This is a genomic window from Jiangella sp. DSM 45060 (assembly GCF_900105175.1).
Lineage (GTDB): Bacteria > Actinomycetota > Actinomycetes > Jiangellales > Jiangellaceae > Jiangella.
Window position 1 is genome coordinate 797,469 of record NZ_LT629771.1, and the last position, 110,884, is coordinate 908,352.

At 73.0% G+C, this 110,884-nt stretch carries 109 protein-coding genes, 4 tRNA genes and 2 pseudogenes (2 of these 115 only partly in view); 60 read left to right on the plus strand and 55 right to left on the minus strand.

What is annotated here, in order from left to right; all coding sequences use genetic code 11:
• The 5 genes from BLU82_RS03500 to BLU82_RS03520 all read right to left on the minus strand — a co-directional run.
• A protein-coding gene (locus BLU82_RS03500; protein ID WP_092615674.1) for a family 43 glycosylhydrolase crosses the window boundary here: on the minus strand, positions 1-41 show its start. 2,236 nt of this gene lie to the left of the window's left edge; only the first 41 of its 2,277 coding nucleotides appear in the window; it begins with the start codon at positions 39-41; the stop codon falls past the left edge of the window.
• Positions 38-844 (minus strand): carbohydrate ABC transporter permease, encoded by an 807-nt coding sequence (locus tag BLU82_RS03505; protein ID WP_092625391.1) that lies wholly within the window; start codon positions 842-844, stop codon positions 38-40. Before BLU82_RS03505 ends, BLU82_RS03500 begins: the two co-directional genes overlap by 4 nt.
• Before the next feature lie 62 nt (positions 845-906).
• The gene (locus BLU82_RS03510) at positions 907-1,866 is read right to left on the minus strand and encodes a carbohydrate ABC transporter permease (protein WP_197682720.1); all 960 of its coding nucleotides are present in this window, start codon (positions 1,864-1,866) and stop codon (positions 907-909) included.
• A 4-nt stretch (positions 1,867-1,870) separates the two neighbouring features.
• Positions 1,871-3,196, minus strand: a complete 1,326-nt coding sequence (locus BLU82_RS03515) for an ABC transporter substrate-binding protein (RefSeq protein WP_092615678.1) — start codon at positions 3,194-3,196, stop codon at positions 1,871-1,873.
• A gap of 38 nt (positions 3,197-3,234) precedes the next feature.
• Complete coding sequence (locus BLU82_RS03520) at positions 3,235-4,746, minus strand: alpha-N-arabinofuranosidase (protein WP_197682722.1); 1,512 nt, start codon at positions 4,744-4,746, stop codon at positions 3,235-3,237.
• Positions 4,747-5,254: 508 nt separating this feature from the next.
• Between BLU82_RS03520 and BLU82_RS03525 the strand changes: the two genes are divergently transcribed.
• On the plus strand, positions 5,255-6,256 hold the full coding sequence (locus BLU82_RS03525) for a LacI family DNA-binding transcriptional regulator (protein WP_092615681.1): 1,002 nt from the start codon (positions 5,255-5,257) through the stop codon (positions 6,254-6,256).
• Between the two features lie 32 nt (positions 6,257-6,288).
• Positions 6,289-7,125 carry an NAD(P)-binding domain-containing protein gene (locus tag BLU82_RS03530; RefSeq protein WP_092615684.1) on the plus strand — a complete coding sequence of 279 codons (837 nt, stop codon included), beginning with the start codon at positions 6,289-6,291 and terminating at the stop codon, positions 7,123-7,125.
• Positions 7,126-7,200: 75 nt separating this feature from the next.
• Here the strand turns inward: BLU82_RS03530 and metE are convergent, their stop codons facing one another.
• The gene (metE, locus tag BLU82_RS03535; protein WP_092615687.1) at positions 7,201-9,471 is read right to left on the minus strand and encodes a 5-methyltetrahydropteroyltriglutamate--homocysteine S-methyltransferase; all 2,271 of its coding nucleotides are present in this window, start codon (positions 9,469-9,471) and stop codon (positions 7,201-7,203) included.
• Between the two features lie 323 nt (positions 9,472-9,794).
• Between metE and BLU82_RS34945 the strand changes: the two genes are divergently transcribed.
• The 4 genes from BLU82_RS34945 (at position 9,795) to BLU82_RS03550 (ending at position 15,876) form a co-directional block, all read left to right on the plus strand.
• Positions 9,795-10,832 (plus strand): energy-coupling factor ABC transporter permease, encoded by a 1,038-nt coding sequence (locus BLU82_RS34945; protein ID WP_197682723.1) that lies wholly within the window; start codon positions 9,795-9,797, stop codon positions 10,830-10,832.
• Positions 10,829-11,590 carry a cobalt ECF transporter T component CbiQ gene (gene cbiQ, locus BLU82_RS34950; protein WP_197682724.1) on the plus strand — a complete coding sequence of 254 codons (762 nt, stop codon included), beginning with the start codon at positions 10,829-10,831 and terminating at the stop codon, positions 11,588-11,590. Before BLU82_RS34945 ends, cbiQ begins: the two co-directional genes overlap by 4 nt.
• Positions 11,587-12,354: an energy-coupling factor ABC transporter ATP-binding protein gene (locus BLU82_RS03545; protein WP_092615690.1), complete on the plus strand. Its 768-nt coding sequence runs from the start codon at positions 11,587-11,589 to the stop codon at positions 12,352-12,354. The genes cbiQ and BLU82_RS03545 overlap by 4 nt, the downstream gene beginning before the upstream one ends.
• A 1,065-nt stretch (positions 12,355-13,419) precedes the next feature.
• Positions 13,420-15,876, plus strand: a complete 2,457-nt coding sequence (locus tag BLU82_RS03550) for a hypothetical protein (RefSeq protein WP_157740539.1) — start codon at positions 13,420-13,422, stop codon at positions 15,874-15,876.
• Here BLU82_RS03550 and hrpA read toward each other — a convergent pair.
• The 8 genes from hrpA to BLU82_RS03590 all read right to left on the minus strand — a co-directional run bounded on the left by hrpA (position 15,865) and on the right by BLU82_RS03590 (position 26,750).
• On the minus strand, positions 15,865-19,794 hold the full coding sequence (gene hrpA / locus BLU82_RS03555) for an ATP-dependent RNA helicase HrpA (RefSeq protein WP_092615697.1): 3,930 nt from the start codon (positions 19,792-19,794) through the stop codon (positions 15,865-15,867). The genes BLU82_RS03550 and hrpA overlap by 12 nt on opposite strands.
• A 610-nt stretch (positions 19,795-20,404) precedes the next feature.
• Positions 20,405-22,786 carry a glycoside hydrolase family 65 protein gene (locus tag BLU82_RS03560; protein ID WP_092615700.1) on the minus strand — a complete coding sequence of 794 codons (2,382 nt, stop codon included), beginning with the start codon at positions 22,784-22,786 and terminating at the stop codon, positions 20,405-20,407.
• Positions 22,783-23,529 carry an HAD family phosphatase gene (locus tag BLU82_RS03565; protein WP_092615703.1) on the minus strand — a complete coding sequence of 249 codons (747 nt, stop codon included), beginning with the start codon at positions 23,527-23,529 and terminating at the stop codon, positions 22,783-22,785. The genes BLU82_RS03560 and BLU82_RS03565 overlap by 4 nt, the downstream gene beginning before the upstream one ends.
• A 74-nt stretch (positions 23,530-23,603) precedes the next feature.
• Positions 23,604-24,029, minus strand: coding sequence for a hypothetical protein (locus BLU82_RS03570; protein WP_092615706.1), 426 nt, complete (start codon positions 24,027-24,029; stop codon positions 23,604-23,606).
• A 25-nt stretch (positions 24,030-24,054) separates the two neighbouring features.
• Positions 24,055-24,858, minus strand: coding sequence for an NAD(P)H-binding protein (locus BLU82_RS03575; RefSeq protein ID WP_092625399.1), 804 nt, complete (start codon positions 24,856-24,858; stop codon positions 24,055-24,057).
• Positions 24,859-24,903: 45 nt separating this feature from the next.
• A complete protein-coding gene (locus BLU82_RS03580) occupies positions 24,904-25,968 on the minus strand; it encodes a GTP pyrophosphokinase family protein (protein ID WP_092615709.1) in 1,065 nt (354 codons plus the stop codon).
• 61 nt (positions 25,969-26,029) lie between these two features.
• Complete coding sequence (locus BLU82_RS03585; RefSeq protein ID WP_092615712.1) at positions 26,030-26,488, minus strand: Lrp/AsnC family transcriptional regulator; 459 nt, start codon at positions 26,486-26,488, stop codon at positions 26,030-26,032.
• Positions 26,478-26,750 (minus strand): SAV_915 family protein, encoded by a 273-nt coding sequence (locus BLU82_RS03590; RefSeq protein ID WP_092615714.1) that lies wholly within the window; start codon positions 26,748-26,750, stop codon positions 26,478-26,480. The genes BLU82_RS03585 and BLU82_RS03590 overlap by 11 nt, the downstream gene beginning before the upstream one ends.
• A gap of 137 nt (positions 26,751-26,887) precedes the next feature.
• Between BLU82_RS03590 and BLU82_RS03595 the strand changes: the two genes are divergently transcribed.
• A complete protein-coding gene (locus BLU82_RS03595; protein WP_092615717.1) occupies positions 26,888-27,550 on the plus strand; it encodes a DUF6308 family protein in 663 nt (220 codons plus the stop codon).
• Positions 27,551-27,597: 47 nt separating this feature from the next.
• On the opposite strand, the gene BLU82_RS03600 is transcribed toward BLU82_RS03595, so the two are convergent.
• The 3 genes from BLU82_RS03600 to bcp form a co-directional block, all read right to left on the minus strand.
• Positions 27,598-27,680 (minus strand) — tRNA-Leu (locus BLU82_RS03600).
• Positions 27,681-27,692: 12 nt separating this feature from the next.
• Entirely contained in the window at positions 27,693-29,459 is a 1,767-nt protein-coding gene (locus BLU82_RS03605) for a hypothetical protein (RefSeq protein WP_092615720.1), read from the minus strand.
• Positions 29,456-29,935, minus strand: coding sequence for a thioredoxin-dependent thiol peroxidase (bcp, locus tag BLU82_RS03610; protein ID WP_092625401.1), 480 nt, complete (start codon positions 29,933-29,935; stop codon positions 29,456-29,458). Before bcp ends, BLU82_RS03605 begins: the two co-directional genes overlap by 4 nt.
• A gap of 107 nt (positions 29,936-30,042) precedes the next feature.
• Between bcp and BLU82_RS03615 the strand changes: the two genes are divergently transcribed.
• From BLU82_RS03615 to BLU82_RS03625, 3 genes are all read left to right on the plus strand, one after another.
• Entirely contained in the window at positions 30,043-30,321 is a 279-nt protein-coding gene (locus BLU82_RS03615; protein WP_092615723.1) for a DUF3618 domain-containing protein, read from the plus strand.
• Between the two features lie 67 nt (positions 30,322-30,388).
• Complete coding sequence (locus BLU82_RS03620; RefSeq protein WP_069113269.1) at positions 30,389-30,685, plus strand: co-chaperone GroES; 297 nt, start codon at positions 30,389-30,391, stop codon at positions 30,683-30,685.
• A 9-nt stretch (positions 30,686-30,694) separates the two neighbouring features.
• Positions 30,695-31,861: an aromatic acid exporter family protein gene (locus tag BLU82_RS03625; RefSeq protein WP_197682725.1), complete on the plus strand. Its 1,167-nt coding sequence runs from the start codon at positions 30,695-30,697 to the stop codon at positions 31,859-31,861.
• Between the two features lie 16 nt (positions 31,862-31,877).
• On the opposite strand, the gene ligD is transcribed toward BLU82_RS03625, so the two are convergent.
• A complete protein-coding gene (ligD, locus tag BLU82_RS03630; RefSeq protein WP_092615726.1) occupies positions 31,878-32,807 on the minus strand; it encodes a non-homologous end-joining DNA ligase in 930 nt (309 codons plus the stop codon).
• Positions 32,808-32,844: 37 nt separating this feature from the next.
• On the opposite strand from ligD, the gene BLU82_RS03635 reads away from it, so the two are divergent.
• A complete protein-coding gene (locus BLU82_RS03635) occupies positions 32,845-33,690 on the plus strand; it encodes a phosphotransferase (RefSeq protein WP_092615729.1) in 846 nt (281 codons plus the stop codon).
• Between the two features lie 3 nt (positions 33,691-33,693).
• Here BLU82_RS03635 and BLU82_RS03640 read toward each other — a convergent pair whose 3' ends face one another.
• Together BLU82_RS03640 and BLU82_RS03645 are read right to left on the minus strand one after the other, a co-directional pair.
• Positions 33,694-34,449 carry a hypothetical protein gene (locus tag BLU82_RS03640; RefSeq protein WP_092615732.1) on the minus strand — a complete coding sequence of 252 codons (756 nt, stop codon included), beginning with the start codon at positions 34,447-34,449 and terminating at the stop codon, positions 33,694-33,696.
• Positions 34,450-34,799: 350 nt separating this feature from the next.
• Complete coding sequence (locus tag BLU82_RS03645) at positions 34,800-35,165, minus strand: metallopeptidase family protein (RefSeq protein ID WP_092615735.1); 366 nt, start codon at positions 35,163-35,165, stop codon at positions 34,800-34,802.
• Positions 35,166-35,228: 63 nt separating this feature from the next.
• Between BLU82_RS03645 and BLU82_RS03650 the strand changes: the two genes are divergently transcribed.
• From BLU82_RS03650 to BLU82_RS03660, 3 genes are read left to right on the plus strand one after another with little or no spacing between them, the layout of a single operon-like run.
• Entirely contained in the window at positions 35,229-36,410 is a 1,182-nt protein-coding gene (locus tag BLU82_RS03650; protein ID WP_092615739.1) for a thiolase family protein, read from the plus strand.
• The gene (locus tag BLU82_RS03655) at positions 36,407-36,862 is read left to right on the plus strand and encodes a helix-turn-helix domain-containing protein (RefSeq protein WP_092615742.1); all 456 of its coding nucleotides are present in this window, start codon (positions 36,407-36,409) and stop codon (positions 36,860-36,862) included. The genes BLU82_RS03650 and BLU82_RS03655 overlap by 4 nt, the downstream gene beginning before the upstream one ends.
• Positions 36,863-36,915: 53 nt before the next feature.
• Positions 36,916-38,598, plus strand: a complete 1,683-nt coding sequence (locus BLU82_RS03660) for a hypothetical protein (protein ID WP_092615746.1) — start codon at positions 36,916-36,918, stop codon at positions 38,596-38,598.
• Here BLU82_RS03660 and BLU82_RS03665 read toward each other — a convergent pair.
• The 3 genes from BLU82_RS03665 to BLU82_RS03675 all read right to left on the minus strand — a co-directional run bounded on the left by BLU82_RS03665 (position 38,579) and on the right by BLU82_RS03675 (position 40,463).
• Positions 38,579-38,953, minus strand: a complete 375-nt coding sequence (locus BLU82_RS03665) for a DUF2255 family protein (RefSeq protein WP_092615750.1) — start codon at positions 38,951-38,953, stop codon at positions 38,579-38,581. The two genes, BLU82_RS03660 and BLU82_RS03665, sit on opposite strands and share 20 nt — an antisense overlap.
• A 28-nt stretch (positions 38,954-38,981) precedes the next feature.
• On the minus strand, positions 38,982-39,503 hold the full coding sequence (locus BLU82_RS03670; protein ID WP_092615753.1) for an AAA family ATPase: 522 nt from the start codon (positions 39,501-39,503) through the stop codon (positions 38,982-38,984).
• Positions 39,504-39,599: 96 nt separating this feature from the next.
• Entirely contained in the window at positions 39,600-40,463 is an 864-nt protein-coding gene (locus BLU82_RS03675) for a sigma-70 family RNA polymerase sigma factor (protein ID WP_092615756.1), read from the minus strand.
• A 59-nt stretch (positions 40,464-40,522) separates the two neighbouring features.
• On the opposite strand from BLU82_RS03675, the gene BLU82_RS03680 reads away from it, so the two are divergent.
• The 3 genes from BLU82_RS03680 (at position 40,523) to BLU82_RS03690 (ending at position 41,998) form a co-directional block, all read left to right on the plus strand.
• The gene (locus BLU82_RS03680; protein ID WP_092615759.1) at positions 40,523-41,269 is read left to right on the plus strand and encodes an SDR family oxidoreductase; all 747 of its coding nucleotides are present in this window, start codon (positions 40,523-40,525) and stop codon (positions 41,267-41,269) included.
• Complete coding sequence (locus BLU82_RS03685; RefSeq protein WP_092615762.1) at positions 41,266-41,706, plus strand: nuclear transport factor 2 family protein; 441 nt, start codon at positions 41,266-41,268, stop codon at positions 41,704-41,706. The genes BLU82_RS03680 and BLU82_RS03685 overlap by 4 nt, the downstream gene beginning before the upstream one ends.
• Positions 41,707-41,788: 82 nt before the next feature.
• Positions 41,789-41,998 (plus strand): hypothetical protein, encoded by a 210-nt coding sequence (locus BLU82_RS03690; protein WP_157740543.1) that lies wholly within the window; start codon positions 41,789-41,791, stop codon positions 41,996-41,998.
• 101 nt (positions 41,999-42,099) lie between these two features.
• On the opposite strand, the gene BLU82_RS03695 is transcribed toward BLU82_RS03690, so the two are convergent.
• The 3 genes from BLU82_RS03695 to BLU82_RS03715 all read right to left on the minus strand — a co-directional run bounded on the left by BLU82_RS03695 (position 42,100) and on the right by BLU82_RS03715 (position 43,854).
• Positions 42,100-42,588, minus strand: a complete 489-nt coding sequence (locus BLU82_RS03695; RefSeq protein WP_092615768.1) for a DUF1269 domain-containing protein — start codon at positions 42,586-42,588, stop codon at positions 42,100-42,102.
• A gap of 77 nt (positions 42,589-42,665) precedes the next feature.
• Complete coding sequence (locus tag BLU82_RS03700) at positions 42,666-43,103, minus strand: STAS/SEC14 domain-containing protein (RefSeq protein WP_092615771.1); 438 nt, start codon at positions 43,101-43,103, stop codon at positions 42,666-42,668.
• 678 nt (positions 43,104-43,781) lie between these two features.
• A tRNA-Lys gene (locus BLU82_RS03715) sits at positions 43,782-43,854 on the minus strand.
• Positions 43,855-43,974: 120 nt separating this feature from the next.
• On the opposite strand from BLU82_RS03715, the gene BLU82_RS03720 reads away from it, so the two are divergent.
• Both BLU82_RS03720 and BLU82_RS03725 read left to right on the plus strand, forming a co-directional pair.
• Positions 43,975-44,289, plus strand: a complete 315-nt coding sequence (locus BLU82_RS03720) for a DUF3467 domain-containing protein (RefSeq protein WP_092615781.1) — start codon at positions 43,975-43,977, stop codon at positions 44,287-44,289.
• Positions 44,290-44,292: 3 nt separating this feature from the next.
• Positions 44,293-44,487 (plus strand): hypothetical protein, encoded by a 195-nt coding sequence (locus BLU82_RS03725; protein ID WP_092615784.1) that lies wholly within the window; start codon positions 44,293-44,295, stop codon positions 44,485-44,487.
• Positions 44,488-44,543: 56 nt separating this feature from the next.
• Here the strand turns inward: BLU82_RS03725 and BLU82_RS03730 are convergent, their stop codons facing one another.
• Together BLU82_RS03730 and BLU82_RS03735 are read right to left on the minus strand one after the other, a co-directional pair.
• Positions 44,544-44,717, minus strand: a complete 174-nt coding sequence (locus BLU82_RS03730; RefSeq protein WP_092615788.1) for a CsbD family protein — start codon at positions 44,715-44,717, stop codon at positions 44,544-44,546.
• A gap of 52 nt (positions 44,718-44,769) precedes the next feature.
• Positions 44,770-45,246 (minus strand): MarR family winged helix-turn-helix transcriptional regulator, encoded by a 477-nt coding sequence (locus BLU82_RS03735; protein ID WP_092615791.1) that lies wholly within the window; start codon positions 45,244-45,246, stop codon positions 44,770-44,772.
• A 105-nt stretch (positions 45,247-45,351) separates the two neighbouring features.
• Here BLU82_RS03735 and BLU82_RS03740 point away from each other — a divergent pair, with 105 nt between their 5' ends.
• From BLU82_RS03740 to BLU82_RS03750, 3 genes are all read left to right on the plus strand, one after another.
• A complete protein-coding gene (locus BLU82_RS03740; RefSeq protein ID WP_069113133.1) occupies positions 45,352-45,909 on the plus strand; it encodes a YceI family protein in 558 nt (185 codons plus the stop codon).
• 125 nt (positions 45,910-46,034) lie between these two features.
• Positions 46,035-47,624: a sialidase family protein gene (locus BLU82_RS03745; RefSeq protein WP_157740545.1), complete on the plus strand. Its 1,590-nt coding sequence runs from the start codon at positions 46,035-46,037 to the stop codon at positions 47,622-47,624.
• 216 nt (positions 47,625-47,840) lie between these two features.
• Positions 47,841-48,071, plus strand: coding sequence for a hypothetical protein (locus tag BLU82_RS03750; RefSeq protein ID WP_092615798.1), 231 nt, complete (start codon positions 47,841-47,843; stop codon positions 48,069-48,071).
• Positions 48,072-48,117: 46 nt separating this feature from the next.
• Here the strand turns inward: BLU82_RS03750 and BLU82_RS03755 are convergent.
• The 3 genes from BLU82_RS03755 to BLU82_RS03765 all read right to left on the minus strand — a co-directional run bounded on the left by BLU82_RS03755 (position 48,118) and on the right by BLU82_RS03765 (position 49,758).
• Positions 48,118-48,193: transfer RNA gene (locus BLU82_RS03755), tRNA-His, on the minus strand.
• A 55-nt stretch (positions 48,194-48,248) separates the two neighbouring features.
• Entirely contained in the window at positions 48,249-48,857 is a 609-nt protein-coding gene (gene orn, locus BLU82_RS03760; protein WP_092615801.1) for an oligoribonuclease, read from the minus strand.
• A gap of 40 nt (positions 48,858-48,897) precedes the next feature.
• A complete protein-coding gene (locus tag BLU82_RS03765; RefSeq protein WP_092615804.1) occupies positions 48,898-49,758 on the minus strand; it encodes a hypothetical protein in 861 nt (286 codons plus the stop codon).
• 121 nt (positions 49,759-49,879) lie between these two features.
• Between BLU82_RS03765 and aztD the strand changes: the two genes are divergently transcribed.
• The 3 genes from aztD (at position 49,880) to BLU82_RS03780 (ending at position 52,884) form a co-directional block, all read left to right on the plus strand.
• Positions 49,880-51,127, plus strand: coding sequence for a zinc metallochaperone AztD (gene aztD, locus BLU82_RS03770; protein ID WP_092615807.1), 1,248 nt, complete (start codon positions 49,880-49,882; stop codon positions 51,125-51,127).
• Positions 51,128-51,139: 12 nt separating this feature from the next.
• Positions 51,140-51,802 (plus strand): FxLYD domain-containing protein, encoded by a 663-nt coding sequence (locus BLU82_RS03775; RefSeq protein WP_092615810.1) that lies wholly within the window; start codon positions 51,140-51,142, stop codon positions 51,800-51,802.
• 236 nt (positions 51,803-52,038) lie between these two features.
• Positions 52,039-52,884 (plus strand): phosphatidylinositol-specific phospholipase C/glycerophosphodiester phosphodiesterase family protein, encoded by an 846-nt coding sequence (locus BLU82_RS03780; protein ID WP_092625405.1) that lies wholly within the window; start codon positions 52,039-52,041, stop codon positions 52,882-52,884.
• Here the strand turns inward: BLU82_RS03780 and BLU82_RS03785 are convergent.
• Positions 52,881-53,414, minus strand: coding sequence for a trans-aconitate 2-methyltransferase (locus tag BLU82_RS03785; RefSeq protein WP_092615814.1), 534 nt, complete (start codon positions 53,412-53,414; stop codon positions 52,881-52,883). The two genes, BLU82_RS03780 and BLU82_RS03785, sit on opposite strands and share 4 nt — an antisense overlap.
• 171 nt (positions 53,415-53,585) lie before the next feature.
• Here BLU82_RS03785 and BLU82_RS03790 point away from each other — a divergent pair, with 171 nt between their 5' ends.
• The 5 genes from BLU82_RS03790 (at position 53,586) to BLU82_RS03810 (ending at position 57,349) form a co-directional block, all read left to right on the plus strand.
• Positions 53,586-53,951, plus strand: a complete 366-nt coding sequence (locus BLU82_RS03790; protein WP_092615818.1) for a hypothetical protein — start codon at positions 53,586-53,588, stop codon at positions 53,949-53,951.
• Positions 53,948-54,319, plus strand: a complete 372-nt coding sequence (locus BLU82_RS03795; RefSeq protein ID WP_157740547.1) for a hypothetical protein — start codon at positions 53,948-53,950, stop codon at positions 54,317-54,319. The genes BLU82_RS03790 and BLU82_RS03795 overlap by 4 nt, the downstream gene beginning before the upstream one ends.
• 151 nt (positions 54,320-54,470) lie before the next feature.
• Complete coding sequence (locus BLU82_RS03800) at positions 54,471-55,040, plus strand: hypothetical protein (RefSeq protein WP_197682726.1); 570 nt, start codon at positions 54,471-54,473, stop codon at positions 55,038-55,040.
• A gap of 25 nt (positions 55,041-55,065) precedes the next feature.
• The gene (locus tag BLU82_RS03805) at positions 55,066-55,908 is read left to right on the plus strand and encodes a sugar nucleotide-binding protein (protein WP_092615828.1); all 843 of its coding nucleotides are present in this window, start codon (positions 55,066-55,068) and stop codon (positions 55,906-55,908) included.
• 43 nt (positions 55,909-55,951) lie between these two features.
• Positions 55,952-57,349 (plus strand): hypothetical protein, encoded by a 1,398-nt coding sequence (locus BLU82_RS03810; RefSeq protein WP_197682727.1) that lies wholly within the window; start codon positions 55,952-55,954, stop codon positions 57,347-57,349.
• Between the two features lie 22 nt (positions 57,350-57,371).
• Here the strand turns inward: BLU82_RS03810 and BLU82_RS03815 are convergent, their stop codons facing one another.
• On the minus strand, positions 57,372-58,136 hold the full coding sequence (locus BLU82_RS03815) for a hypothetical protein (RefSeq protein ID WP_092615831.1): 765 nt from the start codon (positions 58,134-58,136) through the stop codon (positions 57,372-57,374).
• Positions 58,137-58,403: 267 nt separating this feature from the next.
• Between BLU82_RS03815 and BLU82_RS03820 the strand changes: the two genes are divergently transcribed.
• Positions 58,404-58,757 carry a VOC family protein gene (locus BLU82_RS03820; RefSeq protein ID WP_092625409.1) on the plus strand — a complete coding sequence of 118 codons (354 nt, stop codon included), beginning with the start codon at positions 58,404-58,406 and terminating at the stop codon, positions 58,755-58,757.
• Between the two features lie 32 nt (positions 58,758-58,789).
• Here the strand turns inward: BLU82_RS03820 and BLU82_RS03825 are convergent.
• Both BLU82_RS03825 and BLU82_RS03830 read right to left on the minus strand, forming a co-directional pair.
• Positions 58,790-58,866: transfer RNA gene (locus BLU82_RS03825), tRNA-Arg, on the minus strand.
• A gap of 32 nt (positions 58,867-58,898) precedes the next feature.
• A complete protein-coding gene (locus tag BLU82_RS03830; protein ID WP_092625411.1) occupies positions 58,899-59,441 on the minus strand; it encodes a YbaK/EbsC family protein in 543 nt (180 codons plus the stop codon).
• A gap of 40 nt (positions 59,442-59,481) precedes the next feature.
• On the opposite strand from BLU82_RS03830, the pseudogene BLU82_RS35455 reads away from it, so the two are divergent.
• Positions 59,482-59,817: pseudogene (locus tag BLU82_RS35455) on the plus strand (NUDIX hydrolase); the annotation flags it as partial.
• A gap of 371 nt (positions 59,818-60,188) precedes the next feature.
• Here BLU82_RS35455 and BLU82_RS34955 read toward each other — a convergent pair.
• The 4 genes from BLU82_RS34955 to BLU82_RS03855 are packed head-to-tail and all read right to left on the minus strand — an operon-like array spanning position 60,189 to position 63,628.
• Entirely contained in the window at positions 60,189-61,454 is a 1,266-nt protein-coding gene (locus tag BLU82_RS34955; protein ID WP_092615837.1) for an MFS transporter, read from the minus strand.
• Positions 61,451-62,125 carry a helix-turn-helix domain-containing protein gene (locus BLU82_RS34960; protein WP_092615840.1) on the minus strand — a complete coding sequence of 225 codons (675 nt, stop codon included), beginning with the start codon at positions 62,123-62,125 and terminating at the stop codon, positions 61,451-61,453. Before BLU82_RS34960 ends, BLU82_RS34955 begins: the two co-directional genes overlap by 4 nt.
• Positions 62,126-62,184: 59 nt before the next feature.
• On the minus strand, positions 62,185-63,099 hold the full coding sequence (locus BLU82_RS03850) for a class I SAM-dependent methyltransferase (RefSeq protein ID WP_092615843.1): 915 nt from the start codon (positions 63,097-63,099) through the stop codon (positions 62,185-62,187).
• A gap of 7 nt (positions 63,100-63,106) precedes the next feature.
• Positions 63,107-63,628 carry a YbhB/YbcL family Raf kinase inhibitor-like protein gene (locus tag BLU82_RS03855; RefSeq protein WP_092625413.1) on the minus strand — a complete coding sequence of 174 codons (522 nt, stop codon included), beginning with the start codon at positions 63,626-63,628 and terminating at the stop codon, positions 63,107-63,109.
• A gap of 153 nt (positions 63,629-63,781) precedes the next feature.
• Between BLU82_RS03855 and BLU82_RS03860 the strand changes: the two genes are divergently transcribed.
• From BLU82_RS03860 to BLU82_RS03890, 7 genes are all read left to right on the plus strand, one after another.
• A complete protein-coding gene (locus tag BLU82_RS03860; protein ID WP_197682729.1) occupies positions 63,782-65,467 on the plus strand; it encodes a GTPase domain-containing protein in 1,686 nt (561 codons plus the stop codon).
• Positions 65,464-67,182, plus strand: a complete 1,719-nt coding sequence (locus BLU82_RS03865; protein ID WP_092615846.1) for a GTPase — start codon at positions 65,464-65,466, stop codon at positions 67,180-67,182. Before BLU82_RS03860 ends, BLU82_RS03865 begins: the two co-directional genes overlap by 4 nt.
• A 513-nt stretch (positions 67,183-67,695) precedes the next feature.
• The gene (gene ssb / locus BLU82_RS03870) at positions 67,696-68,514 is read left to right on the plus strand and encodes a single-stranded DNA-binding protein (RefSeq protein ID WP_092615849.1); all 819 of its coding nucleotides are present in this window, start codon (positions 67,696-67,698) and stop codon (positions 68,512-68,514) included.
• A gap of 1,011 nt (positions 68,515-69,525) precedes the next feature.
• Entirely contained in the window at positions 69,526-71,202 is a 1,677-nt protein-coding gene (ettA, locus tag BLU82_RS03875) for an energy-dependent translational throttle protein EttA (RefSeq protein WP_092615852.1), read from the plus strand.
• A gap of 9 nt (positions 71,203-71,211) precedes the next feature.
• Entirely contained in the window at positions 71,212-71,664 is a 453-nt protein-coding gene (locus BLU82_RS03880; protein WP_092615856.1) for a thioesterase family protein, read from the plus strand.
• Positions 71,661-72,065 carry a thioesterase family protein gene (locus BLU82_RS03885; protein ID WP_092615859.1) on the plus strand — a complete coding sequence of 135 codons (405 nt, stop codon included), beginning with the start codon at positions 71,661-71,663 and terminating at the stop codon, positions 72,063-72,065. The genes BLU82_RS03880 and BLU82_RS03885 overlap by 4 nt, the downstream gene beginning before the upstream one ends.
• On the plus strand, positions 72,062-72,706 hold the full coding sequence (locus BLU82_RS03890) for a hypothetical protein (RefSeq protein WP_092615862.1): 645 nt from the start codon (positions 72,062-72,064) through the stop codon (positions 72,704-72,706). Before BLU82_RS03885 ends, BLU82_RS03890 begins: the two co-directional genes overlap by 4 nt.
• A 105-nt stretch (positions 72,707-72,811) precedes the next feature.
• Here BLU82_RS03890 and BLU82_RS03895 read toward each other — a convergent pair whose 3' ends face one another.
• Together BLU82_RS03895 and BLU82_RS03900 are read right to left on the minus strand one after the other, a co-directional pair.
• Positions 72,812-73,585: a hypothetical protein gene (locus BLU82_RS03895; RefSeq protein WP_092615865.1), complete on the minus strand. Its 774-nt coding sequence runs from the start codon at positions 73,583-73,585 to the stop codon at positions 72,812-72,814.
• A gap of 124 nt (positions 73,586-73,709) precedes the next feature.
• Entirely contained in the window at positions 73,710-75,410 is a 1,701-nt protein-coding gene (locus BLU82_RS03900; protein WP_092615868.1) for a glycoside hydrolase family 13 protein, read from the minus strand.
• On the opposite strand from BLU82_RS03900, the gene BLU82_RS03905 reads away from it, so the two are divergent.
• A complete protein-coding gene (locus BLU82_RS03905; RefSeq protein WP_092615871.1) occupies positions 75,409-75,969 on the plus strand; it encodes a DUF664 domain-containing protein in 561 nt (186 codons plus the stop codon). The genes BLU82_RS03900 and BLU82_RS03905 overlap by 2 nt on opposite strands.
• A gap of 15 nt (positions 75,970-75,984) precedes the next feature.
• Here the strand turns inward: BLU82_RS03905 and BLU82_RS03910 are convergent, their stop codons facing one another.
• Complete coding sequence (locus BLU82_RS03910) at positions 75,985-76,374, minus strand: globin (RefSeq protein WP_069113159.1); 390 nt, start codon at positions 76,372-76,374, stop codon at positions 75,985-75,987.
• 117 nt (positions 76,375-76,491) lie between these two features.
• Between BLU82_RS03910 and BLU82_RS03915 the strand changes: the two genes are divergently transcribed.
• Entirely contained in the window at positions 76,492-76,923 is a 432-nt protein-coding gene (locus BLU82_RS03915) for an OsmC family protein (RefSeq protein WP_092615874.1), read from the plus strand.
• Between the two features lie 71 nt (positions 76,924-76,994).
• Here BLU82_RS03915 and BLU82_RS03920 read toward each other — a convergent pair whose 3' ends face one another.
• Genes BLU82_RS03920 through BLU82_RS03930 form a run of 3 tightly spaced genes read right to left on the minus strand, consistent with a single transcriptional unit; the run spans position 76,995 to position 80,797 of the window.
• Positions 76,995-78,062 (minus strand): mechanosensitive ion channel family protein, encoded by a 1,068-nt coding sequence (locus BLU82_RS03920; protein ID WP_231947811.1) that lies wholly within the window; start codon positions 78,060-78,062, stop codon positions 76,995-76,997.
• Positions 78,063-78,067: 5 nt separating this feature from the next.
• Positions 78,068-80,179: a prolyl oligopeptidase family protein gene (locus tag BLU82_RS03925; RefSeq protein ID WP_231947703.1), complete on the minus strand. Its 2,112-nt coding sequence runs from the start codon at positions 80,177-80,179 to the stop codon at positions 78,068-78,070.
• Positions 80,180-80,188: 9 nt separating this feature from the next.
• Complete coding sequence (locus BLU82_RS03930; protein WP_172885525.1) at positions 80,189-80,797, minus strand: GNAT family N-acetyltransferase; 609 nt, start codon at positions 80,795-80,797, stop codon at positions 80,189-80,191.
• Positions 80,798-80,873: 76 nt separating this feature from the next.
• On the opposite strand from BLU82_RS03930, the gene BLU82_RS03935 reads away from it, so the two are divergent.
• The 5 genes from BLU82_RS03935 (at position 80,874) to BLU82_RS03950 (ending at position 88,011) form a co-directional block, all read left to right on the plus strand.
• Positions 80,874-81,416, plus strand: coding sequence for a GNAT family N-acetyltransferase (locus BLU82_RS03935; protein ID WP_092615883.1), 543 nt, complete (start codon positions 80,874-80,876; stop codon positions 81,414-81,416).
• Between the two features lie 273 nt (positions 81,417-81,689).
• Entirely contained in the window at positions 81,690-82,277 is a 588-nt protein-coding gene (locus BLU82_RS33980) for a hypothetical protein (RefSeq protein WP_157740549.1), read from the plus strand.
• Between the two features lie 45 nt (positions 82,278-82,322).
• On the plus strand, positions 82,323-83,024 hold the full coding sequence (locus tag BLU82_RS03940) for a hypothetical protein (RefSeq protein ID WP_197682730.1): 702 nt from the start codon (positions 82,323-82,325) through the stop codon (positions 83,022-83,024).
• Positions 83,021-84,595: a DNA polymerase Y family protein gene (locus tag BLU82_RS03945; protein ID WP_092615886.1), complete on the plus strand. Its 1,575-nt coding sequence runs from the start codon at positions 83,021-83,023 to the stop codon at positions 84,593-84,595. The genes BLU82_RS03940 and BLU82_RS03945 overlap by 4 nt, the downstream gene beginning before the upstream one ends.
• A gap of 11 nt (positions 84,596-84,606) precedes the next feature.
• Entirely contained in the window at positions 84,607-88,011 is a 3,405-nt protein-coding gene (locus BLU82_RS03950) for an error-prone DNA polymerase (protein WP_092615889.1), read from the plus strand.
• Between the two features lie 6 nt (positions 88,012-88,017).
• On the opposite strand, the gene BLU82_RS03955 is transcribed toward BLU82_RS03950, so the two are convergent.
• A complete protein-coding gene (locus tag BLU82_RS03955) occupies positions 88,018-89,022 on the minus strand; it encodes a zinc-binding alcohol dehydrogenase (protein ID WP_092615892.1) in 1,005 nt (334 codons plus the stop codon).
• 57 nt (positions 89,023-89,079) lie between these two features.
• Here BLU82_RS03955 and BLU82_RS03960 point away from each other — a divergent pair, with 57 nt between their 5' ends.
• Positions 89,080-90,723: an alpha/beta fold hydrolase gene (locus BLU82_RS03960; RefSeq protein ID WP_172885526.1), complete on the plus strand. Its 1,644-nt coding sequence runs from the start codon at positions 89,080-89,082 to the stop codon at positions 90,721-90,723.
• A gap of 50 nt (positions 90,724-90,773) precedes the next feature.
• Entirely contained in the window at positions 90,774-91,463 is a 690-nt protein-coding gene (nucS, locus tag BLU82_RS03965) for an endonuclease NucS (protein WP_092625421.1), read from the plus strand.
• A gap of 9 nt (positions 91,464-91,472) precedes the next feature.
• Here nucS and BLU82_RS03970 read toward each other — a convergent pair whose 3' ends face one another.
• Positions 91,473-93,395 (minus strand): hypothetical protein, encoded by a 1,923-nt coding sequence (locus BLU82_RS03970; RefSeq protein WP_092615895.1) that lies wholly within the window; start codon positions 93,393-93,395, stop codon positions 91,473-91,475.
• Positions 93,392-93,646: a hypothetical protein gene (locus tag BLU82_RS03975; RefSeq protein ID WP_092615898.1), complete on the minus strand. Its 255-nt coding sequence runs from the start codon at positions 93,644-93,646 to the stop codon at positions 93,392-93,394. Before BLU82_RS03975 ends, BLU82_RS03970 begins: the two co-directional genes overlap by 4 nt.
• Positions 93,647-93,721: 75 nt before the next feature.
• On the opposite strand from BLU82_RS03975, the gene lpdA reads away from it, so the two are divergent.
• The 3 genes and pseudogenes from lpdA to BLU82_RS03990 all read left to right on the plus strand — a co-directional run bounded on the left by lpdA (position 93,722) and on the right by BLU82_RS03990 (position 96,166).
• A complete protein-coding gene (gene lpdA, locus BLU82_RS03980; protein ID WP_092615901.1) occupies positions 93,722-95,122 on the plus strand; it encodes a dihydrolipoyl dehydrogenase in 1,401 nt (466 codons plus the stop codon).
• Positions 95,123-95,156: 34 nt separating this feature from the next.
• Positions 95,157-95,510 carry a DUF2750 domain-containing protein gene (locus BLU82_RS03985; protein ID WP_092615904.1) on the plus strand — a complete coding sequence of 118 codons (354 nt, stop codon included), beginning with the start codon at positions 95,157-95,159 and terminating at the stop codon, positions 95,508-95,510.
• A gap of 66 nt (positions 95,511-95,576) precedes the next feature.
• Positions 95,577-96,166, plus strand: a pseudogene (locus BLU82_RS03990) (histidine phosphatase family protein).
• Here BLU82_RS03990 and BLU82_RS03995 read toward each other — a convergent pair.
• Positions 96,148-96,699, minus strand: coding sequence for a hypothetical protein (locus tag BLU82_RS03995; protein WP_157740551.1), 552 nt, complete (start codon positions 96,697-96,699; stop codon positions 96,148-96,150). The pseudogene BLU82_RS03990 and the gene BLU82_RS03995 sit on opposite strands and share 19 nt — an antisense overlap.
• A 113-nt stretch (positions 96,700-96,812) precedes the next feature.
• Between BLU82_RS03995 and BLU82_RS04000 the strand changes: the two genes are divergently transcribed.
• From BLU82_RS04000 to BLU82_RS04010, 3 genes are all read left to right on the plus strand, one after another.
• Positions 96,813-97,496 (plus strand): response regulator transcription factor, encoded by a 684-nt coding sequence (locus tag BLU82_RS04000; protein ID WP_092615911.1) that lies wholly within the window; start codon positions 96,813-96,815, stop codon positions 97,494-97,496.
• A gap of 4 nt (positions 97,497-97,500) precedes the next feature.
• On the plus strand, positions 97,501-98,790 hold the full coding sequence (locus BLU82_RS04005; RefSeq protein WP_092615914.1) for a HAMP domain-containing sensor histidine kinase: 1,290 nt from the start codon (positions 97,501-97,503) through the stop codon (positions 98,788-98,790).
• 73 nt (positions 98,791-98,863) lie between these two features.
• Complete coding sequence (locus BLU82_RS04010; protein ID WP_092615917.1) at positions 98,864-99,427, plus strand: PepSY domain-containing protein; 564 nt, start codon at positions 98,864-98,866, stop codon at positions 99,425-99,427.
• A 50-nt stretch (positions 99,428-99,477) separates the two neighbouring features.
• Here BLU82_RS04010 and BLU82_RS04015 read toward each other — a convergent pair whose 3' ends face one another.
• From BLU82_RS04015 to BLU82_RS35460, 5 genes are read right to left on the minus strand one after another with little or no spacing between them, the layout of a single operon-like run.
• Complete coding sequence (locus tag BLU82_RS04015; RefSeq protein WP_092615920.1) at positions 99,478-100,353, minus strand: SDR family oxidoreductase; 876 nt, start codon at positions 100,351-100,353, stop codon at positions 99,478-99,480.
• A gap of 38 nt (positions 100,354-100,391) precedes the next feature.
• Entirely contained in the window at positions 100,392-100,832 is a 441-nt protein-coding gene (locus BLU82_RS04020; protein ID WP_092615924.1) for a nitroreductase family deazaflavin-dependent oxidoreductase, read from the minus strand.
• Complete coding sequence (locus tag BLU82_RS04025; RefSeq protein ID WP_197682733.1) at positions 100,795-102,903, minus strand: iron ABC transporter permease; 2,109 nt, start codon at positions 102,901-102,903, stop codon at positions 100,795-100,797. The genes BLU82_RS04020 and BLU82_RS04025 overlap by 38 nt, the downstream gene beginning before the upstream one ends.
• A gap of 13 nt (positions 102,904-102,916) precedes the next feature.
• A complete protein-coding gene (locus BLU82_RS04030; protein ID WP_092615927.1) occupies positions 102,917-103,933 on the minus strand; it encodes an iron-siderophore ABC transporter substrate-binding protein in 1,017 nt (338 codons plus the stop codon).
• 34 nt (positions 103,934-103,967) lie between these two features.
• Complete coding sequence (locus BLU82_RS35460) at positions 103,968-104,801, minus strand: ABC transporter ATP-binding protein (RefSeq protein WP_231947704.1); 834 nt, start codon at positions 104,799-104,801, stop codon at positions 103,968-103,970.
• Positions 104,802-105,360: 559 nt separating this feature from the next.
• Here BLU82_RS35460 and BLU82_RS04040 point away from each other — a divergent pair.
• From BLU82_RS04040 to BLU82_RS04065, 6 genes are all read left to right on the plus strand, one after another.
• Positions 105,361-106,923: a 3-hydroxyacyl-CoA dehydrogenase gene (locus BLU82_RS04040; RefSeq protein WP_092615933.1), complete on the plus strand. Its 1,563-nt coding sequence runs from the start codon at positions 105,361-105,363 to the stop codon at positions 106,921-106,923.
• A gap of 102 nt (positions 106,924-107,025) precedes the next feature.
• Positions 107,026-107,646 (plus strand): HNH endonuclease family protein, encoded by a 621-nt coding sequence (locus BLU82_RS04045; RefSeq protein WP_092615936.1) that lies wholly within the window; start codon positions 107,026-107,028, stop codon positions 107,644-107,646.
• Between the two features lie 78 nt (positions 107,647-107,724).
• A complete protein-coding gene (locus tag BLU82_RS04050; RefSeq protein WP_157740553.1) occupies positions 107,725-108,399 on the plus strand; it encodes a hypothetical protein in 675 nt (224 codons plus the stop codon).
• Complete coding sequence (locus BLU82_RS04055; protein WP_092615942.1) at positions 108,389-109,174, plus strand: class F sortase; 786 nt, start codon at positions 108,389-108,391, stop codon at positions 109,172-109,174. The genes BLU82_RS04050 and BLU82_RS04055 overlap by 11 nt, the downstream gene beginning before the upstream one ends.
• 7 nt (positions 109,175-109,181) lie before the next feature.
• Positions 109,182-109,433 (plus strand): hypothetical protein, encoded by a 252-nt coding sequence (locus BLU82_RS04060; RefSeq protein WP_092615945.1) that lies wholly within the window; start codon positions 109,182-109,184, stop codon positions 109,431-109,433.
• Positions 109,434-109,485: 52 nt separating this feature from the next.
• Positions 109,486-110,217 (plus strand): alpha/beta fold hydrolase, encoded by a 732-nt coding sequence (locus tag BLU82_RS04065; protein ID WP_092615948.1) that lies wholly within the window; start codon positions 109,486-109,488, stop codon positions 110,215-110,217.
• On the opposite strand, the gene BLU82_RS04070 is transcribed toward BLU82_RS04065, so the two are convergent.
• Positions 110,207-110,884, minus strand: partial view of a carbohydrate ABC transporter permease gene (locus BLU82_RS04070; RefSeq protein ID WP_092615951.1) — the 3' portion only. Its footprint extends 255 nt past the window's final position; the window shows 678 of its 933 coding nt (coding positions 256-933); its start codon lies beyond the right edge, outside the window — the gene reads right to left on this strand; its stop codon occupies positions 110,207-110,209. The genes BLU82_RS04065 and BLU82_RS04070 overlap by 11 nt on opposite strands.

Consider the following 110,884-nt stretch of genomic DNA (forward strand, 5'->3'; position numbering starts at 1 on the left):
GCGGCGATGCCGGCGAGGAACCTACGACGCACGGGGATCATCCCTTCAGTCCGCTGCGCGACACGCCCTCGATGACGTATCGCTGCGTGAACAGGAACAGGATCAGGACGGGAACGCTGGCGACGAACGCGCCGGCCATGATGACCGGGTAGTCCGTGGTGTACGCGCCCTGCAGCAGCTTCAGCCCGGCCGGCAGCGTGAGTCGCTCCGGGCTGAACAGGACGTAGATCGGCCAGATGAAGTCGTTCCAGTTCGCCAAGAACGACAGCACCGCCAGCGTGGCCAGCGCCGGCTTGGAATTGGGCAGGACGATGCGGGTGAAGATCTGCCACTGGTTGGCGCCGTCGATCAGCGCCGCCTCCTCCAGCTCGCCGGGCAGCATCGCGAAGAACTGCCGGAGGAAGAACACCCCGAACGCGCCGGCCGCGCCGGGCACGGCCAGCGCCCAGACGGTGTCCAGCCAGCCCAGCTGGTCGATGATCAGGTAGTTCGGGATGAGGAACACGAAGCCCGGCACGAACAGCGTCGACACGATCACGACGAACAGCACGCCACGGCCGCGGAAGTGCAGCCGGGCCAGCGCGTAGGCCGCCGTCGACGCGACCGTCAGCACCAGCACCATGTGCAGCGTCGCCGCCAGCAGGCTGTTGAGGAACCAGCGCAACACCGGGTAGGCGCCGTCCAGCCGCAACAGCCCCTCGTACGCGGCGAACGTCGGCGACGACGGCAGCAGCGTCGGCGGGACGGCGGTCGCCTCCGGGTTCGTCTTGATCGACGTCAGGAACATCCAGACGATCGGCCCGACGAAGATGACCGTCAGGACCAGCAGGAACAGCCAGAACATGCCCTGACGGAGGTAGGCGCCGGGCGCGGGGCCGGCCGGCCGCGGGCCGGCCTCAGGGCGCGTCAGGACCGCCATCGCGGCCTCCTCTCCCGCATGGCGAGCACCTGCACGATCGAGACGATCCCCAGGAAGATCGCCAGCAGGTACGACATCGCGGCGGCGCTGCCCATCCGGAACGACTCCAGGCCCTCGGCCAGCATCACCATGAGCGCCGTCCGGGTGGTGTCGCCCGGCCCGCCGTTCGTCACCAGCAGCGCCTGGCCGAACATGTTCGCCGAGGCCAGGATCGTGATCGTGACGACGAACAGGAGCACGGTCCGCAGTCCGGGCAGCGTCACGTGCCGGAACACCTGCCAGGCCGACGCGCCGTCGACCTTGGCCGCGTCGTAGAGCTCGCCCGGGATGTCCTGCAGACCGGCCAGGTAGATGATCGTGTTGAAGCCGAGCGTCCACCACACCGTCATCGCGACCAGGCTGATCCACGCCCACGGCTGGGCGGTGATCCACGGCGTCGACGTGCCGAGCAGCCCGTTCACGATGCCGATGTTCGGGTCGAGGATGAACCTGAACAGCAGGCCCACCACGGCGACGCCCAGCACGTACGGCATGAAGAAGACCGCGCGGAAGAACGTCCGGCCGGGGAACCGCCGGTTCAGCAGCACCGCCAGCCCGAGCGGGATCGCGACCAGGAACGGCACGCTCGCCACGGTGAAGATCGCCGTCGCCCGCATGCCGTGCCAGAACATCTCGAACACGGCGGACGACGAGTCGAACAGCGCGGCGTAGTTGTCCAGCCCGACGAAGGGCCGGTTCGGCAGCATGAAGTCCCAGTCGTGCAGGCTCATCCAGATCCCCAGCACCGCCGGGGCCAGGACGAACGTCGCGAAGATGACCAGGAACGGCGCCATGAACGCGTACGGCGTCCACGGCGCGTGCCGGCGGATGCCGCTGGGGGAGGACCGCGCGCCGGGCCCGCGCGCGGCCGATCCGCGCGCGGGTGCGGTCGTCGTGGGGGAGGTCACGGGACTATCCGTCGTACCGGTCGCGGTTCTCTTCCAGCTTCTTCGACGCCCGGTCGGCCGCCTCGGAGAGCGCCGCCGCGGGCTCCTTCGTCAGCAGCACCGCCTCGTTGACGGCCTGATTGAAGTCCGCGAGGACGTCGCCGATGCCCGGCACGGCCGGCGGGAAGCGCAGGTGGTCGACCTGCTCGGCGAGCGCGGCCTGCTCCGGCAGCGCCTGGAACTCGGCCGACTCGCGCACCGAGTTGCGGGCCGGCACCTGGCCGCCTTCGGCCCACGCGAGCGACTGCTGGCTGACCCAGTTGATGAACACGCGCGCGGCCCGCAGCTTGTTCTCGTCGGCGCTGCGCTGCCGGGGGAGGACGAAGTTGTGCGAGCCGGCCCACGCCGCCTGGGTGCCGCCGATGTTCGGCAGCGCCGCCACGCCCCACTGCAGTCCCGGCACCTCCCGGAGCGTGTTGATGTTCCAGATGCCGTTCCAGTTGAACGCCGTCTGGCCGTTCTGCAGCGCGATCGCGTCGGCGTCCTGACCGACGTCGGAGGCGCTGTAGCCGTTGCGGACCAGGTCGACCGCCCAGGTCAGCGCCTCGACTGCGGGGTCCTCCGCCCACGTGACCTCGGTGCCGTCAGCGTTGAACAGGTCGCCGCCGAACTGCCAGACCAGCGCCTGCGCCGTCAGGGCGCCGGTGAACACGTGCGGCGACATCCAGTGCCCCTGCACGCCGGCGCTCTTGAGGGTCTCGAGCGCCGCCTCGTACGACGTCCGGTCCGTCGGCGGGCTCTCCGGGTCCAGCCCGGCCGACTCCAGGACGGTCTTGTTGTAGAAGAAGCCGAGCGGGTGCACGTCCAGCGGGATGCCGAAGCGCTGCCCGTCGTACTCGCCGGCGCTCCAGACCACCTCGGCGAAGTCGCCCGCCTTGAGGTCCAGCGCCTCGGCGACGTCGTCGAGGGGGACGATGACGTTGCGGGCGGCGTTCGTCGGCAGCGAGTCGATGTGCATGATGCCGACGTCCGGGCCGTTGCCCGACTGCACCGCCGTGGGGACCTTCTGGTAGTAGTCGGCCCACTCCATCACGGTCATCTTCACCGCGATGTTCGGGTGCTCGCCGTTGAACTGGTCGACCAGCTGCTGCATGACCGGCCCGTCGCCGCCGGTGAAGCCATTCCAGAAGGCCAGGTCCACGTCGGGACCGTCGTAGCCGCTGGCGCCGCCGTCGCCCGTCGCCGGTTCGGCGCCGGGTGACTGCGAGCCACCGCCGCAGGCGCTGAGCACGACGCCGGCGCCGACCATGCCGGTGGCGGTGAGGAAGCGTCGTCGGGTGAGCGCGTTCATTCGTGTGGTCACAGCTGCTCCTTCGCAGACGTGCCGGGTCAGTGGCCCAGGCGGATGAGGTGCCAGGACGACGGCGGCAGGATCGCGGTGAGCGTCTGGTCGCCGTCGATGACGGTGCCGGCCACCGGACGCGGGACGACCCGGTCCGGGTGCTCGGCGGAGTTCGTGGCGGACGGGTCGTCGTCGGCGAGCGTCAGGTGCTCCAGCAGCCGCGGCCGCCCGTCGAACGCGCGCAGCGGGACGGTGAGCCGGGCCGGCTCCGTGCGGTTCCGGTTCGTGGCCAGCAGGGTGAGCGCGCCGGTCTCCGGGTCCTGGACGGCGCTCACCCGGGTGGCGGGGACGTCGCCGTAGCGCTGCGTCGCGAGCTGCGCCGTCCGCACCGCCGTGCGCAGCACCGTCCCGCGGGCGTGCCGGGCGGTCAGCGCGAACGGGTGGAAGATGGTCTGCCGCCAGGCCGGGCCGCCGGTCCTGGTCAGGATCGGCGCGATCACGTTGACCAGCTGTGCCTGGCAGGCGATCGCGACCCGGTCGCTGTGGTCCAGCAGCGCCATCAGCAGGTCGCCGACCACGACCGCGTCGGTGACGTCGTACACGTCCTCGATCAGCGGTGCGTTCTCGTTCTGCTCCAGCGTCGCCTGCCCGGAGAACCGGTGCTGGTACCAGACGTTCCACTCGTCGAACGAGACCGTCAGCCGTCTGCTGCTGCGCCGGACCGCGCCGACGTGGTCCGCGGTGGCGGTGATCGCGGCGATCATCCGGCGCATGTCCTCCGACGACACGAGGAAGCTGTCGACGTCGCCGTCGACGGGTTCGTAGTAGGCGTGCAGCGAGATGTGGTCGACCAGGTCGTAGGTGTGCTCCAGGACGGTCCGCTCCCAGCTGCCGAACGTCGGCATGGCGCTGTTGGAGCTGCCGCAGGCGACGAGTTCCAGGTCCGGGTCGGCCCGGCGCATCGCCCGTGCCGTCTCGGCGGCCAGCCGCCCGTACTCGTCGGCCGTCTTGTGCCCGATCTGCCACGGGCCGTCGAGCTCGTTGCCCAGGCACCAGACCTTGATGGCATGGGGGTCCTTGTGCCCGTTCGCGACCCGGCGGTCGGCGGTGCTCGTGCTGCCGGGCGCGAAGTTCGTGTACTCCAGCAGGTCGACGGCGGCGGCCACGCCCCGGGTGCCGAGGTTCACCGCCATGATCGGGTCGATGCCGACGCCGCGCGCCCACCGGCAGAACTCGTCCGTCCCGACGGTGTTCGGCTCGAGCGAGCGCCAGGCCAGGTCGAGTCGACGCGGCCGGTCGGCGACCGGGCCCACCCCGTCCTCCCAGGTGTAGCCGGAGACGAAGTTGCCGCCCGGGTAGCGGATGGTCGTGACGCCCAACTCCCGCACCAGGTCGGCGACGTCCTGCCGGAACCCGTGCTCGTCGGCGGTCGGGTGGTCGGGCTCGAAGATGCCGCCGTAGACGCACCGGCCCATGTGCTCGACGAACGACCCGTACAGCCTCGGATCGACGGTGCCCACGGTGAATGCCGGATCGAGTCCGACCTCGACGTCGTACAAGAGTGCCTCCCTGCCCTTCGACCGCCGACCCGCTGTTCGGACCGCCGGCCCGTTGTGCGGTCCGCCTTCACGACCGGCCTGCCAGTTTGCACGGCCTGCCGTCGGTGACCGGCCTGCCGGCTTGCTGTACGGCCTGCCCTTGGTACCGGCCTGCAGCCCGCTGCGCGGCCGGCCTGCCGGCCGCTGTGCGGTCCGCTTCGGGTGACCGGCCTGCGAGCTTGCTGTACGGCCTGCCCTCGGTGACCGGCCTGCAGCCCGCTGCGCGGCCGGTCGGCCCGCCCGCTGTACGGCCCGCCCACGATGACCGGTTCCGCACAGCACGCGGGTCCCGCTGCGTTTACAACGGATAACCTTGCGGACAGTTTTACAACGGATAACCTGGAATGTGAAGAGTTCGTGGCGAGTTGGTCCGGTCCGGGGCACCGGCGCCGGAAAAGCAGTCGGCCGGGAGACCGGGCGATGCCTAGACTCGGTCAGGTCGTCCTGGGCTGGTGAGAGGGGCAGGCAGGTGGGTGCGCGGCTGAAGGACGTGGCGGACCTCGCCGGAGTCTCGTTCAAGACCGTCTCCAACGTCATCAACAACCACCCGAACGTCACCGAGAAGACCAGGCAGAAGGTGCTCGACGCCATCGCCGAGCTGCGGTACCGGCCGAACGTGTCGGCGCGCAGCCTGCGGCACGGGCGGTCCGGATTCCTCGCCATCGCGCTGCCGGAGTTGACGTCGCCGTACTTCGCGGCGCTGGCGTCCGAAATGGGCGCGGTCGCGAAGCGGCAGAGCCTGACGGTGCTGATCGAGGAGACGTTCGGCGAGGCCGAGCGCGAGCGCATCGCGCTGGACTCCCTCGACACCCAGCTGATCGACGGCGTCGTGTTCAGCCCCATGGCGATGACGTCGGCCGACGTCGCGGCGCATCCGGGGTCGACGCCGATGGTGCTGCTCGGCGAGCGCGGGCATCCGGCCGGCTTCGACCACATCGCCATCGACAACGTCCGGGCGGCGCACGAGGTCACCACGCACCTCGTCGGGCTGGGGCGGCGGCACATCGCGGCCGTCGGCGCGCAGCGGGGCGGCACCGGCGGACTGCGCGCCCGCGGCTACCGCGCCGCCCTGCGCGACGCCGGCCTGCCGGTCGACCCCCGGCTGGTCGTCTCCGACCTCGACTTCAGCCGCGCCAGCGGCGCCCGGGCGATGGCCGCCCTGCTCGACAGCGGCCGCCCCGTCGACGCCGTGTTCTGCTTCAACGACCTCATGGCGCTCGGCGCGCTGCGGGTGCTGCACGAGCGCGGACTGCGTGTGCCCGGCGACGTCGCGGTGGCGGGCTTCGACGACGTCGAGGACGGCCGCTACTCGACGCCGTCGCTGACGACGGTCTCGCCGGACGTGCCGTTCCTCGCTGCCGAGGCCATCCGCCTGATCGTCCGGCGGCTGGCGGACCCCGAGGCCAAGGCCGAGCGCATCGACGTCCCGTTCACCCTCGAGGTCCGGGAGAGCACAGCCGGCTCGGTATAATTACGTTTCGGATCGAAACGTAAGGAGCTCAGATGTCTGCGACGAACGTGACGGTGCTCGGGCTCGGCGCGATGGGCCGGGCCGCCGCGGCTGTGCTGGCCGGTGGCGGCGTGCCCGTGACGGCGTGGAACCGCACGGTCCGGCCGGGTGTGCCCGACGGCGTGCGGGTCGCGCCGTCCGTGGTCGAGGCGGTGGCCGACGCGCCGTTGGTGCTGGTCAGCGTCACCGACCAGGCGGCCGCCACCGAGGTGCTGGCCGCCGCCGGCAACGCCGTCCGCGGCCGCGTCGTCGTCAACCTCACCACCGGGACGCCCGCCGAGACCGCCGCGCTGGCCGCCGACCTCGCCGGGCGTGGCGCCACCTACGTCGGCGGCGTCGTGCAGGCGCAGCCGGAGCAGCTCGGGACCGCCGCCGCGATGCTCCTGGTGGCCGGCGACGCCGAGGCGCTCGAGCGGCACCGGCCGACGCTGGACCTGCTCGGCGCCGTCGTCCGCGTCGGCGACGATCCCGAACGGGCGGGGCGCTACGACCTCACCCTCATGGGCCTCTGGTACGACGTCCAGCTGGCGGTGTTCGCCGCGTTCGAGCTGGCCGGCGGCGATCCGGAGACCTTCGTCCCGTTCGCCCGCCGCCAGCTCGGTTTCGTCGTCGACGGCCTGCCGGGCGTGGCCCGCGAGCTGCGCGTCGGCGCCTACCCGCGCGGGCCGGCCACGCTGGTCGAGCACGCCCGGGTGCTGGCGCAGCTGGTGGAGCTGCGCGCGGCCCACGGCCTCGACACGTCGGCGCTCGAGCGTGCCGATGCCGCCGCGCGACGGCTCATCGAGGCCGGCCACGGCGAGGACGGCTTCACCCGCCTCGCCGCTTCGTGACGCGTCGCACGTCGCTCCGCGCCACCGCCACCTGAGGCGTCGCCGCCCAGGACGGGCGCGGCCGGGGCGGGGAGCTCAGCGCACCCGCCAGGCCGCCTCGACCAGCGCCGTCAACGCCGGCTCGACCTGCTCGTAGGTGCGCGTCTTCAGGCCGCAGTCCGGGTTCACCCAGAGCCGTTCGCCGGGGATGTCGGCCAGCGCCCGCCGCAGCAGTGCCTCGACCTCGTCGGCGCCGGGCACCCGTGGCGAGTGGATGTCGTACACGCCGGGGCCGATGCCGCGCCCGAACCCGGAGGCCGCGACGTCCGGCACGATCTCCATCCGCGACCGCGCCGCCTCGATGCTGGTGACGTCCGCGTCCAGCCCGTCGATCGCGGCCACGACGTCGCCGAACTCGGAGTAGCACAGGTGCGTGTGCACCTGCGTCGCGTCGGCCACGCCGGACGTCGCCAGGCGGAATGCCGTCACCGACCAGTCGAGGTAGTCCGGCCGCGCGGCGGCGCGGAGTGGCAGCAGCTCGCGCAGCGCCGGCTCGTCGACCTGCACGATGCCGACGCCGGCCGCCTCCAGGTCGCCGACCTCGTCGCGCAGCGCCAGCGCGACCTGCCGGGCGGTGTCGCCGAGCGGCTGGTCGTCGCGGACGAACGACCACGCGAGGATCGTGACCGGCCCGGTCAGCATGCCCTTCACCGGCCGCTCGGTGAGCGACTGCGCGTACGTGGCCCACTCGACGGTGATCGGCGCCGGCCGCGACACGTCGCCGTAGAGGATCGGCGGGCGGACGCAGCGCGAGCCGTACGACTGCACCCAGCCGTGCTCGGTCGTGACGAACCCGGCGAGGTTCTCGGCGAAGTACTGCACCATGTCGTTGCGCTCGGGCTCGCCGTGCACGAGGACGTCGAGGCCGAGCCGCTCCTGCAGCCGGACGACCCGCTCGATCTCGGCGCGCATCCGGGCGGCGTACTCGTCGCGGTCCAGCCGCCCGGCCCGGTGGTCGGCACGTGCCCGCCGGATGTCGCCGGTCTGCGGGAACGAGCCGATCGTCGTGGTCGGCAGCGGCGGCAGGCCGAGCCGGTCGCGCTGCGCGTCGGCCCGCCGTTCGTACGGCCCGCGCCGGGCGTCGTCCGCGGTGAGCCCGGCCAGCCGCGTCCGCACGCCGTCGTCGACGACGCGCGGGGCGGCGGCGCGGTCGGCCAGTGCGGCCGCGGCCTCGTCGAACGCCGGCGGCCGGGTGCCGTCGCGCAGCGCGGTCGCGAGCGTCACGACCTCGGCGACCTTCTGGTCGGCGAAGGCCAGCCACGACCGCAGCTGCGAGTCCAGCGCCGTCTCGGCGTCGAGGTCGTACGGGACGTGCAGCAGCGAGCAGGACGTCCCGACGGCGACGGCGCCGGCCCGGGCCTCGACGGCACGCAGCGTGGCCAGCGCCGCGTCGAGGTCGGTGCGCCACACGTTCCGGCCGTCGACCACCCCGGCGACGACGATCTTGCCGTCCAGCCCGTCGACGTCCCCGGCCGGTAGCTCGCCGGCGACGAGGTCCAGCCCGATCGCCTCCACCGGCGACGACGCCAGCACCGGCAGCGCGTCGCCGAGGTCGCCGAAGTACGACGACACCAGGATCGCCGGCCGGTCCGGCAGCTCGCCCAGCCGCGCGTACACCCGTCGCAGCGCGTCCAGCTCGGCGTCGGTCCGGTCCGCGACGTAGGCCGGCTCGTCCAGCTGCACCCACGCGACCCCCTCGTCGGCCAGCGTCGCCAGCAGCAGCGCGTAGACGGCCACGAGGTCGTCGAGCCGGTCGAGCGGCGCGAACCCGCCGGGCGCGCCGTCGGCCGGCTTGGACAGCAGCAGGAAGCTGGCCGGTCCGAGCAGCACCGGCCGGGTCTCGAGGCCCAGCGCCAGCGCCTCCCGGTACTCGCGCACCGGCTTGGCCGGGTCGAGGTGCAGGCGCGTCGCCGGGCCGATCTCCGGCACGAGGTAGTGGTAGTTGGTGTCGAACCACTTCGTGAGCTCCAGCGGCGCGACGCCGTCGGCGCCGCGGGCCATCGCGAAGTACGTGCCCAGGCCGTCCAGCCCGAGCGACGTGAACCGCGGCGGCACCGCGCCGGTCAGCGCGACCGCGTCGAGGACCTGGTCGTACAGCGAGAACGTGTTCGACGGGACGGCGTCCAGGCCCAGCGCGGCGAGCCGGAGCCAGGTCCGCTCACGCTCGGCGCGCGCCGTCGCCTCGAGGTCGTCGCGGTCGGAATCGCCGGACCAGTACGCCTCGAGGGCGCGCTTGAGCTCGCGGTCCGGGCCGATGCGCGGGTAGCCGGGCACGGTCGCCGTCAGGGCAGGGGTGGGACGGGTCATGAGAGCGGTGTCTCCTCGGGAGCGCGGACAGGCGTTCGCCGGGGGCCGGCCACCTGGTCGACGTCAACCGCGCCGGGCGCCTCTTGCGTCGGCCGGATCGCACCCATCAGGTGCCCGCCGGCCGAACCACCAGTGCCGTCGATCTTAGGAGCGCGCCCGGCGATCGCAAGGTGACATCCCGTCATACGGACCACGACGTCTCAGAATTCAGGACGTTAACAGTCGTCCCGCACTCTTGCGTCAGGTGCGACACTGTCGCATCATGCAGTGTGCGCGCCTGTCACAGCAGGTCACGCGCCGTCCTGGTCGCGAGGAGGACACTCATGCACGTCCCCGACGGGTTCCTGAACGCTCCCACCTCGGTCGCGACGGGCGCCGTCGCGGCGGCGGGGGTCGCGGTGGCGTTGCGGAAGGCGCAGGGCGAGCTGGACGAGCGGGCGGCGCCGCTGGCCGGGCTCACCGCGGCGTTCGTGTTCGCCGTGCAGATGCTGAACTTCCCGGTCGGCGTCGGCACCAGCGGCCACCTCATGGGCGGGGCACTCGCGGCCGTGCTGGTCGGGCCGTGGACGGCGGTGCTGTGCCTGTCGGTGGTGCTGCTCGTGCAGGCCCTGCTGTTCGCCGACGGCGGGCTGACGGCGCTCGGCACGAACATCTCGCTCATCGGCATCACGACGGTGGTCGTCGGCTGGGTGGTGACGCGCGCGGTGCTGGCGGTACTGCCCAAGCGGCCGGCGTCGGTGGTGCCGGCGTCGGCCGTCGGTGCGCTGCTGTCGGTGCCGGTGGCGGCGCTGGTCTTCGTGCTGTTGTTCGCCGTCGGTGGAGAGGCGTCGCTGTCACTGGGCGCGCTGACGGTGAGCATGCTCGGCTGGCACACGCTGATCGGCATCGGCGAGGCGGTCATCACCGGCCTGACGGTGAGCGCCGTCGTCGCCGTCCGGCCGGACCTCGTGTACGCGGCCCGCGGGCTGCGGGCGCCGCTGCGGCTGCGGCGGCCGGACGGCAGCCTGGTGCCGGCGCCCGAGGCGGCGGCGCCCGTAGCGGCGGCGCGGGGCAGCGTCAGGCCGCTGCTCATCGGCGGCGGGCTGGTCGCGCTGGCGCTGGCCGGCGTCGTCAGCTTCTTCGCCAGCGCCCACCCGGACGGCCTGGAGTACGTCGCCGAGGACGAGGGCTTCCTCGCGACCGCCCGCGACCACGCGTTCGGCGGCTCCGCGCTGGCCGACTACGGCGCGGTCGGCGGCATCCCGGTCGGCGTGGCGGGCGTCCTCGGCGTCGCGGTGGTCGTGGTCATCGGTGTGGTGCTGTTCCGGCTGGTCGGCCGCCGGTCGCCGGCCGGGGCGGAGCGGGAGGACGCCGTCCGGTGAGCGGCGGTCATGGGCCCGGGCTGTACCGGCCGGGCGACTCGCTCGTCCACCGCCTGCCGGCGCACGTGAAGGTGGTGGCGCTGCTGGCGTTCGTGCTGGTGGTGGTCGCGACGCCGCGGGACGAGTTCGGTGCGTTCGGCGCCTACGCGGTGCTGCTGGCCGGCGTCGCGGCGCTCGCCCGGGTCCCGGCCCGCGTGGTCGTCGCACGCATGGTGGTAGAGATCCCGTTCGTCGTGTTCGCGCTGCTCATGCCGTTCGTGTCGCAGGGTCCGCGGGTCGACGTGCTCGGGCTGTCGCTGAGCGAGCACGGTCTGCTGACCGGCTGGAACATCCTCGCCAAGGGCACCCTGGGCGTCGTCGCGTCGATCCTGCTGGCGGCGACGACGGAGGTGCGGTCGCTGCTGGCCGGGCTGCAGCGGCTGCGCGTACCAGACCGGCTGGTAGAGATCGCATCGTTCATGATCCGGTACGCCGACGTCGTCTCCGGAGATCTGCGGCGCATGCGCATCGCCCGCGAGTCGCGCGGTTTCGAGGCCCGCCACCTCGGGCACGTCCGGGTGGTCGCGCAGGGCGCCGGTGCGCTGTTCGTCCGGTCCTACGAGCGGGGTGAGCGGGTGCACCTGGCGATGCTGTCGCGCGGCTACGGCGGCTCGATGCCGCTGACGGCCACGGTGGGCGCGAGCCGCGCCGATTGGCTGCGCGGCGCTGGGCTCCCGCTGGCGGCCGCTGTGGTCGCGCTGACGGCGGTGCTCTCATGACGGGCGACGCGTCGCTGGAGGTGGCCGGGCTGGCGTTCGCCTACCCCGACGGCCACCAGGCGCTGTTCGGCGTCGACCTCACGATCGGACGGGGCGAGCGGGTCGCGCTGCTCGGGCCCAACGGCGCCGGCAAGACGACGCTGGTGCTGCACCTCAACGGCATCCTGTCCGGCGGCGCCGGCACGGTCCGCGTCGGCGGGCTGGAGGTGCGGCCGGGCGACCGCGACACGCTGCGCGAGGTTCGTCGCCGGGTCGGCATCGTCTTCCAGGACCCCGACGACCAGCTGTTCATGCCGACCGTCCGCGACGACGTCGCGTTCGGCCCGGCCAACCTCGGCCTGCGCGGCGCCGAGCTGGACGCGCGGGTGTCCGAGGCGCTGGACCTGGTCGGCATGGGCGACGTCGCCGGCCGTCCGCCGCACCACCTCTCGTTCGGGCAGCGCCGCCGGGTCGCCGTCGCGACTGTGCTGGCGATGCGGCCGGAGATCCTGGTGCTGGACGAGCCGACCAGCAACCTCGACCCCGCCAGCCGGCGCGAGCTGCACGACATGCTCGACGCCCTCGACGTCACCCAACTGGTGGTCACGCACGACCTGCCGTTCGCGCTGCAGCTGTGCCCGCGCTCGGTCGTGCTGTCGGACGGGACGCTGGTGGCCGACGGCCCGACGGCCGACCTACTGGCCGACGAGGCGTTGCTGGCGGCGCACCGGTTGGAGCTGCCGTATGGCTTCGATCCGCGTTCGGTCGCTCCGCCTGCCGTGTGAGGTGTGCGGCTCGGTGGGTGTGCCGGGTTGGCTGGGCACCTGTTCGTTGGGCACGCGTTCGTTGGGCGCCCGTCGCCTGGGTTTGTCGCGTTGGCCTGCCCCCTGCTGCTCTCGATTGTCGGGGGCGCGGGTGGCCGCCTCAAGCGGACCTCTTGGTGTAGCGCTTCGCGCGACGGAGGACCGCTTGACCCGGCCGCCCGCGCCCCCGTGAAAGCAGCGTCAGGGGGCCGGCCGGAAATGGGCCCGGGCTTCTCTGCTCGCTCGGCGCCTTGCTCGCTGGCCTCCTCTGGTTCGCTTCGGGTGGGCTACCGACTCCGCTGCTGGTCGCGGTTGGCTGGCCGGTGTCTGTTCGCCCTGGGTCTGGCTACCGACTCCGCAGTTGGTCGCGATGCGCTGGCCGGTGTCCGGTTCGCTTGGGGTGGGGCTACCGGCTGCGCTGCTGGTCCCAGTTCGCTGGCCGGCGTCTGGTTCGCCCTGGGTCTGGCTACCGGCTGCGCTGTGCTGGGCGGGTCCGCTGGCCGCTGCCGGGTCCGCTTCGGGTGGGGCTACCGACGCCGCCGCTGCCTCTGGTTGGCTGTCCGGTGTCTGGTCCGCTTCGGGTCTGGCTACCGGCTGCGCTGTGCCGGCGGGGTCCGCTGGCCGCTGCCGTCGCAGCTCCCCTTTGACTGCGCCACGTCGTGGAGGTAGGTATGACCCGCCCCTCTAGGGAGGGTGCCCACCCTATGGGCGGGCACTGACAACGTCGCCGCTCGGATCGGCTCGGCTTGCTGCGGTTTGTTCGGCTCAGCTCGCCGTTCTCGGGGCGGGCCGGCTGGGCGTATTCGGCGACAGATCCGCCGGCGATCCCGGCTCGAGGGCCCGCCTCGGCCCGTCAGCCGGTCCCCGCGGGCACAGAGACGACGTCACTCGGCTCGCTGTTGGCCGGCGCTGCCGGGCGGGCCGGCCGACTGCGTTGGCGGTCCCGCCTCTTGCCGCCGCGAACGATCACTGGCATGATTCCCCGCATCCGGATAGCTGGAAATGTTTTCGAAATATCGAAATTACTTGTCCAGAACGGAGCCACTCATGCCTGCCATGTCTCGACGGGGATTGCTGCGTCTCGCCGGGGGAACAGCCGCTGGAGGAGCGCTGGCCGCCACCGCGCCAGGGCTGTCGTCGGTCGCCCGGGCCGACACGTTCGAACGGCGGCCGCTGCCGGCGGACGGCCCGGAACCGGATCTGGAGGCGGCGCTGCGGTGGTGGCCGCCGCAGCGGAACGTGTGGACGCCGATCGGGTGGAAGGGCCACCTGTTCCGGTTCACCTCCGTCTACAACGGCGCGCTGATCTGCGAGCCGAGCTGGGTCATCTCGGCCAAGCCGAACGTGATGCCGTACCAGGGCCGGAACTTCCAGCTCACCGTCGTGATGCCGCAGCGGGTCGGCGGGTTCCGCCCGTTCCCCGACTCCGAGCGCGAGGTCTGGGACGACGACCTCGGGTACCGGAAGCAGGGGTGGCACGAGGACCACGACGCGCCCGTGCTGTGGACGGAGTTCCGGCGCCCGGAGCGCGTCGTCATCCGGCAGTCCGTCTTCGCGCACCTGCCCGGCGCCGGCGAGGTGCAGACCGCCGTCGAGCCGCTGTACTCGTGGGTGCGCTTCGAGGTCACCCACGTCGACCCGGTCGAGCCGCCGGACGAGTTCGCATTCAGGTTGTGGCTGAGCAAGGCCTACATGCGCCCGCAGGGCCCGTACGAGCAGGAGAACGGCGTGCCGCTGCGGACGGTGCCGGCGCTCGCCCCGCTGGACGGCGGCCTGACGATGCAGCGGGTGTGGAACCCCGACCTCCGTCCGGTCGACGTGCCGATCACGGACGACGACGGCAACGTGCGGCTGATGGTCCGCACGGCCGAGGGCGGCCGGATCACGCTGGCGCCGAACGACGCGGCCGGCGTCTACGACCTGGACCTCAGCTTGCCGGCGCAGGTCGGCAGCCACATCGACCTGCTGGTGCCGCTGCTCCCCGGTGCGAAGGCCGACGTCGAGGGGGAGTACGCGCTCGGCTGGGAGGGCGCGCTGGCGGAGTCCGACGGCTTCTGGGCGCCGGACGGCCAGGGCGCCCGCATCACCACACCGGACCACCACGTGAACCAGGTGCTGCGGCGCGGACCGCAGCTGGCCGAGATCGTCGCCGAGAAGAGCCCGGACCTCGGCCTGTTCTCGTTCCTCTCCGGCTCCTACGCCTACGACGTGCTGTGGAGCACGCCGACGTCGATGATCAGCCACATGTTCCTGGACCGGCTGGGCCGGCACGACGTCGTCGAGAAGCACATCGAGATCTACAAGGAGTACCAGGGCACGCGGACGCCGCCCGGCGCCGTCTTCGCCGGCGGGAGCTACCCCGGCTACCTGTCGACGCCGCAGGAGCTGCAGGCGATCGACTGGATGAGCGACCACGGCGCGATCCTGGAGATCATCTCGACGCACGCCCTGCTCTCCGGCCGCCAGGAGTTCGTCGACCGGTGGCTGGAGCCGGTGGTCAAGGCATGCGAGTACATCGCCCAGGCCGTCGCGCTCACCGGCCACGACGGGGTGCCCGGCCTCATGCCGCCCGGCCACTCGACCGACGAGGGCGTCGAGACGCAGGGCATGATCAGCCAGTGCTTCACGTACAAGGGGCTGGCCTCCGCGGTCCGGCTCCTGAAGCGCGAGAGGCACCCACGAGCGGCCGAGTTCGCCGCCCTCGCGGACACCTTCCGGACGACGTACGCCCAAGCCATGCGCGACCTCGGTGACCGCTCGGCGACCTGGACCGACGCCGACGGCAACAGCTGGCCGGTGTTCCGGCCGCAGTTCACCGGCGAGGGCGTCTGGGACGACTTCACGATGCTCGACACCGGTGCGCTGATGTCGGTGTGGGCCGGCCTGATGCCGGCGTCGGACCCGCTGATGTCGTCGTTCGTGGAGTTCTTCCGGGTCGGCCCGAACACCGCGCTGTTCGACCCGGTGCACCACAACGCCCTGTACCCGGCGGTGCTCGACCACGAGCAGTCGTCGAGCGAGCCGTGCTACAGCTGGAACCTCTTCCACACCTGGCAGCTCGGCGACCGCCGGCGCTACCTGGAGGGGATGTTCGGGCTGATCGCCGGCGGTCTGTCGCAGGACACCTACATCTCCAGCGAGCACCGCAACGCCATCTACGGGAACCTGTTCTCCTACCCGATCGTGGTCTGGACGATCCTGCACGCGGTCATCGACGACAGCATCGAGGACGAGATGCTGCACCTGCTCCGGCTGTGCCCGCTGTCCTGGATCTCGGGCGACACCCGGGCCCGGTTCGAGCAGGTCGCGACGCAGTACGGCCCGGTCGACCTCGAGTTCGGCCTGAAGGACGATGGGAAGACGCTCGACGTGGCGGTGACGGGCCACTGGCACCACGCGCCGCGCCGGACGATCCTGCACCTCCCGCCGCTGCCGGACGTCCGCACCGTCGTCGTCAACGGCCGCAGCTACCGGGCCCGGGACACCATCGTGCTAGACGTATAGCGCGTCGATGGCCTTGAGCAGGCGCTTCTCCGACACCGGCTGGGCGGTGCCGAGCTCCTGGGCGAACAGGCTGACCCGCAGTTCCTCGATCATCCGGCGGACGGCGTCGTGCTCGGGGGTGGGTCCGTGGCCGGGCGGGAGGGCGGCGAGCGCGGCCTCGTACTCGTCGGTGACCCGGCGGACGGTCTCCATGTGCTGGTGGTCGCGCTGCGGGCTGGTCGGCAGCTTCTCCAGCCGGCGCTCGATGGCCTTCAGGTAGCGCAGCAGGTCGGGCAGCCGCGCGCGCCCGGTGGACGTGACGAAGCCGGGCGGCATCAGGCGGGCGAGGTGGTCGCGGGCGTCGACCAGCGACGCCGTCAGCGCGAGGCTCGTGGTGCTCTTCAACGCCGCCGTGACCCGGTGGGCGACGTCGAGCACCTTCTCGACGTCGGCGACCATCTCGAAGACGGTCTCGATGAGATCCTGCCGCACCCGCGAGCGCAACGCCTCGAACGCGGCCTCGTCCCACGCCGGGCCGCCGGCCTCGCCGACCAGCCAGTCGACCGAGGCGGCGGCGACGTCGTCGAGCAGGGCGGCGACGGAGCCGTCGGGGTTCTGGCTGAGCACCAGCTTCGACCGGTTGGTGAGGTGACGCTGCACGAACGACGTCGGCGACGGGACCGCGAGCAGCAGCAGCCGCCGGTTGCCGGTGCGCATCGCGCGGGCCTGGTCGGCCGGGGTCGGCAGCACCTTCAGCGCGACCGTCGCGCCCTCGTCGACCAGCGCCGGGTAGCCGGTGACGACATGGCCGGAGCGGCGCTGCTCGAACGTGCGGGGCAGCTCACCGCCCGGCCACGCCGTCAACCCCGTCCGCTCGATGCTGCTGGCCGCGGCCGCCATGATCTGGCGCAGCTGCTGCTTCAGCCGCACCTTCAGCGCGTCGAGGTTCTTGCCCTCGCCGGCCGGCTGGCCCTTGTCGTCCAGCACCCGGAACGTCATGCGCAGGTGGTCGGGCACCTTGCTGAGGTCGAAGTCGTCGGCCGTCACCGGCACGGCCCGCAGCCGGTGCAGCACCCGGGCCAGCGCCGCGGTGAACGGCTGCCCGGACGGCGACGGCGGCAGCTGGGCGAGCGCCTCGCGGGCGGTGTCGGGCGCCGGGACGAACGAGCGGCGCAACTGCTTCGGCAGCGCCTTGATCAGCGCCGTCACCAGCTCCGGCCGCAGCCCCGGGACCTGCCAGTCGAAACCGTCCGGCTCGACCTGGTTGAGCACCTCGATCGGGACGTGCACCGTGACGCCGTCGGCGCTGGACCCCGGCTCGAACTGGTACGTCAGCCGCAGGCCGAGGTCGTCGCCGGGCCAGCTGTCGGGGTAGTCGGCCTGGGTGACGGCGCCGGCGGCGTCGGTGGTCAGCAGGTCGGTGCTGAACGTGAGGAGGTCGGGACGCTCGTGCCGGGCCTTCTTCCACCAGCTGTCGAAGTGCCGGCCGGACACGACGTCAGCGGGGATGCGCTGGTCGTAGAACTCGAACAGCGTCTCGTCGTCGACGACGATGTCGCGGCGGCGGGCGCGGTGCTCGAGCTCCTCGACGTCCTCCAGCAGCTCGCGGTTCTCGTGGAAGAACCGGTGATGCGTCGACCAGTCGCCCTCGACCAGCGCGTGCCGGATGAACAGCTCGCGGCTGAGCTCGGGATCGACGCGTGCGTACGTGACCTTGCGCCGTGGCACGATGACGACGCCGTACAGCATGACCTTCTCGAAGCCCATGACGGCGCCGGCCTTGCGCTCCCAGTGCGGCTCGCTGTACGTCCGCTTCACCAGGTGCTCGGCCAGCGGCTCGGCCCACGCGGGGTCGATGCGGGCGTTGACGCGGGCCCACAGCCGCGACGTCTCGACCAGCTCGGCCGACATCACCCAGCGCGGCGGCTTCTTGAACAGCCCCGACCCGGGGAAGACGGCGAACTTCGCGCCGCGCGCGCCCTGGTACTCGTTGATCGACTCGTCCTTGACGCCGATGTGCGAGAGCAGCCCCGACAGCAGCGACTGGTGGATGTGCTCCGGCGCGCCGTCGGGGGTGTTGAGCGTGACGCCGAGCGGCTTGACCAGCTGGCGCAGCTGCGACTCGAGGTCCTGCCACTCGCGGACGCGCAGGTAGTTGAGGTGCTCGGTGCGGCAGAGGCGCCGGAACGCGCTGGACGAGAGCTCCTGCTGCTGCTCCTTCACGTACCGCCACAGGTTGAGGAAGGCCAGGAAGTCCGACGTGGGGTCGGCGAAGCGGGCGTGGAACGCGTCGGCGACGTCGCGCTGGTCGGTCGGGCGCTCGCGGGGGTCCTGGATGGACAGCGCGGCCGCGATGACCAGCACCTCACGGACGCAGCCGTTGCGGTTGGCCTCCAGGATCATCCGGGCCAGCCGGGGGTCGATCGGCAGCTGCGAGAGCGACCGCCCGACGGCGGTGAGGCGTTCCTTCGGGTCGCGGGCGGCGGGATCGAGCGCGCCCAGCTCGACCAGCAGGTTGACGCCGTCGGCGACGCTGCGGCGGTCGGGCGGGTCGAGGAACGGGAACGCCGCGACGTCGCCCAGGCCGAGCGCCGTCATCTGCAGGATGACCGACGCGAGGTTCGTGCGCAGGATCTCCGGCTCGGTGAACGCCGGGCGCGCCTCGAAGTCGTCCTCGGAGTACAGCCGGACGCAGATGCCGTCGGAGAGCCGGCCGCACCGACCGGCCCGCTGCCGCGCCGACGCCTGCGACACCGGCTCGATCGGCAGCCGCTGCACCTTCGTCCGGTTGCTGTAGCGGGAGATGCGCGCCGTGCCGGGGTCGACGACGTAGCGGATGCCGGGCACCGTCAGCGACGTCTCGGCGACGTTCGTGGCCAGCACGATGCGCCGTCCGGTGTGCGGCTGGAACACGCGGTGCTGCTCGGCCGCCGACAGCCGGGCGTAGAGCGGGAGCACCTCGAGCGTCCCCTGCGGCGCGGCGGCGTACCGCTTGCGCAGCGCGTCGGCGGTGTCGCGGATCTCCCGCTCGCCGGACAGGAACACCAGGACGTCGCCCGGCGCCTCCAGCGCCAGCTCGTCACACGCGTCGACGATGGCCTGGATCTGGTCGCGCGGCTCGCCGCCGCCCTCGTCGGTCTCCGGTTCGAGGGGACGGTAGCGGACCTCGACCGGGTACGTCCGGCCGGACACCTCGATGATCGGGGCGTCGTCGAAGTGCTGCGCGAACCGCTCCGGGTCGATCGTCGCCGACGTGATGACGACTTTGAGGTCGGGCCGCTTCGGCAGCAGCTGCTTGAGGTAGCCCAGGATGAAGTCGATGTTCAGGCTGCGCTCGTGCGCCTCGTCGATGATCAGCGTGTCGTAGCGGCGCAGCAGGCGGTCCTGCCCGATCTCGGCCAGCAGGATGCCGTCGGTCATCAGCTTGACCAGCGTGTCGTCGCCGGCCTTCGCCGTGAACCGGACCTGGTAGCCGACCGCGCGGCCCAGCTCGGTGTGCAGTTCCTCGGCGACCCGCTCGGCGACGGTGCGCGCGGCCAGCCGGCGCGGCTGGGTGTGCCCGATGGCGCCGCGGATGCCCCGTCCCAGCTCGAGGCAGATCTTCGGCAGCTGCGTCGTCTTCCCGGACCCCGTCTCACCGGCGACGATGACGACCTGGTGGTCGCGGATGGCGGCGGCGATCTCATCGCGCCGCTGGCTGACCGGCAGCTCCTGCGGATACCGAACGGCGGGGACGGTCGCCCTGCGCCGCTCGACCCGCCGCTCCGCCGCGTCGACCTCGTGCGCGATGTCGGCCAGCGCGGCCGTTCGCGCCTCCCCGTCGCGGACCTTGCGCACGCCGTCGAGCCTGCGCGCCAGCCGCCGCTCGTCGCGCAGCATCAGCTCGGGGAGCCGGGCGCGCAGGTCGGCCAGGGTTTCTGTGGCGGGAGAGGTGGGCATACGTCGTCAAGCCTACGGCGCGGGGGACGCCGGATCATCTGGATATCCGCGGGTCCGGGGTGCCGGCCCCCTGCCTCACTCGTTTGTCGCTCGGACGCCCGCGCTCACCCCGGGGGTGGTGTCGGCGAACCCCCGGGCGGTGTCGGCGTCCCCGGCGGCGCGGTGTCGGGGCCCCCCGGGGCCCGCGCGGGGCGTGCCCGGGCCTACGGGCGGTATCCCCGAACTCCGCGCGCGGCGACGTAGTCGGTGCCCGCCCGTAGGGTGGGCACCCTCCCTAGAGGGGCGGGTCATACCTACCTCGTCGCGCGGGCGGCCAACCCCGGCGCGCGGTCGGCCCGCTCCGGCGCGCGGGCGGCCTACCTCGTCGCGCGGTCGGCCAACCCCGGCGCGCGGTCGGCCAACCCCGGCGCGCGGGCGGTACCCCGAACTCCGCGCGCGGCGACGTTGTCGGTGCCCGCCCGTAGGGTGGGCACCCTCCCTAGAGGGGCGGGTCATGCCTACCCCGTCGCGCGATCGGCCAGCCCCGACGCGGCGGCCAGCCAACCCCGATGCGCGGGCGGCCAGCTCCGGCGCGGCGGGGTGCGGGGAGGCAGCCCCGCACCCCGTGACGTCAGCCTGCTGTGCTGTGCATCCCGCGCCGGACCGGAGCGCGTCCGGCCGGCTGATGCGGCTCCGGCTCGCGTGCCGGAGCCGCCGGGATCTTCACCGTGACCGGCGCGCTGATGCGGACCGTGACCGGCTCACCGTGGTGCAGCAGCTCCAGCTGCGAGCCGTCCTCGTGGTCGCCTTCGCGCAGGTAGTACGTGACCTCGTCGGGCCGGACGCTGACCCGCAGCCGCAGCCCCCGCCACAGCAGCGAGAAGTCCAGCCGGCCGATGCGGCTCGGCAGCCGCGGGGCGAACGAGAGCACGCCGTCGTGGTCGCGCATGCCGCCGTAGCCGGCGACGAGACCGAGCCACGCCCCGGCGAGCGACGCCAGGTGGACGCCGTCGCTGGTGTTGGAGTGGCTGTCGTGCAGGTCGGTCAGCGCGGCCTCGCCGAGGTAGTCGTGCGCCAGCTCCAGGTGCCCGGTCTCGGCCGCCATGACGGCCTGGGTGCACGACGACAGCGAGGAGTCGCGGACGGTGCGGGCCTCGTAGTAGCTGAAGTTGCGCACCTTCTCGGCCGGCGTGAACGCGTCGCCGCGCCAGTGCATGGCCAGCACGAGGTCGGCCTGCTTGATGACCTGACGCCGGTAGAGGTCGAAGTAGGGGTGCGTCAGCAGCAGCGGGTAGTCGTCGGGCTCGGTGCCCTCGAAGTCCCACTCCTGGAACCTCGTGAACCCCTCGGACTGCTGGTGCACGCCCAGTTCGGCGTCGTACGGGACGGTCATGGCGCCGGCGGCGTCGCGCCAGGACGCGGTCTCCTCGTCGTCGACCTCCAGGGCGGCGGCGACGTCGGGGTGACGGAGCACGGCGTCGGCGGCGCCGACGAGGTTCCGTTGCGCCATGAGGTTCGTGTAGACGTTGTCGTTCGACACCGCCGAGTACTCGTCCGGCCCGGTGACACCGTCGATGTGGAAGGCGCCGTGACGGTCGTGGTGGCCGAGCGAGCGCCACAGCCGCGCGGTCTCGACCAGCAGCTCGACGCCGACCTCGCGCTCGAACACCTCGTCGCCGGTGGCCTGGATGTAGCGCATCGTCGCGTCGGCGATGCCGGCGCCGATGTGGAAGCCGGCGGTCCCGGCCGGCCAGTAGCCTGACGTCTCGTGGCCGCGGATGGTCCGCCACGGGAACGCCGCGCCCTTCAGGCCCAGGGTGTGGGCCCGCTCGCGGGCGAGGTCGAGCGTCGCGTGCCGCCAGCGCAGCACCTGCGCGGCCGCGTCGGGCTGGGTGTAGATGAGCACCGGGAGCACGAACATCTCGGTGTCCCAGAAGACGTGGCCGTCGTAGCCGGGACCGGTCAGGCCCTTCGCCGGGATCGGCCGCATCTCGTTGCGCGCACCGGCCTGCAGGACGTGGAACAGCCCGAACCGGACCGCCTGCTGCACCTCGGGATCGCCGTCGACGCGGACGTCGGCGGCGTCCCAGAACGCGTCGAGGTACTCGCGCTGCCCCTGGCAGAGCCCCTCCCAGCCGGTCAGCCGCGCCGACGCCAGCGCCGCGCCGACCTGGTCGCGCAGCGCCGGCAGCGACCGGCGGCTGGAGAAGCCGTACGCGAGCAGCTTGACGACGCGCAGCTTCTCGCCCGGCTTGAGCACGCACGCGATGGTGGTGCGGGCCCAGTCGGGGAACGCCTCGGTGCTGACGACGGTGCGGTCGGGGCCCTCGACGACGTGCGTCATGGCGGCCGCCATGCGCAGGCCGCTGGCCTTCGTCCGGTGGATCAGCAGGCCGCCGGCGCCGTTGGCGATGTGCTCCTCGGACTCCAGCGGCTCCTCCAGCAGGGCCGCGACGCGCGGGTCCTTCTTGGTGACCGGCAGTTCCTCGTTGGCGACCAGCCCGGACTGGATGACGACGCGGGCCTCGTTCTCGACCGGCTCGACCTCGTAGCAGATGGCGGCGACGGCGCGCTGGATGAACGACACCAGCCGGGTCGAGCGGACGCGCACCGCCTGGCCGGCCGGCGACACCCACTCGACGGTGCGGTCGAGCGTCCCGGCGCGCATGTCGAGCACCCGCTCGTGCGCCTGCAGGTCGCCGTAGCGGACGTCGAACGGCTCGTCGTCGACGAGCAGCCGGATCAGCTTGCCGTTGGTGACGTTGACGACCGTCTGGCCCTGCTCGGGGTAGCCGTAGCCGGCCTCGGCGTAGGGGAGCGGGCGCAGCTCGTAGAACGAGTTGAGGTAGCTGCCGGGCAGCCCGTGCGGCTCGCCCTCGTCGAGGTTGGCGCGCAGGCCGATGTGGCCGTTGGACAGCGCGAGCACCGACTCGGACTGCGCCAGCAGGTCGAGGTCCAGGGTGGCCTCGCGGATGCGCCACGGCTCGCAGGGGTAGGCGCTCTCGCGGATCATCGGCCCGCCTCCAGGAGCTCGGCGAGATCGGTGACGACGACGTCGGCGCCGTGCTCGCGCAGCGCGTCGGCCTGACCCACGCGGTCGACGCCGACGACGAAGCCGAAGTCGCCCGCGCGGCCCGCCTGGACCCCGGCGAGCGCGTCCTCGAACACGGCGGCCTCGCCGGGTGCGACGCCCAGCCGCTCGGCCGCGGCGAGGAAGGAGTCGGGTTCCGGCTTGCCGCGCAGGCCCTCCGCGCGCGCCGTCAGGCCGTCGACGCGGACCTCGAGGAGGTCGGCGATGCCGGCGGCCGCGACCACCTCGCGGCAGTTCGCGCTGGCCGACACGACGGCGCGGCGCAGGCCCGCCTCGACGGCGGCGTGCAGATAGCTGACCGAGCCCGGGTACGGGCGCACGCCGACCTCGCGCAGCCGCTCCAGCAGGACGACGTTCTTGCGGTTGCCGACGCCGTTCACGGTGTCGGCGGTGCCGGGGTCGTCGGGCGTGCCCTCGGGCAGCGTGATGCCGCGCGAGGCGAGGAACGAGCGCACGCCGTCGGCGCGCTGTTTGCCGTCGACGTAGACGTTGTAGTCGCCCTCGATGTCGAAGGGAACGAAGGGGTCGTCCGCGCCTTGCGCGCGGTCGCGGAGAAACGCGTCGAACGTCGCCTTCCAGGCGGCTTTGTGCACTTCCGCGGTGGGTGTGAGGACTCCGTCAAGGTCGAAAAGACACGCCTTGATGTGGTCCGGCAGGCCAAGCATTGGACGACCTTAAGTCATCATCCGGGGCGGCGGGCGGCGGCTCTGCGAACCCGCGTGCCGCGGCGGTTGGATGGTCAGGCGTCCTGCCCTTCGGAGGCCGCCTCGATGTCCAGCGGCAGCGGCGTGACCTGCACGTCGTCGTCGCCCGGACGGATGTGCCAGCGGACCACGATGTCCGCGACCCGTCCGTGCATCGGCTGGATCAGCAGGTAGTGCTCGGCGTGTCGCGGGCCGAACTCACGCAGGTGGGTCTCGCCCTCCGTGACGGTGAGGTCGGCGGTGTCGAGACGGACGTCGTAGGCGGGCGAGCCGCCGTCGTTGCGCAGGACGTAGCGGTGCTGGCTGAGTCGTTCGAGACGGAACCGTGGCGCCGAGCGGGCGCGGCGCCGGTAGCGGGCGATGCGTCCGGTACCCGACGCCGGCTGGCGCGCGTAGACGACCGTCGCAGCCAGCACGAGCACCACGACCACGGCGATGATGAGCAGAACGGCGATCGTCACATTTCGACTGTAGTGCGGCCGCGGCTCAGCGGAACAGGGTCGCGTTCCGCACGGCCCACTCGGCGAACGTCGTGGCGGGCCGGCCGAGCAGCCGGGCGACGGCGTCGGTGGCCTGTTGCGGGTGGTCGACGAGGTCCTTCTCGCCGTCGACGTACCACTCGGCGTACTCGCCCATGGAACGGCTGAGTTCGGCGATGGCGTCGTCGCGGCTCAGCTCGACGTACGGGACGTCGCGGCCGAGCGCGCGGCCGATGAGCGCGACCTTCTCGGCGCGGGTCAGCGTCTCGGGGCCGGTGAGGGAGTACGCCTGCCCGACGTGGCCGTCCTGCACCAGCGCGACGGCGGCCACCGCGGCGACGTCGTCCATCGCGATGGGCGCGTTGGCCGACGCCGCGTAGCCGTCGCGGACCTGGCCGGTCGTGCGGATCTGTTCGGACCAGATGGTCGCGTTCTCCATGAACTCGCCCGGCCACAGGTGTGTCCACGCGATGCCGGACGCCTCGACGTCGTCGACGATCGAGCCCCACCAGCTCTCCCGCTCGCCGGACAGGCTGACGACGTGCTGGACGCCGGCCTTCCGCGCCAGGGTGAGCACCTCGGCGGCGGTCTCGGCGTACGACGTCAGGTACAGGCGCTCGACGCCGTCGAAGACGCCGTCCAGCGTGCCGGGCTCGGCGACGTAGCCGGTCGCGACCTCGACGCCGCCGGGCAGCGTGGCCTTGGCCGGGTTGCGGACGAGGGCGCGCACGTCCGTGGCGCCGAGGGTGAGCAGATGGTCGACGACGAGGCGGCCGACGCTTCCGGTCGCACCGGTGACGAGGATGGCCATGCTCACAGCGTACACCGTACGCGTACATTGTACGCACATCGTGGGCTATGGGGCGGGCTCGTCCCCTCGCACCCGCAGCAGCGTGTCGGCCCACTGCTCGGTGAGGTAGGGCCGGCCCGGCCGTTCGCCGAAGTCGCGCGCCGCCGTCACGGTCATCGTCAGCAGGTCCTCCAGGGGCCCTCGCGGACGGTGCCCGTCGGTGTCGTAGACCGTCCGCACCAGCTCGACCGCGGCGTCCATGCGCGCGGCGTCGGACACGAACGCCTCGAGGTCGGCGAGCGTGCCGATGCCCACCGTCTTCAGCTCCGACACGAGTCCGGACCGGGCCCGCCGCTGCCGGTTCTCGGGCTGCTGGGTGGAGACGTCGAAGCCGTGCCGCTGGAACAGCGTCGTCAGCTCCTCGCCCCGGCGGCCGTCGAGGTAGGCGCCGATGGACGAGGTGTCGACCGGGACGTCCAGGGCGCCGCGGTCCACCAGCTGGCGGTACTCGCTGTCGGTCGCCGCGCTCGCGTCGCGCAACGATGAGAACTGCTCGTCGGCCAGTTCGAACAGTGCGCTGAGCCGGTTCAGCCGGCGCCGGATCGGCTCGGGCAGCGCCGCCGTCTTGTACGCGACCTTGTGGCTCACCGCCGCCCAGGCGTGCTGCAGGGCCGTGCGCACCTGGATCTCCGCCGTGATCGACGCGAACGGCGCCCACTCCGCCAGCTCCCGCCGCGACGGGCCGAGCCGCACCACGTAGTGGGCTGAGAGGTAGCCGAACTGGTCGGAGGCGAGGTCGGTGGCCTTGTCAGCGGAGTTGTCCTCGTCGATCTCGAACTCGCGGGCGATCAACTCGCCGACCCGCCCGATGTCCTCGAGGTAGTAGGTGATCACGCGCAGGCCGACGAGGTCGGTCATGGTGGTGATCGGGTCGTCGTCGTGGCCCTTGCGCGTGATCTTCTCGACGAAGCTGTCGACCGTCTTCGCGCGCGACTCGATCTGCACCACGTCGATGCCCGCCGATCTCAGCACGTCGGCGAGCAGAGCCCGGAGGCGGGTCGCGTGCTGCTCGTACAACGCGCGCTGGGCGCCGTACCTGGTGCCCCACTGCTTGGCGGTCAGCTCGGCCATCAGCCCTCACGTCTGCTCGATCACGGCGGCGGTGCGCCTGCGAGCGTACGTCAGCTTCGCGTCAGTCGGTCAGATGGCCGCCGAGATCGGCGACGGCGTGCAGCACGATGTTCGTCGACGTGCGCTGGGCGCCGCCGTGCGCCGTCAGCTCGCGCAGCTCGTCGTCGAGGCCGGCCACGTCGCGGCAGGCCAGGTGCACGAGGTAGTCGGCGTCGCCGGCCAGCTGCCAGGCCGCCGTCACCGCAGGCCGGCCGCCGAGCCACTTCTCGAAGATCGGCCGTTCGGTCGCCGGCGCCAGCTCGATCCGCACCACCGCCTGCACCGGCCGCCCGACGGCGTCGAGGTCGAGCTGGGCGCGGAAGCCGGCGATGATGCCGGCCTCCTCCAGCCGCCGGACCCGCACCGACATCGCCGAGACGCTCAGCCCGGCCCGCCGCGCGAGGACGTGCAGCGGCGAGCGGCCGATCCGCAGCAGCTGGCCGAGGATCACCCGGTCGACGGCGTCCAGCTCACGCGGCATGATGCCTGACCAGAGGCGCCGGGGCCGCGACGAGCGCCGGGTCGACCTGGATGCGCGTGACGCCGAGCGGGGCGAGCAGCGCGCGCTCGGCGGCGAGGCTGAGCCGGGTCCACTGCTGCGTACGGCCCATGGCGGCGGCCAGCGCCTCGGCGCTGGTGAAGGCCAGGCCGACGCGGTCGCCGCCGGGGAGGCGGGCGGTGACGACGGCCGGCCAGGACGACGTCGAGCGGACGGGGACGAACAATGCCTGTGAGTGCTCCATGCCGGCGACGCTAGGGTCGCGCAGGCCGACCGTGGCCGGATCTTCATGCGTTCCACACGCCCGCGGCCGCGATTCTGACGTCCACTTGACGGTCCGGGGGGTTGGATGTGTCCGAGGAGCCTGCGACGATGATCGTTGTGACCCCGACACGCGCCCGTCGGCCGTCCTCCGCTCAGCTCGACCGCGCCCGCTCGGCCGCGCTGGGCGCCCTCGAGGACCCTGCCGCCGTGCAGAACCTCCGGCTCTTCTACGACCGCGACTCCAACTACGCCGGCCGCAGCTTCCTCGCGGTCGGCCCAGTGGAGTACGACTCCATCACCGCCGCCGACCTCTACGCCACGTCGCTGCTGGGCATCAGCGTCGGGCCGCGGGCCGGGCGGCAGCTGCTGCAGGGCGGCCCGCATCGCAACGACATCCTCAAGGCGTTACGCATGGTGCCGGTCGAGTCCGACCTCGCCGACGCCGACGACACCGTCCTCGACGCCGCCGAGCACCTGCACCTGCAGCTCAAGAACGCCCTCGGCGGCAACAAGTGGGTCGCGGCGTCGAAGCTGTGCGCCCGCAAGCGACCCCGCCTGTTCCCCGTCCGCGACTCCCTCGTCACCCGCGGCCTCCTCGGCGTCGGCGAGGACCGCCGCGTCGACTGGCTGGTCTACCAGCACCTCGTCACCGACACCGAGGTGCGGCGGCTGCTCGAGAAGGTCACCGCCGAGTCCGCGGTCCGCGAGGCCGACCTGCTCGACCCGCCCCTGCGCATCCTCGACGTCGTGCTCTGGATGCACGTCAAGACGTCCGCGTAGGAGCATCCGACGCCTCGGCCCGTCCGGAACACGCATGGGGTGGTTCGTGCGGGAGGGGGGACTTGAACCCCCACGTCCGAGGACACCAGAACCTAAATCTGGCGCGTCTGCCTGATTCCGCCACTCCCGCGCACGGCCAATCCTAGGGGAGCGACCAGGTCATGCCGATGGGCTGCATGCGCTGCCCGATCACCGTCGCCGAGCCGTCGGTGTCGACGGAGAGGATGAAGGTGGCGTTCTGGGAGATCTCGGCCTGCGAGATCTGCGACCCGCCGGGGATGGTGCCCAGGCCGGCCTCCTCGATGACCACCGAGTAGCCGGGGTTCACCGTCACCGACTGGGTGCAGCTGATCGAGGCCAGGGCGACGGCGCCGTACTCGGTCTGCAGCCAGTGGGTCTGGCCGGCGTTCTCGACGGCGCAGCTGCGGGTGGCGGTGCCGAACTCCGGCGGCGCCGTGCCGAGCTGCAGGCCGTGCGCCGGCAGGCTGGTGAGGCCGTCGGCGAAGGTGAGGTCGATGCCCTCGGGTTCCTCGCCGGTCTCGCCGTAGGCCCGCAGCGCCTCCAGCACCTCGTCGCCGCGGCGGGAGGCGTCGTCGTCGGCGACGACGGCGGCGCCGTCGGCCGTGAGCGGCGCGGTGACGGAGGTGCCCTCGGCGGGGTGGACGGCGAGGCTGGCCAGCCACGGCGACGCGGCGTCCTCGCGGGTGAGCAGGAACCACGACGGCGCGCCGCCGGCGGACGACTGGCCGGTGACGACGGCCCACATCGGGTACTCGCCGACCTGCGGCGACAGCACGACGGACGGGGTGACGGCGGACGGCGGGCCCTCCGGCACGGAGCCGGTGACCGCCCGCTCCTCGGCCGCGAACTGCGACGTCGCCAGCAGGGTGCCGCCCTCGACGTCGGCCAAGGCAGCGTCGCCGGCGCCGGACGCCGCCGCGCCGACGACCTCGTTGTACTGCTCGAAGAACCCCTCGGCGCGGTCGGACGTGATGGCCGGGATCAGCTCGTCGCGCGCGCCCTCGTCGACCTCGCCGGGAACCTGCGCGCACGCCGTCACCAGCCCGGTCAGTCCGAGCACGACGGCGACGCGGGCGGACGGCTTCGGCGGCGGCGCGGGCGCCGGGGGCGGCGGGGTGCGCTCGGGCAGCGGCCGCTTCGGCAGCGGCGTGACGGTCGCGACCTTCTCCTTCTCCGGCTGGGGCTTCTCGCCCGGTTCGTCCGGCGGCGGCTTCGGGGTCTCGTCCTTGTCGTCGTCGGGGACGGCGCGCAGCGCACGCTCCCGCTTGCGCCGTCGCCGCCGCAGCCAGATCAGCAACACGCCGGCCCCGATCAGCAGCAGCCCGCCCACGCCCACCAGCACGCCGGTGACGAAGATGCCGTCGACCTCGACGCCCAGGCTCAGCTCGGCGTCCAGCGGCTCGCCCGACGCCGACGGCGACATGACGACGACCCGCACCGGCTCGTCCGTCAGCTCGTACGACACGCCGCGCCAGCCGGACCCGGACGCGCTGGACTCCCACCAGTCGAGGTCGCCGGGCGGCGCCGCCGGAGCCGGCGAACCGTCCTCCGACGACGACGTCACCTCGCCGCGCAGGTCCGCCGCCGTCACCGTCTGCTGCCCCACGCCGTCGAGGTAGGAGTCGACGTGGATGCGGTGCGCCACGCCCACGAACACGTCGCTGTCGTCGGCCATCCGCGCGCTGACGTGCAGCACCGGGCCGGTGACCGTCGCGAGGCCCACCGCGGTGGCCGTGACGGAGCCCTCGCCGCCGACGTCGGCGCGCGCGTACTCGACGGTGTCGTCGGGGCCGACGTAGACGGCGGTCGCGGCGCCGGCCAGCAGCAGCGGCGTGCCGAGGACGATCAGCGCGACGGCGAGGACGGTGCGCAGGCGGGCACGTGTCACGCCGCGTCGAGCCCCAGGTCGCGCCGGAGCTTCGCGACGTGCCCCGTCGCCTTGACGTTGTACATGGCCTTCTCGACCTTGCCGTCGGCGTCGATGACGAACGTCGACCGGATGACGCCCTGCACGACCTTGCCGTACAGCTTCTTCTCGCCGAACGCGCCGTACGCCTCGAGCGTCGTGCGGTCGACGTCGGAGAGCAGCGGGAAGGTGAGGTGGTCGCGCTCGCGGAACGTCGCCAGCTTGGCCGGCGCGTCGGGCGAGACGCCAAGGACGGCGTACCCGGCGCCCTGCAGCGACGCGAGGTTGTCGCGGAAGTCGCAGGCCTGCGTGGTGCAGCCCGGAGTCATGGCGGCGGGGTAGAAGTAGACGACGACCCGCTGCCCCCGGTAGTCGGCGAGGGAGACGGGCTTGCCGTCGGCGTCGGGGAGCGTGAACTCGGGCGCGGCGTCGCCCGGGGAGAGTCGCGAGTCAGTCACGTTCACACCGTATCCATACGGGTGGGCGGCCGCATCGGTACGGTAGATCCGTGTCCGCCGCGGATCAGAGACCGACCGAGCCCGTTCTGCCGGCCTCGCGCCAGCCGATGCCCATGGCGCCCGAGGTGCAGGCCGAGCTGGCCAAACGCGGCCGCAGCATCCGCCAGATCGAGTCCGACATCCAGGCTCGCACCGACCGGCTGTCGGCCAACGTCGACGAGCTGACCGCGCGGCTGGCGCCGTCCCGGCTGGTCAAGGAGTCGACGGCGGGACTGCGGGCGCGGCTCACGACGCCCGAGGGCAGCCCGCGGCTGGAGGTGCTCGGCGCGGTGGCCGGTGCGGCGCTCGTGGCCGGCCTGCTGCTGTGGCGGGCACGGCGGCGCTGACCGCCGCCGTCCGGACGTACTCTCTACTGTTGTGACCACCCAGGACCCCGACAAGCTGCCCATCCGCATGCTGCACGACCGCGTGCTGGTCTCGCTGGACGGCGAGGACGGCGAGCGCCGGTCGTCCGCCGGCATCGTCATCCCCGCCACGGCCGCCATGGGCCGCCGGCTGGCGTGGGCCCGGGTCGTCGCGGTGGGCGCGAACGTGCGCACCGTCGAGGCCGGCGACCGCGTGCTGTTCGACCCCGAGGACAAGGCCGAGGTCGAGGTGCGTAGCGAGACCTACGTGCTGCTGCGCGAGCGCGACCTGCACGCCGTCGCGTCCGAGCGGATCGGCGACGGCCAGACCGGCCTGTACCTGTAGCGCCCGGCCGTGTCCGGACCGCCCGAGAACCCGTCGTCGCCGCGGCGCGACGAAGCGCTCGACGCGCTGGCGCAGCGGTCCAAGGAGAGCGCGGGCACCCGGTTGCGACGGGTCCGGCTGACGGCGCTGCCGATCGTACAGTCGGCGCTCGGCGCGGCACTGGCGTGGTGGCTGGCGACGATCCCGCCGATCGACCACGCGCAGCCGTTCTTCGCGCCGATCTCCGCGCTGATCGTCCTCGGCGGAGGGCTCGGGCAGCGGCTGCCGCGGGTGCTGGAGCTGGTCGGCGGCGTCGCGGTCGGCGTGCTGGTCGGCGACCTGCTGGTGTCGTGGATCGGCGGCGGCGTGGTGCAGCTGGCGGTCGTCGTCGCGCTGGCGATGGTGCTGGCGCTGCTGGTCAACGGCGGACCGCTGATCGTCACCCAGGCCGGCGCGTCCGCCGTCCTCGTCGTCGCGCTGGCGCCGGCCGACCCCACGGGCCTCAACCTCGACCGCTTCGTCGACGCCCTCGTCGGCTGCGGCGTCGGGCTGGCGATCAGCGTCCTGCTGCTGCCGCTGAACCCCGTCTCGGCGGCGCGGCGGCAGATCGACCCGCTGCTCACCACCGTCGCCGAGATCATGGAGTCCGCGGCCCAGGCGCTGGCCGGGCACGACCGCACCGCCGCCGCCGAGGCGCTGGAGCGGGCCCGCGACACTCAGGCCGACGTCGACGCCATGCACTCGGCGCTGGAGGGCGCCAACGAGGTGGCCCGCATCGCGCCCGTGCGCTGGCAGAAGCGCGGTCACCTCGCCGCCTACCTCGACGTCGCCACGCCGCTGGACCACATGACCCGCAACACCCGCGTGCTGGTGCGCCACGTCATCAGCCTGCTGCAGCGCGACGAGCCGGTGCCGCGGGTGCTGCCGCAGTCGCTGCGCGCGCTGGCCGGCGCCGTCCGGCTGCTGCGCATCGACCTCGAACGCGGTGACGAGCCGCGCGAGGCCCGCGTGTCGGCCGTCGAGTCCGCCCGCATGGCGACCGAGGCGCTGGACCACACCGGCGGCTTCGCCGGGCAGATCGTGATCGCCCAGGTCCGCTCCCTCGCCGTCGACGTCCTGCTGGCGACCGGCCTGGGCCGCGACGAGGTCCAGGAACTGCTGCCCGGCCTGCCGGAGGGCCCGGTCAGCTACGGCTGACGGCGGGCAGAGCGGCTCAGTCGGCGGGGAGTGCGTGGGCCTCGTCGAACATCGGGGCGAGCAGGTCGCCGTCGGCGAGGCGGGCGAGGACGTCGTCGATGTCGAACTGGAGTGGCAGCCGCTTGGTCGCCGTCGATCGGGCGCCCGCCTCGACCTCGTCCCAGGTGACCGGCGTCGACACCGTGGGGCGGGCGCGGCCGCGGACGGAGTACGGCGCGATGGTCGTCTTGGCGGAGTTGTTCTGCGACCAGTCGATGAACACCTTGCCGCCGCGCGCCGCCCGCTCCATGCGCGAGATGACCAGCTTCGGGTGCTCCTTCTCCAGCCGCTGCGCCAGCCCGCGGGCGTACGAGCTGACGTCGTCGTCCGTCGCCGAGCCGTCGAGCGGGACGTACATCTGCATGCCCTTGGACCCGCTGGTCTTCGGGTACGACGGCAGGCCGGCGTCGTCGAACAGCTCGCCGAGCAGCAGCGCGACCTGGCAGCACTGGATGACGTTGGCCGGCTCGCCGGGGTCGAGGTCGACGACCAGGCGGTCGGGGTTCGTCCCGGTGCCCTCGGCGGAGACGGTCCACTGCGGCACGTGCAGCTCGAGCACGGCGAGGTTGGCCAGCCACACCAGCGTCGGGAGGTCGTCGGCCATGACGTAGACGACGGTTTCGCGGTCCTTCGTCGAGCCCGGCGAAGGCAGCTCGGCCGTCCGCACCCAGTCGGGCGTGCCGCGCGGCGCGTTCTTCTCGAAGAAGTTCGCCTCGTCGACGCCGTTGGGCCAGCGCTTGCGGGTGACCGGGCGGTCGCGCAGGTGCGGCAGCAGCACCGACGCCGCGTGCGTGTAGTACTGGATGATCTCGCCCTTGGTCGTCCCGGTCTCCGGGTAGAGCACCTTCTCGAGGTTGCTCAGACCCAGGGTGCGGCCCTCGACGTCGACGTTGACCTTGCTCGGCATGTCTTGCAGTCTCGCCGACGCCGGGTACGTTCGCCAGATGCTCGACGACATCCGCGCGGCGCTGCGCCGCCAGCTGCCCTCCCACGCCGGCGCGGTCGTGCCGCTCGGCGCCGGGACCGACAACGTCGCCTTCGCCGCCGGCGACCTCGTGCTGCGCCGGTCCCGCGACGACGACCCGGCGACGCGGCTCGCGGCGGCCGAGCGCGAGGCGGCGCTGCTGACGGCGGTCGCGGCGGTGTCCAGCCTGCCGGTGCCGGAACCGGTGTTCGTCGACGAACCCACCGGCATCCTCGCGTACCGGAAGCTGCCCGGCGCGCCGCTGCTGTTCCACCCCGTCGCGGCGCCGGTGGTGCTGGCCGAGCCGCTCGCGCGGTTCCTCACCGGCCTGCACGCCGACGCGCACGGCTCGCTGTCCGCGCTGGTCGACGTCGACGACACGCCGGGCGCCGAGTGGCTGGCCGACGCGGCGGAGTCGTACGAGACGGCGGCCGCGGTCATCGGGGCGGCCGGCCGGCGCCGGGTCGAGGCGTTCCTCGCCGCGCCGCCGCCCGGTCCGCCGCGGCGGCTGACGTTCTGCCACGCCGACCTCGGCGCCGAGCACCTGCTGGTCGACGGCGGCGCGCTGAGCGGCGTCATCGACTGGACCGACGCGGCGATCGCCGATCCGGCCGTCGACCTCGGCCGGCTGTACCGCGACCTCGGCCCGGACGTCATCGAGCGGATCGTCGCCTCGTACGGCGGCGACCGGGACGCCGTCGGGCCCGAGCGGGTCGCCTTCTACGCGCGGTGCGCGCTGCTCGAGGACATCGCGTACGGCGTCGAGACGGACGCCGCCGAGTACGCCAGGCTCGGGCTGGCCCACCTGGACCGCACGTTCGGCTGAGCGTCAGGGGGCCGGCGTGGCCTCGGGCGTCGGCGTGGTGGTCGGCGCCGGCAGGTACGGGACCGGCGACGGGCTGGCCTGGCCGCCGCCGAGCAGGCAGAGCGCCAGTTCGAGCGGGGAGAGGTCGATCTCGAGGCAGATGCCCTCGTTCTCCTCCTCCTCGGACGGCTCGTCCTCGGCCGGCTCCTCGGTCGGCTTGCCCGCCGTCGGCTTGGTGGTGGGCGTCGGGTCGTCGTCGGTCGGCGAGGTGGTCGGCCGGCCGGTGGGGGTCTCGAAGCCGGGGACCTCGGTGGCGTCGTCGCCGGGCTCCTCGGGCGGGTCGTCGCCGGACGGGGTCTCGCCGGAGCCGTCGGTGTCGTCGGGTTCCTCGGACGGGTCGCGGTCGCCGTCGTCGTCGCCCGACCCGGTGCCGTCGCCGCCGCCCGGCTCGGCCTGGGGCTCGTCCGACGAGTCCTCGCCGCCGTCGTCGCCGGAGTGGCCCGAGCCCGCGCCGCCGCTGCCGCCGTCACCGTCGTCGTCAGGGTCGGGGGAGGCGGAGTCGCCGCTCTCGTCGTCGGTGGGCGCCTCGCCGGGCTCGTCGTCGGACGGCCGCTCGGGCTCGTCGCCGGGCGAGGCGATGATCTGGTCGGCGGACGGGAGGCGGTCGATGCCGAGCGCGCTGTCGATGCTGGGCACCAGCATGTTGCCGAGCGTGATGCCGAGCGTGGCCGCGAACGCGCAGACGATGACGACCGGGTAGCGGCGGACCTTCTCGAACACCCAGCCGGCGGGCGTGGGCCGGGGCGCGCCGAACCGGGGACCGCTGGACCTGGCCCCGTGGCCACGCCGGCGTCCCGTCGACTTCTCTTGCCGAGCCCTGCTGATCGACCGAGATCCCTTCTGGTTCCCGGAGGGAGATCTGGCGAATTTCGCACGAAGCCGCTACAGATCGCCCCCCAGTTGCGTAACCCTACTCAGGCGCGTGGAGGCGGCAAAAGCCGTTCCGCAGATTTCGTCAGTTCAGTCCGCCAAGGTGGTCCGTTCGGACGGTAGACAGCTTCCGGAGGTTGCGGCAACGGCCTCTGGCCTGGGTAAACATAGTCTTCTTGATGGTGCGCCACAGGCGCCGGTCAGTACCATCCGAGCTCGCGCAGCCGGGTCTCGGCGATGCCGAACGCGTGCCCGATCTCGTGCCCGAGCACCTTCCGGACCCGCGCCGCGACGTCGTCAGGCGTCTGGCTGACCCGCAGGATCGGGACGCGGTACAGCTCGATGCGGTCGGGCAGGCTGCCCGGCACCCGGCCGCCGATGCGCGTCCGGGCGACCCCGTGGAACTGGCCGAGCAGCAGGCCGCGGCCGTGGTAGTCGGCCGGCGGCTCGTCGTCGACCATGATCGCGATGCCGGCGACGGCCCGCTGCACCCATTCGGGCAGCTCGGTCAGGGCCTGCGTGACCATGTCCTCGAACGCGTCGAGGTCGATGGAGTCGGCGTCCACGCCGCGAGTCTACGTCGGCCATTAGTGGGTTGGAATTCCCAACTGAGCAGTTAGAGTGGGGCCATGCGAGAAGCTGTCATCGTCGACGCGGTCCGCACGCCCCTCGGACGGGGCAAACCGGGCGGCGCGTTGTCCGCCGTCCACCCGGTCGACCTCCACGCCACCGTCCTCCGTGCGCTCGCCGACCGCACCGGCCTCGACCCCGCCGCCGTCGACGACGTCATCGGCGGCGCCGTCGGGCAGATCGGCGAGCAGAGCATGAACACCACCCGCTGGGCCGTCCTGGCCGCCGGGTTCCCCGAGTCGGTGCCCGCCGTCACCGTCGACCGCCAGTGCGGCAGCAGCCAGCAGGCGGTGCACTTCGCCGCACAGGGCGTCATCAGCGGCGCTTACGACGTCGCCATCGCGTCGGGCGTCGAGTCGATGAGCCGCGTCCCCATCGGTTCGCAGGCCGCGGGGCGCGACCCGTTCGGCGCCGGGGTCGCGGAGCGGTACCCCGACGGACTGGTGCCGCAGGGCGTCAGCGCCGAGCTCATCGCCGCCCGCCACGGGCTGCCACGCGAGCGGCTCGACGCGTTCGCGCTGGCCAGTCACCAACGGGCGGCCGCCGCGTGGGACGACGGCCGGTTCGCGGGCGAGGTGGTGAAGGTGCCCGGCGCCGACATCGCCGTCGACCAGTCGGTCCGGCCGGACACCTCGGCCGAGGCGCTGGCCGGGCTGGCGCCGTCGTTCCGGGCCGAGGCGTGGGAGCGGCGGTTCCCGGAGATCGCCTGGCAGGTCACCGCCGGCAACTCGTCGCCGGTCAACGACGGCGCAGCGGCCGTCCTCATCGTCGAGGCCGCCGTCGCCCGGCGGCTGGGGCTGCGGCCGCGCGCCCGGCTGCACTCGTTCGCCGTCGCGGGCGCCGACCCGCTGCTCATGCTGCTGGGCATCATCCCGGCGACGCACAAGGTGCTGGCCCGCGCCGGGCTGACGCTCGCCGACATCGACGCGTTCGAGGTGAACGAGGCGTTCGCCAGTGTCGTCCTCGCCTGGCTGGACGAGACCGGCGCCGACCCCGCCCGCGTCAACGTCAACGGCGGCGCCACCGCCATCGGGCATCCGCTCGGCGCGAGCGGGGCCCGGCTGCTGACGACGCTGCTGTCGGTGCTCGAGCAGACCGGCGGCCGGTACGGCCTGCAGACCATGTGCGAGGCCGGCGGCCTGGCCAACGCGACCATCGTCGAGCGGCTGGACAGGTCGTGAGCGTCCGCGGCTCCGCTCGGGAGTGCTCGATCGCGAACGCGCTGGCCGTCGTGGGGGAGCGGTGGAGCCTGCTGGTGCTGCGCGAGGTGCTGCTGGGCAACGTCCGCTTCGACGCCATCGCCACCGCGACCGGCGGCAGCCGCGACATCCTGGCCGCGCGGCTGCGCACCCTCGTCGACGCCGGGGTGCTGGAGAAGCGGCCGTACTCGTCGCAGCCGCGGCGCTACGAGTACGTGGCGACGGAGTCGGGGCGGGCGCTGCAGCCGGTGCTGCTGGCGCTGATGGACTGGGGTGACCGCTACGTCACCGACGGCCCGCCGCCGACGGTGTGGGAGCACTCGTGCGGCGCCGAGCTGCACCTGGCCGCCGTCTGCGCCGCCTGCGGCTCGCCCGTCGGCGCGGGCTCGTCCCGCCTGCTGCGTCTCGGCGGTGTCGACCAAGTCCTGGCGTAGGCTGACGCCACCGCGGCGGGCCGCCGCGAGGCTGAGCCCTCGGGAGCGCACGCATGTCCGACCCCTACGTCGAGGCCCTCGCAGACACGATGGCCGGTGCCGTTTCGGACTGGCTCGCGCCCACCGTCCGGCGAACTGACGACGGCGGCGTCTTCCTCACCGTGACGGCGGCCGACCGGCCGGGCGGTGTCGTCGATCTCTCCGGCGTCCTGCCGAATCGCGACCTGACCGTCGAGGTCATCGGTGCCGCCCCGTACGAGAGGACGCCGATCCGCTTCTCCGGGCTGAACGGCGACAGCACTGTGAAGGTGCTCCTCGGTGGCAGCCCAGGGGCGATCCTGCTGACGCAGCACGCTGGAACGCTGCTGTTGTGGCAGGAGTTCGGCCGGAAGGCCGAGACGGCCGTGTTCGTCGGTCCCGACGTCTCCGGGCGCCTGATCCTGGACCAGGGTTCGTTCGCGTTCGCCGTCGATCCGGCGACCGCGCGTGAACTGTCGATCGACGTCTGGACGGATGCGAACGTCCCGTTCATCGGTTGGCTGCCCGACCTCACGGTCTATGACACGGTCCGGCCGATCTTCCGATTACTGGACTCGAGTGGGCGTGTGGACGGCTCGATCCCCTGTCCGGCGGTCCGGGGGCTGAGCGCCTCCAGGGAGCTGGCCATCAGGATCACGGCCGGCGCCGCGGCCGCCCGCACGATGGACGTCGCTGCCCTCGTCGCGGCGGTTCGTCCCGACAGGTTTCCCGACCCGCCGATGCTCGAGATCGTCGGCGGGTCGACGGTCGTCCTCGAGGCGGCGACGAACGTTTCCATCGGCCACGCGACTGAAGGGAACGAGCCGTTCGGGCTCGACGTGACCGGGACCGCAGGTCTGTCGAACGTCTTTCTCCAGGGGCCGGCACAGGTCCTGGTCCAGGCGGATTCGCGGGTGGCTGGGTTGGGCAGCCACCCGTACCTCGGAGCCAACGAGTTGTCCGCGGCGCCTGCCACGGTCGTGTCGGGGCTTGCCGGGCCGTGGCGGCTGAACGAGGTCGCCGGGACGCACGTGAGCGGCGGCCCGCGTGGGTTCGAGCTGGTGGGGATCGCGGCGTTCTCCGAGTCGCGCGCGGACACCGTTCGGGACGCCGTCGTGACCGGGTTCTCGCTGCCGTCGCCAACGGAGCGGCGCTCCGCCGTCGCGGCGCTGGAGGCGGCGCACCACGTCGATCCTCGGACGAGCGCGCTCCCTGGCGCCGGGCGGCGCTACCGGTGGCCTCGTCCACTGTTCCTCCGCCGCGCGCCGGAGATGTCGGCCCGCCTGGCCGAGGATGCCGAGTTCGTCGACGCACTGGCACGGCTGGCGCGCGAGAAGGGAGCGCCCGGCGCGACGCGGACGAAGATCGCGTGGTGCGCGTATCGGCTGCGGCACCTCGCGGCGCGCTCCGTCTGGGAGCGGCTCACCCTTGCCGGCTACCGCCTGCTCGGCTACGGCGAACGGCCAGCACCAGCGCTGTTGTGCTGGCTGCTGCTGGCCGTTCTGAGCGCCGCCGTCTCCGTGTGGGCCGTCGATCCCCAGGCGTCCGCGATCGACGAGTTCCTGTCCTACGCGTTCGCGCCGGCCGGCGTACTGATGCGGACCGGGGCAACGGCCGAACCGCACGCTTGGCAGTACCTGCTTCGCGCTGTCGTGGCGGTGCCTCTGGTCACCGGCCTGATCGCGTTGCGGAATTTCGTCAAGCAGGGACGGGCGTGACGCGGAGGGTGGTCGTGCGGACGTCGCCGGTGATCATCATGCGCAGCGACGAGCCCGACCCGGCGTACTTGGCGCTGTAGGCGTCGTCGACCTTGGCGTTCGTCGCCTCGTCGGCGGCGAGCTGGGCGGTGACGTCGTACCTGGTGCCGCCGTCGACGAAGGTGGCCTCGCCGGTGCGGCGGAGGCGGGCGTACCACTTGGAGGAGTCGCCGTAGCCGTTGCGGATGTACGCCTGCCCGTCGACGACGACGGCCCAGATCTTGGTGACGATCTCGCGTCCGTCCTCGGTCCGGGTGGCCAGCCGGACGGTGCCGGTGCGGTCGAGGTGGGCGATGGCTGCGGTGCTGTCGGTCATGATCGTGACAACCACGCGCGGGCCGCTCCTATGCCTGGGCGTGGGCGAGCACGCGGTCCAGCGCCGCGCCGGCGTCGAGGTGCGCGGTGTCGAGGGCCAGGTGCTCGACGGTGAGCGGCGGGAACTCGGCGCGCATCCGCTCGACGTGCGCCCAGTCGACCTCGTGCCAGCCCGGGATGCCGCGCCGCCGCCCCTCGATCCGCCGCCGGTGCACGTGCACGTCGCCGCACCGGCACTCGACGACGGCCAGCCGGGCGCCGTGGTCGCTCGCCAGGCCGTGCCACCGCGTCAGCACGTCGTCGTCCACCAGGCAGTCGACGACGGCGGACTGGCCGAGCAGCAGCTGCCGCGTGACGAGCGTGCCCAGCAGATCGTGGTACACCCGCCGGTACGTCGCGCGGTCCAGGCCGTGCAGGACGCCGTGCGGTGCGAGTGCGCCGAGCAGCCAGTCGCCGGCGAAGGACGGCGCGCCGAGCGCGACGGCGGCCCGGTCGGCCAGCGTCGACTTGCCGGTGCCGGGCAGTCCCGTCAGGACGACGATCGTGGGCACGGGTCCATTCTGCCGGGGGACTGTCGGAGACCGCCGCTACGATCGGGCGCAGCCGACCGCGGCCTCGCGTTCGGCGGCCCCTCCGGCTGACGTCCGTCAACCGGGGGTCAGGGCGAGCCGGGCCAGCCGGTCGGGATCGGCGAGGATGTCGATCTCGACGATCCGGTTGCCCCTGATGGTGAACGCCATGACCGACAGCGGCCGGCCGTTCGGCGCGGTGACGAGGCCCGGCACGCCGTTGACCAGCACCGGGCGCGAGTAGCGCGCGGCCTCGGCGAAGCGGAGCGCGCCCTCGGCGACACGGCGTGCGCCCCTGATCAGCTCCGACGCCTGCCGCGCGCCGTGGTCGCCGCGGAGCAGGACGTCCGGGTCGAGCACGGCGACGAGCGCGTCGAAGTCGCCCGCGCGGGCGGCGGCGAGGAACGCGTCGGCGACCTCGCGCTGGCGCGGCAGGTCGGCGTCGGGGACCGTCGTGGCGGCCTGGACGCGGCGGCGGGCCCGGCTGGCCAGCATCTTCGCCGCGTCCGCGGAACGCCCGACGATCGGGCCGATGTCGTCGAACGGCACGGCGAAGGTGTCGTGCAGGACGAACGCGAGCCGCTCCGCCGGCTGCAGGGTGTCGAGGACCACCAGCATCGCCAGCCCGACGGAGTCGGCGAGCAGCGCCTCCTGCTCCGGGTCGACCCCGTCCGCCGGGCTGATGACCGGGTCCGGGAGGCGGACGTCCAGAGCCTCCTCCCGCCGCGCGGTGCGCGCACGCAGCAGGTCGAGGCAGATCCGCCCGACGACCGTCGTCAGCCACGCGCCCAGGTTGCGCACGCCGCTGATGTCGGTGCGGCTGAGCCGCAGCCAGGCCTCCTGCACCGCGTCGTCGGCCTCGCTCAGCGAGCCCAGCATGCGGTAGGCGACCGCGCGCAACTGCCCGCGATGCGCCTCGAACCGTTCGGCCAGCCCGTCCACCGTTACCTTCCGCCGTCGCGCTTCGTCGTGGTGTTGAAGCCGATTCAAGAGGAGATGACATGAGGATCGCAGTTGCCGGCGGAACGGGTCGACTCGGGCGTCACCTGGTCGACGTCCTGACCGAGGCCGGGCACGACACGACGGCGCTCTCGCGCGCCACCGGAGTGGACGTCGTCACTGGTGAGGGGCTCGCGGAGGCGCTCAAAGGTGCGGACGTCCTCGTCGACGCCGCCACCGGGCCGTCGCCGGACAGGGACGAGGCGGCCGCGTTCTTCCGTGCCGCCGTGGCGAACCTGCGGGCGGCCGGCGCGGAGGCCGGGGTGGAGCGGGTCGTGGTGGTGTCGATCATCGGGGTCGACCGGCTCACGTCGGGCTACGCCGCGTCCAAGGTGGACCAGGAGCGGGCGTGGCTGGACGGGCCGCTCCCGGTGCACATCCTGCGCTCGGACCTGTTCCACGAGTTCGTCGAGCCCATGATGGGCTGGGGCCGCCAGGGCGACGTCGTCCACCTGCCCCGGTCGGTGCGGCAGCCGGTCGCCGCCCGGACGGTGGCCGAGACCGCCGCGGAGCTCGCGACCGCTCCGGACGGGCCGCCCCTGCTGGAGGTCGCCGGGCCGCGCGTGGAGAACGTGGTCGACCTGGCCGCGCTCGTCCTCGCCCACCGCGGCGACCCCGCCCACGTCGAGGGCGTCAGCGACCCCGGCGACCCGGACGGCGTGCTGTACGAGGCCGGCCGGATCCTGCCCGGTACGGACGCCGTCATCGCCGGTCCGACCTTCGCCGACTGGCTGGAGGGGACACGATGACCGACCTCCGAGCCGTCGCCGACCGGGTCGAGATCGAGGCCCTGCGCGGCGAGTTCGCCGACGCCGGGATGATGCGCGACTACGACCGGTTCGCGGCACTGTTCACCGACGACGCCGTCTGGCGGGTCCCCGCGGTCGGCGCCGAGTACGCCGGCCGCGACGCGATCCGGGCCGGGATCGAGAAGCTGCTCGGGCAGCTGTGGGACTACCTGGTGCAGGGCACGCATCCGGGCGTCGTCCGCCTCGACGGCGACACGGCGACGGGCCGCGCCTACGTGCTGAGCTTCGGCCGGATGGGCGACGCCGGCTCGCACCTCAACTACTCCGTCTACCACGACCGCTACCGCCGCACGACCGACGGCTGGCGCTTCTCCGAGCGCGTCGACGAGGTGCTCTACGTGGACACCAGCCCACTGGCCGGCGGCCCGCCCGGGTGACGGGTTCAGGGCAGCCCTGTGCGCGTCGGCCCACGCTGTGGCCAACGGGCCCAGGGCGCCCTCCGAGGGTACGCACCTGGACGTGACGTTACGTCGATACCGCGGCATGGCGCTGACCGACGGCCGGCAGCTGCGAGCCGTCCTGCTCGACGCATCCGACGGCGCCCGGTTCTCGGTCATGGACGCCGTGCCGCTGCCGACCTCGCCGAACCCGGACGGCCAGACGCCGAACGCCGGCGTCCGCAAGCTCGTCGTCACGGGGCCGGAGGCGCCCGCCCCGATGTCGCCCTGACGGACCCGCGCGTCGACGGCGAGCCGGTGGCCGGCTTCTCCGCCACGAGCCACAGCGATCGGAGCGTCGACGCCGGCTCGAGGGGGTCACCACGGGTGGCTTCAGCGACCGCCGAACGTCTCCAGCAGAATCGCCCGCTCGGCCTCCGTGAGGTTCGTGCTGATCAGAGTGGCGTCCCGTCCGTGGAACCGCTCGCCCAGCCGGTCGACGTCCGCGGCGTCGGTCACCATGAACAGCGCCGAGGTGCCGGGAACGACCTCGGTGCGGATGCGTTCGAGGTCGCTCTTGGTGATCCCGGTGCCATCGGTGGCCTTCGCGAGCGCGCCGATGCCGGCTCCGATGATGGCTCCGGCGACAGGGACCATGAACAGAGCACCGCCGAGGATTCCCCAGAGCGCACCCCAGCCGGCACCCCGCTTCGTGCTGTCGTGCTCGTGCTCGAGCGCGGGCTTCTCCGCACCTTGCGGCCAGCTCAGCACGGCGTGGTCGACGATCTTCACGACCCCGTCCGCCTCGGCAGCCTTCAGCGACGCCGCCGCCCGCGCCGCACCTTCCGGATCCTCGAACTTCCAGACCGTGAACGTGGTCATGGTTCCTCCTCCTCAAACCAGCCAGCTCGCTGTCACGTCGGCCGTGTCGATTGGGCCAGGTCATCCGATGTGGGCGGTCAATCGTCGTCTTCGTCGTCGAGATCGACCAACCACTGCTTCGCCTCGAGGATCTCGTCGGGTTCGAAGACCTCGATGTCGCCGGGCATCATCCAACCGAACGCCTTGATGCTGTTCTCCAACCAATCGGCGTCGGAGACGACCGCGACCTTCCTCCAGCCCTTGAGGTGCCGCGCCCAAAGCCGGGTATCGGCCCACATCGCTCCGGCCGAATATGAGAAGTCGTCTATCACCCTGATCACGGCATGCTCCTCGGAACGCGTTACTCGATGATCGGGAATGCCTGCCCAGCCCACGAATGGGCTGAAATCGCACCCGAATGTCTTGACATCGAACCACCGGCCACGATCGTCGAGAATCACCCGGTTCGGGTGAAAGAGATCAAGCTGTGAACTTGAAGCGCCGAGAAGGGGGACGTCGCCATGGACGGCTGTCATCGAGCTTCGGAGGGATCATGGGCAGTGCTCTCCAGGGGTGATGTCCGGGCAGGTTGTGCGGTCGGGCCTCGTCATCGACATCGGCGTGATGGTCTCGGAAGACCTGCTCGAAAGCTGGGGAGAGGACCGTCGTGGCGGACTCGCGTTCAACGACAAAGTGGGAGAGTCGACTCCACGCACCCGCGGTACAGAGGGCTGCACGATGCACATCGCCCGGTCGACCGGGATGACGCTGAAAGGAGCGGTCTCGTCGTAAGTCGCGATCTGGACCTGATCACGTACTCCTTCGGGGACCTGGTCTCCCACCGCTGGACGACTGTTTGGATGTTGAGTTCTGTGGCTGCGATCTGACCTGGCAGGTATCCGCTCGGATCGATGTCCGGCGTGCGCGGGGTGATGCGGCCTTGGTGTGGCTCACGTCGCACGCGTTCCGGAAGAGCACTGCGACCGTGCTCGATGCCGCGGGGCACACGGCTCGCCAGGTTGCGGACCAGCTCGGCCAGGCTCGGGTATCGGGGACTCAGGATCACGGCATGGGCCGCCGCGTGAGCAACCCGGGAGCTGCCGAGGTCATCGACCAAGAGCTGCGGCTCGCGCTCGACCGATCGCGGGAGCCCGACCACAACCACGACCTCCGGTGTGGATACAGCTCGGCCAAGAACTTGGCCTGCTGGGGAGTGCGCCATCAGGGACTCGAACCCCGAACCCGCTGATTAAGAGTCAGCTGCTCTGCCAATTGAGCTAATGGCGCAACGACGCTGAAGATTACCATCAGCGGGTCGGGAAGCTGAAATCGAGTCCTGACCAGCCAGGTCTGCGCCGCCGGCGAAGCCGTGCCGGATGGCGGGGCCGCTGTGGCAGGGTAGAACGCATGGCCAACCCGCCCGAACGCCGTGAGTACGACATCGACATCCCGGCGGAGGTCGAGCCCGGCACGTACGCCGACTTCGCCTCCATCTGGCACACCGCAGATTCGTTCGTCCTCGACTTCGCCGTCCTGAAGCGCCCGCCGAAACCGTCGGTCGGCGAGGACGGGAGCCGGGTGCTGAAGGTGCCGACGCGGGTGGTGACGCGGGTGCGGGTGCCGCCGAGCCAGGTCTTCGAGATCATGAAGGGCCTGGAGAAGCAGCTGTCCATGTGGGAGCGCAGCCACGGCGTCAAGCGCCGGTCGCCGGAAGACTCCTAGCGCGTGGGCAACGTCCTGCGCATCGTCATCGGCCTGGGCGGGCTGTTCGCCGCCGGCTGGTCGGCGCTGCGGACGCTGCGGCGGCGCCGCGAGGAGCGGGCGGCCGGCGACGAGGAGCCCGGCCGGACGCCGTTCGCGCGGGAATTCGCGATCCTCGCCGCGACGGCCGTCGGCGTCGCGCTCACGCTGCTGATCTGAGACGTGCGTCCGCCCCGCCGGGCGTGTGGGGGTGGCGGGGCGGACGGTGTGGGACGTCAGCCCTTGAAGGCGTCCTTCACCTTCTCGCCGGCCTGCTTCAGGTCGGACTTGGACTGATCGGCCTTGCCCTCGGTCTCGGCCTTCTCGTTGTCCGTGACCTTGCCGAGCGCCTCCTTGGCCTCGCCCTTGGCCTTCTCCGCGGCGTTCTTCATCTTGTCGCCGGCACCCATGAGTGCTCCCTCCCTTGTGTGTCCTTCGGCCCGTACCCCCGGGCCGCGCGGACTATTCGGAGGGGCAGGTGTCGGTGGCCTCGACGCGGGCGATGACGCGGTCGGCGATGGAGCTCAGCGCCTTGAGGTCGTCGTCGGTGAGCACGGCGAAGAAGTGCCGGCGGACGGCGTCGACGTGCGCGGGGGCGGCTGCCTCGATGGCGGCCCGGCCCTCGGGGGTCAGGACGATGAACGCGCCGCGTCCGTCGGACGTGCACTCCTCGCGGCCGATCAGGCCCCGCTTCTCCATGCGGCTGAGGTGGTGCGACAGCCGGCTCTTCTCCCAGCGCATCGCCTTGGCCAGCTCGGACACCCGCAGCCGGGCGTCGTCGACGTCGGTGAGGTGGACGAGGACCTCGAAGTCCTGCATGGACAGCATCGACTCGGTCTGCATCTGACGGCTGAGCGCGGCGCCGAGGACGGTGTTCATGCGCAGATAGCCGCGCCAGGCGTGCTGCTCGGCGTCGTCGAGCCACCGGGTCTCTGTCATGGATGCCAGTGTACGGAATAGTTGACACGTCATCCAAGTTCGATAATCTGTGACGCGTCAACAAAGTTAGTTGACCACAGACCCCCCGGCAAGGAGTAACGAACGATGACCACCACCACCGACCTGACCCAGCTGACCGGCGACTACGCGCTGGACGTGGCGCACACGCGGCTCGGCTTCGTCGCCCGGCACGCCATGGTGACCAAGGTGCGCGGCGCCTTCAACGAGTTCGAGGGCACGGCCCGCATCGACGGCGCCGACCCGCGCAACTCGTCCGTCAACATCGTCATCAAGACGGCCAGCGTCGACACCCGCAACGAGCAGCGCGACGGCCACCTGCGCACGAACGACTTCTTCGAGATCGAGACGTACCCGGAGATCACTTTCGCCTCGACCGCGATCGACCAGTCGGACGAGACGACGTTCAAGGTCACCGGCGACCTCACCATCAAGGACGTCACCAAGCCCGTCAGCTTCGAGCTCGAGTTCACCGGCGCCGCGACCGACCCGTTCGGCAACCAGCGCGTCGGCTTCGACGGCTCGCTCCAGATCAACCGCAAGGACTGGAACGTCACCTGGAACGCCCCGCTCGAGGCCGGCGGCGTCCTGGTCAGCGAGAAGGTCACGCTGGAGTTCGAGATCTCGGCCATCAAGCAGGCCTGAGACCGCTCTTCGCGGTTCCTCCGACGCCGCGTCCGGCTGAGGCCGGGCGCGGCGTCTTGCTGTGCGGCATTGACATGGAACGGTGTGCCGTATTCCATGACGGCACCCCCGCCCTGGAGGAGCCCATGAGAACCGTTCCCCTCGTGCTGGCCGGCGTCGTCGCGCTGGGCCTGCTGAGCACCCCCGCGAGCGGCGCGGACGTCGCCGCCGCCGGCCCGACCTGGTCGCCCGGCACCCCCGACGTCGTCATCGCGCAGGCCACGCAGGGTAAGAAGCTGCACTTCCCGAACGCCGAGCGGCTGGCCGACGGCTCGGTCGTCGCGGTCGCCCGCGAAGGCGCCGGCCACACCGGCCAGGACGGCCGGCTGCTGATGCTGAGCAGCGACGACGGCGGCGAGACGTGGTCGGAGCCCGAGGTCGTGTACGACAGCCAGTACGACGACCGCGACCCGATGATCACCCAGCTGTCCTCCGGCCGGCTGCTGCTCAGCTGGTTCCAGATCGACTACTCCGTGCGGCCGGCGGAGCCGATGGGCACCCGCGTGGCGCACAGCGACGACGGCGGCGCGACGTGGTCGGAGCCGGTCGTCGTGGACTCGATGCTCAGCGGCGAGTCGGACATCGTCGACACCTACGAGCTGGGCTGGAACGGCAGCCACGGCCAGGTCAAGGAGCTGCCCGGCGGCGACCTCATCATCCCGCTGTACGGCACCGTCCCCGACGACAAGTGGCAGAAGGCGACCGTCGTCCGCAGCGCCGACGGCGGCGAGACGTGGTCGGCGGCGACGGAGTCGCTGGTCGCGTCGGCGACCGGCACGCACTACCAGGAGCCGGTGCTGACGGTGCTGCCCGGAGGCGTCGTGCACGCGCTGCTGCGCATCGGCACCGCCGCGTCGACGATGGGCGCGGTGCACTCGCAGGAGTCGTGGTCGCGCGACGGCGGGCTGACGTGGTCGGCGCCCGCGGAGATCGACCTGGTGACGTCGTCGGCGCACACCGAGGTGCTGCGCGACGGTTCGGTGTTCCTCGCCTACGGCGACCTGTCCGGGCACTTCACCGACCGGCGGGGGACGGTGGGCGCGGTGATCCGCTCGCCGCAGGCGCCGTGGAACGGGGCCGCCCGTGAGCTCGTCTGGGACTCCGGCACCGGCGACCAGGCCAACCCCGCCGTTGTCGAGGTGCGGCCCGGCCGGGTCCTCGTCATCGGCTTCGACTCGGCCGCCAGCCGGCTCGTCGGCACGTTCGTCTCCGTGCCCGAGATCCGGCCGGACCGCCCGGACCCGCGCCGTGTCGACCTCGCCGCGCTCGTGGCGTCCGGCGAGGCGACGGTGACGACCGACATGACGCACGTGCAGGCGGGCCGGCCGGGAGTCGGCGTGCTGGGCGCCCTGGACGGCGTGGTCGGGTACTGGGACGCCGCGTGGGCGCCGCGGGCCGCGCCGGCGTCGTACACCGTCGAGTTCGCCCAGCCGCAGCGGGTGTCGTCGGTCGGGGTGGCGCTGAAGCCCGGCTACGCGTCGGGTGCGGTGCTGTCGGTGCGGTCGGACGGCGCGTGGCGCGACGTCGGCACGCTCGACTCCGTCATCCGCTGGGGCGACGACCTCACCTGGTTCGGCGCCCCCGGCCTGGCCGACGCCGTGCGCGTCACCATCACGTCGTCGAACGGCTGGGCCGTGCTCGCCGAGCTCGGGGTGCGTGCCCCCGTCGGCGGCTGACCCCCGTCCTCATGATCATCAATGATCCGACCCCCTCTGGGTGGTTGGATCATTGATGATCATGGGCTGATGTGCCGCCTGCTCACGAAACGCCCGCTGACGAGCCGGTGGCCGCCGCGCCGACGAGAACGAGTTCAACGAACCGCCGGCCGAAGGCATGGAGTTCTACATCGTGCCGGTGACCGCCACCTACACCGGAAGCCAGAGCGGTATGGCGTGGTCGACCTGACCTTCCAGTTCGTCGGCAGCGACAGCGTCACGTACTCCGACTACTGCGGTGTCATCCCGAACGACCTGGCCGACGTCGGCGAGCTCTACGAGGGCGGTGTCGCCGAGGGCAGCATCTGCGTCGCCGTACCCGCGGGCGCAGACGGCCTGTGGACGGTGTCGACGACGTTCGGCGAGCCGCTGTTCCTCACCGCCGACACGGCCGCGACGGGCACCTGACAACGGCGATGGCGCTGGTCAGAGGGATCCGACCAGCGCCATCGAGTGGGGTGAGTGACGGGACTTGAACCCGCGACTTCCTGGACCACAACCAGGTGCTCTACCAGCTGAGCTACACCCACCATGCGTCCCCAACGGGGCACGGCTGAACAAGTATACGGTGCGCGGAGGGGTGGTCTAGTCGCGGGCCGGTTCGTCTCGCGCTTCCTTCATGACGGAGACCGCCGCGGCACGCGAACTGACGCTGTCGGGGCCGGGCATCGGGACGAACACCGTGCGCCGGTAGTAGCGCAGTTCGTCGATGGAATCCTTGATGTCGCCGAGCGCGCGGTGGTTGCCGGTCTTGGCCGGGCTGGCGAAGTACACGCGCGGATACCAGCGGCGCACCAGCTCCTTGATCGACGACACGTCGATGTTGCGGTAGTGCAGCCAGCCCTCGACCTCGGGGAGGTCGCGCGCGAGGAACAGGCGGTCCATGTGGACGGTGTTGCCGGCCAGCTGGGCCTTCGACGGCTCCGGCACGTGCGCCTTGATGTACTGCATGACCAGGGAGTTGGCCTCGTCCATGGTGACGCCGCCGGGGAGCTCGGTGAGCAGGCCGCTGGTGGTGTGCATCTGGCGCACGACGTCGTTCATCTGTTCCAGCGCGGCGTCGGGCGGGCGGATGACCACATCGACGCCGTCGCCGAGGACGTTCAGCTCGGCATCGGTCACGAGCACGGCCACCTCGATGAGCGCGTCTCGCTCGAGGTCGAGACCGGTCATCTCGCAGTCGATCCACACCATTCGATCGTTGGTCACGCGGACCACCCTATTGGCATCTCGCCTAGTGGCGTCGGCGCCGGCGCCCCGCGGACGGTGGGTCGGCGTCGTCGGCGTCGTCGGCGGCGTCGGGTGCGGGCTGGTCCGGTCGCGACCGGGCGGCGACGAACGCGAGCAGGACGATGACCGCGGCGGCCGCCACGACCACCACGGCGGCCTGCCAATACGGCCGTCCGTTCACGATCATCACGACGGCGGCGACGGCGGCCGCGAGCGACCCGTAGACGGCCAGTTCGGTGATCGACGGGATGACGATGGGCAGCGATCGGCGCGGCGCGGGATCGGGCCGCGGCCCGGGCGTGGCGGCGGGCGCGTCGCGCGGGGTGCGCGGCATGGCGGCGGTAGGCGGGTCGTGCGGCGTGGTGGGAGCGGACGGCGTGATGGGAGCGGAGGGCGTCGCCGTGGTGGACGGCTGGCGGCCCGCCCGTCGCGGACGGGGGACGGCGTCGGGGAAGGCGGTCCACGGTTCGGCGCCGGGCCGCAGCGGGGCGTCGCCGGGCGTGACCGGCCGCTGGAAGGACGCCGTGCCGTCGGGTGCGGGGGTCACGGGCGCCGCGGGGGCGGTGTGGCCGGCCGCGCGCCGCCCGGCGGCGAACCGCTCGGCCGCCCGTCCCGCCGCGGCCGCCCGCGCCGCCGCCCGTTCGTCGAGCGGTCCCGGCTGTCCGGCGGCGGGCCCTTGGGGGCCGGCGGCGGGTCCCGGCGGGCCAGCGACGGGTGGTCCCGGCCGTCCGGCGGTGGGCGGCTCACCCGCCCGGCCGGCGGGCCGCCGCGCGTCCTCCGCGGCCTCGTCGGGTGGCGCCTCGGGCTCCGGCGCGTCACCGGACCGGCTCGCCGCCCGCCGGCCTGCCTGACGGCGCTTCGCCACCGGTACTCCTCGCAGCGTGGAACGGACGATCGGGTGTGCGGCAGAGCCTAGTCCCGAATGATCGCCGAACCCACCCGAAGCAAACTTGAGTCCGAAAACCATTCTCAATTAGGGTTCCGGCATGACCACACCACGTATCGCCACCGCCACCACGGCCACGCTCGCCGTCGCCGCCCTGCTGCTCACCGCCTGCGGCGACGACGGCGGCGACGCCTCGTCCGCCCGCGGCGAGAGCACGTCGTCCCCGCGGGAGGACGGCGCGCAGGAGGTCCAGGAGGCCGCGTCCCGGCTGGTCGCGACGTACGACGGCGGCCTGATGGTCATCGACGGCGAGACGCTGGAGGTGGCCGGGACGGTCGAACTGGACGGCTTCACGCGGGTCAACCCGGCGGGCGACGACCGCCACGTCATGGTCTCCGCCGGCGACGCGTTCCGGGTGCTCGACGCCGGGGCCTGGAGCAGCGCGCACGGCGATCACGAGCACCACTACGTCGGCGATCCCGCGTTCACCGGCGTCGAGTTCCAGGCCGACCACCCCGGCCACGTCGTCCGGCACGCGGGCACGACGGTGCTGTTCAGCGACGGCTCCGGCCGCATCGAGTTGTTCCGGGCCGACGAGCTGGCCGAGGGCGCGCCGCGGACCGAGGTCGTCCAGGCCGACCAGCCGCACCACGGCGTCGCTGTGCAGCTGGCGAACGACGAGCTGCTGGTCACCCTGGGTGACGAGACGACGCGCACCGGCGCCAAGGTCCTCGACGCCGACGGCGCCGAGATCGCCCGCAACGAGGAGTGCCCCGGCGTGCACGGCGAGGCGGTCGCCGACGACGAGACTATCGTCGTCGGGTGCGAGAACGGCGTCCTCGTCTACCGCGACGGCGCGTTCACGAAGATCCCCAGCCCCGACCCGTACGGCCGCATCGGCAACCAGGCCGGCTCGGACGAGTCCGCCGTCGTCCTCGGCGACTACAAGGGCGACCCCGACGCCGAGCTGGAGCGGCCCGAGCGGGTCTCGCTGATCGACACCGCCACGAACACGCTGCGCCTGGTCGACCTCGGCGTCAGCTACACGTTCCGCTCCCTCGCCCGCGGCCCGCAGGGTGAGGCACTGGTGCTCGGCACCGACGGCGCGATCCACGTCATCGACCCGGTGACGGCCGAGGTCACCGGCGCGATCCCGGTGATCGGCGCCTGGACGGAGCCGGAGGACTGGCAGCAGCCGCGGCCGGCCCTGCACGTCGAGGGCGACACCGCGTACGTCACCGACCCCGCGTCGAGCGAGCTGCACGCCGTCGATCTGGCCGCCGGGTCGGTCGTCGCGTCGGCCACGTTGCCGCAGGTCCCCAACGAGTTGACCGGCGCGAAGGAGTAACATTTCCAGCCGATGAGCTTCCAGCCCCTGCCGCCGGCCCCGCCGCCGCCACCGCCCCCACCGGCCGCCCGCCGCCGCCGGTGGGTGTGGCCGGTCGTGGCCGTGGTCGCCCTGCTGGCGGGCGGCGGCGCCGGCGTCGCCGTCGGCATGAGCCTCGACGACGACGAGTCCGCGCCCGCCGCGCAGGAGTCCCCGGCCCCGCAAGAGACCGGCGAGGGCGGCGACAGCGACGAGCTCGAGCGGCTGCGCGACCGCCTCGAAGAGGTCGAGCAGCAGCGCGACGACCTCAAGCGGCGTCTCGACGAAGCCCGCGCCGAGCTCGACTCCGGCGCGACCGAGCCGCCGGCCGACGAGTCGCTCGAGTCCGAGCCGACGCCGTTCGAGGGCGAGTTCACCGACGGCGTCTTCACCTTCACCGACGTGCAGGTGCTGCGCGACTTCGCCGGCGACTTCGAGGTCCGGGCCACGGTGACGAACACCGGCGACGAGACCGTCGACTACGTCGACTGGACGGCGACCGTCCTCAACGGCGGCGAGACCGTCTCCACTCTGACGACCTCGGCCACCGGGCTGGCTGCCGGCGACTCCGTCGACGCCCAGTTCATCGGCTTCGACGACTACGGCGACTGGGACGCCGTCGAGTTCGCCGTCGACTCCGACACCAACCGCACCTAGGGTGTGTCTCCCGGGTCCATGGCCTACTGCGCGACGCCCAGGCGGCGCCTCGCTGCGTTCTCGTCAGTCGCCATAGGCACCGCTATGATTCCTTCCTCGGCCTTGCGAGGCATCCACCTGGACGCCGCTCGCTACGGCCGAGACCCGGGAGACACACCCTAGCGTTCTCGTAGCCGTCGTCCGGCCGTCGCGAACCGGACATTGACCCGTTGTCAATCGCCGTGACGGTGGCGGTCATGAGCGAACGGTCCCGTTTCCGCCGCATCGTCCGCGCCGTCGTGGCGGTCCCGCTGGCAGCCGCCCTCGGGGTCGCCGTCACGGCCGCCGCGCACGCCGTCGACGGCCCGCACGACGCCGCACACGCCCACAACGACTACGAGCACGAGCGCCCGCTCCTCGACGCGCTCGACCACGGGTTCACCAGCGTCGAGGCCGACGTCTGGCTCGTCGACGGCGAGCTGCTGGTCGCGCACGACGTCTGGGAGGTGGAGCCCGGCCGGACCCTGCAGTCGCTGTACCTCGACCCGCTGCGCGACCTCGTCCACGCCAACGGCGGCTCGGTGTACCCGGGCTGGGACGGCTCGCTGCAGTTGCTCATCGACATCAAGAACACCGGCGAGGCGACGTACGCCGAGGTCGACGCCGTGCTGCGGCAGTACCAGGACGTCCTGACCCGCTACGTCGGCGGCCGGGTGCAGCCGGGCGCCGTCACCGCCGTCATCAGCGGCGACCGGCCGAAGGCGACGATGCAGGCGCAGCGGCTGCGCTTCGCCGGGTACGACGGCCGCCTCGGCGACCTCACCAGCGGGCTGCCGGCCGGGTTCATGCCGCTGGTCAGCGACAACTGGGGCAACCACTTCACGTGGCGCGGCGTCGGCGCGATCCCTCCGGCCGAGCGCGAGAAGCTGCGGCAGATCGTCACGACGGCGCACGCCGCCGGCTACCGCGTCCGCTTCTGGGCGACGCCGGACACCCCCGGGCCGGCCCGCGACGCGATCTGGGCCGAGCTGCTCGCCGCCGGCGTCGACCACCTCAACACCGACGACCTCGCCGGCCTGGACGACTTCCTGTCCGCCCGCTAGCCCGCCTTCTCGGCGCTGACCTGCAACGTCGCGCTGCCGCCGTCGACGGTGACGGCGGTCAGCGCCGCGCAGGCGCGCAGCGTCGCGGCGACCAGCGAGCCCGTGTCGCGCCCGCTGCCGGCGCCGTCGTCCGGCCCGTAGCCGTAGAACAGCCGCAGCCGGCCGCCCGGCGCCAGCAGCTCCGCGAGCGCGTCGACGTTGGCCTTGCGCGGGTGCGTCCAGAACACGTTGACGTTCGACGCGAAGATCAGGTCGAACCGTTGCGGCGGGTCCGCACTCAGCGTCGTCAGGTCCTGCTCCACGACAGTGACCCGGCCGGCGTCGACGAGGGCCCGGTTGCGCTCGCGGATCCGCCGCACGCCGACGGCCGACCGGTCCAGCGCCGTGACGTGCCCGTCGCCGGTCAGCAGCGGCCCGATCTCGGCGACGGCGACCCCCGGGGCGGCGCCCAGCTCGAGGATCCGCTCGGTCCCGGTCAGCCCGAGCCGCGGGATCAGCCTGGCGATGTGCGCGGGTGGCCGTTCGCTCATGGCGGAGAGTGTCGCAGCCGATCCCTGACAAGGTGCGTCAAGAGCCGCGATTCGCGATACGGTGCGCCCGAGTAGTTCCCGGTTGCCTTCGTCGTCACTGACCCCGGCACAGCGGGACCGTCGGGGGACGGGGACCTCCCGGCAGGTTGCCGCGCGCCCCCGGGAGGGATCGTGTCCGCACCACGTTCCGGCCCGTTCGCGTGGTCGCCGTTCGGTGACGGGTACCTCGTCGCGTCCACCGACCCCACCGGCCACCCCGTCGTCGACCTCGTCCTGCCGTCGCCCGACGGGGTGCTGCGCTGGGTCGCCGCCTTCGCCCCGGACGACGTCGAGTCGCTGGTGTCGCTGTCCGTTCCGCCTGTTGCCGCCGCCCCCGTTGCGGCCGCCGCGCCCGCCGTCCGCCCGGATGCCGGCCGGGCCCGCGCCCGTTCCGCCGACCGCCGGCTGACGACGATGGGCGGCCTTGCGTTGGCGCTCGGTATGGTGGCGGTCTTCTGGATCGCCCTGGGGGTGCTGCTGTGGACGCTGCTGAGGTGAGGCCGCGGCGGCTGATTTCGGTGCACGACTACCTCTGGGCGGCGGTCCCCATCCTGCTCGTCGTCTTCGTGTGGATGTACGGCGGCTTCGCGTTCGGCCTCGGCGAGGAGACCTGCCCCGACCGGCGCACCGCCGACGACACCTCGCTGGACGTCGTCGCCTCGAATCGCGACTACGTGCCGGTGGACTTCACCTGCGAATACGCCGACGGCACGGCCTACCGGTACGTGCCGCACGGCGCCAAGCTCGCGATGTACGGCGCCGTCCTGGGCGCCGCCGCCAGCCTCGTCACCGCGACCGTCATCAGCCGCCGCCTCGCCCGTGAGGTCACACCTGTCCGCGGGAGAACTGTCCGACCCCCGGCGTAGCGTCACCCCCGCCGCGAGGACACCTCGCCGGTTCTTCTGGGGGCACACCATGTCTGACACCACACCTGCAGGTCCCGGGTCCGAGCCGAGCATCGACGTTCCGCCGCCTCCTCCGCCTCCGGCGGGAGCCGCAGAACCGCGGCGGAGACGCGTGCCATGGGTCCTGGTCGGAGTCGTCGTGATGCTGCTGGCCGCCGCCTTCTCCGCTGGATGGGGAATCCGTGACGGCCGCGCCGGCGAGAGGGAGAGCGAGCTGCGGGCCGAGGCCGCCGGTCTCGCGGCCGACGGACGCCGGGCGGAAGCACGAGCCGACGAGCTCGAGAGCAGCCTCGACGAGACGCAGGTCCAGCGAGACGAGCTGAAACAGCGCCTCGATGCCGCCGAGCAGGCCAACGCCGACCTCGTGGAGAGGTCGGCCGCGCTCGACCAGCGTGAGGCGGAGCTCGACCAGCGGCAGACGGCGATCGACGAGGTCGAGGCCGGCATCGAGGCGAACACCGTCACGGACGGAGTCTGGACGGTCGGCCTCGATATCGCGGCCGGCACCTACCGGGCCACCGGCGTGTCCAGCTCCTGCTACTGGGCTGTCCTGCGGACCGGGAGCAACGGCGACGACATCATCGCGAACGATCTGCCGAGTGGCGGCAATCCGCAGGTCACTGTCGAAGACGGTCAGGACTTCGAGACCGTCCGGTGCGGTGAGTGGGTCAAGGTCGAGTAGGAGCCGGCGGTTATCGTGGCCGGTCGTGAAGGTCCTCGTCGTCGGCGGCAGCGGGTTCCTGGGCGGTGAGTTGGTCCGCCAAGCCCGTGCGGCCGGCCACGACGTCGCCGCGACGTACCTGACGCGGCCGGGCGGCGACGACGGTGTGGTGTGGCGGGCGCTGGACGTCCGCCGCCGGGATGACGTCGGGGCGCTGGTCGCCGCCGTCCGCCCGGACGTCGTCGTCAACGCCGCGTACCGCCAGTCCGACTGGGCGATCACCGCCGACGGCGCCGCCCACGTGGCGCTGGCCGCCGCCGCGTCCGCCGTCCGCCTCGTCCACGTCTCCAGCGACGCGGTCTTCTCCGGCGCCGCCGTCCACTACGACGAGACGGCCGTCCCGGACCCCGTCAACCCCTACGGCGCGGCGAAGGCGGCGGCCGAGACGGCGGTCAGGGCGATCGCGCCGCACGGGGTCGTCGTGCGGACCTCTCTGATCATCGGCGACGGCGGCTCGCCCCAGGAGGCGTTCGTCCACGACCTCGCCGCCGGCCGCCGCGACGGCGTCCTCTTCACCGACGACATCCGCTGCCCCGTCCACGTCGCCGACCTCGCGGCCGCCCTGCTCGAGCTGGCCGCGTCCGCCCGCACCGGCACCCACCACGTCGCAGGCCCCGACGCCGTCAGCCGGTACGACCTCGGGCGGCTCATCGCCCGCCGCGACGGTCTCGACGGCGCCGCGCTGCCGGCCGGCACCCGTGCCGCGTCCGGACCACCCGGACCCCTCGACGTCCGCCTCGACAGCCGCGCGACGCAGACCGTGCTACAGACCCGCCTGCGAGGCGCTCGGGAGTTCCTGACGGCAGGAACTGTCCGACCCCGCGACTAACCTCCCGCGCAGCAAGGGGGAGAGCGATGAGGGAGCGGGTGGAATGACCGAAGAGAGCTGGCACGAGGCACGGCTGATCCCGACGTCGGGCATCAACGGCGCCGAGGAGCAGGAGCGCCGGGCGACCTCGGCGTTGCTGGCCGTGATGACGGCGGTCCGCGAGTTCGGCCGCGCGCTGACGAAACCGTTCGGCGCGCCGGCCGGCAACGTCGAGACCTACATCGAGGTGCCGTTCGTCCTGGGCGAGAAGAAGCTGTTCCCGGACGGGCTGGTCCGGGTCAGCCGCGGCCAGAAGTCGTGGACGGCGCTGGTCGAGGTCAAGACGGGCAGCAACGAGCTGGTGCCGGAGCAGCTGGAGAACTACCTCGACATCGCCCGCGAGCAGGGCTTCGACGCGGTCCTGACCATCTCGAACGAGATCCCGGCCATCGCGGGGCAGCATCCGACGAAGGTCGACAAGCGCAAGTTGCGCAAGGTCGCGATGCATCACCTGTCGTGGACGAACGTGCTGACCGAGGCAGTCATGCAGAAGGAGTTCCGCGGCATCGCCGACCCCGACCAGGCCTGGGTCCTCGGCGAGCTCATCCGGTACCTGGAGCACCCGCGCTCCGGCGCCCTCGAGTTCGACGACATGGGTGAGAACTGGGTCACGACCCGCAACGCCATCGCGGCCGGGACGCTCCGGTCCACCGACAAGGGCGTCAGTGAGGTCGCCAACCGCTTCGACGCGCTGCTGCGCTTCGCCAGCCTCCGGCTCGGCCGTCAGCTCGGCACCGAGGTGACGCCGGTGCTGTCGCGCAAAGAGCTGGCCGAGCCCGCGCTGCGCACCCAGTGGCTGATCGACCACCTGGCCGAGCACGCCACCCTCACCGGCGCGATCCGCATCCCCGACACCGTCGGCGAACTGGTGGTGACCGCCGACCTGCGGGCCGGCCGCATCACCTGCCACGTCGACGTCGACGCGCCTCGGGAGGGGCGGCAGACGACGCGGGTCAACTGGCTGGTGCGGCAGCTCAAGAACGCCCCGGCCGACCTGCGCATCGAGGCGTTCGTCCTGCACGGACGGGGTGCCGGCGCGGCCGAGCTGCTGGCGACGGTCCGCGACGACCCCGGTGTGCTGGTCGCCGACCCGGCCAAGGACCTCCGGACGTTCCGGGTCGCCCAGAGCCTGCCCATGGGCGGCAAGCGCGGCCGAGGACGTGGCAGCTTCATCGACTCCGTGCTCGCCGCGGTCGACGCCTTCTACGGCGAGGTCATCCAGCACCTGAAGGCGTGGTCGGCGGCGCCGCCGCGGCTGCGTCCCGAGCCCGAGGCCGCGGACCGGCGGCCCGAGGTGCCGGCGGCCCTGGTCTCGACATCGCTGTCCTCGCAGGACGGCGCCGAGGCGGTGCCTCCTCCGGCCCCGGAGCCCGTGCCGGAGGAGGTGGCCGCCGCGGAGTGACGGCCACCTCGCCCTGACGGCGTCAGTTGCTGGACAGCACCCGGGAGACCAGCGCCTTCGCCCGCGACCAGATGCTCTCGCCGCGCGCCGGCGCCAGCGGGCCGGGCAGCTGGTCCGGCAGCGGCTGGATGGGGTTGTCGCAGTAGATGGTGCCGGTGACGTAGAGGTCGCCGAGGATCACGACGTCGCCGTTGAACTGCGCGGACCCGTGCGCGAGGACGGCCAGGCCGAACTCGTTGATGGCCACGATCCCCGCATCGTCGGGGGTGGACGAGTACGCCACCATGCCGGCGATGTTGATGCCCGCGCCCACGACGCCCGCCCCGGCGCCCACGACGTCGGTCTGGTTGAGGCCGAGCACGCCGGCGCGATCGGGGTGGATCGTCGACGCCGCGACGCCGTCGTTCTGCTTGCCGCTGGCGGCGATGGCGGCGCCGGTGCCGGAGGTGTTGGCGTAGTTGGCCGCGGAGACGCCGTACGCGTTGGCGGAGTAGCTGCCGCCGGCGAAGCCGTTGGACCGCGCGGACGTCATCAGCGCGGCGGCGCCGGAACCGGCGTTGTGCATGGCGACGGTGGGCGTCGACGAGCTGGAGCTGACGCCGGTCGAGGCGGAGCCGGACGTGTTCGAGCGGCCCAGGATGAGCGCCTGGCCCGCAGCGGCGTCCGCCTGTGCGGCGCCCGCGACGCCGATGACGGCGGCGCCCGTGGCCCCGGCGGCGCTCGCGGCGAGGAACCGCCGCCGGTTCGGGGTGGTGGTCGTGGTCTCGTGGTCGGTCGTGCCGTCCATGGTCCCCCCATGCGTTCCAGCCCGGCCGCGGGTCGGCGCGGGCACGGTTGGTAACGGCTCGGACCGTAACAGCGGGCCCATAGATCGTCAACAGGTATGCGGACCACGGAGCGTTTCGGCTCGAGCACGTTCCTCGGCACGAGCTCAGGGCGTCCATCGGCTGCGTTCCGGATCGCAGAACGCCGTCTGATCGGCCGCCCTCCCGGGCAGGGATGGGGAAGTGGCGGCTTGGCGGGGTGGGCCGCCGCTCTGTCTAGGCTCTGGCTCATGGCACTGGAATGGGAACAGATCATCGTCGACTCCGCCGACCCCGTCGCTCTCGGGCACTGGTGGGCCGAGGCTCTCGGCTGGGTTGTGGTCGACGAATCCGAGGAGATCATCGAGATCCGGCCCGAGCCGGACCGGACGCCGGGCCTGCTCTTCGTGCCTGTTCCCGAGGGCAAGACGTCGAAGAACCGGCTCCACCCCGACTTCCGCCCTGACGACCAGCAGGCCGAGGTTGCCCGGCTGCTCTCCCTCGGCGCCCGCCGCGTCGACGCCGTGCAGGACGGGCAGCACTGGGTGACTCTCCTCGACCCGGAGGGCAACGAGTTCTGCGTCCTGAGCGAGCGGAGGAATTGAGCGGAGACCAGGGGAGGTGTCCATGATCGAGCTGGTGCGCCTGGAGGGACTCGAACCCCCGACCAAGAGCTTAGAAGGCTCCTGCTCTATCCAACTGAGCTACAGGCGCAATCGCAGACAAGCGACATTGTGGCGGAAAGATCAGCCCTGCCGCACGGGCCGGCCGAGGCCGTCGACCACGTGGGCGCCCGGCCATGCCGCCAGCACCGGGCCGGGGAGCGCCAGTTTGGAGCCGCGCACCCCGCTGCCGACCACCGCGAAGGGTAGCGCGGCGACGGCCGGGTCGACCAGGATCGGCCAGTCGGCGGGCAGGCCGATGGGGGTGATGCCGCCGTACTCCATGCCGGTGGATTCGACGGCGGCCGCCATCGGCAGGAACGACGCCTTGCGGACGCCGAGCAGCTTGCGCACCACGCCGTTGACGTCGGCGCGGGTGGTCGCGAGGACCATGCAGGCGGCCACGTACGAGACGCCCTCGCGCTTGCCGGCGACGACGACGCAGTTGGCGGACTCGTCGAGGGCGACGTCGTAGGCGGCGCAGAACTCGGCGGTGTCGGCCAGCGACGGGTCGATCGGCGCGACGTAGACGGACCCCGCGGCGGGCGAGCCCTCGAGGGCCGACGTCACCGGACCGCCGAGGAGGTCCGGACGGGACAGCGCCGGCTCCGCCGCGAGCCGGCCGATCTTCGGAGTTGTCACCTCACGATGCTACGGTCCCGTCTTCGTGACCCTCTTCCCACGCCTGCGCGTCTCCGCCTACGTCATCTGCGAGGACGGCGACGGCCGGCTGCTGCTGTCGCGCTGGATCGGCTACGAGGACGGCCCGGCGTGGTCGCTGGCCGGCGGCGGCCTCGACCCGGTCGAGGATCCGCGGCAGGGCGCCCTGCGCGAGGTGTTCGAGGAGACCGGCTACGTGGTCGAGCTCGACGCGCTGCTCGGCGTCGACGTCGAGCACTTCGAGAGCCGGCGCCACGTCCCCGACGGCTACGACGGGGTCGACGTGCACGCGGTGCGCATCGTCTACCGTGGCCACGTCGTCGGCGGGGAGCTGACGCACGAGGTCGGCGGCACCAGCGACCTCGCCGCCTGGCTGACGCGCGAAGAGCTGGCCGCCGAGCCCGCGGTCTCGCTGGTCAAGGCGGGCCTGGCCCTGTACGACGACGGCGACGGCGTCCCGGTCGCGCCGCACGAGCCCACCCCGCCCGTGCCCGACGGCGTGCGCGTCGAACAGCGGGTCGCGGCCTATGGCATCGACCCGGATGGCGTCACGGCCGGCGCGCTGCTGGGCCACGGCGACGATCCGGCCGAGGCGATCCGGGCCGCGTTCCGCGAGCAGCACGGCCGCGACGTCAGCGTCGGCCGCGCACGGGCCGCGACCAGCAGCGTCGAACCCCTCGGAGACGGCGCCGTCCGCTGGACCGTCCGCCTCGACTACGACGTCACCGCGGACCCGGTCGGCCGCTCGTTCATCAGCCGGAAGGCGGGGACCACGAACGGGCCGAGCGTCAGCAGCGCCATGACGACGCCGACGGCGACGAGCGCCGGCTGGACGCCCGCCTGATCGGTCAGGGCGCCGACGACCACCGGTCCCAGCGGAATGCCGGCCCAGGCCGACGCCTTCACCGCACCCAGCACCCGGGGCAACATCTCGGCCGGGATCCGCTCGTACTGCACCGCGCCGACGATCGGGTTGATGCCGCCCGCCGCCAGGCCACAGCAGACCGCCGTCACGACGACGGGGAGCAGGCTGCTGCTCAGGGCCAGGCTCACGAACAGCGGCGAGCCGCCGATCAGGAAGCCCACGGCGTAGGCGAGCCACCGGTTCACCCGCGGCGCCAGCCAGGCCCCGAGGAGACTGCCGGCCAGCGCGCCCACTCCCGACGCCGCCGCGACGGTGCCGACGGCGGCCACGGACAGCCCGTTGTCGCGGACCCATGACGGCAGCAGCACGCTCAGGTAGCCGGTGTTCAGCAGGTTCGTCGCGGCGATCATGACGACCAGAGCACGCAGGAGGGGGTCGCGGGCGAGGAAGGAGATGCCGTCGGCGATCCGGCGCAGGTACGGTTCGGCGGCATCGGTGCGGCCGCCGACCTCGTCCGGCACCAGGAGCCCGACCAGCAGCGACGCGAGCACGAAGCCACCCCCGCTGACCAGCAGGACCAGCGGCGCTGGCAGCAGGCTCAGCAGTACCGCGGCCAGTGGCGCGCCGAGCAGGTTGCCGGCCTGTCCGGCCGACGCGTGCAGCCCGGCCGCCCGGCTCAGTGCCGTCCGGCTCAGCGACGCCGTGCCGGGAACGAGCGGCGCGCTGCCGCAGTCGGCCACGCCGCGCACCGCACCCACCACGGCGACCAGCGCTACCAGCGCGCTGTAGCCGAGCTGCCCGCTCGCGTACAGCAGGGGAACGAGCAGCAGGACCAGCCCCGCGACGAGATTGGCGAGCCAGCTGGCCCGGCGCGGCCCGAAGCGCTCGACCCACGGACCGCTGAGCGCCTGCATCGCGACGTACGGAGCCATTTCGGCGAACACCGCCACGCCGGTGCGGGTGGCACTGCCGGTCGTGCTGAGCACCAGCCAGGGGATGGCGATCGCGGAGACGGCGGTGCACGTGACCGAGGTGAGATAGGCGCCCAGGACCGCGGCCAGCGGCAGCCGCCGGTGTCGTGCGGCCGTGACCGGCGGTGACGGCGCCGAGTTCATCGGCGCGGTTCGGCGCGGACGGGATGCGGGTCGGGCAGCAACTGGAACTGGAACACCGCCCGCCGCCGCTCCGGCCGGCCGGGCGGCGCCGCCTCGTCCGGTCCGCCCGGCCCGCGGGCCCGGCCCTCCTGGTCCCGGCGGTACCGGGCGACGAGCGCGACGATCTGCTCGGACAGCTCCCGTGCCTCGTCGTCGGTGAGGCTCAGCGAGGTCTCGCCCAGTTGCCACGGCGACGTGACGAGCTCGTCCTGGCGCTCGACCAGCGTGCTGATCCAGGACAGGACGCGCTCGTAGCCGACCTGGGCGACCATCCGCAGGTACTGCTCGGCGACCTCGAGGTGTTCGGTGTCGCCGGCCTGCCCGGGCACCCGGAAGGAGAACGTCGTCGCCTCGTGGGCGGCTCGCCACCAGCGGTCGCGCCGGTTCCCCAGCGAGGCGTCCTCGACGACCAGCCCGGCCTCGGCCATGGTCCGCAGGTGGTAGCTGGTGACGCCGCTGGACTGGCCGATCCGCTCGCCCAGCGACGACGCGGTCGCCGGACCGTCCTCACGCAGCAGCCGGAGCAGCGTGAGGCGGACGGGGTGGGCCAGCGCCCGCACGTTCAGCGGGGTGAGCAGGTCGTGCCGGTCAGGGTCGAACCACGACGGCGGCCACGAGCGCGAGCTCTCCATACCGGCAGCCTAGGACTCCAAAGACATTTTGCAAAGAGATTCTGCAATCGAGGGCTCGGCTACGGCGACAGCTGGAACCGCCACACGATCGCCGCCGGACTGCCCTCGTAGGCCGCGTTGGCGGCGTCGGGGATCAGCGGGTGCAGCGCCCAGATGTTCGGCGGGCGGCCCGACGGGGTGAGCGGCGGCGCCGCGCCCACGGCGCCGGGCGGGACGCCGTCGGGGTCGACGAACGGCGACGGGCGCATCGGCTCTTCGCAGTGCCGGACCTCGAAGCCGAGCGGCAGCGCGGCCGCCAGGTACTCGCTGGCGAGCCGGCTGCGGTTCGGCAGGTAGCCCATGCCGCCGCCGGGTCCGGGCACGACGATCGGCAGCCCGACGTCGCCCAGCCTTCCACGGGGGTCCGACACCACCAGGGAACCGCCGGGCCGGAGCACGCGGGCGAACTCGGCGAACACCGGTCGCAGGTCGGGGACGTGGGCGAGCGCGAGCGCGCACACGACGAGGTCGACGCCGTCGTCCGGCACCGGCAGCGCCTGGAGCGTGCCGTCCAGGAACGAGCCCGACGGCACCTTCGTCCGCGCGACGGCCAGCATCTCCGGCGAGCTGTCGACGCCGATGACCTCGTGCCCGAGCGCGGCCAGGTACTCCGCGTGCCGTCCGGTGCCGCAGGCCGCGTCGAGCGCGACGCCCACCGGGACGCTGTCCAGCAGCGAGCGGACGATCGGGCCCTCGATGTCGATCAGCTGGTTGCCGGGTGCGTCGTAGCCGCCGGCCCACCAGCCGTACGCCTCGGCCGACGTCAGCTCCATCGCCGCGCCGCCCGCGCCCAGCTCGTCGGCGTCGTCCAGCAGCGACCGGATCTCGGCCAGCCGCGCGGCGACGAACTCCTCGTCGTGTTCGCCGGCGAACGCGCGCAGCAGCGCCACCCCCTCGAGCCCGAGCAGGTAGGCGAGCGGGTGCTGGTGGATCACGCCGCGCTCAGTGCGAGTAGACCGGCACCACCATGCCGCGGGCCAGCGTGTGGAACGCGAGGTTGAACGAGACGACGGCGGGGGAGGCATCGGCGCCGACCCCGAGCGTCTCGACGTCGACCGCGTGGACGACGAAGAAGTACCGGTGCGGGACGTCGCCCTGCGGCGGCGCCGAGCCGAAGTACTCCGCGGTGCCGGCGTCGTTCCGAACGGCGAACGCCGGATAGGGCAGCCCCGCGCCGCGCGCGATGGACGTCGTCGTCGCCGGAATGTCGACGACGACCCAATGCCAGAAGCCGCTCGGCGTCGGAGCGTCGGGATCGAAGCACGTGAGCGCGTAACTGCGCGTGCCGTCGGGCGCGCCGGACCACGACAACTGCGGCGACTGATTCGCCCCACCGGCCGCGGCGGAGACGAAGTCAGCGGCGAGCTGCTCACCGTCGGCCACGTCGTCGCTGGTCAGCGTCATGGGCGGGACGGACGGAAGCAGGGTGTAGGGGTCGGGCGGGGTGGGACGTTCGAGCGACATCGAGGCCTCCATCGCGGGAATTTCGGCACGCCCGACGTTAGTCCATCGACTCGTCGCTGTGACTCGGCATGTGAACGATTGGCATCAATGGCGCGATCACTCTTGGCCGGGGACGGTTCGAGAGTGCAAGATTCGCCAGTGGATACCGCAGAGGTGAGCGTTCACGGCGCTCTCGCCGCACTTCGCGGCCGGCTCTCGGGGGTGCAGTATCCGCTGGACGTCAGCGACGCCGACGACGCTCGTACGACGCGGCGCGAACTGCTGGCTCAGCTCGACGACTACATCCTCCCGCGCCTCGACCAGCTGGACGCGCCGTTGCTCGCCGTCGTCGGCGGGTCGACCGGCGCCGGCAAGTCGACGTTGGTGAACTCGCTGGTCCGGCGGAAGGTCAGCGACGCCGGCGTGCTGCGTCCGACGACGCGGTCACCGGTCCTGGTGCACCACCCCGACGACGTCGGCTGGTTCGACGAGCTGCGGGTGCTGCCGGACCTCCCGCGCGTGGCGATCCACGACCAGGCCGGCGGGGCGCTGCGCCTGGTCGCCGACGACGGGTTGCCGACCGGCGTCGCGATCCTCGACGCACCCGACGTCGACTCCGTCGTGACGGAGAACCGGGCGCTCGCCGCGCAGCTGCTCGCGGCCGCCGACCTGTGGCTGTTCGTCACCACCGCGGCCCGCTACTCTGACGCCGTCCCGTGGGACTTCCTGCGCGCCGCGGCCGACCGCCAGGCCGCCGTCGCCGTCGTCCTCGACCGCGTCGCGCCCGACGCCGTCAGCGAGGTCCGCACGCACCTGTCGGCGATGCTGGCCGAGCACGGTCTCGGCGACGCACCGCTGCTCGTCGTCGAGGAGGCCGCGCCCGACGACGCCGGCCTGCTGCCCGAGGAGGCGGTCGCGTCGGTGCGGGGCTGGTTGGACGGGCTGGCCGCCGACGAGTCGGCCCGCAACGAGATCGTCCGGCGGACCCTCGACGGCGCCATCGGCGGGGCGCTGCGGCAGCTCCCGATGCTCGCCGACGCCGCCGACCACCAGGTCGAGGCGCTGACCCGGCTGCGCGACGAGATCGCGCACGTCTACGGCAAGACGGCCAAGCGCATCGACGCCGCGTCCGCCGACGGCTCCATGCTGCGCGGCGAGGTGCTCGCGCGCTGGCAGGACTTCGTCGGGACCGGCGACTTCATGCGCTCGCTGGAGGCGCGGGTCGGGCGCCTGCGCGACAAGGTGACGGCGTTCCTGAAGGGCCGGCCGCAGCCCGCCGCGGCGGTCGAGGAGGCGATCGAGAACGGCGTCGCCGCGATGATCGTCGAGGAGGCCAACCGGGCCGCCGAGAAGGCCGACGGCAAGTGGCGCGACTCCGCCGCCGGCCGTGCCCTGCTGGCCGGCGACGACCTCTCCCGCGCCACCGGCGACCTCCCCGAACGCAGCGCCAGGACCGTCCGCGAATGGCAGGACGCGGTCCTGGCGATGGTCCGGTCGGAGGGCGCGGACAAGCGGTACAACGCCCGGCTGCTCTCCTTCGGCGTGAACGGGCTGGGGCTCGCGCTGATGATCGTCGTGTTCGCGTCGACGGCCGGGCTGACCGGCGCCGAGGTCGGCGTCGCGGGCGGGACCGCCGTCGTCGGGCAGAAGCTGCTCGAGGCGATCTTCGGCGACGAGGCCGTGCGGCGGCTGGCCGCCCGCGCTCGCGCCGACCTGTCTGAACGGGTCGAGGAGCTGTTGCGGACCGAGTCCGCGCGGTTCACCGACCGGCTCGGGGGACTACCCGTCGAGGCCGGCGCCGGCGACGCGCTGCGGGCCGCCCTCGTCACCGTCGAGCAGGCCCGGGAGGACGCTGGATGAAGAGGTGGTCCCGACGAGGCCGCATCACGCTGCCGGAACGGGTGACCGCGCTCCAGGAGGCGGTCGCGGCCGGCGGCAAGCGGCTGCCGGCCGACCTCGCCCAGACGGTGCAGGTCGTCGTCGACCGCGCCGGCGAGCGCCGTCAGCTCTCCGTCGAGCACACCGTCGTCGCGCTGGCCGGCGCCACGGGCAGCGGCAAGTCGACGCTGTTCAACCGCATCGCCGGCATGGAGGTCTCGGTCGTCGGCGTCCGCCGCCCCACGACGTCCGACCCGCTCGCCGTCGTGTGGGGGACGCAGGGCGTGATCCCGCTGCTGGACTGGCTCGCCGTGCCGCCGCGGAACCGCGTCGCCCGCGAGAGCGTGCTCGACTCCGGTGAGAGCGACGACCTCGACGGCCTCGTCCTGCTGGACCTGCCCGACCACGACTCCACCCAGAAGGCGCACCGCGACACCGTCGACCGCCTCGTCGAGATGGTCGACCTCTTCGTCTGGATCCTCGACCCGCAGAAGTACGCCGACGCCGCCCTGCACGAGCGGTACCTGCGGCCGCTGGCGTCGCACCAGGGCGTCACCGTCATCGTGCTCAACCAGATCGACCGGCTCACCCGCGCCGACGTTGTCGAGTGCGTCACCGACCTGCGCGGGCTGCTCGACAAGGACGGGCTGGACGAGGTCCCGGTGGTCGCCCTGTCCGCCGCGACCGGCGACGGGGTCGAGGTGCTGGTCGACCTCATCCGGACCGCCGTCACCAAGCGCCGCGCCGTCGACGAGCGCATCGAGGCCGACATCAGGATGACGGCCGAGCTGGTGGCGACCGCGGTGGGCGCCGGCTCGCCGGGGACGGTGGGTGACGGGGAGCGGCGGCAGCTCGCCTCCGCCGTCGCCTCGGCGTCGGGCGCCGACGTGGTGGCGGAGGCGGCCGGACGCTCGTACCTGCAGCGGGCGCGCGTGGCGACCGGGTGGCCGATCACCCGCTGGCTGGGCCGGTTTCGACGCGATCCGCTGTCCAGGCTGGGCGTCCGCGTCCGGTCGTCCGCGTTGGCGCCGTCCGGCGGTGGGTCGGGGCTCGGCTCGGGCGGGTCCGGGCTCGGCTCGGCCGGGCCTGGCGGGCCGTCCGGGTCTGGTGGGTCTGGCGGTTCGTCCGCCCGGATCTCGTTGCCGGCGCCGACGCCGGTGCAGCGGTCGCGGTCGGATGCGGCGGTCCGCGAGTACGCCGACGCCGCGGCCGGTTCCCTCCCTCCGTCCTGGCGCGATTCCGTCCGCTCCGTCGCCGCGTCGGCCGGTACCCGGTTGCAGGACGAGCTCGACCGGCGGGTCGCCGGCACCGACTTCGGCATCGCGTCGCGGCCGGGCTGGTGGCGGCTGCTGAACGTGCTGCAGTGGCTCGCCCTCCTGACCGCGGCGGCGGGGGTGCTGTGGCTGCTCGCCCTGGCCGGCACCTCGTTCCTCCGTTTCGACGTCGCGGAGCCTTCGGTCGGCGGCCTCCCCGTGCCGACGGTCCTGCTGGCCGGCGGCTTGGTGCTGGGCGTGCTGCTCGGCCTCCTCGGTCTCGTCGCGGCCCGACGTGGCAGCCGGCGTCAGGAGGCCCGGGTCCGCCGCCAACTCCGCGACCTCATCGACACCCTCGCCTCCGACGTCGTCGTCCAACCCATCGACGCCGAGCTGGCCAAGTACCGCGCCTTCACCACTGCCCTGGAACGGGCCCGCTCCTAGCGCCCGTCCCCGGCGCGCCTGACCCGTCTCTGACGGACTCCATGCGCGCCTGAACCCCGTCTCTGGGACCCCTGCGCGCCTGAACCTCTGCCTCTGGGGGAGCCCGGCCCTCGCCCCCAGCCCGTGCCTCGCCCCAGCGCCAAACCCAGCTCACCCCTCGCCCCAGCGGCGGTCCGAGCTCACCCCTCGCCCCAGCGGCGGTCCGAGCTCACCCCTCGCCCCAGCGGCGGTCCGAGCTCACCCCTCGCCCCAGCGGCGGTCCGAGCTCACCCCTCGCCCCAGCGGCGGTCCGAGCTCACCCCTCGCCCCCAGCCCCAGCCCCAGCCCCAGCCCCATGTCGCTCCTTGTCGTCAGCCGGGCGCGTCGGACCGGCGGTACCGACCCCGCCGTTGTCCACAGCGCCGACGAGTTCGCGGAGTTGTCCACATTCCGCCGAACCGGCCTTTCGATCACTCGCTTCGAACGGAAGTCTCGGGTGCATCACCCAACGGGAACGAGCACAGGAGCTGTCAGATGAGCGAGGTCATGATCACCGTCGTGGGGAACGTCGCGACCGAACCCCGGCTGGACGAGACGAAGAAGGGCGAGACGTTCGCCAGCTTCCGGCTGGCCTGCAACGGTCAGCGGTACGACTCCCGGGCGCGGTCCTGGGTCGACGACGACACGTCCTTCTACACCGTCTACTGCTGGCGCTCGCCGCTGGCCGACAACATCAAGGCGTCGCTGCGCAAGGGCGATCCGGTGGTCGTGCACGGCCGGCTCAAGAACCGTGAGTGGCGCGACGACCAACATGTCGTGCGCATCTCGCCTGAGATCACGGCGCGCAGTCTCGGCCACGATCTCTACCGCGGTACGTCATCGTTCACCAAGGTCAGCCGCCAGCCGTTCCTCCCCGAGGACGACGACGCCGTCGACTCCGTGCGCGCCGCCTACCTCGTCACCCATGACGAGCAGGCAGTGGTCGACAAGCGCACGGGCGAGATCGTCTCCGGCGGACTCCCTGCCGCGTTGCCACCCGGTCGAGAACGGCCGGCCGAACCCGCTCCGGCGAACGGCCGCGTGCCTGCCAACGCGCCGGGACCGGTCGGCGACCGCCTGGCGGCCGGCGATCACATGCGTGCCGGCGATCGGATGATGGGCGACGACCGGTCGTCCGGCGCATCGAAGACCGCGTCCGCGACCGATGCGCGCGCCACCTCCAGATCCGTGCCGCCGGCCGTCGCCGCGACGGCCGATCCGGCAGCAGAGCCGCCGGAGGCGGGGGCGGAGGCGACGCCATCGCCGCGCTCCGGCAATCGCGCCCGCCGTGAGAAAGCGGGTGTCCCCGGCTGACCCGACCCCGCGCCGTCGGTCGACGCTGTCCGCAACACGGGCCTCCCCCGACTCGTGCTGCGCCACGACGACCGACGGCGCGGCCCTTCATCGGCAAGTCTCGATCGCTGGGCCGCTGGTCGCTGGGTCGCCGCCGGGACGCTGGATCGACTGGGCGCTGGGTCGCCAAGGCCGCTGGGGTCGCCGGGTCGCCGGGAGGCCGGCGCACTGGGCCGCTGGGGTCGCCAGCGCCGGCTGGGGTTGCCAGGGTCGCCAGGGCCAGCTGGGGTCGCCGGGTCGCCGGGAGGCCGGCGCACTGGGCCGCTGGGGTCGCCAGCGCCGGCTGGGGTTGCCAGGGCCGGCTGAGGTCGCCGGGTCGCCGGGTCGCCGGGAGGCCGGCGCACTGGGCCGCTGGGGTCGCCAGGGCCGGCTGGGGTTGCCAGGGCCGGCTGGGGTCGCCGGGTGGCCGGTGCACTGGGTCGCCGGGTTGCCAGGGCCGGCTGGGGTCGCCGGGTCGCCGGGTCGCCCGGAGGCCGGCGCACTGGGCCGCTGGGCTGCGCCACCTCGCGGGCGCGGCGGCGATGCTGCGGATCGCAACGAACTCCTCGCCGCGGAGCCCGTGCCGCGCTCCGCGGCGAGGCCGGCCTCTCGCCATGACTGCGCTGGCACCGAACGAGGAACACCGACAACGAGAACCGTGCTGAGCCCGTGATCGACCCAGCCGACGGGCCGTGCCCGCCGATGGGCCGTGCCCGCCGATGGGCCGGCCCGCCGAGCGGCAGTGCCCCTAGACCGCGCGACACCCACACGGGGCCGGGCTCATCGACGAGAGGAGGACCGAACCGCCAGTCAACCCGAGGCAACGTCTGCCAGTACTCGGCTGACCAGGGCAGACCGTCGCCACCAACCCAGTCGTGGCCCACCGAGACCAGCGACGGCGGGCGGGAACGGGGCGTCGGCGGGTGCTGGCGTGCTCAGAGAGGGAGACGCGGTCGTCTCGGGTGGACGTGAGGCCGTACTCTTGGACTCGTTATGGCGGACTTCATTTACTCCATGCGTAAGGCGCGCAAAGCGCACGGTGACAAGGTCATCCTTGACGACGTCACGCTGTACTTCCTGCCAGGGGCGAAGATCGGCGTCGTCGGGCCCAACGGCGCCGGTAAATCGAGCATCCTGAAGATCATGGCGGGGCTCGACCAGCCGTCGAACGGTGACGCCCAGCTGGCGCCCGGCGCGACGGTCGGTTACCTCGCGCAGGAGCCGGCGCTGAACGAGGACAAGACCGTGCTCGGCAACGTCCAGGAGGGCGTGGCCGAGACTCTCGAGCTGATCAACCGGTTCAACGAGATCACCGAGAAGATGGCCGTCGACTACTCCGACGAGCTGCTCGAAGAGATGGGCAAGCTGCAGGAGCAGCTCGACCACCGCAACGCGTGGGAGCTGGACTCCCAGCTCGAGCAGGCGATGGACGCGCTGCGCTGCCCGCCGCCCGAGGCGGACGTGAAGGTGCTGTCCGGTGGCGAGCGCCGCCGGGTGGCGCTGTGCAAGCTCCTGCTCCAGCAGCCCGACCTGCTGCTGCTCGACGAGCCGACGAACCACCTCGACGCCGAGAGCGTGCTGTGGCTGGAACAGCACCTCGAGAAGTACCCCGGCGCGGTCATCGCCGTGACGCACGACCGGTACTTCCTCGACCACGTCGCGCAGTGGATCGCCGAGGTCGACCGCGGCCGCGTCCACGGCTACGAGGGCAACTACACGACGTACCTCGAGACCAAGGAAGCCCGCCTCAAGGTCGAGGGGCAGAAGGACGCCAAGCGCCAGCGTCGCCTGCGCGAAGAGCTGGAGTGGGTCCGCTCCAACGCCAAGGGCCGGCAGACGAAGCAGCGCGCCCGTCTCGATCGCTACGAGGAGATGGCGGCCGAGGCCGAGAAGACCCGCAAGCTCGACTTCGAGGAGATCCAGATCCCGCCGGGCCCGCGCCTGGGCAACCTCGTCGTCGAGGCGAACAAGGTCACGAAGGGCTTCGGCGAGCGCACGCTCATGCGCGACTTGTCGTTCACGCTGCCGCGCAACGGCATCGTCGGCGTCATCGGCCCGAACGGTGTCGGTAAGACGACGCTGTTCAAGATGATCGTCGGCCAGGAGGAGCCCGACGAGGGCTCGTTCCGCATCGGCGACACCGTCCGGCTGTCCTACGTCGACCAGTCGCGCGGCGGCATCGACCCGAAGAAGAACGTCTGGCAGGTCGTGTCCGACGAGCTCGACCACATCAAGGTCGGCCAGGTCGAGATGCCGAGCCGCGCCTATGTGTCGGCGTTCGGGTTCAAGGGCCCCGACCAGCAGAAGCCGGCCGGCGTGCTGTCCGGTGGCGAGCGCAACCGGCTGAACCTGGCACTGACGCTGAAGCAGGGCGGCAACCTGATCCTGCTCGACGAGCCGACCAACGACCTCGACGTCGAGACGCTGCAGTCGCTCGAGAACGCGCTGCTCGAATTCCCCGGCTGCGCCGTCATCACGTCGCACGACCGGTGGTTCCTCGACCGCGTCGCCACCCACATCCTCGCGTGGGAGGGCGACGACGAGGACCCGGCCAAGTGGTTCTGGTTCGAGGGCAACTTCGAGAGCTACGAGAAGAACAAGATCGAGCGGCTCGGCGCCGACGCCGCGCGCCCGCACCGGGTCACCTACCGCAAGCTCAGCCGCGACTAGGGGCCCGGCGTGCCGCGCCACGTGACACACGTGCCCCTGCGCTGGGCCGACATGGACGCCTACGGTCATGTCAACAACGTCGTCTACCTGCGCTATCTGCAGGAGGCGCGCGTCGACATGCTGTTCGTCCACGCCCCGAAGCAGGGGGCGGAGCAGCTCGCCGAGGGCGTCGTCGTGGCGCGGCACGAGATCAGCTACCACGCGCCGCTGCACTACCGAGCCGCGCCGGTGCGCGTCGAGACGTGGGTGCGGCGGGTCGGCAACTCGTCGTTCGACCTCGGCTACGAGGTGCTCGACGACGACGGCGACGGCATGCGGACGGTGTACGCGGTGGCGTCGACGGTGCTCGTGCCGTACGACCTCGAGGACGCGCGTCCGCGCCGGGTCGCGCACGAGGAACGGCTGGTGCTCGAGTCGTTCATCGAGCTCGACGGGCCGGAGCCGGGGAAGGCGGCCGCGTGAGACACGTCTACGAGTGCTCCGTCCGGTTCGACGACCTCGACGCGTTCGGGCACGTCAACAACGTGACGTTCGCCGAATACCTGCAGGAGGCCCGGGTCGACTTCGCGCACCGCCAGCTCAGGTCGGGCAACACGGCGCACGAGGGCTCCGTCGTCGTGCACCAGAGCATCGACTACCTCGCGCCGGTCCCGTTCCGCACCGAGCCGCTGCAGGTCGAGGTGTGGGTGACGCGCGTCGGCACCACGTCGTTCGAGGTCGCGTACGAGGTGAAGGACGCGTCGACGCTGTTCGCGCGGGCCACCGGAGTGCTGGTCGCGTTCGACGTCCGCGCGAACACGCCGCGGCCGGTCAGCCCGGCCGAGCGCGAGGTGCTCGACCGCTATCTCGAGCCGTCGCCATGACGTCGTTCGTCCCCGCTCAGCCGGGCGCCGCCGACGACCTCGCGATGTTCGCCCGCCGGGTCGCCAAGTACGAGCCCGACTCCGTCCTGCGCATCGTCGCCCACGGGACGGTCGCCGGCTGCTTCGCCGAGACGCCGTTCGACGCGCTTGCGCTGCGGGCCGTGGCCCTCGCCGAGCCCGCCGACTTCGACGTCGTCGTCGAGGCCGGCAACCTCGCCGCCCGGGCCGTCGGTGCGGCCGGGCGGTTCGAGCTGCCGCCGGCGCTGCCCGCGTTGCGGTGGGCGAGCAGCCTGCCGCCGCGGTCCGGCTGGACCGAACTCGCCCGGCTCCCGCTCACCGCTGTCATCGCCGACGTCGAACGCGGCGTCGAGGAGTTCCGCACCCGCGCCGTCGGAGTCGCCGACGGCAAGTCGCTGCGGGCGGGGAGGGCGGCACTCGAAGGGCTGGCGACGGAGATCTGGGACCGCGAGCTCGCGGCCGGCATGCCGCTGCGGCTCGCGCACGCCGCGTCGTCGTACGGGTTCCTCGTCGGGCCGGACGGCGCGGAGGTCGCGCTGCGGACGGTCGGCGCCTGGTGGCGGCTGGACGCGCCGCACGGTTCCGTGATCGCGCGGACCGGGCTCGCCCTGTTCGCGCTCTGACGGCTGCAGGCGGGTGTTCAGCAGGACCTGGCGCCGGCCGACGGTCGCAGGCAGCGACATCATGCTGATGGACGAGGCGCTCTCCCTCCTCGACCCGCAGGGCGCTTATTCGGCGGGACCGATCGTGGGCACGGGCGCGGCCGGCTCGTCGTCACGAACCGAGCGGTACGTCCAGGATCCGCCGGCGTCCAGCGGCGCCGGTTCGGTACCCGGCTTGGGCATCACGACCTTCCAATGCCCGTACGCCGACGGGCCGGCCAGGAAACCGCCGGTCGCGGCCGGACCGAACAGCTCCTCGCTCGGGACGAGTCCGCTGCCGGCTCGGAACCAGCCGGAGGTGCGCGTCTTCATGTCCGAATCAGCGCCGACCGCGGTGAGCCAGCCGTCGAACGCCGCGTGCAGGCGGGCGGCCTGCCGGTCCGGCAGGCGAGCGTCGATCAGCACCCACGCCAGCTGGGGTGATTCGCTGCTCGAGACGTTCAGCCAGGTCCGGTACGCCTCCGTCACGATGCCGTGCTCGACGAAGATCCGATGATCGCGGCGCAGATGGGCGTCGCCGAGACGCAGGTTCCGCATCAGCACCACGACCGCGGCGACGAGGAGGACTCCGGCGATCGCGAGCAGCACGACGCGCCGGGTCGGCTGCGACAACGGCAACAGTCCTGAGCCGGACACCATCGAGTACCCGGCGCAGAACAACGCCAACCCGGCCAGCAGGGCGGGCGAGTACCAGGCGGACCGGCGCTGACCGACGCGGACGGCGAACGTGCCGAAGTCGGTCAGATCCGGAACGGGTCGCCGCCGGACCGGTGGCGGAACCGACGGCTCGGCATCGGTCCAGAACCGGCGCGAGTTGCCCAAGCGGGTCACGTCGTCCATGACGCCAGTGTCTCGCCTCGCCGGGTCAGTACGGCGCCGGGTGACGCTGGGAAGAAGGAAGCCGACGTGGCGAGGCCGCCGCGCGCCCGAGGGATCAGGAGCGTACGGCGGCCTCGGCGCACGGTCAGAGCGCCAGCCAGACGGTGGCGTCGGCGGGCAGCAGGCCGTCAGGGGTGAGGGCGTCGCTGGCGAGGATCACCTCGCGGTGGGCGGGCAGCCGCACCGGGGCCGCACCGAGGTTCACCACGCAGACGAACGAGGCGCCGCGCTGGAAGGCGAGCACGTCGGCGTCGGAGGGGAGCCAGGTGAGCGGCTCGGCGGACGGGATGTCGCGCCGCGATCGCAGCGCCGACCGGTACAGCGACAGCACGGACGAGGGGTCGCTCGACTCGGCCTCGACCGACTGCCGGCCCCAGCCGGACGGCTGCGGCAGCCACGAACCGCCCGAACCGAACCCGTGCGACGGCCCGGAGACGGCCCAGGGGAGGGGCACCCGGCAGCCGTCGCGGCCACGCTCGGTGCGGCCGGACCGCTCCCAGACCGGGTCCTGCAGCGACTCCTCGGGCAGATCGAGGACCTCGGCCAGCCCGAGCTCCTGACCCTGGTAGACGTACGCGCCGCCCGGCAGCGCCAGCATGAGCAGCGCCGCCGCCCGCGCCCGCCGCGTGCCCAGCTCGACGTCGACGGGGCCGGACATGCGCCCGGCGTGGCCCGTGCCGGCCGCCGTCACCGCGCGGCCGTACCTCGTGACGACCCGCTCGACGTCGTGGTTCTCGAGGACCCACGTGGCCGGGGCGCCGGCCGAACCGAGCACCGTCACCGAGTCGTCGATGGACCGGCGCAGGTCGGCGGCCGTCCACCCCGACTTCAGGTAGTCGAAGTTGAACGCGCTGTGCAGCTCGTCGTCGCGCAGATAGCGGGCCAGCCGCGACGCGGGCTCGACCCACGCCTCGGCGACGTACAGCTTCGGCGGGTCGTAGGAGTCGGCGATCTCGCGCCAGCCGCGGTAGATCTCGTGCACGCCGTCGCGGTCGAAGAACGGGTGGTCGGCGATGGACGGGCGGTCGAGCAGGCCGGACTCGTCGTACGGGAGATCCGGCCCGTCCATGTCCTTGACCATGCCGTGCGCGACGTCGATGCGGAAGCCGTCGACGCCGAGGTCGAACCAGAACCGGAGGATGTCCAGGAACTCGGCCCTGACCTCGGGGTTCTCCCAGTCGAAGTCGGGCTGCGAGACGTCGAAGATGTGGAAGTACCACTGGCCGGGCGTGCCGTCGGGCTCGGTGACGCGCTCCCACGCCGGCCCGCCGAAGACGCTGCGCCAGTTGTTCGGCGGCAGCTCACCGTCGTCGCCGCGGCCGTCGCGGAAGATGTAGCGGGCCCGCTCGGGCGACCCCGGGCCGGCGGCCAGCGCCTCCTTGAACCAGCGGTGATCCCACGAGCTGTGGTTCGGGACGATGTCGAGGAGCACCTTCAGGCCGAGCCCGTGCGCCTCGTCGAGCAGCGCCTTCGCCTGCGCGAGGTCACCGAAGCGCGGATCGATGTCGCGGAAGTCGGCGACGTCGTAGCCGCCGTCGTTCAGCGGCGACGGGTACCACGGGTTGATCCACAGCGCGTCGATGCCGAGATCGTGCAGGTACGGGAGCCGGTCGCGCAGGCCGGCGATGTCGCCCTCGCCGTCGCCGTTGCCGTCGGCGAAGGAGCGGATGTACACCTGGTAGATGACGGCGTCTCTCCACCAGTCACGGGAAGCCTGAGTCACGGGACACCAGCCTAGAACAGTCGCGGGGTCCAGCAGTACGGCCGGCGGCGGATGTGGTGTCATGGCGGTTCACACCGACGCCCGCGTTGAGGAGTGGTGCACCGTGCATGGTCCCGACCTGCTGGTCGATGCGTTCGATCGGATCCGCGAACGGGTCCACGCGACGGTCGGCGGGCTGACGCCGAGTCAGCTCGCGTACCGCGCCGACCCGGACGCCAACTCGATCGCCTGGCTGGTCTGGCACCTGACCCGGGTCCAGGACGACCACATCGCGGAGCTCGCCGGCATCGACCAGGTGTGGACGTCGGGCCCGTGGGCGCACCGGTTCGACCTGCCGTTCCCGCCGTCGGCGACCGGCTACGGCCACAGCAGCGCCGACGTCGCGGCCGTCGTGGTGGACGACCCCGAGCTGCTGACGGGCTACTTCGACGCGACGCACGAGATCACGGAGGGCTTCCTGCGCGAGCTCGACGACGAGACGCTGGACCGCGTCGTCGACGAGAGCTGGGATCCGCCGGTGACGATGGGGGTGCGGCTGGTCAGCGTCATCGGCGACAACTACCAGCACGTCGGGCAGGCCGCGTTCGTGCGCGGCATCGTGACTCGCCTCGGGGTGGCCTGACGCGGCGACCCGCCGTCAGTCCTCGAACGTGTTCACCATGGAGTGGGCCGCCCGCTCGAGGTAGTCCCACAGGGTGTCGCGGTAGACGGGCGGCAGGCCGAGCTCGTCGACCGCCGTGCGCATGTGCAGCAGCCAGCGGTCGCGCGCCTCAGGGTTGACCTTGAACGGCGCGTGCCGCATGCGCAGCCGGGGGTGACCGCGCTGCTCGGAGTACGTCGTCGGGCCGCCCCAGTACTGCTCGAGGAACAACAGCAGCCGCTCCTCCGCCGGCCCGAGGTCCTCTTCGGGGTACATCGGCTTCAGCAGCGGGTCGGTGGCGACGCCCTCGTAGAAGCGGTGCACGAGCTTCGCGAACGTCTCGTGGCCGCCGACGGCGTCGTAGAAGTTGTCCAGGCGCGTGGTCACCCCACCATCGTCGCCGTCAGGTGACCCGAGATGCAAAGTGCCCCTGGCCACACATCGGCGGAGCGGACAGGGAAGGATGGACGACGGTCGCTCACACGTCGCATGAGAGGAACGTTCATGGCAACGACCCGCACCGCCACCACGCGCTGGGAAGGCTCGCTGTTCGAGGGCGCCGGTCGCGTCACGCTCGACTCGTCGGGGCTGGGGACGTACGACGTCACCTGGGCCTCGCGCGCCGAGACGCCGGACGGCAAGACGTCGCCGGAGGAGCTCATCGCGGCGGCGCACTCGTCCTGCTTCTCGATGGCGTTCTCGAACGGCCTCGCGAAGGCCGGCACGCCGCCCACGTCGCTGGAGACCTCGGCGGACGTCACGTTCCAGCCGGGTGAGGGCATCACGGGCATCAAGATCACGGTGCGCGGCGTCGTCCCGGGGATGTCCAACGACGACTTCGTGGCCGCGGCCGAGGACGCCAAGGTCAACTGCCCGGTGAGCAAAGCGCTGACCGGCACGACCATCACGCTCGACGCGGCTCTGGTCGACGCCTGATCTTCTTCATCGACGACGGCGGCAGCTTCCGGTCCCCACGGGGTTGCGGAAGCTGCCGCCGACGTCGCTGCTCAGGAGGGGTTGTCGGTCGAGGTGGCCGGCGGCGGGGCGACCTGCGGCGCGGCAGAGGTGGCCGGCGGCGGGTTGCTCGGGTCGCTCGCGCCGGTGCCCGGACCGCCCGCCGGCGTCTCCGTGGCGACCGGCAGCGTGAGCCGCTCCGCGTCGAACCGGCGCTTGATGCGTTCGCGCAGCTCCCGCGCGACCCGCCACTGCTCCAGCGGCTTGGTCTTGACGACGACGCGGATGAGAACGCCGTCGGCGGTGAGGTCCTCGACGCCCCAGACCTCGGGGGGTTCGAGGATCAGCTCGGCCCACCGGTCGTCGGCGGCGAGGTCGGTGACGACCTGTTCGAGCAGCCGCTTGGCCCGGGCGACATCGGCGTCGAGCGGGACGTGGACGTCGAGCAGCGCCCGCGACCAGCCGTAGGACGAGTTGCCGACGCGAACGACCTCGCCGTTGCGGACGTACCAGACGGTGCCGTCGACGGAGCGCAGCCGGGTGATGCGCAGGCTGACGGCCTCGACGGTGCCGACGGCGTGGCCCATGTCGACGACGTCGCCGACGCCGTACTGGTCCTCGAGCAGCATGGCCGCCCCGGCGAGGAAGTCCTTGACGAGGTTCTGCGCGCCGAAGCCGAGGGCCACCCCCAGCACGCCGGCGGACGCGAGCACCGGCCCGACGGCGTAGCCGAGCATCTCCAGCGCCGTGACCACGGCGATGGCGCTGATCAGCACCGTCGTGATGCTCCGCAGCACCGAGCCCATGGTCTCGGCCCGCAGCGCCCGCCGTTCGGAGTAGGCGCCGGCGCCGCCGAACACGATGCGGGCGGCCCGGGCGGACCCCAGGACGGCCTTCGGCGGCTCCTTCTCGACCGTGCGGCGGACCATGCGGTTGATGAACTTGTGCAGCAGGTACCGCGCGGCGACGGCGATGACGACCAGGCCCGCCAGCCGCAGCGGGACGTCGAGCAGGACGTCGCGCCACCACTCGGCGGAGTACTGCTCGGCCTCGGTGACGTCGGGCCCGGCGACGATGCCGGCCGTGCTCAGGACACCGCCCGCCGCGAGCAGGCCGACCATCGGGATCACCGTGCCTCCAGCCCCAATTGCGCGGCGAGGAAGCCGAGCTGGTCCGCGCTGAGGTCGACGGTGCGCGAGACGGCCCGGGCGCCGTGCCCGACGTTGGCCTCGGCGCGCAGCAGGATGGGCCGCGTGGCGGGGTCGCCGGACGTGGCGGCCTGCAGGGCGGCGGCCATCTTGCGCGCGTGCAGGGTGTCGACGCGGCTGTCGCCGTCGAACACGGTGAACAGGACGGACGGGTACTCGACGCCGTCGCGGACGTGGTGGTACGGCGAGTAGCCGAGCAGCCACTCCAGCTCGGCCGGGTCGGCGGCGGTGCCGTACTCGTCGTTCCAGGTCGCGCCCAGCCCGAACTTCTCGTACCGGACCATGTCGAGCAGCGGCGCGGAGCAGATGACGGCGCGGTACAGCTCGGGCCGCTGGGTCAGCGCGGCCCCGACCAGCAGGCCGCCGTTGGACCCGCCGAAGATCGCCAGCTGGTCAGACGTCGTCCAGCCCTGGTCGACGAGGTACGACGCGGCCGCCGCGAAGTCGTCGAACACGTTCTGCTTGTTCTCGCGCATGCCGCCGCGGTGCCACTGCTCGCCCTCCTCGGAGCCGCCGCGCAGGTTCGCGACGGCCCACACGCCGCCGGCCTCGACCCAGGCCAGGATGCTGGCGGAGTAGGCCGGGGTGAGCGCGATGTTGAAGCCGCCATAGCCGTAGAGGACGGTGGGCCGCGGGCCGTCGGCGGACCCCGCCGGCGACACGATGACCATGCGCACCTCGGTGCCGTCCTTCGACCGGTACGTCACCTGCTCCGACCGCACGGCCGGGACGTCGACCAGCCCGGGCGCGTCGGCCCAGGTCGACACCGCGCGGGTGCGGGCGTCGTAGTGCAGGACGCGCACCGGAACGGTGTGGTCGGTGTAGCCGAACCACGCCTCGTGCCCGCCCTCGGGCCGTTCGGACAGCCCGCCGGCGCTGCCGATACCGGGCAGCTCGAGCGTGTGCAGCGCGTCGCCGGTGGCCAGCGCGTGCGCTGTGACCTCGGAGACCGCGTGCCGGGTGCGCGCCGCCAGCAGCACCGGGGCGTCGAGCTCGGCGCCGTCGAGGATGGCGAAGTCCTCGAGCACCGCCTCGGGGTCCTCGGCCAGGAGGTCGCGCCAGTGCTCGGGCTCGGGCGTCGTGGGGTCGGTGACGGCGAGCCGGCCGCGCGGCGCCCCGAGGTCGGTCCACACGTACAGCCGGCCGTCGCGGCCCACGTGCAGTCCGGTCTTGGCGTCCTGGCCGACGACGACGGGGCGCAGCTCGGGCTGCGCGGGGTCGGCGTCGCGGAGGTCGGCCAGCCAGACGTCGTTGCGCGGCGCGGTGCCCTGCGCGGCGGTGACCGTCAGCCAGCGGCCGTCGCGGCTGACCGAGACGCCGTAGTAGTTGGTCTTCTCCATGCCGGCGCCGAAGATCTCGACGTCGTCGGCGGGGTCGGCGCCGAGCCGGTGCAGGTAGACGCGGCGGTGGAACTGCTCCTCGCCCTCGGGGACGGCATCCTTGGGCAGCCGGCGCACGTAGTAGAACGCCTCGCCGCCGGGCAGCCAGGCGACGGGGGAGTAGCGGGCGCGGTCGATGGGGCCGTCGACCACCTCGCCCGTCGCGACGTCGAGCACGCGCAGCACCGACTCCTCGGTGCCGCCCTCGGAGACCTGGTACGCCAGCAGCGTGCCCTCCTTGGACGGCTGCCAGGCGTCGAGCGTGGTGGCGCCGGACGGGTCCAGCGCGATGGGGTCGACCAGCGCCCGCTCGGCCCCGCCGGGGTCGACGGTGAGCAGCACGGCGTGCTCCTGGTCGGGCGTGCGCCGGGTGTGGAACACGCGGTCGCCGCGCCACGCCGGGGTGCCGACGGAACCGGCCCGCAGCAGCTGCGTCAGCCGCGCGGCGAACGCCGGGCGGGCCGCCCAGCCGGCGCGGTGCTCGTCGAACAGCACGCGCTGCGCCTTGGACCACGTCTGCGTGACGGGGTCGTCCTCGGGCTCGAGCGCGCGGTACGGGTCGGGCACCGTGACGCCGTGCAGCACGTCGGCGTCGTCGCCGCGGGGGGCGGGGGGATACGGCTGCGGGGGAGTCGATGCGTCCAAGGCCACCCTCCGACCTTACTGACCCCCTCGGACCGGCTCGCGCCACATGGCCGTCAGGGTGGGGCCGCCGGGCAGGACGATCTCGCCGGCCGGACGGAATCCGTACCGCTCGTAGATCGCGACGTTGCCCGGCGCCGACGACTCCAGATACGCCGGCAGCCCCTGCGCGTCGGCCCGCGCCAGCCCGTCGCGCAGCAGCGCGCCGCCCACGCCCCGTCCGGGCCGCGCCACCCCGAGCGTCTGCAGGTACCAGTGCGGCGGCGACGGCGGGTGCGCGTCCTCGATGACCCGGAACGACCGCAGCGCCGCCGGCAGCCCCGTCCCGAACGCCCGCAGCAGGTACCGGCTGTAGCGCAGCGTCGGCCAGAACCCCGGCGGCCGGGCGCCCGGCAGCCCCCACAGCGCCGCCCCGGCGATCTCGCCGTCGGCCACCGCCACCCACGACCCGTGCGGGCTGAGCAGCGCCTCGAACGCGAACAGCGCGGTCAGCCGCTCGCGGTACCGCGTCGAGGGCACGACGAAGCGCATCATCGGGTCGGCGTCGAACGCCTCGGCCAGCACCCGCGCGACCGTGCCGACGTCGGAGCGCAGCGCCTGCCGGACGACGTGATTCGAAGGCTGCACCACTTGATCATGCGCCATGACGGAGTCCGCTGTCAGGGGTGGCCGGAGACGCGGTGGTTGCGTAGGTTCAGGCCGCATGGAGGTTCGTGACGCTGATGAGCCGGTGGTTCGCGGCGCCGAGGTGGCCGACGCCGACGCCATCGCCGCGGTGCACGTGGCCGGCTGGCGGCGGGCGTTCGCCGGAGTCGTCGACGCCGGGTTCCTGGCCGGGCTGGACGTCGGCCGCCGGGCGGCGGTGTGGCGCCGGCTCATCGCGGAGCCCGATCCGCGCTCGACCGTCCTGGTCGCCGTCCGCTCCGGCCGGATCGCCGGGTTCTGCTCGGCCGGCGCCTCCCGCGACGCCGACGGTTCCGCCGACGTCGGCGAGGTGTACGCCATCTACGCCGACCCCGCCCAGCTGGGGACCGGGGTCGGGCGGGCGCTGATGACGGCGGCGCTGGAGTTCCTCCGGGCCGAGGGCTTCACGCGGGCGACGCTGTGGACGCTCGAGGGCAACGCGCTGGGGCGGGCGTTCTACGACCGGTCCGGATGGGCGCCGGACGGCACGCGCCAGGTGGAGCAGGTCGGCCCCGACCTGCTCACCGAGGTCCGCTACGCCCGCGAGCTGCCCGGGCCGTAAGCTGGCGGGGGCCCCGCTAGATCGGCCAGCGGCTTCGTCCGGCATGCCGGGGTAGAGCACCGGGGAGATGCCGAGCTCTTTCGCGGCGAACCGGAGTTTGCGTTTTGCGCGGTTGGCCGACGTGAAGTCGGTCGATGGCGCGGCCCGCCCACACCATGCTCGCGGCTGCCGCATGAATGCCCAAGACCGCGGTGCGCTCCAGAGCCGCGGCAACCTCGGAATGGTGGACGCGGTCCCGAACATGAGGGCCACACTGGAGAACGACGGGTGCGTGTGCGCGCAGAACAGGCGATACGCGACGTACAACTTGGGGTGGAACAGGGTGCAGAGCTGGTGCATCTTGCTGAGTTGGTTCTCCAGATCGTTCGCTTTGGGCAAGTCCATGTCTGCCTGAGTCAGGGCATCAGCAGGCACGACGATCTCTGCATCGTGGATCGACTGCGAAAGAGCCCGGGTGGCCCGCAGGCCTTTCGTGTGGAAGGTGGCGTCTGCCTTGGGTTCCTGCGCGACCCACGAGGCGGTGAGGGCGTAGTCGAAGGCCCGGCGGGCGGCGTTGACGCAGTCGCTCAAGAGCCCGGCGTCGAACAGCATGTCGGCACTCTTCGCGGCCTGGGCGACGTGGTTCGCGAGGCCGACAGCAAGGCGGGTACGCCTCTCGTTCTTGACCTTGGTCTCGATGTCGTTCTCTGTGTCGTAGTCGTCGATCAGGCGGGTGAGCACACGCCGAATGACGTGTACTTCGTCTGCGTCCAACGACCAATCGTTCATGGTGGTGACCGTATGGCGTCCTTCCGACACAGCCAGGTGCGCTCGGACTACTCGGGCCGCCTTGCACGCGGTCGTCGTGTCACCCAGGCCTGAGCGATCGACTTGACACCTCTCGAACATGTGTTCGACGATGGACGGGTGACGGTTCGCGGGCGCGACCAGGCCGAAGCGGCACTGGCCAGAGCGGGTTTCGCCGTCCAGCCGGTCGAGCTGGTCGCGGTGCTGCCGGCCCTGCGCACGCTGCTCGGCGGGCTGCGCCGGGGACAGGTGGTCGCGGTCGACGGCATGGGGGCGCTGCCGCTGGCGCTGCTGGCCGGGGCCACGGCGGCCGGGGCGTGGACGGCGGTGGTGGGGCTGTCCGAGTTCGGCGTGCTGGCGGCGTCCGGTCTCGGCGCCGACCTCGGCCGGGTGGTCGTCGTCGAGGAGCCGGGGGCGCAGTGGGCCGAGGTGGTGGCGGTGCTGCTCACGTCGGTCGAGGTGGTGGTGGTGCGCCCGCCGGTCCAGGTCGGCGGGCAGCTGTCCCGGCGGCTCGTCGCGCTGGCGCGGCGGCACGGGACGGCGCTGGTGTGCGTCGGCGACTGGGAGGGCGCGCAGACCCGCCTGCGGGTGGCGTCGTCGCTGTGGGTGGGCCCCGAGCACGGCCGCGGCCACCTGCGCGGCCGGCGGGTGAAGGTCGAGGCGTACGGACGGGGCGCCGGCGCGCGGCCGCGGTCGGCGTGGCTGTGGCTGCCCGGGCCCGACGGCACGGTGTCCGGCGCCGACCTCGAAGCGCTGGACACCGCCGATCCGGCGAGCCCGGCCGGACCACCGAGCCCGGCCGGCCTGGAGGTGGCCGGATGAGCCGCCGGCGGGTGCTGGTCGTGTGGTGCCCGGACTGGCCGGTGGTCGCCGCCGTGGCCGAGGGCGACGTCGGCCAGGGCGGCGCCGGCCAGGGCGGCGGCCAGAGCGACGCCGGCGGCGACGCGCCGGTCGTGGTGCTGGCCGCGAACGCCGTCGTCGCCTGCAACGAGGCGGCCCGGGCCGAGGGCGTCCGCCGCGGCATGCGCCGCCGCGACGCCCAGTCGCGCTGCCCCGAGCTGATCCTCGTCGACCACAACCCCGATCGCGACGCCCGGGTGTTCGAGCCGGTGCTGGTGGCGGTCGAGCAGCTGCGGCCGGGCGTGGCGCCGCTGCGGCCGGGGCTGCTGGCGGTGCACGCGCCGGGCCGGTTCTACGGCGGCGAGGAGTCCGCGGGCGCGCTCATCGCCGAACGGCTGGTCCGGGCCGGCGTGTGGGACTGCCGCATCGGCATCGCCGACGACCTGTTCACCGCCGAGCGGGCGGCGCGGCAGGCCGGCCCGCAGGAGACGGTGGTGGTCGCGGCGGGCGGGTCGGCGGCGTTCCTGCGCGGCCTCCCGGTCGGGGTCATCGACGACGACGAGGTCGCGGGCCTGCTGCGGCGGCTGGGGCTGCAGACGCTCGGCGACTTCGCCCGGCTCGACCCCGACGACGTCCAGGCGCGGTTCGGCGGCTACGGCGCCAAGGTGCACCGGCTGGCCCGCGGCGAGGACGCGTCCCGGCTCGGCGCCCGCACGCCGCCGCCCGACCTCGAGTGCCAGGTCCGGTTCGAGCCGCCGCTCGACACCGTCGAGGCCGTCAGCTTCAGCGTCCGCCAGAGCGCCGACCGCTTCGTCGCCCAGCTGGCCTCGCGCGGGCTGGTCTGCACCGAGGTGCTGATCGAGGCCGAGTGCGACCACGAGATCGCGTCGTCGCGGGTGTGGGCGCACTCGCGCTGGTTCAGCGCGGCCGACCTCGTCGACCGCGTCCACTGGCAGCTGCGCGGCGCCCAGGGCGTCACGAAACCGGTCGAGCTGGTCCGGTTCGTCCCCGACACCATCGAGCCGGCCGGCGCGCACGCCGCCGCGCTGTGGGGCGGCGGCACCGACGAACGGGTCGAGCGGGCGGTCGCGCGGGTCCAGGGCATGCTCGGCCCGCACGCCGTCACCGTCCCGGCGGTGCAGGGCGGCCGCGCGCCGGCCGACCGCCAGGCGCTGGTCCCGTGGGGCGAGCGGCCGGTCGGGCTGCGGCCGGACGACCTCCCGTGGCCGGGCAGCCTCCCGCCGCCGGCGCCGGTGCGGGTCTACGCCGAGCCGCGCCCGGCCACCGTCGTCGACGACCGCGGACAGCTGGTGTGGGTGAGCGAGCGCGGCGTGGTCAGCGCCCCGCCGACCCGGTTCCGGCAGACGACGGGCGACGCAGGCGGCGGCTGGCACCCCATCGGCGCGTGGGCGGGTCCGTGGCCGGTCGACGAGCTGTGGTGGGAGCACCCGGCCGGCTGGGTGGCCCGGTTCCAGATCGTCGGCGTCGACGGCCGGGCCTGGCTGATGACCTGCGCCGACGACGGCTGGTACATCGAGGCCGCCTATGACTGAGGGGACCTGACGTGGGGTGGAACAACCCGCCGATCCCGTGGGGTGAGCTGGAGCGCCGGTTGTCCGACCGGCCGACGGTGCCGCCCGAGGACGGCCCGGGGTCGCGCAAGCGCAAGCCGTACAAGCGCAAGGCCGAGGTGGTCCGGCCGGACGAGCCGGTCGTGCCGTACGCCGAGCTGCACGCGCACAGCAACTTCAGCTTCCTCGACGGCGCCAGCGGGCCGGACCGCCTGGTCGAGGCCGCCATCGAGCTGGGGCTGCACGGGCTGGCGCTGACCGACCACGACGGCTTCTACGGCGCGCCGCTGTTCGCCGAGATCGCCCAGAAGTACGCCGCCGAGAACCTGCGCACCATCTACGGCGCGGAGCTGTCGCTGGGCCTCGACGCGCCGCAGAACGGCGTCCCCGACCCCCGCGGGCAGCACCTGCTCGTGCTGGCCCGCGGCGTCGAGGGCTACCACCGGCTGGCCGGCGCCATCACCGACGCGCAGCTGAAGGGCGAGGAGAAGGGCAAGCCCGAGTACGACCTCGACACCCTCGCCGGCACCGGTCGCGGGCACTGGCTGGTGCTCACCGGCTGCCGCAAGGGCGCCGTCCGCTCCACCCTGGCCGGACGCGGACCGGCCGCTGCCGCCACCGAGCTGGACCGGCTGACCACGCTGTTCGGCCGCGAGCACGTCGTCGTCGAGCTGTTCGACCACGGCCATCCCAGCGACGACGACGTCAACCGGCTGCTGGCCGGCCTCGCCGCCGACCGCGGACTGCCCGTCGTCGCCACCAACAACGTCCACTACGCCGACCCCGGCGACCACCGGCTGGCCTCGGCCATGGCGGCCATCCGGGCCCGGCGCAGCCTCACCGAGATGAACGGCTGGCTGCCGGCGTGGGGCGCGGCGTCGCTGCGCACCGGACGCGAGATGGCCGACCGGTTCGCCGGCTACCCGGGCGCCGTCGCGCGCTCCGTCGAGCTGGCCGGCGAGCTCGCGTTCGACCTGCACAAGGCCAGCCCGCGCCTGCCGAAGGAACACATCCCTGACGGCCACACCGCGATGAGCTGGCTGCGCATCCTGGTCGACCGCGGCTTCCAGCGCTACTACCGCGGCGTGAAGCACGAGCGGGCGGCCCGCGAGCGCGTCGACTACGAGCTGGAGATCATCGACAAGAAGGACTTCGCCGGCTACTTCGTCATCGTCCACGACATCGTGGCGTTCGCCCGCGACGAAGGCATCCTCTGCCAGGGACGGGGCTCGGCGGCCAGCTCGGCGGTCTGTTACGCGCTCGGCGTCACCGCCATCGACCCTGTCTTCCACGACCTGCCGTTCGAGCGGTTCATCTCCGTCAACCGCGACGAAGAGCCCGACATCGACGTCGACTTCGACTCCGACCGGCGCGAAGAGGTCATCCAGAAGGTCTACGAGTGGTACGGCCGGCGCAACGCCGCCCAGGTCGCCAACGTCATCAGCTACCGGCCGAAGATGGCAGTCCGCGACGCCGCCAAGGCGCTGGGCTACTCGCCGGGACAGCAGGACGCGTGGTCGAAGCAGACCGACAGCTGGTCCGCGGTCGCCGGTCAGGACGTCGCCGACCACGAGATCCCCGGGCCCGTCGTCGACCTCGCCAACCAGCTCATGCGCGCGCCGCGGCACCTGGGCATCCACTCCGGCGGCATGGTCCTGACCGAGCGGCCGATCGGCCAGGTGTGCCCCATCGAGTGGGCGCGCATGGAGAACCGCACCGTCCTGCAGTGGGACAAGGACGCCTGCGAGTCGATGGGGCTGGTCAAGTTCGACCTGCTCGGCCTGGGCATGCTGAGCGCGCTCAACCACGCGTTCACCATGATCGCCGGGCACCTCGGCGAGGCGTGGGAGCTGCAGAGCGTCCCCAAGGAGGAGCCGGCGGTCTACGACATGCTCTGCCGGGGCGACTCCATCGGCGTGTTCCAGGTCGAGAGCCGGGCCCAGATCGGGACGCTGCCGCGGCTGCGGCCGCGCAAGTTCTACGACCTCGCCATCGAGATCGCGCTGATCCGCCCCGGCCCGATCCAGGGCGGCGCCGTCCATCCGTACATCCGCCGCGCCACCGGCAAGGAGGAGGCCACCTATGTGCACGACGACCTGAAGCCGGTGCTGGAGCGGACCCTCGGCGTGCCGCTGTTCCAGGAACAGCTCATGGGCATGGCCATGGCCGTCGGCGACTGCACCCCCGACGACGCCGACCTGCTGCGCCGGGCCATGGGCTCCAAGCGCGGCATCGAGCGCATCGAGAGCATCAAGGAGAAGCTGTACAAGGGCATGGCCAGGCGCGGCATCACCGGCCCCGATGCCGACCAGCTCTACGCCAAGATCCTCTCGTTCGCGAACTTCGGCTTCGCCGAGAGCCACGCGCTGTCCTTCGCCAAGCTCGTCTACGTCAGCTCGTGGCTCAAGCTGCACTACCCGGCGGCGTTCCTGGCCGCGCTGCTGCGGGCCCAGCCGATGGGGTTCTACTCGGCGCAGTCGCTGGTCCACGACGCCCGGCGGCACGGCGTGCGGGTGCTGCGCCCCGACATCGCGTCCTCCGGCGCCGTCGCCGGTCTCGAGCCCGACGGCGACGCCCGGCCGGGCAGGCTGGCCGAGTGCCTGCGCCCGGAGCACGAGGTCGCCGAGTGGGTCCCGGGCACTCCCGACCCGACGCCGCGGCACCGCCGCGACACCGGCTTCGCGGTCCGGCTCGGCCTCGACTCCGTCCGGGGCATCAGCAAGGACGTCGCCGAGGCCATCGTCGAGGCCCGCGAGGAGCGGCCGTTCCGCGACCCCACCGACCTCTCCCGCCGGGCCGCCCTCGACGCCCGGCAGCTGGAGGCGCTGGCCACCGCGGGCGCGTTCGACGGTTTCGGCCTCACCCGCCGCGAGGCGCTGTGGAACGCCGGCTACGTCGAGACCGCCGGTCAGCTGGAGGCCGTCACCGCCACTCCCGCGCCGCCGGCGCTGCCGGGGATGAGCGACGTCGAGCTGACCCTGGCCGACCTGTGGGCCACCTCGATCTCACCCACCGGCCACCCCATCGCGCACCTGCGGCCGCTGCTGCGCAGCGAGGGCATCCTCGCCGTCGAGGACCTCGCGACCGCCGAGCCGAACCGCCGGGTCACCGTCGCCGGGGTGGTGACGCACCGGCAGCGGCCCGGCACCGCGGGCGGCATCACGTTCCTCAACATCGAGGACGAGACCGGCATGCTCAACGTCGTCTGCGGCGGCGGGCTGTGGCAGCGGCACCGGCGGGTGGCCCGCAACGCCGCGTGCATGATCGTCCGCGGCATGCTGGAGCGCAAGGACGGCGTCATCAACCTGGTCGCCGACCGGCTGGCGTCGCTGGAGGAGCTGCACCCCGAGGCCGCCCGCGCCCTGCACGCCCGCCACCGCTCCCGCGACTTCCACTGACCCGCGTCAGCCGGCGGTCCAGTCGACCAGCACGCCGACGACTGAACGGTCCCCGTCGCCCAGCCGGCCGTACAGCCCCGGCAGGTCGCCCGGCGCGATGCGGTCGGTGACCACGGGTGCCAGCGACAGCCGCCCCCGCGCGACGCTCTCGAGGAGGTACCGCACCGAGCGCTGGACCGACCATCCGCCCGCTTCGACGTCGTCCGCGTCCCGCCACGGATGGTTGGCGCAGCCGACGACCCGGATGCCGTCGTAGTGGAACCTCGCCGGGAAGCTCAGCAGCTGCCGATGCAGCGCGGCGCCGGTCCGCGCGTCCGGCAGGTCGCGGTACACGCCGAGCACCGCGATGCGGCTGCCGCGCCGGCACACGCGGGCGGCGGTGTCGAGCCCTCGCCAGCTCCCGCTCGTCTCGACCACGAGGTCGACGCCCTCGGGCGAGACGCGCCGCACGTCGCCGGCCAGAGCCGAATCGCGCCCGTCCCACGTGGGCAGGCCGAGGCCGGCGGCGAACCGGAGACGGTGGTCGTCGGCGTCGATCGCGTGCGTCCGGGCGCCGCACGCCGTCGCCACCAGCGCCGCGCACAGCCCGACGACACCCAGCCCGACGACCGCCACGTTCTCGCCGGCCGCGTACTCGCCGGCGTGCAGGCAGTACAGCCCGAGGCTGGCGAGGTAGCACAGGACCGCCTCGTCGAAGGGCACCTCGTCGGGCACCGGGACGACGCGGTGCGCGGGCACGATCGCCGCGTCGCCGTGCGGGGCCGCCGCGAAGACGCGGTCGCCGGGACGGACCGAGGCGACGCCCGCGCCCGTCTCGAGCACCCGGCCGGCCGCGAGGTAGCCGGGCTCGTCCATGAAGCCACTCGGCCCGGACCGGTACGCGTGCAGCTCGCTGCCGGCGCTGACGGCCGTGAGCTCGACGCCCACCAGCACCTCGCCGGCGCCTGGCCGGGGCGTCTCGGTCTCGCGCAGCTCCAGCCGCCGCTCGCCGGTGATCGTCCATCGCCTCATGCGCTGGCAGTCAAGGCGGAACGGTGTTCCATGTCAACGGGACGGTAGCGTCGGGGCGTGCCTGTCTACCGCGCCGACGACGCCACGACGCTGCACTACGACGAGCTGGCCGGGGCGGCCGCCGCGGGCCCGCCGATCGTCGTCCTCGCCGGGGGAGCGGCCCGGCACCCGGTGTACCTGGGCGATCTCGCCGGGCTGGCCGAGCGGCACCCGCTGGTGATCCCGCACCTGCGCGGCGTCGGGGCGTCACCGGCGCCGGACGAGCCGGAGGCGGGCTCGTACTGGCGGCAGGCCGACGACGTCGAGGCGCTGCGCCGGCACCTCGGGCACGACCGCCTGCTGGTCGCCGGGCACTCCGCCGGCACCCGGCTGGCCGTCGCGTATGCCGTCCAGCATCCGGAGCGGGTCGCCGCGCTGCTGCTGGTCACGCCGCCGTCGACGCACCTGGTCGAGGTGGCGCCGGACACCGCGGCGATCGCCGCCCGCCGCACCGACGACGCGTTCACCCAGGCATGGGCGGCGCTGCAGGCCGCCCCGTCCGAGCTCGACGACGACGGGTTCGGCGACTGGCAGCGCCGGGTCGCGCCGGCCGGCTACGCGCACTGGGGCCCGGCCGAGCGGGAGCACGCGACGCAGGGCGGCTGGGACCTCGCCGCCGGCCGCGCCTACTTCAGCGTCGACCCGCCCGCCGACCTCGCCGCGCGGCTCGCGTCCGTCACGGCGCCGGTCCTCGTGGTCGCGGGCGCCGACGACGCCCTGACGGGGTTCGCGCCGGTCGCGGCGCTGGCCGAGCGGTTCCCGTCCGGCCGCGTGGCCGTCGTCGAGGACTGCGGCCACTACCCGTGGGTCGAGCGGCCGGCCGAGTTCCGCGCCGCCGTCGACGCGTTCCTGGACGACGTCGTCGAGGTGCCGCTGGTGGGCGGCGACGTCAGTGACGGCGTCGTCCGCGTCGGCGGGACGGTCCGGCGGCACCCGGGGCGCGCCGCGGCCGCCGTCCACGCCTACCTGCGGCACCTGGAGGCGGCCGGCTTCCCGTACGCGCCGCGATTCCTCGGGTTCGACGACCGCGGCCGCGAGATCCTCACCTTCCTCGACGGCGAGATGGGCGGGCGGCCGCTGGCGCCGTGGGCCGTCACCGAGGACGCGCTGCGCGAGATCGCCGTCATCCAGCGCCGCCTGCACGACGCCGCCGCCGGCTTCACGCCGCCCGACGGCGTCGGCTGGCCGGTGGGCGTCGAGCTGCCCGGCGTGCCGTCGCTGTTCGACGCCCCGGACGTCGTCGGGCACAACGACATCACCTTCGAGAACACGATCTTCGTCGACGGGCGGCCGGCCGGCATCATCGACTTCGACCTCGCCGGGCCCACCACCCGGCTGCTCGACGTCATCACGACGCTGCGGCACTGGGCGCCGATGGCCGCTCCGGCCGACCGCGACCCCGCCCTGCGCGACGCCGACGCCGGCCGGCGCATGCGCATCTTCGTCGACGCCTACGGACTCGACGACGACCGTCGCGCCGCACTCCTCGACGTCGCCGACCGCCGCTACACCCGCGTCTGGCACGTCATGAAGTACCGCGCCGAGACCGACGGCGGCGGCTGGGCCCGCATGTGGGAGGGCGGCGCCGGCGACGCCATCAAGCGGGCGCACGACTGGTTCCGCGCCGAGCGCGACACGCTGGCCGCGGCGCTCACCGGCTGATATCCGGGACGTGCTCGGCGCGGCCCGCCGCGCCGTCTAGAGTCGTGGCGGTGAGGATCGTCATCGCGCGCTGCCAGGTCGACTACGCCGGCCGGCTGACCGCCCACCTCCCGCTCGCGACCCGCGTCATCATGGTGAAGGCCGACGGCAGCGTGCTGGTCCACTCCGACGGCGGCTCGTACAAGCCACTGAACTGGATGAGCCCACCCTGCACGCTCACCGTCCGCGACCCCGAGCCGGACGAGGACGGCGTCGCCGCGGTGTGGACGGTGCAGAACGGCAAGACCGACGACCGCCTGGTGATCAGCCTGCACGAGGTCCTGCACGACTCCAACCACGACCTCGGCGTCGACCCCGGCCTGGTGAAGGACGGCGTCGAGGCGCACCTGCAGGTGCTGCTGGCCGAGCAGGTCGAGACGTTCGGGTCCGGCTGGCGGCTGGTGCGCCGCGAGTACCCGACGCCGATCGGCCCGGTCGACCTCCTCTGCCGCGACGAGCAGGGCGTCGCCGTCGCCGTCGAGGTGAAGCGGCGCGGCGAGATCGACGGCGTCGAGCAGCTCACCCGCTACCTCGACCTCCTCAACCGCGACCCGCTGCTCGCCCCGGTGCGCGGCGTGTTCGCGGCCCAGGAGATCAAGCCGCAGGCCCGCACGCTCGCCGTCGACCGCGGCATCACCTGCCTCACCGTCGACTACGACGCCCTCCGCGGCGTCGACGACCCCACGTCGCGGTTGTTCTGACCGCCGCCGTCAGGTCCGGCCCAGGAACGTCTGGGCGCCCTGCCAGCCACTGTCCCAGGCGTCGGTGCCGGCGTCGGCCATGTCGTCCAGGGCCGGGACGCTCTGGACCCACTCCATGAACTGCCGGCGCAGCTCCGGGTCGCCGTAGATCTGGTCCATCGGCAGCAGCTCTCCGTACTGTCCCTTGATCGCGTCCGGCGCGGAGTCCATGACGTGCGACTCGGGCGTGGAGCCGACACCGTTGCCGATCATCGCGTGCACCGTCATGTACCAGCGCAGTTGTGCCGCGTCGGTGTTCTCGGCGATGACGGCGCCCTCGGTGTTCGTGCTGTTCGCCCACTGGTCGAGCTTCCCGCCGACCCCCTGGTGCAGCAGCCAGAAGCCGAGGCCGGGGGGCAGCACCGCGCCGGTCCCCTCGGTGAAGATCTTCGCGACGGCGCCCTTGCGGGCCTTCTCCCGCTCGTCGAAGTCGGCGGCGAACTCGCGCTGGCCCTCGAAGTACAGCGTGGCCGCGGCGCCGAACAGGCTCATGACGTCGTTCACCCGGTTGCCGCCGTCGGCCTTGTCGGCGGCGATCGCGTCGGCGAGGGAGCTGTTGTACAGCGACTCGACGGCGACCTCGAACGGCGCGGAGTACTCGATCTGGTCCTGGAAGCCGCCGAGGAAGCGGTGCACGGCGCGCGGGCTCAGGTAGAAGTCCGGGCTCAGGCCGGTGCCCTGGGGGAAGTCCGCCGGGACTCCCGTCATCGACGAGCCGCGGTCGCCGGGCATCTCGCCGCCGTCGATGAACGAGCCGGCCACCAGCTCGTCGACGTACGCCGCCGCGATGCGGGCGGTCGAGTCCTTGATCGCCGGCGGGATCTGCTGGTGGTCGGCCGAGCCGGTGATGAACTCGAACGCCAGCGCCGCCTGCTCCGGCGTGTGCTCGGTGTTCGGCGGGTCGCCCTGCGAGCCCGTGGCGGCCTCGATGGCCAGGCCGAAGCTGTCGGCCAGGTCGGCGCGCTGGGCCGGGTCGCCCGCCGCCGCGTAGACGCGGTGCGTCAGCTCCTTGGCCGAGATGTCCTGCTCGGACAGCACCTTCGTCGCCAGCCCGGGATAGCGGGCGAGGGTGTTGAAGGCCAGCGCGGTGATGTCCTCGGTCAGGCCGACCGCGGTGTCGCCGTCGCCGAGGGTCTTGGTCGAGATGTTGTTGGGGTCGGCCCAGTCCTTGTCGGAGAACGCGTCGAGCGCCGTCCCGTTCACGGTCTGCTCGACGAACGCCTGCTGGCCGGAGAAGTCGCCGTACTGCAACAGCGCCAGCCGGCCCCAGGCGACCTGCGGATCGTCCGTCGCCAGCCCGAACTCGCTGAACGCGCTCATGCCCTCGGGAGGGGTCTCGTCCATCATCGCGGTGCCCAGGCCGATGCTCAGCAGCTTCAGGTACTCCTGGGCGTTCTCGCCGACGCCGGACTCGGGCATGCCCATGGACGCGGCCAGCCGGGCCGCCATCTCCGGGCCGAGCTCGGCGTAGAACCCGGCCATCGCGTCCGGGTCGTACGCGATCTGCTCGAGCTCCTCCATCATGTCCGCGTCGACCTCGCCGGCCTCCTTGACCCGGGTGGCGAGGTCGCGGCCCTGCCGCTCGGCCAGCCCCGGCTCGAGGTCGGTCGTCGCGTTCTCCTCGATCTGCACCATGGGCGCGTTCGGCTGCTGGTGCTGGATCGCCCGGGCGAGACCCAGCCGGCGCTGCGTCTCCTGCAGCGCCGACTCGACCCACTCGTGGACGACGGCGAGGTCGTCGAAGCCGGTCGACGTCACGTCCAGCCGGTTCATGTCCGCCCGGACCGATCGCTCCGTGGTGTAGCCGAGGAAGTCGTCCATCTCTCGCCGGGCGATCTGCAGCTTGGCGACGAGGTCCTCGAGGCCGGTCACCGAGACGGAGGAGAACGTCATGCCGGCGGCTCCTCCGCGGGGGCCGCGGACACGGCGGCGGCGATGTCCGCGACGATGGCGTCGGCGCCCTTCTGCAGGACGCTCTTGTGGATGTCGAGGGAGGTGCCGAAGCCGTCGGCGCGGGTCCCGGTCCACGCCTCGCCGGACGCCATGATCGACAGCGGCCCGTCGAGTGCCGCCTTGAGGTCGCCGATGATCCGGCCGACCTGGATCTGCAGTCGTTCGAGGTCGGCGCGCGTGGTGTCGTTCACAACGTCCCAGTGAATACCGAGGTGGATTCACATCGGCTTCACGACTGCGTCATCGCAGGATCTAGGCTGTCCATCATGAGTGCGCACTTCGATGTCGTCGTCCTGGGCGCCGGCCCCGGCGGGTACACCGCGGCCGTCCGCGCGGCCCAGCTGGGCAAGTCCGTCGCCGTCGTGGAGTCCAAGTACTGGGGCGGCGTCTGCCTCAACGTGGGCTGCATCCCGAGCAAGGCGCTGCTGCGCAACGCCGAACTGGCCCACATCGTCAAGAACCAGGCCGACACCTTCGGGCTGGTCTTCGAGGGCGAGGTCAAGGCCGACTACTCGAAGGCGTACGAGCGCAGCCGCACCGTCGCCGACGGCCGCGTCAAGGGCGTGCACTACCTGATGAAGAAGAACAAGATCACCGAGTTCGACGGCTGGGGGACGTTCACCGACGCCACCACGCTCGACGTCCGCCTGAACGACGGCGGCAACGAGACGGTCACGTTCGAGCACTGCATCATCGCCGCCGGCGCCACCACCCGCCTGCTGCCCGGCACGTCGCTGAGCTCGCGCGTCGTCACGTACGAGGAGCAGATCCTCGAGAGCGAGCTGCCGCGGCGCATCGTCATCGCGGGCGCCGGCGCCATCGGCGTGGAGTTCGGCTACGTCATGGCCAACTACGGTGTCGAGGTCACCATCGTCGAGTTCCTCGACCGCATGCTGCCGCTCGAGGACCCCGAGGTCTCCAAGGAACTGGCCCGCCAGTACAAGAAGCTCGGCGTCGACGTCCGCACCTCCACCCGGGTCGAGTCCATCGACGACTCCGGCGACTCCGTGCGTGTCACGGTGTCGTCCGGTGACAAACAGGAGGTCATCGAGGCCGACAAGGTCCTGCAGGCCATCGGCTTCGCCCCGCGCGTCGACGGCTACGGCCTCGACAAGACCGGCGTCCGGCTCACCGAGCGCGGCGCCATCGAGGTCGACGACCACCTGCGCACCAACGTCCCCAGCATCTACGCCATCGGCGACGTCACCGGCAAGCTGCTGCTCGCGCACGCCGCCGAGGCCATGGCCGTCATCGCCGCCGAGACCATCGCCGGCGCCGACACCATGCCCGTCGACTACGCCATGATCCCGCGGGCCACCTACTGCCAGCCGCAGGTCGCCAGTTTCGGCTACACCGAGGAACAGGCGCGCAAGCTGGGCCACGAGGTCAAGGTCTCGAAGTTCCCGTTCATGGCCAACGGCAAGGCGCACGGCCTCGGCGACCCCGTCGGCTTCGTCAAGATCATCGCCGACGCCGAGCACAACGAGCTGCTCGGCGCCCACCTCATCGGCCCTGACGTCACCGAGCTGCTGCCCGAGCTGACCCTCGCCCAGCTCTGGGACCTCACCGCCGACGAGGTCGGCCGCAACATCCACGCCCACCCGACGCTGTCCGAGGCGGTCAAAGAAGCCATCCACGGCATCTCCGGCCACGCGATCAACATCTAGCGACGGTGCCCCTGACCTCTGGTCTCCGATCGCGATGAGTGCGAGCGCAGCGCAGGCGGCAGCCTTCTACCGCGAGGCCATGCGCGAAGGCGCGGTCTGGGGTGTCCGAGACGAGACCGGGTTCGCCGCGCCACTGACCGGCGACGGTGTGCGCGCCATGCCCTTCTGGTCGCTGCGATCGCGAGCCGAGAAGGTCATCCAGAACGTGCCGGCCTATGCCGGGTTCACGGTGGCGAAGATTCCGCTGACTGAATGGCGTGAGCGGTGGCTGCCCGGCATGATCGATGACGGCCTGTTCGTTGGCATCAACTGGTCCGGCGAGCATGCCACCGGCCATGACGTACAGCCGGCCGAGGCGGAGGCGGCCCTTGCGGCGACGGAGCCTTGAGCTCGCGCGTCCTGACGCGTCCCGGCGTCCCGGCACCGGCCGGCCCACCGGGAACAGATGGAGACCATGAGAAGCATCTACGTCGTCACCCACCCCGAGGCCACGCACCACGTCGACGGCCTGGTGGGCGGGTGGTACGACTCGGAGCTGACCGACCGTGGCGTCCGGCAGGCCGGGGCGATCGCGGACGTCCTCGCCGGCCGGCTGGGCGCGGCGGCCGAGGTGTACTCGTCGCGGGGCGGCTCGGCATGGACCTGACGATCGACGCCGACCTGCGGGAGAAGTCGTACGGCGAGGCGGGCGGCCGGCCGCAGGCGTGGCTGGACGCCCGCTTCGTCCCGCCACCGCGCGACGGTGAGCGCCTGCGCCACGACGAGGGCGTGGCGGGCGCGGAGACGCAGCTGGACCTCGCCGTCAGGGCGTACGCGGCGATGGAGCGCGTGCTCGGCTCCGCCGCCGAGGAGCAGGTGATCGTGACCCACGGCGGCACGGCCACATATCTCTTCGCGGCCTGGATCGGCATGCCCGTCGACGCCGCGGGCCGGGTGCACTTCCGGGTGTCGTCCGGCGGCATCAGCCTGCTGCGCGAGGACGACCGCTACCACAGCCGTCAGCTCGCCCGGCTCGACGAGACCGGTCACCTCGACGGCTGGTGAGGCCGTAAGTCCTCGGCCTTCTGCTCGATCTCGTCCGTGACGACGCCGTCGACGCAGCGCAGGCGGACCTCGACCTCGACGGCGTCGCTCTCGAACTTGACCTGCGGGTGGTCGTCGGCGTCGTCGTCATCGGCGTCGGCCTCGTAGCCCTGGGCCGGGGTGACGGCGAGGATCCGGACGGTGCCGTCGGCGTTGCACTGCGCGGTGACGGTGCCGGCGCCGAGCGCGTTCACGACCCGCGCACGGGCGGGCGGCGGCGTGGCCGGGGGAGTCGTGGACGGCGGAGTTGTGGACGGCGCCGTGGTCGGCTCGGCGGACGGCGTCCCGGGGTCGGTCGCGCCGGTGGTCTGGCCGGTGGTGGGCGCGGCGAGGCGCTGCTCGACCTCCGCCTGGGTGAGCGGGTCCTGGCTGGAGCCGAAGATGTCGCTGCCGATCATGCCGACCGCCGCCATCCCGACCGCCGTCGCCCCGGCCGCGGCGGCGAGCCACAGCAGCACGCCGGTGCCCACCCGCACGACCCTCGGACTCGTCATGGCCCCACTATGCCCGGCACCCGGGTTAAGGGACGGCTAAGGCGACCTCAACGGACGTCTGAGGCAGGGCGATCCGGCCGGAACGGCGGCGCCGGTGCCCTAGGGTCGTCGGCATGGCTCAGGTGCTCGTCGTCGAGGATGATGCGACGATCAGGTCCGCGCTGATCCGCGGGCTGACCGAGCGCGGCCACGCCGTGCGGTCGGCGCCCACGGCGATGGCGGGGCTCGAGCAGGCGGTGGGCGACCGGCCGGACGTCGTCGTGCTGGATCTGGGGTTGCCGGACCTCGACGGGACGGCGATGCTGCGGATGCTCCGGGGCGTCAGCGACGTTCCCGTCATCGTGGCGACGGCGCGCGACGACGAGAGCGAGGTGGTCGCCGTCCTCGACGCGGGGGCGGACGACTACGTGACGAAGCCGTTCGGGGTCGCGCAGCTCGACGCGCGCATCCGGGCGGTGCTGCGGCGCGGCGGCGACGAGCAGCGCGACCAGGCGGTCACCGTCGGCGGGCTGCGCATCGACCCGCGTTCGCGGCAGGCCACGCTCGACGACGACACGCTGGACCTGACGCCGCGCGAGTTCGACCTGCTGCACTACCTGGCCGCCCGCGCCGGCGAGGTCGTCAGCAAGCGCGAGCTGCTGACGGAGGTCTGGCAGCTCCCGTACGGCGGCGCCGACAAGACCGTCGACGTCCACCTGTCCTGGCTGCGCCGCAAGCTCGGCGAGACCGCGCAGGACCCCCGCTACCTGCACGCCGTCCGCGGCGTCGGGGTGCGGCTGGCCGCGCCCGAGGGGTGACGTCGTGCGTCGCCGGCTGCTCGTCCTCGTCGCCGCCACCACGACGCTGGTCCTGGTGGCGTTCCTGGTGCCGCTGGCGCTGCTCGTCCGCGACGTCGCCGCCGACCGCGCGGTGCAGGCGGCCACCGTCGAGGCGCAGGCGCTGACGTCGGTGGTCGCGACGGCGCAGGGCGAGCCGCTGGCGATCACCGTCGACCAGGTCGACGCGACGTCCCGGTTCGACGTGACGGTGTTCCTGCCGGACGGCGAGCGGCTGGGCGCCGATGCGGACCGGACGCCGCTGGTCGAGCTGGCCGAACGCAGCTCCAGCGCGTCCGCCGAGGCCGACGGCGGCCGCGAGATCGTGTTCGCCGTCGGCGGGTCCGACGGCGGCGTCCGCGTCATCCGCACGTTCGTCCCGGACGCCGAGCTGCGCCAGGGCGTCGCCCGCGCGTGGCTCGCGCTGGCCGGGCTGGGTATCGCGTTGCTGCTGGTCGGGCTGGTGGTCGCGGACCGCCTCGGCCGGCGGCTGGTGCGCGGCGCGACAGACCTCGCGGCGGTGTCGCACCGGCTCGGCCGCGGCGAACTGGACGCGCGCGCCGACCCGTCCGCGCCGGGCGAGCTCGGCGTCGTCGCGACGGCGCTGAACGGGCTGGCCGGGCGCATCACCGACCTGCTGCGTGAGGAGCGCGAGACCATCGCCGACCTCTCGCACCGCGTTCGCACGCCCCTGACGACGCTGCGGATGGACGCCGAGGCGCTGCCCGCCGGCGAGCAGTCCGAGCGCATCGTCGCCGATGTCGACGCGGTCGACCGGGCGGTCACCGACGTCATCCAGCAGGCCCGGCGGCGCGGCGCGGGACCCGCGACGGTGACGGCGGACGCGGCGGACGTGGTGCGCGAGCGGGCCGCGTTCTGGGCGGTGCTCGCCGAGGACACCGACCGCGAGCTGACGGTCGACGTCGCGTCCGGGCCGCTGCCGGTCGCGCTGGCCCGCGGCGACCTCGAGGCGTGCGTCGACGCGCTGCTCGGCAACGTCTTCGCGCACACCCCCAACGGGACGGCGTTCACGGTGCGGCTGGAGCCGCGCGACGGCGGGGGCGCCCGGCTGGTCGTCGCGGACGAAGGGCCGGGGCTGCCGTCCGGTTCGACGACGGGGGTGCTGCGACGGGGGGTCAGCGGGTCCGGGTCGAGCGGCCTGGGGCTGGACATCGTCCGGCGGGCGGCCGAGCAGTCCGGCGGCGGCGTCCGCCTGGACAGCCCGGCGGCCGGCGGGCTCACCGTCGTCGTCGAGCTCGGCTTAGGTCCGCGTTAACCGTCGCCCAGCGCGGCGCTAGGGCGGCCGGCGGGAATGTGGTGGCATCGCACCGAACTGGAGGGACACCACCATGAACCGCAACCGACTGATCTCTGCCGCGGCCGCCGCGGCCGCCCTGCTCGTCACCGGCGGCGTCGCGTTCGCCGTCACGACGTCCGACGACGGCAACGCACCGCGCTCCTCGGTCGTCGACGACAACCCGTCGCTCAGCGACGTCACACCGGACGACTCGCCCTCGACGGCGGCGACCCCGGACGACTCGCCCTCGCCCTCGGCGACCCCGGACGACTCGGCCACCAGCGCGCCCGCCCCGCCCAGCGGCGACGAGATGGGCAGCGGCGAGGCCGAGCAGATCGCACTGGCGCACGTCGGCGGCGGCACGGTCACCGAGATCGAGCGCGAGTGGGAGCACGGCCGGCTGGAGTGGAAGATCGAGATCCACCTCGACGGCGTCGAGCACGACGTCCGCGTGGACGCCGCCTCCGGCGACATCACCCGCGTCGACGTCGACGACGACCGGGACGACGATCGCGATGACCGGGACGACGATCGCGATGACCGGCACGACGACCGCGATGACGACGACCGCGACGATGACGACCACGATGACGACAAGGGTGGCGACCGCGACTGACCCCCGGTCCCCGGCGCCGGCGAGTCCCCCGCTCGCCGGCGCCGCCGCGCTCAGAACACCGGCTTCCCGCCGGTCACGCCGAGGACGGTGCCGGACACGTAGCTCGCGTCGCGCGGCGAGGCGAGGAACACGAACGCCGGCGCGACCTCGGCGGGCTGGCCGGCCCGGCCGAGCGGGGTGTCCTGGCCGAACTTCTCGACCTTCTCCGGCGGCTGGGTGGCCGGCTGCAGCGGCGTCCAGATCGGGCCGGGCGCGACGGCGTTGACGCGGATGCCGCGCGGTCCCAGCTCGGCCGCCAAGTTGACGGTGGCGTTGTTGATGGCCGCCTTCGTGCTGGCGTAGTCGAGCAGCGACACCGACGGGTCGTACGCCTGGATCGACGAGCAGTTGACGACGCAGCCGCCGGCCTTCAGGTGTGCCAAGGCCTCCTGCGTCATCCAGAACAGCGCGTAGAGGTTGGTCTTCATGACGCGGTCCAGCCGGTCCGGGTCGATGCTCTCGATGCCGCCCTCGCGGGCCATCTGGTAGCCGGCGTTGTTGACCAGCACGTCCAGCCCGCCCAGCTCGGCGGCGGCCCGGGCGACGACGTCGGCGCAGGCGTCGTGCGTGCGGAGGTCGGCGGCGTACGCGTAGCCGTCGCGGCCGGCGGCGCGCACCAGCTCCATCGTCGCGTCGGCGTCGTCCTGTTCTTCGGGCAGGTACGTGATGGCGACGTCGGCGCCCTCGCGGGCGAAGGCGAGCGCGACCGCGCGGCCGATGCCGGAGTCGCCCCCGGTGATGAGCGTGCGCAGGCCGGTGAGCTTGCCGGACCCCTGATAGCTCTGCTCGCCGTGGTCGGGCACCGGGGTCATGGCGGCGGTCGAGCCGGGCGGCTCCTGCTGCTGGCGCGGGAACTCGCGCGGCCGGGCGGTCTGATCGGTCGTCATGACGGCCCTCTACCCGCCCGGCGCGCGCGGAAACGGCGTCAGTCGGTGAGGCGGGTCAGCACGAAGACAGGGATGACGCGGCTGGTCTTGGTCTGGTAGGCCGCGTAGTCGGGCCAGACGGCGACGGCGCGCTCCCACCAGAGGTCGCGCTCGTCGCCGGTGACCTCGCGGGCGAGGTAGTCGTGCCTGGCGTCCCCGTCCTGGAGCTCGACGTGCGGGTTGGCCTTGAGGTTGTGATACCAGACGGGGTGCTTCGGTGCGCCGCCGAGCGAGGCGACGACGGCGTACTCACCGTCGTGCTCGACCCGCATGAGGGCGGTCTTGCGGAGCTTGCCGGTCTTGGCGCCGACCGACGTGAGGACGATGACGGGCTGGCCGCGCAGCGTGGTGGCGGTGGTGCCGCCGGACTCCTCGTACTTCTCCGCCTGCTTGCGGGCCCAGTCAGACGTGCTCGGCTCGTACTCTCCGGTGAGGGGCATGTCCACGCCAACCCGGCCGCCGCGGCGCGGTATTCCCCCTGGTCCTGGTGCGGTACAGCAGCCAGACGAAGTACGGGGCGCCGACGATCGCGGTGACCAGCCCGGCCGGCAGCTGGGCCGGCGCGATCACCGTCCGGCCCAGTGCGTCGGCCAGGCAGACCAGCGACGCTCCGAGCAGCGCGGCCACCGGCAGCATCCGCCCGTGCCGCCGTCCGACGAGGGCCCGCGCGGCGTGCGGCGCGACCAGTCCGACGAACCCGATGACGCCGACCCCGGCGACGGCGGCGCCGGTCAGCACGACGGCGCCGGCCAGCAGCGCGAGCCGGGCCTTCGGCACGTGCACGCCCAGGATCCGCGGCGTGTGGTCGTCGACGGAGAGCAGGTCCATCGTGTGCCGCATGCCGTAGAGCAGCGGGACGGCCAGCGCGACGGCCAGCGCCATCGGCACCAGGTGCTCGAACGAGCGCCCGTACGTCGACCCGGCCAGCCAGGTCAGCGCCTTCGTCTCGTTCCACGGGTCGGTCAGCGTGATCATCACGACGATCAGCGACTGCGCGGCCGCCGACACCGCGACGCCGGTCAGCACCAGCCGGTCGCTGGCGAAGCCGCCCCGCGCGGCCAGCGCGAACACCAGCGTCGCCGCCAGCGCGGCGCCGAGTCCGGCCGCGCCGGCCAGCGCCCAGAAGCTCGCGGTCGACACCAGCGTGATCATCGTGACGGCGCCCACGCCGGCGCCGCCGGCCACGCCGATGATGCCGGGCTCGGCCAGCGGGTTGCGCGCCACCGCCTGGATGATCGCGCCGGCCAGCGCCAGCGCGGCGCCGGCCAGCAGCCCGGCGGCGACGCGGGGGAGCCGGGTGTCCATGACGGTGCTGACGATCGGCCCGGCCTGCCCGGACAGCCAGTTGACGACGTCGCCGAGCAGCAGGACGGAGTCGCCGAGCAGGGTGGCGCCGGCGGCGACCGCCACCGTCACGACCGCCATCGTCGTCAGCACGGCGCCGAAACGCCGCCGCGTCACGCCGCCGCGCACCCCCGCGGCCGGCGGCTCGCCGACGGTGTCGGACACGCGGATGCGCCGGGCCAGCGTGATGAGGAAGATCGCGCCGAGGATCGTCGTGATGACGCCGGTCGGCACCTCCAGCGCGCCCTGCGACCCGATCGCCGCCCGCAGCCCGACGTCCGCCGCGAGCAGCATCAGCACGCCCGTCGCGGCCGACACCGGCAGCAGGACGGCGTGCCGGTGCAGCCCGGGCACCACGGGCGTGGCCAGCCGGACCACGGCGGGCGCGGCCAGGCCGACGAAGCCCACCGGTCCGGCCAGCGTCACGGCGCAGGCGGCGAGCAGGACGGCGAGGACGATCGAGCCGGCGCGCACGCGGCGCACGTTGACGCCGAGCATGCGGGCGTGGTCGTCGCCGATGAAGACGAGGTCGAGCTTGCGGCCGAGCAGGAGCAGCCCGGCCAGGACGATGGCGACCACCGGCGCGATGGTGCGGATGCCACCGAGCCCGTTCTGCCCGAGCGAGCCCTCGCCCCACGCGAACAGGCCGCGCGTCTCCTCGGAGAACAGGATGATCAACGCGCTGGTCAGCGACTGCAGCGCCAGCGCGATGGCGGTACCGGCCAGCACCAGCCGCACCGCGCCGGTGCCGCCGAGCCCGGACAGCGCCAGCACCAGGGCGGCCGCGGCCAGCCCGCCGGCGAACGCCAGCCCGGCCGCGCCCAGCAGCGGCAGCGTGAACCCGGCCGTCGCGGCCACCACCAGCGCCAGGTGCGCGCCGGCGTTGACGGCCAGCGTGTCCGGCGAGGCCATGACGTTGCGCGACACCGACTGCATGACGGCGCCGGCCGCGCCGAGCGCGACACCGACGACGACCGCGGCGAGCAGCCGCGGCAGCCGGGAGGCCAGCACGATCGCGCCGGCCTCGTCGCTGCCCTGCCCGGTCGCCCAGCGCAGCACCTCGCCGGCGCCGACCTGTGCGGTGCCCTGCATGAGGTGGACGACCGCCAGGCCCGCGATGAGCACCGCGAGCCCGGCGGCGACCAGCCCCAGGCGGCCGGACTTCACGAGTGGGACCGCCTCAGCCGAGCGCGTCGACGGCGGCGTCGACGTACTGCATCATCGACGTCGGGCCGCCGAACATCCACAGCGAGTCGGGGAGCCGGACGACGTTGCCCGACTGCACGAACGGCAGCGAGTCCCAGATCGCGTTGCCGGCCAGGTTGTCGGCGAAGGCGTCGCCGCCGTCGTTGTCATTGGCCATGTACCAGAAGCGGACGTCGCCGGGCAGCGCCGTCAGACCCTCGACGTCGGTCTGGGCCAGGCCGTACGCGGGGTCGCCCTCCAGCTGCCACGGGTTCTCCAGGCCGATCTGCTCGAACACGTCGGAGACCAGCGAGCCCGGCGCGAACGGCCGGATGCTGACGCTGCCGGCGTCGACCCAGCCGTCGGCGAAGGCGACCGGATCGCCGGCGGCGCCGGCCTCCTCGACCGCGGCCTTGCCCTCCTCGACCTTCGCGTCGAACTCGTCGCGCAGTTCCTGGGCGCGGTCCTGGGTGCCGGTGAGCTCGGCGATGAGGTCGAGGTTCGCGAACATCTGCCCGATGTTGTCCTGAACGTCGCCGCCCGGCATGACGACGACCGGCGTCGTGGCCTCGACCTGCTCGATCGCGCCCTCGATCAGGCTGTCCGTGACGACGACCAGGTCGACGTCGAGGGTGGCGAGGGTGTCCATGCTCGGCTCGCCGCGGGTGCCGATGTCGGTGACGGTGTCGTCGAGCGGCGCGCCGCTGACCCAGTTCTCGTAGCCCTTGATGTCGGACACGCCGACCGGCATCACGCCGAGCGACACGAGGTTCTCGACGGCGTTCCACTCGGTGGCGGCGACCCGCACGGCGGGCTCGTCCAGCGTGACCTCCACGCCGCGGGCGTCGGTGACGGTGATCGGCCCGCCGTCGCCGGTGGTCTCGCCGGTGGTCTCCTCGCTGGTCGACCCGGCCTCCGTGGGGTCGTCGGACGCGTCCTCCGTCGTGCCGCAGGCGGTGGCGAGCAGCACGAACGCGACGGACAGGCCCGCGAGGGCGCGCGCTCTTCTCATGTGGGGTACCTCGTGATCGATGGGTTCGAGTGGGTCAGACGGTGGCGCGCGGGCGGACGTCGTTGTGCCGGCCCACGGCGCGGGTGGAGATGCGCCCGTCGACCGGATCGACGTCGACGTCGACGCGGATGCCGTAGGCACGGCTCAGGTTCCCGGGAGTCAGCACCTCGTGCGGCGCGCCGTCGGCCGTGACCGTCCCGCCCTCGAGCAGCAGGACGCGGTCGGCGATGGCGGCCGCCTGGTCGAGGTCGTGCAGCACCAGGCCGACGCCGATGCCGTGGTCGTCGGCCAGCTCGCGCACGACGTCGAGGATCTCGATCTGGTAGCGCAGGTCGAGGAAGGTCGTCGGCTCGTCCAGCAGCAGCAGGCCGGTGTCCTGGGCGAGGCAGCTGGCCAGCCAGACCCGCTGCGCCTGCCCGCCGGACAGCGCCTGCACCGGCCGGTCGGCCAGCGCCTCGATGCCGGTGAGCGCCATGGCGCGGGCGATGGCCTGCTCGGCGCCGGGGTCGCGGCCGCTCCACCGGGCGCGGTGCGGGTGGCGGCCGTACTCGACCAGCTCGCGCACGCTCAGCCCGCCCGGCGTGCTGCGGCTCTGCGCCAGCAGCGTGACGCGGCGGGCCAGCTCGCGCGGGTCGAGACTCAGCACGTCGGTGCCGTCGTCGAAGCTGATCGCGCCCGTCGTGGGAAGGTGCAGCCGGGCCAGCGCCCGCAGCAGCGTCGACTTGCCGCTGCCGTTCGGCCCGATCAGCGCCGTAACCAGCCCGCGCCGCAACTCGATCGTCGCCGCCCGCACCACCACGTCACGCCCGTACGCGAGGTCGACGCCGCGCGCGGCGAGCCCTTCGGGCAGAGCAGGCGAAATGGTCACGGCGCCAACGTAAGGTACGCCTAAGCTAATTCGCAAGCCACGGCTCCTGGCTGATTCGTCACGTCGGCGCACGTTGTCGGTGCCCGCCCGTAGGGTGGGAAGCCCTCCCAGCCGGGCGGGGACCGTACTCCTCGGCGAACTGGACCGCGTTCCGCGCGGGGCGGGTGTCGGGGGAGTGTGCGTCAGCCGGCGCGAGCGCGTCGCGGGTGGTGCCTTGGCGCCGTGGCGCGGCCGATGCGGTCTCGCGCGTGCCGGCGTGGGCGAGCCGCGTCGTGATCGGGACGGTCGAGGCCGGAGTGCGTCGGCCCGGCCTCCCGGATGGGTCGGCCGTTTCGCGGATGGGTCGGCCTGCCTCGCGGGTGGCCAATTCGCGCACGTTGTCGGTGCCCGCCCGTAGGGTGGGAAGCCCTCCCAGCCGGGCGGGGACCGTACTCCCGGCGAAGCGCGAACCGCACTGCGGCACGAGCGGCAGCCGCCTCCCGCGCGAGCGGGCGACCGTGCGCCCGCCGAGCGGCGACCGCGCCCTCGGCCGCAGCGGGCCGGACCTAGACTGCGCCGCATGGGTGCGCAGATCGCCACGGTGGGCGTCGTCGGGCTGGGGACCATGGGGGCGGGCATCGCGGAGGTGTTCGCGCGGGCCGGCCTGAGCGTCGTCGGGGTGGAGCGGGACGACGCGGCGCTGGAAGCTGGCCGCGGGCACGTCGACACGTCGACGGGGCGGGCGGTGAAGCGGGGCAAGCTGACCGCCGACGAGCAGGCCGCGCTGGTCGGGCGCATCGAGTTCACCACCGACCTCGCCGCGCTGGCCGCCGCCGACCTCGTCGTCGAGGCGGTGCCGGAGCGGCTCGAGCTCAAGCGCGACCTGTTCGGCCGGCTCGACGGCGTCGTCGGCGCCGGCACGATCCTCGCGACCAACACGTCGAGCCTCTCGGTCACCGAGATCAGCGTCGCCGTGTCGCACCCGGAGCGGGTCGTCGGCCTGCACTTCTTCAACCCGGCGCCCGTGCAGGAGCTGATCGAGGTCGTCCGCACGGTCGTCACCGCGCCGGAGGTCGCCGACGCCGTCACCGGGCTCGCGCGCCGGCTGGGCAAGACGCCGGTCACGTGCGGCGACCGCGCCGGCTTCGTCACCAACGCGCTGCTGTTCGGCTACCTCAACCGGGCGGCCGCGATGTACGAGAGCGGTCACGCGAGCCGCGAGGACATCGACGCGGCGATCACGGCGGCGCTCGGCTACCCGATGGGGCCGCTGGCGCTGCTCGACCTGATCGGGCTCGACACCGCCTACGAGATCCTGGGCACGATGTACCGGCAGGGCCGGAATCGGCTGCACGCGCCGGCGCCCGTGCTGGGCGAACTGGTGACGCTCGGGTTCCTGGGCCGCAAGTCCGGTCGCGGCTTCTACGACTACTCCGGAATTGACGGTATCGGCGCGAGCTCCGCTGTGGTCGCCCCCGAAGGGGACCGGACCCGCCGCGTCGCGTTCCTCGACCCGTCGCCCGGACCGTTCGCCGATGCGCTCGCGAAGGCCGGCCACGACGTCGCCGGAGCCGCCGGCGCCGCGACCGCCGAGCTCGTCGTCGCCCCGGGCGACCCGGACACGTTCGCCCGCATCGCCGCCGACGCACCCGCCGGCGCCGTCCTCGTGGCCACCGGCGCCGGGCCGGTCGTCGCCAGCGCCGCCGCCAGCGGGCGACCGGCCGACGTCGTCGGGCTGCACCTGGCCGGGACCGGCGGCGCCGTCGCCGAAGTCGTCCGCACCGTCGTGTCGGCGCCGTCCGCCGTGGCCACGGTCGCCGCCGTCGCCGCGTCCGCCGGGCTCACGTCCGTCGTCTGCGCCGACCGCGCCGGCTTCGTCGTCGACGCGCTGCTGGTGCCGTACCTCAACGACGCCGTCGCGATGCTGGAGACGGGGTACGCGTCGGCGGCCGACGTCGACACCGCGATGCGGCTCGGCTGCCGGCTGCCCGCGGGGCCGTTCGAACTGCTGGACGCGCTCGGGCCGGCCGCCGCGCTGGCGACGCTGGAACGGCTGCAGGCCGAGGTCCGCGAGCCCGGCCTGGCGCCGTCGCCGCTGCTCAGCCAGCTGGCGACCACCGGCCTGCGGTTCGCCGACCTCTGACCGCGCGGTGAAATCCGGGTGAAGGGGAGGCGGCGCACCCTGGTGCACACCGGACATTCTTGACAGTCTGGGTGACCCCCGGCCAACCAGGAGGTCACCGTCATGCGCCGAGCCGTCCTCACCCTCCTCGCCACCCTCGCCGTCCTCGTCGGGCTGGTCACCGCGGCCCACGCCTATCCGCCGGACCCGCCGTCGCCGTCGGAGTCGGCCGCCCAGCTCGACCAGCTCACCGTCGCCGCGCCCGGTTCCAGTGACGGCTACTCCCGCGACCGGTTCCCGCACTGGAGTCCGGCCGAGGGCACCTGCAACACCCGCGAGATGGTCCTCGTCAGGGACGGTTCCGGCGTCGAGACCGGCGCCGACTGCTACCCGACCGACGGCCGGTGGTACAGCGTCTACGACCAGGTCTGGATCGAGGAGCCGAGCGACGTCTCCGTCGACCACATGGTGCCGCTGGCCAACGCCTGGCGCTCCGGCGCCAGCGAGTGGACCGAGGAGCGGCGCGAGGACTTCGCCAACGACCTCGCCCGCGGCCAGCTGATCGCCGTCACCGCGTCCAGCAACAGCTCCAAGGGCGACAGCGACCCGTCCGAGTGGAAGCCGGCCAACCAGGGCTGGTGGTGCTACTACGCCCGGCACTGGACCGACGTGAAGTACGACTGGGACCTCACGATCACCAGCGCGGAGAAGTCCGCATTGCGCGACATGCTGGGCACTTGCTGACAATCCAGGCCCATCGCGCTATAACACTGGGGGCCGTGTTCTCGTCAGCGGCCACGCAATGTCACGTCGGGGGGCGTCGTGCGAGGACTGCGGGTGCTGCCGGCCACGGCCGCGGTGGCGCTGCTGCTGGCTGTCCTGCCCGCCGCGGCCGACGGCCGCGCGGGCTGCGACGACCTGGGCGGATCGGACGTCACCGGCAGCGACGCGATCAGGGCGTCGCTCTCGCGGGGCGACACGCGGCTCAGCGTGACGGTGCGCGACCAGCGGTACCGGATCACCGCGGTCGGCGTGCGCGGCTGGGGCGACTACGTCGTCTACACGACGGCGCCGTTCACCGGGCTGACGGCCGAGCCACGGCCCAACGACCGGCCGAGCGAGATCGACGACTGGTTCGTCTGCGCCCGACGCGACGGCGACGAGCCCGATCCGCCGGACGACGACTGGGTCACGCCGACGCCGACCCCGACGCCCACCCCGACCGCCAGCCCGTCGCCCACTCCTACTCCCACGCCCACGCAGACTCCGACCCCGACGCCCACCCCCACGCCGACGCCGACCGAGACGGCGACGCCGACGCCGACGACCCCGGCGGTCCCGGTGCCGACGGCGATCCCCGCGGGCGGCCCGGCGGCGGGGGCCGCGGCCGAGCCGGACGACGACCGCCGCGGGCCGCTGCCGTTCGCCGTCATCGGCGCGGGCGCCGGGCTGGCCCTGGCCGGATGGGCGCTCAGCAGGGGGCGGCGTGCCGTCTGACCTGCCGCCCCCACCACCGCCGCCGCCCGTCCCGCCGCCTCCGCCGCCCTCGTCCGGCAACACGCCGAAGGGCAGCACGCCAGCCGGCAGCACGCCGGCCGGCAGCACGCCGGCCGGCAGCACGCCGGCCGGGCCCGCCCGCACGCCGCCCCGGCACCGCCGGCCGCGACCCCGGCTACTGCCGTGGCTGGCCGCGCCGGTGCTGCTGGCACTGGCCGCGTGGTGGGGCCTCGACCAGCTCGACGGCGGCGAGCGGCCGGCCGCGGCGATCACGCCGGAGCCGTCCGACACGTACGACCCGTTCGAGCAGTCCGCCGTCCCCGGCGAGCCGGTCGGCGGGGTCGAGGGCCGTTACGACCTGCTGCTGCCGCTGTCCGGGGCGCGGGCGCCGGTGATCGAGATCGGCGGCACCGAGGACCGCGTGCTGCTGCCGCCGAAGGACCCGCTGCTGGCCGGGTGGTGGCGCGACGGCGCGGCGCCGGGCGCCGAGACCGGCACCGCCGTCATCGTCGGCCACGCCGTCGAGGGCGGCGAGGCCGTCTTCAACGAGCTCGCCGGGCTCGACCCGGGCGCCAAGGTCGTCGTCAGCGGCGAGGGGATGAACCAGTGGTACCGGGTCGGCGCGGTCGAGACGATGTCGCCGGAAGAGCTGGCCGCCCGCGCCGGCGACCTGTTCGCCCAGGACGTACCCGGCCGGCTCGCGCTCGTGACCTGCACGGACTGGGACGGGACGGCGTTTCGCTCCAACGTGGTGGTGACCGCCGCGCCGATGTGAGCCGCGCGTGTACGACGATGGAGTGGTGCACGAGAGCATCGAGTCCGGGCCCGACGGTGAATGGGTGGTCCGCCGCATCACCGGCAGCGCGTCGACGAAGGCGTACCGGTGCCCTGGCTGCGACCAGCTGATCCGCCCGGCCACTCCGCACATCGTGGCCTGGCCGACGGTGAGCCTCTCGTTCACCGGTGAGGGCATCGACGAGCGGCGGCACTGGCACACCGGCTGCTGGCGATCGCGCTCCACCCGCCGCCGTTAGACCGGCGCCCGCTGTCGCACGCGCACCACTCGCCGCCGCTAGTGTCGGCGGCATGAGCCTGCCGCTCGTCCTCATCCACGCGTTCCCGCTGACGCCGGCGGTCTTCGACGACCTCGCCGAGCGGCTGACCGGCACGACGCTGATCCGCCCGGCGCTGCGCGGCTTCGGCGGCCCGCCGCTCGACGACGCCGAGCCGTCGGTGGACGTCTATGCCGACGACGTCGCCGCGGAGTTGCGAGCCCAGGGGATCGAGCGGGCGATCGTCGGCGGGCTGTCGCTGGGCGGGTACGTGACGATGGCGTTGCTGCGCCGCCACCCGGACCTGGTCGCGGGCGTCGTCCTGGCCGACACCAAGGCGAGCGAGGACACCGCGGAGGCGAAGGCGAACCGGCTGCGCATGGCCGACGCGGTCGAGCGGCACGGCAGCCGGGCGCTGTGGCCGATGCTCGACACCCTGCTGGGCGAGACCACCCGACGCGACCGCGCCGACCTCGTCGTGCGGGTCAGGGACTGGCTGGACGCCGCACCGCCGGACGGCGTCGCCTGGGCGCAGCGCGCCATGGCCGCGCGCCCGCCGTCGTTCGGCACGCTGCGCGAGGCGGCCGCCCGCGGGCTCACGACCAGCACCGTCATCGTCGGCGCCGAGGACTCCGTCACCGGCCCGGACGAGGCCGGCGCCATGGCCGCGGCCCTCGGCGGGGTGACGGTGCACGTCGTCGACGGCGCCGGGCACCTCAGCCCGCTGGAGCACCCGGACGCCGTCGCCGAGATCGTCAGCCCTTGATCGCGCCCGCCGTCAGCCCCTTCGTCACCTGGTTCTGCAGCAGCGCGAACACCAGCAGCACCGGCACCACCGTGATCATCATGCCGGCGAACAGCGTCACCCAGTTGGTGCCGTAGTCGGCGGCCTGGCCGAGCTGGAACAGCCCGAGCGGCAGCGTCATGCGGTCGGGCGAGTGGATCAGCACCAGCGCGTAGAAGAACTCGTTCCAGTTCTGCAGGAAGCTGATGATCGACACCGACGCCAGGCCGGGCCCCATCAGCGGCAGGATCACCCGCAGGAACGTCCGCACCGGGCCGGCGCCGTCGACGGCCGCGGCCTCCTCCAGCTCTCCCGGCAGCGTCTTCATGAACCCGACCAGCACGAACACGTTGAACGGCAGGTTGTACGTCGCGTACACCAGGGCCAGCCCGAGCCGGCTGTCCAGCAGCCCGAGGTCCTGCATGGTCATGTACAGCGGGATGAACGTGACCATCCACGGCACCATCAGGCCGAGCAGGAACACACTGAGCACCAGCCCGCTGCCCCGGAACGGGATGCGCGCCAGCGGGTACGCGGCGAGCGCCGCGAGCGCGACGCCCAGCACCGTCGCCGACACGCTGACGATGACGCTGTTGCCGAAGAACGAGCCGACGTTGGCGCTGGACCACGCGTCGGTGTAGTTCTGCCA

Bases quoted from the DNA above. Each gene is read 5' to 3' on its own strand.
- BLU82_RS03505 (WP_092625391.1), bottom strand. From the start codon at position 844: ATGTTCTGGCTGTTCCTGCTGGTCCTGACGGTCATCTTCGTCGGGCCG.
- BLU82_RS03515 (WP_092615678.1), bottom strand. From the start codon at position 3,196: ATGAACGCGCTCACCCGACGACGCTTCCTCACCGCCACCGGCATGGTC.
- BLU82_RS03530 (WP_092615684.1), top strand. From the start codon at position 6,289: ATGTCTGCGACGAACGTGACGGTGCTCGGGCTCGGCGCGATGGGCCGG.
- metE (WP_092615687.1), bottom strand. From the start codon at position 9,471: ATGACCCGTCCCACCCCTGCCCTGACGGCGACCGTGCCCGGCTACCCG.
- BLU82_RS34945 (WP_197682723.1), top strand. From the start codon at position 9,795: ATGCACGTCCCCGACGGGTTCCTGAACGCTCCCACCTCGGTCGCGACG.
- BLU82_RS03545 (WP_092615690.1), top strand. From the start codon at position 11,587: ATGACGGGCGACGCGTCGCTGGAGGTGGCCGGGCTGGCGTTCGCCTAC.
- BLU82_RS03550 (WP_157740539.1), top strand. From the start codon at position 13,420: ATGCCTGCCATGTCTCGACGGGGATTGCTGCGTCTCGCCGGGGGAACA.
- hrpA (WP_092615697.1), bottom strand. From the start codon at position 19,794: ATGCCCACCTCTCCCGCCACAGAAACCCTGGCCGACCTGCGCGCCCGG.
- BLU82_RS03560 (WP_092615700.1), bottom strand. From the start codon at position 22,786: ATGATCCGCGAGAGCGCCTACCCCTGCGAGCCGTGGCGCATCCGCGAG.
- BLU82_RS03565 (WP_092615703.1), bottom strand. From the start codon at position 23,529: ATGCTTGGCCTGCCGGACCACATCAAGGCGTGTCTTTTCGACCTTGAC.
- BLU82_RS03575 (WP_092625399.1), bottom strand. From the start codon at position 24,858: ATGGCCATCCTCGTCACCGGTGCGACCGGAAGCGTCGGCCGCCTCGTC.
- BLU82_RS03580 (WP_092615709.1), bottom strand. From the start codon at position 25,968: ATGGCCGAGCTGACCGCCAAGCAGTGGGGCACCAGGTACGGCGCCCAG.
- BLU82_RS03585 (WP_092615712.1), bottom strand. From the start codon at position 26,488: ATGCCGCGTGAGCTGGACGCCGTCGACCGGGTGATCCTCGGCCAGCTG.
- BLU82_RS03590 (WP_092615714.1), bottom strand. From the start codon at position 26,750: ATGGAGCACTCACAGGCATTGTTCGTCCCCGTCCGCTCGACGTCGTCC.
- BLU82_RS03615 (WP_092615723.1), top strand. From the start codon at position 30,043: ATGCCCATGGCGCCCGAGGTGCAGGCCGAGCTGGCCAAACGCGGCCGC.
- BLU82_RS03620 (WP_069113269.1), top strand. From the start codon at position 30,389: ATGCTGCACGACCGCGTGCTGGTCTCGCTGGACGGCGAGGACGGCGAG.
- ligD (WP_092615726.1), bottom strand. From the start codon at position 32,807: ATGCCGAGCAAGGTCAACGTCGACGTCGAGGGCCGCACCCTGGGTCTG.
- BLU82_RS03635 (WP_092615729.1), top strand. From the start codon at position 32,845: ATGCTCGACGACATCCGCGCGGCGCTGCGCCGCCAGCTGCCCTCCCAC.
- BLU82_RS03650 (WP_092615739.1), top strand. From the start codon at position 35,229: ATGCGAGAAGCTGTCATCGTCGACGCGGTCCGCACGCCCCTCGGACGG.
- BLU82_RS03660 (WP_092615746.1), top strand. From the start codon at position 36,916: ATGTCCGACCCCTACGTCGAGGCCCTCGCAGACACGATGGCCGGTGCC.
- BLU82_RS03665 (WP_092615750.1), bottom strand. From the start codon at position 38,953: ATGACCGACAGCACCGCAGCCATCGCCCACCTCGACCGCACCGGCACC.
- BLU82_RS03680 (WP_092615759.1), top strand. From the start codon at position 40,523: ATGAGGATCGCAGTTGCCGGCGGAACGGGTCGACTCGGGCGTCACCTG.
- BLU82_RS03685 (WP_092615762.1), top strand. From the start codon at position 41,266: ATGACCGACCTCCGAGCCGTCGCCGACCGGGTCGAGATCGAGGCCCTG.
- BLU82_RS03695 (WP_092615768.1), bottom strand. From the start codon at position 42,588: ATGACCACGTTCACGGTCTGGAAGTTCGAGGATCCGGAAGGTGCGGCG.
- BLU82_RS03700 (WP_092615771.1), bottom strand. From the start codon at position 43,103: ATGACAGCCGTCCATGGCGACGTCCCCCTTCTCGGCGCTTCAAGTTCA.
- BLU82_RS03720 (WP_092615781.1), top strand. From the start codon at position 43,975: ATGGCCAACCCGCCCGAACGCCGTGAGTACGACATCGACATCCCGGCG.
- BLU82_RS03730 (WP_092615788.1), bottom strand. From the start codon at position 44,717: ATGGGTGCCGGCGACAAGATGAAGAACGCCGCGGAGAAGGCCAAGGGC.
- BLU82_RS03735 (WP_092615791.1), bottom strand. From the start codon at position 45,246: ATGACAGAGACCCGGTGGCTCGACGACGCCGAGCAGCACGCCTGGCGC.
- BLU82_RS03740 (WP_069113133.1), top strand. From the start codon at position 45,352: ATGACCACCACCACCGACCTGACCCAGCTGACCGGCGACTACGCGCTG.
- BLU82_RS03745 (WP_157740545.1), top strand. From the start codon at position 46,035: ATGAGAACCGTTCCCCTCGTGCTGGCCGGCGTCGTCGCGCTGGGCCTG.
- orn (WP_092615801.1), bottom strand. From the start codon at position 48,857: ATGGTGTGGATCGACTGCGAGATGACCGGTCTCGACCTCGAGCGAGAC.
- aztD (WP_092615807.1), top strand. From the start codon at position 49,880: ATGACCACACCACGTATCGCCACCGCCACCACGGCCACGCTCGCCGTC.
- BLU82_RS03775 (WP_092615810.1), top strand. From the start codon at position 51,140: ATGAGCTTCCAGCCCCTGCCGCCGGCCCCGCCGCCGCCACCGCCCCCA.
- BLU82_RS03780 (WP_092625405.1), top strand. From the start codon at position 52,039: ATGAGCGAACGGTCCCGTTTCCGCCGCATCGTCCGCGCCGTCGTGGCG.
- BLU82_RS03785 (WP_092615814.1), bottom strand. From the start codon at position 53,414: ATGAGCGAACGGCCACCCGCGCACATCGCCAGGCTGATCCCGCGGCTC.
- BLU82_RS03810 (WP_197682727.1), top strand. From the start codon at position 55,952: ATGACCGAAGAGAGCTGGCACGAGGCACGGCTGATCCCGACGTCGGGC.
- BLU82_RS03815 (WP_092615831.1), bottom strand. From the start codon at position 58,136: ATGGACGGCACGACCGACCACGAGACCACGACCACCACCCCGAACCGG.
- BLU82_RS03820 (WP_092625409.1), top strand. From the start codon at position 58,404: ATGGCACTGGAATGGGAACAGATCATCGTCGACTCCGCCGACCCCGTC.
- BLU82_RS34955 (WP_092615837.1), bottom strand. From the start codon at position 61,454: ATGAACTCGGCGCCGTCACCGCCGGTCACGGCCGCACGACACCGGCGG.
- BLU82_RS34960 (WP_092615840.1), bottom strand. From the start codon at position 62,125: ATGGAGAGCTCGCGCTCGTGGCCGCCGTCGTGGTTCGACCCTGACCGG.
- BLU82_RS03855 (WP_092625413.1), bottom strand. From the start codon at position 63,628: ATGTCGCTCGAACGTCCCACCCCGCCCGACCCCTACACCCTGCTTCCG.
- BLU82_RS03865 (WP_092615846.1), top strand. From the start codon at position 65,464: ATGAAGAGGTGGTCCCGACGAGGCCGCATCACGCTGCCGGAACGGGTG.
- ssb (WP_092615849.1), top strand. From the start codon at position 67,696: ATGAGCGAGGTCATGATCACCGTCGTGGGGAACGTCGCGACCGAACCC.
- ettA (WP_092615852.1), top strand. From the start codon at position 69,526: ATGGCGGACTTCATTTACTCCATGCGTAAGGCGCGCAAAGCGCACGGT.
- BLU82_RS03890 (WP_092615862.1), top strand. From the start codon at position 72,062: ATGACGTCGTTCGTCCCCGCTCAGCCGGGCGCCGCCGACGACCTCGCG.
- BLU82_RS03895 (WP_092615865.1), bottom strand. From the start codon at position 73,585: ATGGACGACGTGACCCGCTTGGGCAACTCGCGCCGGTTCTGGACCGAT.
- BLU82_RS03905 (WP_092615871.1), top strand. From the start codon at position 75,409: ATGGCGGTTCACACCGACGCCCGCGTTGAGGAGTGGTGCACCGTGCAT.
- BLU82_RS03900 (WP_092615868.1), bottom strand. From the start codon at position 75,410: ATGACACCACATCCGCCGCCGGCCGTACTGCTGGACCCCGCGACTGTT.
- BLU82_RS03915 (WP_092615874.1), top strand. From the start codon at position 76,492: ATGGCAACGACCCGCACCGCCACCACGCGCTGGGAAGGCTCGCTGTTC.
- BLU82_RS03920 (WP_231947811.1), bottom strand. From the start codon at position 78,062: ATGGTCGGCCTGCTCGCGGCGGGCGGTGTCCTGAGCACGGCCGGCATC.
- BLU82_RS03935 (WP_092615883.1), top strand. From the start codon at position 80,874: ATGGAGGTTCGTGACGCTGATGAGCCGGTGGTTCGCGGCGCCGAGGTG.
- BLU82_RS03945 (WP_092615886.1), top strand. From the start codon at position 83,021: ATGAGCCGCCGGCGGGTGCTGGTCGTGTGGTGCCCGGACTGGCCGGTG.
- BLU82_RS03955 (WP_092615892.1), bottom strand. From the start codon at position 89,022: ATGAGGCGATGGACGATCACCGGCGAGCGGCGGCTGGAGCTGCGCGAG.
- BLU82_RS03970 (WP_092615895.1), bottom strand. From the start codon at position 93,395: ATGACGTTCTCCTCCGTCTCGGTGACCGGCCTCGAGGACCTCGTCGCC.
- lpdA (WP_092615901.1), top strand. From the start codon at position 93,722: ATGAGTGCGCACTTCGATGTCGTCGTCCTGGGCGCCGGCCCCGGCGGG.
- BLU82_RS03985 (WP_092615904.1), top strand. From the start codon at position 95,157: ATGAGTGCGAGCGCAGCGCAGGCGGCAGCCTTCTACCGCGAGGCCATG.
- BLU82_RS03995 (WP_157740551.1), bottom strand. From the start codon at position 96,699: ATGACGAGTCCGAGGGTCGTGCGGGTGGGCACCGGCGTGCTGCTGTGG.
- BLU82_RS04000 (WP_092615911.1), top strand. From the start codon at position 96,813: ATGGCTCAGGTGCTCGTCGTCGAGGATGATGCGACGATCAGGTCCGCG.
- BLU82_RS04010 (WP_092615917.1), top strand. From the start codon at position 98,864: ATGAACCGCAACCGACTGATCTCTGCCGCGGCCGCCGCGGCCGCCCTG.
- BLU82_RS04015 (WP_092615920.1), bottom strand. From the start codon at position 100,353: ATGACGACCGATCAGACCGCCCGGCCGCGCGAGTTCCCGCGCCAGCAG.
- BLU82_RS04020 (WP_092615924.1), bottom strand. From the start codon at position 100,832: ATGCCCCTCACCGGAGAGTACGAGCCGAGCACGTCTGACTGGGCCCGC.
- BLU82_RS04030 (WP_092615927.1), bottom strand. From the start codon at position 103,933: ATGAGAAGAGCGCGCGCCCTCGCGGGCCTGTCCGTCGCGTTCGTGCTG.
- BLU82_RS04040 (WP_092615933.1), top strand. From the start codon at position 105,361: ATGGGTGCGCAGATCGCCACGGTGGGCGTCGTCGGGCTGGGGACCATG.
- BLU82_RS04045 (WP_092615936.1), top strand. From the start codon at position 107,026: ATGCGCCGAGCCGTCCTCACCCTCCTCGCCACCCTCGCCGTCCTCGTC.
- BLU82_RS04065 (WP_092615948.1), top strand. From the start codon at position 109,486: ATGAGCCTGCCGCTCGTCCTCATCCACGCGTTCCCGCTGACGCCGGCG.